Annotated in this window: 74 protein-coding genes; 43 read left to right on the top strand and 31 right to left on the bottom strand. The window is 42.7% G+C overall.

Annotation, left to right across the window (positions count from 1 at the left end; genetic code table 11):
* The 13 genes from QZT69_RS16315 to QZT69_RS16255 all read right to left on the bottom strand — a co-directional run.
* Positions 1–300 (bottom strand): hypothetical protein (locus QZT69_RS16315; protein ID WP_294677436.1); only part of this gene is annotated, 300 nt, incomplete at its 3' end.
* A 180-nt stretch (positions 301–480) separates the two neighbouring features.
* Entirely contained in the window at positions 481–882 is a 402-nt protein-coding gene (locus QZT69_RS16310; protein WP_294677428.1) for a GPW/gp25 family protein, read from the bottom strand.
* 1 nt (position 883) lies between these two features.
* Positions 884–1,183, bottom strand: coding sequence for a PAAR domain-containing protein (locus QZT69_RS16305; protein WP_294677422.1), 300 nt, complete (start codon positions 1,181–1,183; stop codon positions 884–886).
* A gap of 7 nt (positions 1,184–1,190) precedes the next feature.
* On the bottom strand, positions 1,191–2,981 hold the full coding sequence (gene vgrG, locus QZT69_RS16300) for a type VI secretion system tip protein VgrG (protein ID WP_294677414.1): 1,791 nt from the start codon (positions 2,979–2,981) through the stop codon (positions 1,191–1,193).
* Positions 2,978–3,634: a hypothetical protein gene (locus QZT69_RS16295; RefSeq protein ID WP_294677409.1), complete on the bottom strand. Its 657-nt coding sequence runs from the start codon at positions 3,632–3,634 to the stop codon at positions 2,978–2,980. Before QZT69_RS16295 ends, vgrG begins: the two co-directional genes overlap by 4 nt.
* Complete coding sequence (locus QZT69_RS16290) at positions 3,634–3,795, bottom strand: hypothetical protein (protein WP_294677401.1); 162 nt, start codon at positions 3,793–3,795, stop codon at positions 3,634–3,636. Before QZT69_RS16290 ends, QZT69_RS16295 begins: the two co-directional genes overlap by 1 nt.
* 5 nt (positions 3,796–3,800) lie before the next feature.
* Positions 3,801–4,244, bottom strand: coding sequence for a phage tail protein (locus QZT69_RS16285; protein WP_294677394.1), 444 nt, complete (start codon positions 4,242–4,244; stop codon positions 3,801–3,803).
* A 12-nt stretch (positions 4,245–4,256) separates the two neighbouring features.
* Positions 4,257–4,706 carry a phage tail protein gene (locus tag QZT69_RS16280; protein WP_294677387.1) on the bottom strand — a complete coding sequence of 150 codons (450 nt, stop codon included), beginning with the start codon at positions 4,704–4,706 and terminating at the stop codon, positions 4,257–4,259.
* A gap of 132 nt (positions 4,707–4,838) precedes the next feature.
* Complete coding sequence (locus QZT69_RS16275; RefSeq protein WP_294677381.1) at positions 4,839–6,377, bottom strand: phage tail sheath C-terminal domain-containing protein; 1,539 nt, start codon at positions 6,375–6,377, stop codon at positions 4,839–4,841.
* 30 nt (positions 6,378–6,407) lie between these two features.
* Positions 6,408–7,121: a hypothetical protein gene (locus QZT69_RS16270; protein WP_294677375.1), complete on the bottom strand. Its 714-nt coding sequence runs from the start codon at positions 7,119–7,121 to the stop codon at positions 6,408–6,410.
* Positions 7,118–7,666, bottom strand: a complete 549-nt coding sequence (locus tag QZT69_RS16265) for a DUF4255 domain-containing protein (RefSeq protein ID WP_294677368.1) — start codon at positions 7,664–7,666, stop codon at positions 7,118–7,120. Before QZT69_RS16265 ends, QZT69_RS16270 begins: the two co-directional genes overlap by 4 nt.
* Before the next feature lie 61 nt (positions 7,667–7,727).
* Positions 7,728–8,117: a hypothetical protein gene (locus QZT69_RS16260; protein WP_294677366.1), complete on the bottom strand. Its 390-nt coding sequence runs from the start codon at positions 8,115–8,117 to the stop codon at positions 7,728–7,730.
* 362 nt (positions 8,118–8,479) lie between these two features.
* On the bottom strand, positions 8,480–9,376 hold the full coding sequence (locus tag QZT69_RS16255; RefSeq protein ID WP_294677358.1) for a DUF72 domain-containing protein: 897 nt from the start codon (positions 9,374–9,376) through the stop codon (positions 8,480–8,482).
* A gap of 234 nt (positions 9,377–9,610) precedes the next feature.
* On the opposite strand from QZT69_RS16255, the gene QZT69_RS16250 reads away from it, so the two are divergent.
* From QZT69_RS16250 to QZT69_RS16205, 10 genes are all read left to right on the top strand, one after another.
* A complete protein-coding gene (locus QZT69_RS16250) occupies positions 9,611–9,904 on the top strand; it encodes a hypothetical protein (protein ID WP_294677354.1) in 294 nt (97 codons plus the stop codon).
* A gap of 453 nt (positions 9,905–10,357) precedes the next feature.
* Positions 10,358–10,948 carry a TetR/AcrR family transcriptional regulator gene (locus QZT69_RS16245; RefSeq protein WP_294677347.1) on the top strand — a complete coding sequence of 197 codons (591 nt, stop codon included), beginning with the start codon at positions 10,358–10,360 and terminating at the stop codon, positions 10,946–10,948.
* Positions 10,949–11,041: 93 nt separating this feature from the next.
* On the top strand, positions 11,042–12,223 hold the full coding sequence (locus tag QZT69_RS16240; RefSeq protein ID WP_294677339.1) for an acetyl-CoA C-acyltransferase: 1,182 nt from the start codon (positions 11,042–11,044) through the stop codon (positions 12,221–12,223).
* A gap of 114 nt (positions 12,224–12,337) precedes the next feature.
* The gene (locus tag QZT69_RS16235) at positions 12,338–13,027 is read left to right on the top strand and encodes an SDR family oxidoreductase (RefSeq protein ID WP_294677335.1); all 690 of its coding nucleotides are present in this window, start codon (positions 12,338–12,340) and stop codon (positions 13,025–13,027) included.
* A 68-nt stretch (positions 13,028–13,095) separates the two neighbouring features.
* Positions 13,096–13,596: a PaaI family thioesterase gene (locus tag QZT69_RS16230; RefSeq protein WP_294677327.1), complete on the top strand. Its 501-nt coding sequence runs from the start codon at positions 13,096–13,098 to the stop codon at positions 13,594–13,596.
* Positions 13,597–13,800: 204 nt separating this feature from the next.
* Complete coding sequence (locus tag QZT69_RS16225) at positions 13,801–14,715, top strand: AraC family transcriptional regulator (RefSeq protein WP_294677308.1); 915 nt, start codon at positions 13,801–13,803, stop codon at positions 14,713–14,715.
* A gap of 295 nt (positions 14,716–15,010) precedes the next feature.
* On the top strand, positions 15,011–16,171 hold the full coding sequence (locus QZT69_RS16220) for an efflux RND transporter periplasmic adaptor subunit (RefSeq protein WP_294677297.1): 1,161 nt from the start codon (positions 15,011–15,013) through the stop codon (positions 16,169–16,171).
* A 37-nt stretch (positions 16,172–16,208) separates the two neighbouring features.
* Positions 16,209–19,352, top strand: coding sequence for an efflux RND transporter permease subunit (locus QZT69_RS16215; RefSeq protein ID WP_294677288.1), 3,144 nt, complete (start codon positions 16,209–16,211; stop codon positions 19,350–19,352).
* 13 nt (positions 19,353–19,365) lie between these two features.
* Positions 19,366–20,814, top strand: coding sequence for an efflux transporter outer membrane subunit (locus QZT69_RS16210; RefSeq protein ID WP_294677281.1), 1,449 nt, complete (start codon positions 19,366–19,368; stop codon positions 20,812–20,814).
* Positions 20,815–20,954: 140 nt separating this feature from the next.
* On the top strand, positions 20,955–21,335 hold the full coding sequence (locus tag QZT69_RS16205; RefSeq protein ID WP_294677274.1) for a hypothetical protein: 381 nt from the start codon (positions 20,955–20,957) through the stop codon (positions 21,333–21,335).
* A 62-nt stretch (positions 21,336–21,397) separates the two neighbouring features.
* Here the strand turns inward: QZT69_RS16205 and QZT69_RS16200 are convergent, their stop codons facing one another.
* Complete coding sequence (locus QZT69_RS16200) at positions 21,398–22,231, bottom strand: HAEPLYID family protein (protein ID WP_294677266.1); 834 nt, start codon at positions 22,229–22,231, stop codon at positions 21,398–21,400.
* A gap of 574 nt (positions 22,232–22,805) precedes the next feature.
* Between QZT69_RS16200 and QZT69_RS16195 the strand changes: the two genes are divergently transcribed.
* The 8 genes from QZT69_RS16195 (at position 22,806) to QZT69_RS16160 (ending at position 32,843) form a co-directional block, all read left to right on the top strand.
* Positions 22,806–23,822 (top strand): nitronate monooxygenase, encoded by a 1,017-nt coding sequence (locus QZT69_RS16195; protein WP_294677260.1) that lies wholly within the window; start codon positions 22,806–22,808, stop codon positions 23,820–23,822.
* On the top strand, positions 23,819–25,060 hold the full coding sequence (locus QZT69_RS16190) for a pitrilysin family protein (RefSeq protein ID WP_294677245.1): 1,242 nt from the start codon (positions 23,819–23,821) through the stop codon (positions 25,058–25,060). The genes QZT69_RS16195 and QZT69_RS16190 overlap by 4 nt, the downstream gene beginning before the upstream one ends.
* Positions 25,057–26,316 carry a pitrilysin family protein gene (locus QZT69_RS16185; protein WP_294677243.1) on the top strand — a complete coding sequence of 420 codons (1,260 nt, stop codon included), beginning with the start codon at positions 25,057–25,059 and terminating at the stop codon, positions 26,314–26,316. Before QZT69_RS16190 ends, QZT69_RS16185 begins: the two co-directional genes overlap by 4 nt.
* Before the next feature lie 72 nt (positions 26,317–26,388).
* Entirely contained in the window at positions 26,389–29,676 is a 3,288-nt protein-coding gene (locus QZT69_RS16180; protein ID WP_294677235.1) for a gliding motility-associated C-terminal domain-containing protein, read from the top strand.
* A gap of 60 nt (positions 29,677–29,736) precedes the next feature.
* Positions 29,737–31,521, top strand: coding sequence for a chloride channel protein (locus QZT69_RS16175; protein ID WP_294677219.1), 1,785 nt, complete (start codon positions 29,737–29,739; stop codon positions 31,519–31,521).
* Position 31,522: 1 nt separating this feature from the next.
* Positions 31,523–32,101, top strand: coding sequence for a hypothetical protein (locus tag QZT69_RS16170; protein ID WP_294677212.1), 579 nt, complete (start codon positions 31,523–31,525; stop codon positions 32,099–32,101).
* Entirely contained in the window at positions 32,098–32,565 is a 468-nt protein-coding gene (locus QZT69_RS16165) for a hypothetical protein (RefSeq protein ID WP_294677205.1), read from the top strand. Before QZT69_RS16170 ends, QZT69_RS16165 begins: the two co-directional genes overlap by 4 nt.
* A 29-nt stretch (positions 32,566–32,594) precedes the next feature.
* Positions 32,595–32,843: a KOW motif-containing protein gene (locus tag QZT69_RS16160; protein ID WP_294677198.1), complete on the top strand. Its 249-nt coding sequence runs from the start codon at positions 32,595–32,597 to the stop codon at positions 32,841–32,843.
* On the opposite strand, the gene QZT69_RS16155 is transcribed toward QZT69_RS16160, so the two are convergent.
* On the bottom strand, positions 32,840–33,349 hold the full coding sequence (locus tag QZT69_RS16155; RefSeq protein WP_294677194.1) for a hypothetical protein: 510 nt from the start codon (positions 33,347–33,349) through the stop codon (positions 32,840–32,842). The two genes, QZT69_RS16160 and QZT69_RS16155, sit on opposite strands and share 4 nt — an antisense overlap.
* A gap of 192 nt (positions 33,350–33,541) precedes the next feature.
* Between QZT69_RS16155 and QZT69_RS16150 the strand changes: the two genes are divergently transcribed.
* The 3 genes from QZT69_RS16150 (at position 33,542) to QZT69_RS16140 (ending at position 36,016) form a co-directional block, all read left to right on the top strand.
* Positions 33,542–34,417 carry a hypothetical protein gene (locus tag QZT69_RS16150; protein WP_294677190.1) on the top strand — a complete coding sequence of 292 codons (876 nt, stop codon included), beginning with the start codon at positions 33,542–33,544 and terminating at the stop codon, positions 34,415–34,417.
* Positions 34,418–34,553: 136 nt separating this feature from the next.
* Complete coding sequence (locus QZT69_RS16145) at positions 34,554–34,931, top strand: GxxExxY protein (protein ID WP_294677187.1); 378 nt, start codon at positions 34,554–34,556, stop codon at positions 34,929–34,931.
* An 89-nt stretch (positions 34,932–35,020) separates the two neighbouring features.
* Positions 35,021–36,016, top strand: a complete 996-nt coding sequence (locus QZT69_RS16140; RefSeq protein ID WP_294677185.1) for a glycosyltransferase family 9 protein — start codon at positions 35,021–35,023, stop codon at positions 36,014–36,016.
* A 324-nt stretch (positions 36,017–36,340) separates the two neighbouring features.
* On the opposite strand, the gene QZT69_RS16135 is transcribed toward QZT69_RS16140, so the two are convergent.
* Complete coding sequence (locus tag QZT69_RS16135; protein ID WP_294677180.1) at positions 36,341–37,903, bottom strand: HAMP domain-containing sensor histidine kinase; 1,563 nt, start codon at positions 37,901–37,903, stop codon at positions 36,341–36,343.
* A gap of 256 nt (positions 37,904–38,159) precedes the next feature.
* Between QZT69_RS16135 and QZT69_RS16130 the strand changes: the two genes are divergently transcribed.
* Positions 38,160–39,764: a fumarate hydratase gene (locus QZT69_RS16130; protein WP_294677176.1), complete on the top strand. Its 1,605-nt coding sequence runs from the start codon at positions 38,160–38,162 to the stop codon at positions 39,762–39,764.
* A 534-nt stretch (positions 39,765–40,298) separates the two neighbouring features.
* Here QZT69_RS16130 and QZT69_RS16125 read toward each other — a convergent pair.
* From QZT69_RS16125 to QZT69_RS16110, 4 genes are all read right to left on the bottom strand, one after another.
* Positions 40,299–42,014 (bottom strand): T9SS type A sorting domain-containing protein, encoded by a 1,716-nt coding sequence (locus tag QZT69_RS16125; protein WP_294677173.1) that lies wholly within the window; start codon positions 42,012–42,014, stop codon positions 40,299–40,301.
* Between the two features lie 127 nt (positions 42,015–42,141).
* The gene (locus QZT69_RS16120; protein ID WP_294677172.1) at positions 42,142–43,878 is read right to left on the bottom strand and encodes a T9SS type A sorting domain-containing protein; all 1,737 of its coding nucleotides are present in this window, start codon (positions 43,876–43,878) and stop codon (positions 42,142–42,144) included.
* A gap of 88 nt (positions 43,879–43,966) precedes the next feature.
* Positions 43,967–44,470 carry a hypothetical protein gene (locus QZT69_RS16115; protein WP_294677171.1) on the bottom strand — a complete coding sequence of 168 codons (504 nt, stop codon included), beginning with the start codon at positions 44,468–44,470 and terminating at the stop codon, positions 43,967–43,969.
* A gap of 23 nt (positions 44,471–44,493) precedes the next feature.
* Positions 44,494–45,255, bottom strand: a complete 762-nt coding sequence (locus tag QZT69_RS16110) for a hypothetical protein (protein ID WP_294677170.1) — start codon at positions 45,253–45,255, stop codon at positions 44,494–44,496.
* A 104-nt stretch (positions 45,256–45,359) separates the two neighbouring features.
* On the opposite strand from QZT69_RS16110, the gene QZT69_RS16105 reads away from it, so the two are divergent.
* Complete coding sequence (locus QZT69_RS16105; protein WP_294677169.1) at positions 45,360–45,848, top strand: hypothetical protein; 489 nt, start codon at positions 45,360–45,362, stop codon at positions 45,846–45,848.
* Between the two features lie 122 nt (positions 45,849–45,970).
* Here the strand turns inward: QZT69_RS16105 and QZT69_RS16100 are convergent, their stop codons facing one another.
* A complete protein-coding gene (locus QZT69_RS16100; RefSeq protein WP_294677168.1) occupies positions 45,971–46,906 on the bottom strand; it encodes a hypothetical protein in 936 nt (311 codons plus the stop codon).
* Positions 46,907–47,616: 710 nt separating this feature from the next.
* The gene (locus QZT69_RS16095; RefSeq protein ID WP_294677167.1) at positions 47,617–48,291 is read right to left on the bottom strand and encodes a hypothetical protein; all 675 of its coding nucleotides are present in this window, start codon (positions 48,289–48,291) and stop codon (positions 47,617–47,619) included.
* A 1,366-nt stretch (positions 48,292–49,657) separates the two neighbouring features.
* Here QZT69_RS16095 and QZT69_RS16090 point away from each other — a divergent pair.
* The 9 genes from QZT69_RS16090 (at position 49,658) to QZT69_RS16050 (ending at position 62,158) form a co-directional block, all read left to right on the top strand.
* Positions 49,658–50,179 carry a hypothetical protein gene (locus tag QZT69_RS16090; protein ID WP_294677166.1) on the top strand — a complete coding sequence of 174 codons (522 nt, stop codon included), beginning with the start codon at positions 49,658–49,660 and terminating at the stop codon, positions 50,177–50,179.
* A gap of 85 nt (positions 50,180–50,264) precedes the next feature.
* Positions 50,265–50,633 carry a hypothetical protein gene (locus QZT69_RS16085; RefSeq protein ID WP_294677165.1) on the top strand — a complete coding sequence of 123 codons (369 nt, stop codon included), beginning with the start codon at positions 50,265–50,267 and terminating at the stop codon, positions 50,631–50,633.
* Positions 50,634–50,719: 86 nt separating this feature from the next.
* A complete protein-coding gene (locus QZT69_RS16080; RefSeq protein ID WP_294677164.1) occupies positions 50,720–53,158 on the top strand; it encodes a type I restriction-modification system subunit M in 2,439 nt (812 codons plus the stop codon).
* The gene (locus QZT69_RS16075) at positions 53,152–54,402 is read left to right on the top strand and encodes a restriction endonuclease subunit S (protein WP_294677163.1); all 1,251 of its coding nucleotides are present in this window, start codon (positions 53,152–53,154) and stop codon (positions 54,400–54,402) included. Before QZT69_RS16080 ends, QZT69_RS16075 begins: the two co-directional genes overlap by 7 nt.
* 12 nt (positions 54,403–54,414) lie before the next feature.
* Positions 54,415–55,833 carry a DUF262 domain-containing protein gene (locus QZT69_RS16070; RefSeq protein ID WP_294677162.1) on the top strand — a complete coding sequence of 473 codons (1,419 nt, stop codon included), beginning with the start codon at positions 54,415–54,417 and terminating at the stop codon, positions 55,831–55,833.
* Positions 55,823–57,859 (top strand): DUF262 domain-containing protein, encoded by a 2,037-nt coding sequence (locus QZT69_RS16065; protein ID WP_294677161.1) that lies wholly within the window; start codon positions 55,823–55,825, stop codon positions 57,857–57,859. Before QZT69_RS16070 ends, QZT69_RS16065 begins: the two co-directional genes overlap by 11 nt.
* Positions 57,856–60,909: a type I restriction endonuclease subunit R gene (locus tag QZT69_RS16060; protein WP_294677160.1), complete on the top strand. Its 3,054-nt coding sequence runs from the start codon at positions 57,856–57,858 to the stop codon at positions 60,907–60,909. Before QZT69_RS16065 ends, QZT69_RS16060 begins: the two co-directional genes overlap by 4 nt.
* 29 nt (positions 60,910–60,938) lie before the next feature.
* The gene (locus QZT69_RS16055) at positions 60,939–61,601 is read left to right on the top strand and encodes a M48 family metallopeptidase (protein WP_294677159.1); all 663 of its coding nucleotides are present in this window, start codon (positions 60,939–60,941) and stop codon (positions 61,599–61,601) included.
* Positions 61,601–62,158 carry a hypothetical protein gene (locus tag QZT69_RS16050; protein WP_294677158.1) on the top strand — a complete coding sequence of 186 codons (558 nt, stop codon included), beginning with the start codon at positions 61,601–61,603 and terminating at the stop codon, positions 62,156–62,158. The genes QZT69_RS16055 and QZT69_RS16050 overlap by 1 nt, the downstream gene beginning before the upstream one ends.
* 25 nt (positions 62,159–62,183) lie before the next feature.
* On the opposite strand, the gene QZT69_RS16045 is transcribed toward QZT69_RS16050, so the two are convergent.
* Positions 62,184–62,891, bottom strand: a complete 708-nt coding sequence (locus QZT69_RS16045; protein ID WP_294677157.1) for an energy transducer TonB — start codon at positions 62,889–62,891, stop codon at positions 62,184–62,186.
* Between the two features lie 193 nt (positions 62,892–63,084).
* Here QZT69_RS16045 and QZT69_RS16040 point away from each other — a divergent pair, with 193 nt between their 5' ends.
* Positions 63,085–65,931 carry a TonB-dependent receptor gene (locus tag QZT69_RS16040; protein WP_294677156.1) on the top strand — a complete coding sequence of 949 codons (2,847 nt, stop codon included), beginning with the start codon at positions 63,085–63,087 and terminating at the stop codon, positions 65,929–65,931.
* A 266-nt stretch (positions 65,932–66,197) separates the two neighbouring features.
* Here the strand turns inward: QZT69_RS16040 and QZT69_RS16035 are convergent, their stop codons facing one another.
* Entirely contained in the window at positions 66,198–66,752 is a 555-nt protein-coding gene (locus QZT69_RS16035; protein ID WP_294677155.1) for a hypothetical protein, read from the bottom strand.
* Positions 66,753–66,816: 64 nt separating this feature from the next.
* Between QZT69_RS16035 and QZT69_RS16030 the strand changes: the two genes are divergently transcribed.
* Positions 66,817–67,431: a hypothetical protein gene (locus QZT69_RS16030; RefSeq protein WP_294677154.1), complete on the top strand. Its 615-nt coding sequence runs from the start codon at positions 66,817–66,819 to the stop codon at positions 67,429–67,431.
* Positions 67,432–67,435: 4 nt separating this feature from the next.
* Positions 67,436–67,732, top strand: a complete 297-nt coding sequence (locus QZT69_RS16025) for a hypothetical protein (RefSeq protein ID WP_294677153.1) — start codon at positions 67,436–67,438, stop codon at positions 67,730–67,732.
* 91 nt (positions 67,733–67,823) lie between these two features.
* Here QZT69_RS16025 and fumC read toward each other — a convergent pair whose 3' ends face one another.
* Positions 67,824–69,212, bottom strand: a complete 1,389-nt coding sequence (gene fumC, locus QZT69_RS16020; protein WP_294677152.1) for a class II fumarate hydratase — start codon at positions 69,210–69,212, stop codon at positions 67,824–67,826.
* 350 nt (positions 69,213–69,562) lie between these two features.
* On the opposite strand from fumC, the gene QZT69_RS16015 reads away from it, so the two are divergent.
* Together QZT69_RS16015 and QZT69_RS16010 are read left to right on the top strand one after the other, a co-directional pair.
* Entirely contained in the window at positions 69,563–70,288 is a 726-nt protein-coding gene (locus QZT69_RS16015; RefSeq protein ID WP_294677151.1) for a head GIN domain-containing protein, read from the top strand.
* A gap of 73 nt (positions 70,289–70,361) precedes the next feature.
* The gene (locus tag QZT69_RS16010) at positions 70,362–72,725 is read left to right on the top strand and encodes a TonB-dependent receptor (RefSeq protein WP_294677150.1); all 2,364 of its coding nucleotides are present in this window, start codon (positions 70,362–70,364) and stop codon (positions 72,723–72,725) included.
* Positions 72,726–72,805: 80 nt separating this feature from the next.
* Here QZT69_RS16010 and QZT69_RS16005 read toward each other — a convergent pair whose 3' ends face one another.
* The 5 genes from QZT69_RS16005 to QZT69_RS15985 are packed head-to-tail and all read right to left on the bottom strand — an operon-like array spanning position 72,806 to position 77,411.
* Positions 72,806–73,711: an EamA family transporter gene (locus tag QZT69_RS16005; RefSeq protein ID WP_294677149.1), complete on the bottom strand. Its 906-nt coding sequence runs from the start codon at positions 73,709–73,711 to the stop codon at positions 72,806–72,808.
* Entirely contained in the window at positions 73,704–74,075 is a 372-nt protein-coding gene (locus QZT69_RS16000; protein ID WP_294677148.1) for a hypothetical protein, read from the bottom strand. The genes QZT69_RS16005 and QZT69_RS16000 overlap by 8 nt, the downstream gene beginning before the upstream one ends.
* Before the next feature lie 2 nt (positions 74,076–74,077).
* Positions 74,078–74,743 carry a hypothetical protein gene (locus tag QZT69_RS15995; RefSeq protein ID WP_294677147.1) on the bottom strand — a complete coding sequence of 222 codons (666 nt, stop codon included), beginning with the start codon at positions 74,741–74,743 and terminating at the stop codon, positions 74,078–74,080.
* A gap of 3 nt (positions 74,744–74,746) precedes the next feature.
* Positions 74,747–76,444, bottom strand: coding sequence for a DUF349 domain-containing protein (locus QZT69_RS15990; RefSeq protein ID WP_294677146.1), 1,698 nt, complete (start codon positions 76,442–76,444; stop codon positions 74,747–74,749).
* Positions 76,445–76,481: 37 nt separating this feature from the next.
* A complete protein-coding gene (locus tag QZT69_RS15985) occupies positions 76,482–77,411 on the bottom strand; it encodes a PfkB family carbohydrate kinase (protein WP_294677145.1) in 930 nt (309 codons plus the stop codon).
* 214 nt (positions 77,412–77,625) lie between these two features.
* Between QZT69_RS15985 and QZT69_RS15980 the strand changes: the two genes are divergently transcribed.
* Positions 77,626–79,491 (top strand): VWD domain-containing protein, encoded by a 1,866-nt coding sequence (locus QZT69_RS15980; RefSeq protein WP_294677144.1) that lies wholly within the window; start codon positions 77,626–77,628, stop codon positions 79,489–79,491.
* A 244-nt stretch (positions 79,492–79,735) separates the two neighbouring features.
* Positions 79,736–82,414 carry an AsmA-like C-terminal region-containing protein gene (locus QZT69_RS15975; protein ID WP_294677143.1) on the top strand — a complete coding sequence of 893 codons (2,679 nt, stop codon included), beginning with the start codon at positions 79,736–79,738 and terminating at the stop codon, positions 82,412–82,414.
* A 61-nt stretch (positions 82,415–82,475) separates the two neighbouring features.
* Here QZT69_RS15975 and QZT69_RS15970 read toward each other — a convergent pair whose 3' ends face one another.
* Complete coding sequence (locus QZT69_RS15970) at positions 82,476–86,231, bottom strand: PKD domain-containing protein (protein ID WP_294677142.1); 3,756 nt, start codon at positions 86,229–86,231, stop codon at positions 82,476–82,478.
* A 173-nt stretch (positions 86,232–86,404) separates the two neighbouring features.
* Between QZT69_RS15970 and QZT69_RS15965 the strand changes: the two genes are divergently transcribed.
* The 4 genes from QZT69_RS15965 to QZT69_RS15950 all read left to right on the top strand — a co-directional run bounded on the left by QZT69_RS15965 (position 86,405) and on the right by QZT69_RS15950 (position 91,266).
* Positions 86,405–87,079 carry a MarC family protein gene (locus QZT69_RS15965; protein ID WP_294677141.1) on the top strand — a complete coding sequence of 225 codons (675 nt, stop codon included), beginning with the start codon at positions 86,405–86,407 and terminating at the stop codon, positions 87,077–87,079.
* 116 nt (positions 87,080–87,195) lie between these two features.
* The gene (locus tag QZT69_RS15960; RefSeq protein ID WP_294677140.1) at positions 87,196–89,109 is read left to right on the top strand and encodes a T9SS type A sorting domain-containing protein; all 1,914 of its coding nucleotides are present in this window, start codon (positions 87,196–87,198) and stop codon (positions 89,107–89,109) included.
* Positions 89,110–89,372: 263 nt separating this feature from the next.
* On the top strand, positions 89,373–89,894 hold the full coding sequence (locus tag QZT69_RS15955) for a sigma-70 family RNA polymerase sigma factor (RefSeq protein WP_294677139.1): 522 nt from the start codon (positions 89,373–89,375) through the stop codon (positions 89,892–89,894).
* Positions 89,887–91,266: an SUMF1/EgtB/PvdO family nonheme iron enzyme gene (locus QZT69_RS15950; protein ID WP_294677138.1), complete on the top strand. Its 1,380-nt coding sequence runs from the start codon at positions 89,887–89,889 to the stop codon at positions 91,264–91,266. The genes QZT69_RS15955 and QZT69_RS15950 overlap by 8 nt, the downstream gene beginning before the upstream one ends.
* The last annotated feature ends 937 nt before the right edge of the window (positions 91,267–92,203 follow it).

Raw genomic sequence — 92,203 nt, 5'->3', positions numbered from 1 at the left:
CATCACCTTTTGCAGGTTTTCTACAAAAGCAAGGAGCAGCGCCTGGGAAGGTTCCATCTTTCCGATGGCTTCATGCGAATGCTTCAGATGGATGCTTTTCAACAGGGCCTTCAACTCTCCGAGGAAACTGTCAAAGTATTCCTGGGGAACATTCTGTTCATTGTAAAAATGGATCCATTTCGCTATTTGGATCAATTTTTCGAGCATGACGGCTTTGTCGTTATCCAGCATTTTAAAATTGCCGGGAACGCGCAAGCGATCTAAACGATCTTTTCTGCTATGTCCGTCTCTTGATTCCAAAGTTTTAAATGTTCAAAAGTCTAAATGTTCAATTAGTTCAAATTTTTAAAGGTGACTGAATGCTTACGCAGACCTTGCTCCACCATAGCGGTTACGCAAAGGTGAAGAGCTACAGCAAAGGCGCAGCGGAGTCGAAGTCAGCCTTTCAATTCGTAATTAGGCATTCGTAATTCGTAATTATTAAAGTTGTGTTCCTTCCAAAAAGTAGAATGGATAAACCATGCTGCTTCGGCTGTTTGTCTGCCGGATAGTGAATTCTACTTTTATCCACAGAATTCCTTCCAGGGGGTCGCGTACTTCCACATCTACAGAATCTGTCACGATACGAGGTTCTCCGTCGCGGATAGCCTGTTCGATGATGTCGATGATCATGGTGCGTTCCGAAAGGTCAATTTTCGAAAAGACCCATTTATCGATCGGACAGCCGTAGTTGTAGCGAAAAACACGCTCGCCGGGAATGGTGGAAAACAAAATCCGCAGGCTTTCCCAAATATCTTCTTCGTCTGAAACCAGGTGCACACCGAGCTGATTAAATCGCACGGGAAAGGCCCAGCCGGTTCCTAAATATGTTTTGTCGTTCATGTTATCCTCCGATTAGTACAGTTGGACATCCCAATACAATTGCTCCGCCATGCGCACAGGTATCTCCCATGCGTGCCGCTGGCTTTTTACCGATCATTACAGTTGCCGATCCTTTGACAATGCTGTCCGGAGGACCAACACACACGCACATATCTCCCATTACAGCAGCGGGTAATCCGCCGATTAATACAGTTGGTACTCCCGGACCGCTTATCGGACCGCCGACGTGTGGTACAGGAGGAACTCCCGGAGTTACCATCGGACATGTATGCATATCTGTTAGTCTGGCTGCTAAACTCATATTCTCATTAATTAATCATTACAATAGCGCCTTTTACGGCCGTTTGTCCTGCTGCGGATAATTCCGCAGAGGCATTTCCTTTTGCCGTGAAGCTGGCATCTGCTGTCAGTTCCACGTTTGTACCTTTTACGGTTGCGTTTACACCGGCTTTTACACTGGCGTTGGTTCCTGCATCCACTTTAACTTCGGTTCCGGCTTTGAGTGTAATTTCTTTCGCTGCCTGGATCAGGATCCCGCTGTCTGAAAGCACTATTTTATTTCCGTTCTGATCGGCAAGCGTCACATTTTTGTCCTTGTCGCTTAAAACCATTTTATTGGTTCCCGGTGTTGTTACGGTCACTACTTTATTTTCATCGTCCATTTCCAGCTTGATCCCGTTTTTGGTCTGCATAAGCTGGATCGGGTTTTTTTTGTCGATCTGAAGTGGAGCCGGATTTGCCGAACTGTATAGACTTCCCAGTATTACCGGGTAAGTGGGATCGTTATTCAGGAAGCCCAAAACCACTTCATCACCCACATTGGGGATGAAAAAAGCTCCGAAACTATTGCTGCTCCAGAAATTGCTCAGACGTGCCCATACCAGGTTTTTGTCTGTGTTCAATAAAGGGATTTCTACTTGTATACGGAATTCTTTCCCCGGATCTCCATCCAGTTTTTTGACCAGTCCAATGTGTAAACCTTCAATTCCCGGGAGTAGTCCTGAAGCAGGAGGTGTTACTACGTCGGTATTTTGAGTGGCCATTTCCGGATCAATTCCCATTCCGGCAGTTGTGATCCATTCACCGTCTTCAATGGAATGTTCCACAGCTCCGATAAAAGCATCTCCGTTGAACCGTTTTCCCAGTCCGTCGAGTGTGATCAGACAACCCGGAACAGCAAGTGAGCTTCCCTGGAACCTGATTTCTCCCCGAATGCGCGATAAACCTGCTTTAAGCGATTGTGCATCTGCCCAGGTCTGCAGCTGCGAAGAATCCCCGTAGCTTTCTGTTTGAAGTTCCCAGCGATCTCCACCCACGGCTTCCGAAAGATCGGAAGGTGTTTGGTCTCCCTGTTCGTTGAGTGTCTGAGTAGCAGACGCGGCTTTGATCATCGCTTGAGTAGCGATATCCCAGGCGTAGGCGTCTACTCCGGGTGTTTGGTCTGCCGTTTGGAGTTCTCCGCGGAACGAAATGAGGTCTTCTCCGTAAGTTACTTTAAGTACGGGGGAAGCTGAAACTTTGGGTTTGATGACATTGACTTTCTTTTGGTCGGTGATGATGATGAGTCCGTTTGCATCCGCACGAGAGCAAATAAAGTCCCAGTCAGAACAGTAGTACTGAACCATTTCCGGGTGCGAAACCGTTGTAGCGTCTACAGTTGCGGAAAGACCGGAGTAGGTGCCCAAAATGGTCGAGATGATATCGCTGTCTTTTTGCTGTTCGAAGTAATTGTTCTTTCTGATCAATGTAGCTGGAAATACAAAATCGGCACATTCGATCTCCAGTGTAGCGGTATCGTCTTCGGGAATGTCTACTTTATGCGTAATAACAACTCCCTCGAACAAGATGTGCTCGTTGCTTTGGTATCCTGCTTCAATCCGGATGGTACTTCCCGGCGCGAAGGTATCGTCGTCACTTTCCGGGATTTCTTTCATGGGCATGTTTCCGGCTTCAAACACCAGTTTGGCACGACCAATGCGATTGACTTCCCGGCGGATCCAAATCGAAACCGCTTCAAAGCTGTCGCTGATCTTTTCCCCTTCACTGTAGATGGAAAAAGTTACGAGTCCTTCACTATTTTTTTCCGGTGATACGCTCATTTTCGTGCTAATGGTGGGAACTGAATTTTTGTTCCCGGTTCAATATTTCTGAATTCGCTCAGGTTATTATAGGCAGCTATTTCGTGGCAAAACGAAGCATCGCCGTAAATTTCATCGCAGTAGCGGGCAATGGTATCTCCTGCACGGAATGTAATAACCCTTGAAAGGTCCGGGGAGTTCATTTGCGTGGTGTCTTTGTCGAAATAACCTGCAAATGAAAAAGATACTTTTACCCGTAAGGGTGTTCCGTCGGGGGAGAATAAACTGTAATCGTAATTGATGCTTTCAACCCTTCCCCGGAAAATGAAAGTTCCCCAGATTACTTTCGTGTAACTGGGTTCGTGACTTTCGGAGTTGATGCGGTAAATTGCTTTTTCAAGTTGATTGATACGGTCTTTGATTTTTCCCGTTTTACTTGGAATAATTCCCGTATCGTCCATAAGAACTTCGAAAGAAAGACTGTCAAGTGCCTGGGAACGGAATTTACGCAGGTTTGCAACACCCTGTGCTTCTCCGTTTTGAGAATAGTTGAGTCGTTTCCCGAGTTTCATCGTAGCAGGATTCACCTGTGTGGTGAAGTCGCTGGTCTTCTTCGATTCGGAATAACTCTGATTCTCGTACCCAATGATTTTTAACTTGACCAATTCGCCCATTACCGATCTCCTTTTTTAATGCGTTGTTTACGTAATGTGTCCTGCACCTCCCTCAAAATATCTTTTTTGAGCTTGGCTACTTTCAGGTCAAGATCACCCGTTGGGCCTGCTTTTCGCTCAATGGTCGTTCGAATACTGATTTCTTTAATGATAATTGACATAAGATCTAAGAACGTTTCAGGGTTGTATATGCAAATTCGATCGTTTCAATTAAAATGGTGTTGGACTGTGAATCCAGACCTCCCACTTCCCATTTAACCGGATATGCTTTCGAACAGGTCCAGGTGTAAACAGGCGCGCCGTCCTGTCCCAGCAAATTCACTATGATATCTCTTGGAACAATGGGTTGTGAAAAGTCACCCTCAAGGATTTTTTTGATCCAGACCACATCATTCCGGTTTATCGGGTTCAAAGCTCTTTTCAAACTCAGATTACCATGCTTCACCTGCTTAGGAAGGAGGTATGTAAATTCATTCACACCTCCTTCTTTTACGCTTTCTGTTTCTATTTCAGCTGATAATCCGGTTACTTCTTTGAAAGCAAACTCTTCATTCCCGATTTTTACCTGGAAATAAAAAGCTACCGGAAGTTCCCATTTTGACTTAGCCATAGAATTTGTTTATTAGCTGTTTGCAATTGTTAATCCTTCGTGGGCAATTTCAATTGTTTCAACAGCCACTTCATTACCATCCGATTTCATGTCTGTTCCGGTAATTTTCGTCGGCCATGCATTGTTCAGAGTCCAAACCATTGTTGGTGCTCCTGCTTCGTCCAATAAACTGATTACCACTGTTTGACGTTCGATCGTATTCATCTTGATCTTGTTGAACCAATCCCAGAATCCGTTGTCTTTCACGAATACACCTTTTTTCAGGGTCACGTTTCCGGTCTTTTTGATTCCGGGCATTTTGATCGTTGAAAACTCTTTACTGTTCCCGTGTCTGTACTCAATGATTTGAGCTTCAATGTCCAATCCGGATACTTCCTGGAAAGGAACTTCTTTATCGCCTAATTTTACCTGGAAGTAAAACTTCGGTAGAGGCCATACATTATCTTGTTTTTCTCCTGCCATGATTTCTTATTTTTAATTCTGTTAATGTTCAAATGTTCAAATGTTCAAATGTTCAAATGTTCAAATGTTCAAATTGAACCTGTTAAACCTTTGGAACTCCTTGAACTTTTTTGAACCTGTGATCTTGTTTAATTAGCTTTTTTGCATTTGCTGCTGGAACGTAATCTCAATAAACTCAGCCGGTCTTGAGATGGCAACCAAAATGGTAATGCGCATAATTCCTTCCAGGATATCTTCCGGTGTCATGGTGTCGCCAAGCCCGATATGCACGCTGAATGCATCTTCCGGAACTGATCCTGCCAAACCACCGCGTTTCCAGATCCCGTTCAGGAAATTACTGATCATACTTTTCACGCTTACCCAGGTATTTGCAACGTTCGGTTCGAAAACATATGCTTTAGCTGCATTTTTGATAGATTCTTCGAGCATGATCATGGTTCTGCGTACGTTCATGTATCTCCAGTCAAGCGAGTTTCCGTCCAGTGTACGTGCTCCCCAAACTTTGATCCCATCACCTACGAAGTAACGAATCGCATTCACTGCCTTACCGTTCATAGGAACATTCAGATCCTCCTGGTCGCTGAAAGAAATGCTCACGGTCGGACTGATTACGTTTGCCACTCCGATGTTTGCCGGTGCTTTCCAAACTTCTTTTGTTCCGTCGACCAGGGTGTAAATTCCAGCCATTGCTGAAGCTGGCGGCAATAAGTTGATGATCAAAAGCATTTCGCGCATTAATTCGCTGTAAATGGAAGAGTGGCGTGCCAATACTTTGTGTGCTGTTTTAAGATCCAGATCCAGTTTTGTAAAGTCATCTGTTTTATCGACCGCATTCAACATTTCAAAATAACTATTCACATTGGCTGTAGTAACTTTCTCGATAAATTCTGTCAGTTTTCCTGCTTTATCCTCTGCCGTAAGAAGCGCAGCAATAGCATCCGGATCACTGAAATTGAGGAAACTGATGTCGTTGTCTGAAACAATGGATGTATTTAACCAAGGGTAGTATACCGCTCCGTAATCCAGGAATTCGGTACCGATCTTTTCACGGAAATTCTTCACATTCTCGCTTCTGGTATCCTTGAACCCGTCGAACACGTCAAAAATGGCAACGCGGTTCTTCATCTGTCCACCGCAGTGAGACAATGTCTTAACCTGAACATTGGCACAGCTGTCAACCGTACTTAAGTAAACAGCTTCCGGTACCAGTACCATGGTTGGTTCTTCTTCTTTCAAAAGGGTGTCGATCCCGTTTTTCAACTTTTCTTCGTCCAACCCGCCTGTATATCCTTCACCAACTGAAACAATGTAGCATGGTCCACCACCGTTTGCAAAGAAAAAACGCATTTGGTAATAGAAGTTAAACTTGTCGCCTTCACGTTGAACAGTGTATTTCGCACCGTTGAGCGATAAAGTTGCGACTCCCAGTTGTTCATCACCATCGGCACCGTCTGCGGCTGGAGTTGTGCTGAATTTTGGAACCGGAGCTCCTCCGAAATACTGCATAAACTCAGCTAACGAACTGATTTTCCATGGCTTGTTTAATAAAGATTTGTTTCCGTCTTTGGCAAACTCGGTGTAACCTATAAATGCAGGTACCGCAGTTGCAGCCTCGACAACGGAATTAGGGAACGCGTTCTTTTCGACGATGTATACCCCAGGTGTTTTCATTGTACTCATATTTGGATTTATTGTATTGATTTATAAATAGATGTAACTTGTTATAGTGTCCTTCGGACTAAAGGGTGAAAGCACATTTACACGAGGAAAATCGGGGAGCCTGCTCAGCAGGTTTTCACCGCTTTTTCGCAATTCCCACAAATGAAACTGGTACTCGCTTTTTTGCTTCAAAGGCAGTGTTTCGGATGAAACAAATCGGTAGAGTATTCTTTCGGTTCCCGGAAGTTTGAGTTCCTCAGCATCTTTAAAGAGCACTTTCTCACGCTGTTCGCGGATTTCCAGTGGTCCCATGGAATAACTTTGAGAAGGGAAGACCAGGAATTCCACGTGTTTCAATTGGCTTTTCAATTGAATTTCGATGGTTTCCGTTTCTGATGTTTTTAAACGTGCTTCGCTTACAGGAATCGTGAGTGTTTTCCAAATCCCGTTCTTGTTATAATTGTTCAATGACCACCCGGTTTGGGAAACGGCATCCTGATCCGTGTAATAATAGAATTCCTTTTGTGCGGTTTTGAAATAGAAGTTCAGAATAGTCTCTTCATCCAGCAGGATTTGATCTTCCCCGATCACGAACCAGGTACGTTGGTCATGTTGTTTAAAGATGAGTCCGGCTTTGTGAAGCATTGTTTTAGTGGCAGTATCGGGTTCAAGCATTAAACCGCATTGTTCCTTATCAAAATATTCATGAAGTACCACTAATTTCAACCAGATCCGATATGTCCCCTGCCAGCTCATTGTAGTTCGGTATTGGTGTTTGGTTGAGATACAGCATAAGAAATATCGGTGATCTCGTTACCAGTAATTTCTGTTCCGCGAATCTTGCAAACAACGGAAGGATAATAATTCTCACCGGAAATGCTCCACAGATTGGAGAGTTCATGCATGCTCAGGTTCATGATTTCCAGGGTGAGCTTTTTGCCTTCGTCACCCGTAAGGATGATCTGGTTCCGTTGGATGAACGACATCACTCCGGAAAGCAGCCGGATCGATTCTTCGTATTGTTTTTCCTGGAAAATTACCGAGATCATTACGTGCAGGTTAATCCATATTGGCGGGTTTACAGACCCGAACGAAGCATCAGAGATTCCCCGGAGCGGAGTGTAAGTGCTGATTACCGTTTCCCGTTCCACACCGATCAGTGAAATAGCTACCCGGTTGGGAAATGACTTCGCAGGATCTTTCACGGGAGAAATGAACACAATGTCTTCCGTTAACCTGAAACGAATCTTCAAGTAGTCATTTAGTTGCCCGGAAAGAATTTGCAGTGCTTCGAAAATCATAACTCAGCGAATAGGTAACAAATAAATCAAGCTTACAAGGATACATTCGAATGGCGAAGTTTTATTTCGCGATGTATCTTTTCTTGATTTTGAATAATACGTCACCGAGGATGGCCCGCTGATCGGGTTTTAAATGACGGGAGGCAATATTACATACGTTTTCAAGAAGGTCCAGTTCGGAAACATTCAGGTGCTGGTAACCGAATTGATAATCGGCATCTCTGTAGAAATACGCTTTCCGTTTCTGACAATATTCAATTGGAGCAAAAAAGCCCAGAAAGGTGTCATCTTTCATCGAGTTCAGATCCAGCTGAATGGTACGCTGGGAAACTTCATACCCGAGATTTCTTTTACAGGTTTCAGCAATGGCAGAAGTTTTTACATAAGTGTGCTTCCGAAGAAGTTCATCGATAACCGCATAGCGGGCTATGGCAAATTTGTTTTGAGGCATGTTGTAATGAATAGTGTAATTCCATTGGATATAAACAGGGAATTTTGCCAGAGATCACTGGGTACGCAAGAGTTGTGAAATGTGGTAAACTGGTCTTTTCCATTGGAATTATCGAGTGAACAGTGAGCGATAAAGGTAGTAATAGTTTAATACGAAGGGTGTTTTTTGAAAAAAAATAAACGGATTTTTAACAGATCAACTAAAAAATTATCACATGTTAAATTGTTGATTATCAATAATTAATAATCTGAATTGTTTGCCTTTAATTTAATTTTCCTTCCCGAAAACAAGGGTTACCCCTTATTAATTAGCAATGACAGAATTATCAATTATCAAGAATTTGTGTGAAACGAGCTTGATAATTACCCAAAAAGGTTTCCCGTTGTTCCGATTAGTTTGGGCGCTTCCAGTGACAAACCACAGGTCTTATTCAATTCCCGGATTAAGTAATCGGTCAATTGCGGCGTGTACAGTTCGTCCGGCTGGTGCATGTAAAAATGGATTTCCCGGATGTCCTTCTGCAGCCACGATTTGATCCGTTTTACCCAGTCGTCAATGCGTTCGTAATCCGTTGGGTGCAATCCGTTGCCTACAAAGCGAATGAACGTTCCAGGTGATGTTACTTCCATGTGTGCGCAATCCCTTCTTCCTGAGACATCCGTGATTACCGACCCGATCGACAACTCATGGAGTATTTGGAAAAGCTCTTCTCGAATTTGGGGATTCCCGAACCAATCCGGGTGACGGACTTCTACGGTAACAGCAATGTCTTTCGGCAGTTTTTGTAAATAGGAGAAAAGAGCATCCCGGCGCTGGGGACCGAACTTTTCACTTAACTGCAGGAACATCGGTCCCAAATGTTCCCCGAAATTCATCACAGAATCCAGGAAACGGTCTGTGTCGGCATGTGCTTTGGAACTCAAAAGATCGCTGTAATGGCTGATAGACTGCGGAAATTTAGGACAAAACTTAAAATCGGTCCCTTTTGCTTTTTCCGCCCATTTTTGAATGGTTGCCGCCGGATAGATTTGGTAATGCGTCGTATTGAGCTCAACACCATTAAAGTTTCGGATGTAGTAGTCCAGGAATTCGGATTCTTTGGTCTTCGCCGGATAAATCAGTCCGACCCATTCTTTTCGGCCCCATTTGGCACCGCCAACGAATAGTTTGGGTTGTTTAACCGCTTGTTTTAGCGCTTTTGCGAATACACCGTCTTCCGAAAGACGAAAATTTACCTTGTCCCAGTAAACTGCGATCAATTTTTCCGAATTCCATGGACTAAAAATACTTAAAATTAAGTGGTTTTGAACAAGGTAAACATGGGATTTGCAGATAGAATAACGGAAACCTGATGTTAAGGGAATATTAAATCCCGGAACTGTTCAAAAGTTCTTTACCAGGGTAAAAAATAAAAGCCTTAACTTTCCGGTGTAATCAAAAAACAGCAGATTGAAATTTACCCATTAATTGGCTGGAAATAAAAATGTTGTGTTATGACTATACCAGTTAGACTTGTCAAGGATTTGATAGAATTCTCCGATACTATTCCGGATCTTCAGGGAATAGGTGTAAAAGTGTTCTCTTACTGTAAAATCAGGGACATTCAATGGTTGGGACAAGACATCATCAAGAGTGTTGAAATTGTTCAGTACCGGAATTTGGAAGATTATTTCAGTGAAGGAGCAGGTGACCCCGTTTTCCGCTCATTTGGAAGAACGAACCTGCCGGATGAAATCCGCTTCTTTATCAATCAGAAAGAGCAATACCCTTCTTTGTTTGTGAACTAAACATACCTGCAATCAGAAAAACGTATACTTATTGGAAAATACCTGTTGTAGCTGTCTTTATCGGATTGATTTACCTGGCAGTCACTTTGCATTCTGAACATTGGATATCAGTGGTCAAGGGAATGTTGTTTTTTTCTAATTGGAACGATGAGCAACAGGTGGAATTAATCGGAAAGTGTTGTTTTTATACAGTTCCTGCCTTGTCTGTTCTTTTTCTTATTATCAGAAACCGTATCGCGAATAGTGCATTGATCATGCTGATGATCATACATGTGTTGTTGGTATTTCCTTTCGGGTACATCGAAGATCCTACAATGAATTTTTAAACTAAATCCGCTCTTATTTTAGAAATACAACAAGAACTCATTTCCTAAAAAACGATAAATTATATACCAATCGGTATATAATTAAAAAAAAATCACTTACATTTGCTTGGTAATTGAATAATAATTCATGACAAAAGCAGCACGTACCAGACAGTTCATTATAGAAACAACGGCCCCGATCTTCAACAAGAAAGGGTACGAGGGAACTTCTATTTCGGACATTACAACTGCAACCGGACTTACGAAGGGAAGCGTTTACGGGAACTTCCGGGATAAGGACGAGTTGGCAGCCGAGGCTTTTGATTACAATCACAACATTATCAAAAATGAGATCGTAAATCGTTCCCTGGGATTAAAAGACCCGGTTGAACAACTATTGGTCTACGTGAATTTTTACTCCGAAGTTTTTGAAAAGGTTTATGTGGCTGGTGGTTGTCCTTTGCTGAATACAGCTGTTGATACGGATGATTCCAACCCGGAATTATTTGGCAGGGTGCAAAAAGCCATGCGCGATTGGCACGATCATGTGCAAAGTGTTGTAGCTTACGGAATTAAAAAGGAGGTTTTCCGTCCGGAAACAGATGCAGCAGTTTTCGCGGATCATTTTCTTTCACTGATTGAAGGTGGAATGCTGCTTTCAAAAACCTTTAAGAACAAAAAACATTTGAATTCAAACCTGGAATTAATCCGGAAAATGATTGATGAAATGACTGTATAAAAATTTTTTCACCACAAAATATACCGATCGGTATATTCGAACATCGTGATATAGCGATGTTCAAATATTGAAATATTGAAAAATCGAAAGAATATGAAAAACAACGTGTACATCTTAGCAGCGACAAGAACCGGAACCGGAGGTTTCATGGGGTCCTTGTCTTCTTTTTCAGCACCGCAGCTGGCAGCAGAAGTCATAAAGGATGCTCTTTTGAAAGCAGGTATCAAACCCGGTGATGTGAATGAAGTGATCCTGGGAAATGTACTTTCTGCAAATATCGGTCAGGCTCCGGCCAGACAGGCTGCACGTGCAGCAGGAATTCCCGATGAGGTCGACGCAACAACCATCAATAAGATTTGTTCTTCAGGGATCAAATCGGTTTCTTATGCTGTTCAGTCCATTCTTTTGGGCGACAGTGATGTGGTGATTGCAGGTGGAATGGAAAGCATGTCGAATGCACCGTATTACATAGAAAATCACCGGGAAGGACATAAAACAGGCCATCAGCGGATCATTGACGGAATGCTTAAGGATGGTTTGTGGGATCCTTACCACAATTTCCACATGGGAAGTGCGGCTGAACTGGCAAATACCAAATACGGAATTTCCCGTGAAGAGCAGGACGATTATACGTTAAAATCCTTCTCCAAAGCGAAACAAGCGCACGCTTCCGGGAGTTTTAAGGATGAAATCACACCGATTACTGTTAAAAACAAAAAGGGAGAATTTGTTTACGATACGGACGAAGATATCGAGAAACTCAACCCGGAAAAAGTCAGCCAGCTGAAGCCTATCTTTGAATCTGACGGATCGATCACGGCTGCAAATGCGTCCAACCTGAACGACGGAGCAGCAATCCTCATCATCGTTTCGGAGAAATTCCTACAGGAAAGGAGCTTGAAACCACTGGCAAAGATCATTGCTTTTTCGGATGCGGCCCAGGCCCCGGAATGGTTTACCACTTCACCTTCCCTGGCGATTGAAAAAACACTTCAAAAGGCTGGAATTGGAATAGGAGAAATCGATTATTTCGAAATGAACGAAGCCTACGCCAATGTTCCGATTATCAATTCCCGTCTCGCCGGTGTGGATTTGGAAAAAGTAAACATCAAAGGCGGAGCAGTTGCACTGGGCCACCCACTTGGCGCTTCAGGGGCACGGATTCTCGTAACTCTTACGCATATTTTACAGCAGCAAAAAGCGAAATACGGAATGGCTGCAATTTGCAACGGAGGTGGAGGTGCCACAGCAATGCTCATAGAAAACATACGATAAAAAAAACACTTCAATTCGTCAGCGGAAATTATTAAACAAGTTCCTTCAGCGTTCATCTGCGAACCTCTGCGGGAGAATATAAAGTATACACTAACAAATAAATAAATCAAACACATGAAAACAAACGGAAACACAATCTTAATCACAGGAGGATCAGCAGGGATCGGCTTCGAATTAGCGAAACAATTTTCTCAATTGGGAAACAAAGTATTAATCACCGGCCGGAATGAGGAAAAGTTGAAACAGGCGGCAAGTCAGTTGGAAAATGTCGTTCCGATTTCAGGGGATGTAACAAGTTCGGAGAGTACGGACCGGCTTGTAGCGAAAATCAAAGAACTGTACCCGGGATTGAACATGGTTATCAATAATGCTGGCTATACAGATGTTTACCAACTGGATGCGAATGCAAATGCAGCTTCGAAGGCAAGCAGGGAAATGGAAACCAATTACTTATCCATTGTCAGCCTGACAGAAAAATTATTACCGACACTTTTACAGAACGAGAATGCTTCAGTGGTGAACGTAACATCAATCGTAGCATATTATCCGCAGAAAATGCTGCCGACATACACAGCAAGTAAAGCGGCCCTGAAAGCTTATACCGATGTTTTGCGACAGACATTTGAAGATCGATTGAATGTTTTTGAATTGATCCCGCCTTTGGTAAATACGGATTTTTCGAAAGAGATAGGCGGCGAGAACGGAATTCCGCCCAAAGAAGTAGCGGACGAACTGATTTCAGCTTTGGAGAAAAACCAATGGCTGGTTCCGGTCGGAATGTCTAAAGAATTTGTAAGTATATAAAGTTCAAAGGTTCAAAAGGGTTCAACTTTGAACTGTTGAACTTTTTGAACCCATTAACCCTAATGAGTATGGAAATCACAAAACAGCGCGAACGCGCATATTCCTGGGGAAATCCTTTCGAAGGAGTGGAATTATCCAAAGATCTTTCAGGAATGGAGTATTTATTAGCGATTAAAAGAGGGGAGGCTCCGGCTTCTCCTTTGATCAAGACACTGGATTTTTCACTGGGAGAACTGGAAGAAGGGAAAGCGAGTTTCTACTTCGAGCCGCAGGAGTTCCACTACAATCCGAACGGAAGTGTACATGGTGGTGTAATTACCGCGCTCCTGGATTCTGCAATGGGTTGCACCCTTCACTCGCTTTTACCCAAAGGAACGGTTTATACAACCCTGGAATTAAAAGTGAACTTCCTGAAAATGGTGCATGCGAAATCCGGAATCCTTACGGCAACCGGGAAAATGATCCACCTGGGAAATTCAACAGCCCTGATAGAAGCTTCCCTCACGGATGAGTCCGGGAAAAAGTATGCGCATGCCCTTTCAACCTGTATGCTTCTGAAAAATGAGTAAATGTTCAAAATGAGTTTAATTAGGCAATGAGCAATACCTTTTGGTTTTGACGAACACATTGGAACTGTGATTTTTAAAGAAGTATAGGGGCTATGTTATTCTATCTGACAGATTTTTCGATCAATTCGTAATTCGTAATTGGGAATTCTTAATTGGGAATTCTTAATTCGAAAGCTGTATATTTGAAAAACATAATTCTACAGCATGAATGGGTTATTGACTTTACAGGAATTTTATGCCAGCATTTTGAACAAGGGGACGATGGAACAATTCTCTCACTTGTCTAAAATGAGCCATTTCAATGTGTTCAAGCGCGGTCAGATTCAGTGCGCGCGCATTACGGAGCTGCATCGAACGGACTTTCATAAGATTTCACTGGTTGCCGGGGATGGTATTATTCATTTCGAAGATCGCAAAGTTCCTGTTTCCGGAAAAACATTGGTTTTCTACCACCGCAATGTACCGCATGTATGGGAACCGATTTCCGATGACCAGCAAGGATATTTCTGCTTGTTCAATAGCCATTTTATTGAAACCTTTTTACTCGATACGATTTTTCGGGACACTCCGTTGATGAATATGATCATGAATCCGGTTTATCCCTTATCTGATCAGCAAGCCAGAATATTTGAATTGATTTTCGAGCAGATGCATGGAGAAATGGAAGGTGATTACGAAAAAAAGTATGAAGTGATCGTACACTACTTACACCTCTTATTGCATGAAACAAACAAATTGTGTACTCAAAGCATACGAGAAGAAAAGAAACCGCAGGCTTCAGTGGTATTGACAGCTTTATTCATGGAAATGCTGGAGAGACAGTTCCCGATAGATTCTTCCGATCAGTCTCTGGCCCTGAAAAAACCAAGCGATTTTGCGGAACAATTGTCCATTCACGTGAATCATTTAAATCGTTCTATCAAAGAAGTGACTGGCCGAAGCACAACTGAAATAATCTCTTCCAGGCTTGCTAATGAAGCGAAAGCACTATTGCGCCACACAGACAGTTCCGTTGCTGAAATTGCCTATACTTTAGGTTTCGAACATCCCTCCAATTTCAATAACTTCTTCAAAAAACAAACTCAGCTCACTCCCAAAACCTTTAGAGAAGTTAGCTAGTATCTTAAATTTTATTAGTACGGAAATAAGTCCTGCCTACTTATTCCGACAACAATTTCGTTGGGATTCGTGGCGGCTGGAAATAGTTAAAAAATGTAAAATGTTTGATTTTGATAATTAATTGCATGAATTGAATAAGTTTTTGCGCCGACTTTGAAAGATCTTTGTGCCTCCGCTGAAGCTTCTGCATAAGCGTTGCCTCAGCATTTGACCAAATAGTTAAACCAGAACAAAGATTCAGATTCTGATTCACAACATACCCCGATTAGTCAGAATTTCAAAAAGACAAAAATTTATGATTTCAAAGAGAGCAAACCACTTATTGGCGGCATTGTCGCTTGTACTTTTGGCTTCCTGTAGTTCCGAAGAAGCACCCGTGCCGGCCGGTGGTATCAAACCTTACCAGGTACTGGATATCGAACAGCAAAACACCACCATTGAAACAACTTATCCCGCAGTTTTAGAAGGCATTGAGAACGTGGATATCCATCCGAAGATTGATGGTTTTGTGGAAAAAATTGCCGTAGATGAAGGCGAGTTTGTCAAGAAAGGACAATTATTATTTACCATTTCAGCACCACAATACGAACAATTGGTACGTACGGCAAGAGCAGCTGTGAAAAGTGCTGAAGCAGGTGTCAGTGTTGCCCGTTTACAGGTTCAGAAAACCAAATCATTGGTGGAGAAGAACATCGTGAATAAATACGAATTGCAGGAAGCAGATCTGACTTTGCAGACACGTCTTGCAGAATTGGCGCAGGCAGAAGCGAACCTGGTAAATGCGAATGTGAACCTGGGTTATACACGTATTTCCAGTCCGGTCAACGGTGTGATAGGAAGTCTGGCTTTCAAATCGGGGAGCCTGGTTTCAAGCAATATGACCAAGCCCTTGACGACGGTTTCGAATATTTCTAAGATTTATGCTTATTTCTCCATGAATGAGAAACAGTTATTGGAATTTATCCGCAACACGAAAGGGACGGATATCAAAACAAAAATTGCCAACATGCCGTCCGTTTCATTGGTTCTTTCAGATGGTTCATTGTATCCTGATAAAGGAACGATAGGCTCTGTCAACGGATTGATCAATCAACAGACCGGGTCCGCAAGAATTCGTGCCACATTTTCCAATAACCTGAATTTATTGCGAAGCGGAGGGAGTGCTCAAGTCCGTATTCCGCAGGAAATTTCAAACGGGTACCTCATTCCACAGCGCGCAGTTGCAGATATACAAGGAAAGAAATTTGTCTACAAAGTAGGGAAAAATGGAACGATCAGCATGGCCAATGTGGAGGTGATGGAAGCAACGAGCGGACATTTCTACATTGTCACGAAAGGCGTAAAACCGAAAGACTCCATCGTCCTGGAAGGTATCCAGTTCCTGAAAGACGGAATGAAGATCAAACCCGTGAAAGCAGATCCGAAAACCATTTATGCAGAATTGAATCAACAATAAGATTCGTCGAATACTCATCCAATTTTAAGTACGAATTATGTTTAAGAAATTCATAGAAAAACCCGTATTATCTACGGTGATCTCGATATTGATCGTGATTCTCGGAATTCTGGGCCTCGTAGCCATTCCGGTTTCCCAATATCCGGATATAGCACCTCCGACCGTTCAGGTTTCTGCTTCCTACCAGGGGGCAAATGCTGATGTGGTGCTTAACAATGTGGTCATCCCGCTGGAAGAACAGATTAATGGGGTAGAAGATATGACCTACATGACTTCTACTGCCGGAAACGACGGAACGGCAACCATTACGGTTTATTTTAAACTGGGAACAAACCCGGATTTAGCGGCGGTAAACGTCCAAAATCGTGTTTCCCGTGCTACGAGTCTGCTTCCTGCCGAAGTAAACCGTGCCGGGGTAGTAACCACGAAACGCCAGGCGAGTAACTTGTTGATCTTTAACTTGTATAGTGAGGATTCTACTTACGATCAGACATTCCTGCAGAACTATGCCAATATCAACCTGATCCCTCAGATCAAGCGTATCAAAGGAGTAGGAGATGCAACAGCTTTCGGTTTGATGGACTATTCCATGCGTATTTGGCTGAAGCCGGATGTAATGGCAAGTTATGGTCTCGTTCCGGATGACATCAATAAAGCATTGGCGGAACAGAATATTGAGGCAGCGCCGGGACAATTCGGTGAGCAGGGAGACCAGAGCTACCAGTATACGATCAAGTACAAGGGCCGTTTGAAAGAAGAAGCGGAATTCAGCGATATCGTTATCCGTGTGGGCGAAGGTGGTGAAGTTTTGCGTTTGAAAGACGTTGCCCGCATCGAATTGGGGGCCCAGAGTTATGCGAGTTCGGTTCGTGTGAACGGAAAATTCGGTTTGGGAGTTGCGGTAAACCAAACAGCTGGTTCCAACGCCCAGGAAGTTATCGAAGGAACCTTGAAAGTATTGGATGATGCGCAGGCATCTTTCCCGAAAGGAGTAAAATATACCACGATCGTAAACGTGAACGATTTCCTGGATGCTTCCATCGAAAAAGTATTCCATACGCTCATCGAAGCATTTATATTGGTGTTCCTGGTGGTTTTCCTGTTCTTACAGGATTTCCGATCCACATTAATCCCGGCAATCAGTGTTCCGGTAGCAATTATCGGTACCTTTTTCTTCCTGAATCTCTTCGGTTTCAGCATCAACTTGTTGACCTTGTTTGCATTGGTGCTGGCAATCGGTATTGTAGTGGATGACGCGATCGTAGTAGTAGAAGCCGTTCACGCAAAACTCGACGAAGGGTACAAATCTTCCAAAAAAGCAACTATTGACGCCATGGACGAGATCACCGGCGCAATCGTTTCTATCACTTTGGTCATGGCAGCAGTGTTCATCCCGGTAAGCTTTATTCAAGGATCTACTGGCGTTTTTTACAAACAATTCGGGTTGACACTAGCCATTTCCATTATTCTTTCAGCCGTAAATGCCCTGACGCTGAGTCCGGCTTTATGTGCCTTGCTCCTGAAGCCGCACAAAGACGATCACGGAAAGAAAAAGTCATTTATGCAGCGCTTCAACGTAGCCTTCAATACTTCATTCGGGAAAATGACCAACCGTTATAAACGTTCGGTTTCCTTCCTGGGAAGAAAGAAATGGATGGTTGTTGCCATTCTTCTAATTTTCACAGGCTTGTTGGTTTGGGGAATGAAAACCACTCCGAAAGGATTCGTTCCGGCGGAAGACATGGGAACTATTTTCTCAGATATTACACTGGCTCCCGGAACTTCCCAGGAACGTACGGAAGAAGTACTGACGGAAATCGACAACATTGTGCGCTCGGTACCCGAAACAAAATTCACCCTGCGTGTAGTTGGACGTTCCATTATTTCCGGATCGGGAAGTTCTTATGGAATGGTGCTCGCCCGCATGAAGTTGTGGGATGAACGTGACCGCGATGTGAAAACAGTGATCGAAGAATTGTTTAAGAAAACGGCACATATCAAAGATGCGAAGATCATTTTCTTCTCACCGCCAACTATCCAGGGGTTTGGTAACACCGCCGGATTTGAATTCCAGCTGCAGGATAAATCGGGTGGAGATATCAATGAGTTTAATGCCGTTGCTCAAAATTTCCTCGGGGCTTTGGCTCAAAGATCTGAAATCCAGTATGCAGCGACTTCGTTTAACCCGAATTTCCCGCAATACCAAATTGATGTCAACGTACCCAAAATCAAACAGGCTGGCATGACCATGAGTGATGTGATGAGTGTACTGCAGGGATATTACGGAGGAGTTTATGCTTCCAACTTCAATAAGTTCGGAAAGCAGTACCGCGTCATTTACCAGGCAGAACCGGGAAGCAGAAAGAACCTACAAAGTTTGAATTCGATCTATGTGCGAAACGCAGACGGAGAAATGGCGCCGATCTCTGAATTCATTACCATGAAACAGGTGTATGGTCCGCAGGTGATCTCGCGCTTTAACTTGTTCACTGCAATTGCGGTAACCGGTGTTCCGAACAAAGGATACAGTTCCGGAGATGCGATGAAAGCAATTGAAGAAGTAGCTCAGACAAGTTTGCCGGCCGGATACTCTTTTGAATATTCCGGTTTGACAAGGGAAGAAAGCGCGGGCGGGAACCAAACGCTGTTTATCTTCCTGCTGGTAGTGGTGTTCGTTTACTTCCTGTTGTGTGCACAGTATGAAAGTTACATCTTACCGCTTGCTGTTCTGATTTCGCTTCCGATTGGTCTGTCCGGGGTCTTTATTTTCGATAAGATCTTTGAAGTAGATAATAATATTTATACGCAAATCACCATTGTGATGCTGGTCGGTCTATTGGCTAAAAATGCCATCCTGATCGTAGAGTATGCGGTTGAGCGCAGAAAGAATGGAATGAGCATTGTGGATGCCGCTGTGAGTGGTGCAACTGCGCGTCTCCGTCCGATTTTAATGACCTCATTCGCTTTCATTTTCGGTTTATTGCCACTGATGCTTTCAACCGGAGTTGGGGCCGCGGGGAATACTTCCATCGGAACGGGAGCTGTTGGCGGAATGTTTGTCGGGACCATTTTTGGAGTCCTGGTAATCCCGATTTTATTCATGGTATTCCAGAGTTTGCAGGAAAGAATAAGACCAAAGCAGGACGAGGAGACAGAAACCGATGAAGCAATCACACACTAAAATGAATCAATTCATGAAAAGAAAAAGCAAAGCTTTTGAAAACAATGCCAAGACAAGCATTAGTGCGAAAATGACCTGGAAAATACATACCGTTTTATTCGCAGGGATCCTTCTTGTTTCAAGTTGTGTGACCACGCGTTATGAACGACCGGATATGAATGCTTCGAATTTGTACCGGGAAAACACTTCGGATGATACGACCTCATTGGCTGACCTGGAATGGAAAAAACTATTCTCAGACCCGGTTTTACAGGACCTCATTGAAAAAGGACTGGCAAATAACCTGAACCTGAAACAGGCCGTTGAACGGATCGCTATCAGTCAGGCTTACCTGAAACAAAGCAAAATGGCCTTTTTACCAAGTTTGCAATTAGACATCACATCCACAGATGCCAAGCAGTCTGACAGAGCAGTGAACGCTCCTCCGGGGTTGTTGCAGCTTACAACACACACGAACCGCATTCAGCTGGGCACTTCCTGGGAAGCGGATATTTGGGGGAAATTGCGAAGCGCAAAACGTGGAGCAATTGCAGGAATGCTGCAAAGTGATGCGTCGAAACGAGCAGTTCAAACACAGTTGGTTGCAGATATTGCCAATACGTATTACAACCTGCTGGCTTTCGACCAGCAGTTAAAAATTGCGCTGGAAACCATTGAGTTACGCAAAAAAGAAGTGGAAACACTCACTGCTTTGCAGGAATCGGGGAAAGTGACCAGTGCCGAAGTGTTGCAGAGCCAGGCAAACCAATATGCTGCAGAAGTCATGGTTCCGGAATTGCAAAACCAGATCTGGCAGGCAGAAAATCTGATGAATTACCTTTTGGCACGTGGTCCGGAAAAAATTACCCGCGGAGCTTTGGAAGAACAAGTGATTTACACCGATCTGCGTTTGGGAGTTTCCTCTCAATTGCTGAAGAACCGCCCGGATGTACAGGCAGCTGAATATTCTTTCGTTGCTGCTTTTGAAAATACGAACGTGGCAAAAACCTATTTTTATCCTTCGCTGACATTAACAGCAAACGGAGGTTTTGCAAGTTTCAAAATCCAGGACTTATTCAGTCAGTCCATATTCTATAACATCATAGGCGGTTTAACCCAGCCAATTTTTAACAGAGGTCAGAACAAGGCGCGTTTGAGAACAGCGAAGGCGGAACAGCAGATTGCATTCTACAATTACCAGGATGTGATTTTGCGAAGTGGGATGGAAGTCTCAAACGCGCTTTATGAATACCAGAATGCAACGGAAAGAGAACGTATCCGCAAGCAGCAGATCGAGTCTCTTACTACAGCGGTTGAGAATACGCAGGAATTACTGAGCAACCGCAGCGAAACCAATTACACGGATGTGCTCAGTTCGGAACAAAACCTGATAGCCGCGCAGATGAACGGGATCAATGATAAACTGGACCAATTGCAGGCTGTAGTGAATTTGTATAGAGCGCTTGGCGGAGGCTGGAAATAATTCAAAATCAGGTGCGTGATTAATCGCGCACCTGCTTAGTTGTTTCAAATCTGCATCGCATTGTGGGGTTAATTAATTCGCAATTCGTAATCCGGCATTCGTAATTAGGATTATATTTGGATCAACTTAAATTCAAACGAATGAAAAAAATAAAACTAATCGCGCTACTTGGATTGGGATTCATGACCGTTCAATCTTGTTCAAAACAAAGCGAATTGTGCGACTGCACAGACATGACTACAGAAATCCTGAAAGGTGAGCGTGAAAAGAATTACGACGGAAGCTTCCAGAAAGAGTATATGAAGAGCCACAAAAAAGAAGAAGAAAAATGCATGAAAATCTTCGATAAAATGGGCAAGGATAAAGCTGCTATGGAAAAAACGCGTAAAGAAATGAAAGAGTGCGGTGGTTACGATGCATTTTTGGATGAGTCTATCAAGCAATTGGAGAACTTCAAAAAACAAATGCCATCCATGTCAAAAGAAATCGATGAGTCTATCAAGCAAATGCGTGAAGAATAATTTGATCTCAAGATAGTAAAATGTAGGCGCGCGATTAATCGCGCGCCTACATTTTTTACCTTTTACCTTTTCACTTTTACCTTCATTTTGGGTTCATAAATCCACCGCACAAAAAAACTATACGAATCGTACCTGGTATCCATCGGTATTCCGGCAACCAATCCTACTTTCGATGTTTTTGAAACAGTTACACGCATTTGCGGCCGCAGTACAACCGACGTGAAATCTTTTGAAACTAACGTGTTTACTTCCATTCCGATGACACTTTTCGTTGCGGGAACGGAATAGTGAATACTCCCGTTTGCATGAAAATACAATTCGGTTCCGCGGGAACGCATTTCTTTCTCCCATTCGGGCCCGGTAATCAACATCGTATGGAAATTATTCTTCCAGCTTTTGGCAACCACCAGGAACGGATGCATGAGATTTGCACGCACGATTTGCTCTTTTCCGTATTTATTGAAAGAAGTGAGCTCAAATTCATTCAAATAGCCGATAGCCGCAGAAGTGTTGAATCTGGGAGAAACTAAAAAAGTATATTGCGTGGCGAGTTTCAATCCGTCCAAACGGTTTCCTGGCAGCGGTTCTTCCTGGTTGTGTGTACCCAATGAAAACGTAAATGGAACCTCTATTTCAAATCCCAGTCGATTAACCGGTGCAAATTCATATTCAACCAAAGTGGTCACCTCTGTGTAATTATTCAAATGAGCACTTCCAAAACCGATGTTCCATTCGCGTTCACCTTTTCGGGCACCAAGATCTCGGATCAGGTCTACATACAATGGTTCAATGTGCTTGACCTTGACAGGAAGTGTTGTATCTGCCGGTTGTGCATTTGCCAGTGACGAATGAAACAGGCCTGCAAATAATAAGATTGAAATGAAAAATTTTCCCATAAACAGAATTTGATGGGATAAAATTCCAGCCCGAATCTGGAAACAAATGGGAAAAGCAGGGATAGAAAATTTTCCCTCCCTACTTTGTGGAATAAGCTTTCAATTCGGCATAATCGATGTCTGATAAAAAAGATTCGCGCTGCTTCTTTTCCTTTAATTTCTTGGGATTTTGAATCCATTCTGATATAATGGGAGCGTGATGCTATTTTTGAAATAAGAATCTAATCTCTTTTGACGGATTGATGTAAGGTGCCAAAACGCACAATTACACGACCTGTAGAACTATTGCAGAATTTTCCAATCATTACCCGTCCTTCAGATTTTTTTGAAGAAACGACAACCAGCCGATTTGGTTATCAACCCCGAAAAGTGCTAATCCTGTAGTGTTTGGAAAACAACTGCAGGATTGCATTTTGGATCCTGATCCCGTCTTTTCGTGGATTGATCAAAATCGGCAGGTTGGCTGAAAGTTGTAATTGTGCAAAGGCATTTTTGTCCTACTTTTTTTGCCTTGGAAAAAAGTAGGGAGACAAAGAGGATTATTAGGAGGTGTTGGAAATTTAACCGGACAACAATGATTCGGAATTATCTTCGTACTTTCGTTACTGATAAAATTGAAAGCAGGAAACTCTTCATGAAAAACAAAATCACAGAACTTTTTCACATAAAATATCCCTTGATCCAGGCAGGAATGATCTGGTGTTCGGGCTGGGAATTGGCAAGTGCCGTTTCCAATGCCGGCGGACTGGGAATCATTGGTTCCGGATCCATGTATCCCGAAATTTTGGATGAACATATCCGCAAATGCAAAGAAGCAACTCAAAAACCCTTTGCAGTGAACCTGCCCATGCTTTATCCGAATATTGAAGAACACATTCAAACAATCATTAAGCACCAGGTTCCGATTGTTTTTACTTCCGCAGGAAATCCGAAAACCTATACGGCACGACTGAAAGAAGCAGGAATTACCGTAGTTCACGTGGTTTCCTCTGCCAAATTTGCTTTGAAAGCACAGGAAGCAGGAGTGGATGCTGTTGTTGCAGAAGGATTTGAAGCCGGTGGACATAATGGCCGGGATGAAACTACGACCATGTGCCTGATCCCGATGGTGAAAGCCGCTATTTCCATTCCCCTGATTGCCGCAGGCGGGATCGGAACCGGGAGAGGAATGCTGGCTGCAATGACTCTGGGGGCCGACGGTGTTCAGATCGGTTCGCGCTTCATTGCTTCTCCGGAATCTTCGGCACACCAAAATTTCAAAGAGGAAGTGTTGAAAGCGAAAGAAGGAGATACGATGCTGACACTGAAAGAACTGACGCCGGTCCGACTGATCAAGAATTCATTCTTTAATAAAGTGGAAGCAGCATATGAAAATTGTGCTACGAACGAAGAGTTGAACGAATTGCTTGGAAGAGGAAGAGCCAAAAGAGGAATGTTTGAAGGCGACCTCATCGAAGGTGAATTGGAAGTGGGACAGATTTCGGGACTTATCACGGAGATGAAACCTGCGGGAGAAATTGTCAGCGAAATAATAAACGAATTTAAAGCCGCTTTGAATGAACGAAGCGACGCAAAATATGCATTTGAATGATCGCATTTAATCGATTTAAATTGGAGAACGGACTAACGGTTCTTCACCATTTTGATTCCACAACTCCGATGGCAGTGGTAAATACGCTTTACAACGTTGGGGCAAGAGACGAATCGGAAGAAAAAACAGGTTTCGCGCATTTGTTCGAACACCTGATGTTTGGCGGTTCTGTTAATATTCCGGATTTCGATGCGCCCCTGCAGCGTGCCGGAGGAGAAAGTAATGCCTTTACTTCCAATGATATTACCAATTATTACGACGTACTTCCCATACAGAATATCGAAACCGCATTGTGGCTGGAAAGCGACCGCATGCTTTCCCTGGCATTTACACCAAAAAGCCTGGAAGTACAGCGAAATGTAGTGATCGAAGAATTCAAACAGCGCTATCTGAATCAGCCTTATGGAGACGTTTGGCTGGAATTGAGACCTTTGGCTTACAAAAAGCACCCTTACAAATGGGCTACCATCGGGAAGAATATTCAGCACATTGAAGATGCAACGATGGATGATGTGAAAGCGTTTTTCAAAGCACATTATCACCCGGCGAACGCTATTTTGTGCATCGCTGGGAACATCTCACTCGACGAAACCAAACGCCTGGTTGATAAGTGGTATGGCGATATTCCGGCATCGTTAAAACCGGAGCGTATACTGCCCAAAGAACCGGTTCAGACGGAATACCGGGAACTGACCATCGAACGCAAAGTTCCGCACGATGCTTTCTATTACAGTTTCAAAATGCCGGAACGAAAGAACTTCGAATACTACGTAGCAGATATTATCTCCGATGCATTGGGACGCGAAAAATCATCCCGTTTATATTCCAAACTGAAAAAAGAACTGAAACTGGTAACTTCTATCAATGCTTACATTACAGGATCCCTGGATGAGGGATTGCTGATCATTGACGGGAAACTGAGCGACGGTGTTTCTTTTGAGGAACTCGATAAAGGACTTTGGCCTCTGTTGGAAGACATCAAAAAAGAGTTGATGACCGAAGCGGAAACTTCCAAGCTGTTGAATAAGATCCGGACAGTGAAAGAATTCCAGGAACAAGGTTTGCTGAATCGCGCCATGAATTTGTGCCTGTATGAATTATTGGGGGATGCAAACGGGGTGAATGAAGAAAACATCTTGTATCAGAGCATTACCGCAGAGCAGATAAAAACAGTTGCAAACCAATTGTTTACAAAAGAAAACACTTCGCTTTTACGCGTCAAATCCATCAAAGAATGAATAGGAGAGCCCAGCAGCCTGAAACGAAACAGGTAGAACATATTTCGTTTGTGAAACCTCATATTTTCGATGTAACTCCGGATGTGAAGCTTTTATGGATGAAAGAAGTTCCGAACGATACCGTGCGTCTGGATTTGTTCTTTGATGCAGGGATTACCCGCGGAAATAAAAGTATCCCGGCAATTGTACACAGCTTATTGCTTTCCGGCACCAATAAACATTCTTCGGTAGAGATTCACGAAAGGATCGATGCCCTGGGAGGATTCCTGGATACCGATATCTCTTTTGAAACGGCTGTTGTAAGTATTTACTGCCTGCGTGAATACATCCGCGAGATTTCGAATATCGTGGCAGACGCCATTCAAAACCTGGCTTTCCGGGAGACGGAAGTAGAAGATGTACTGCGTTCCATGAGACAGCAATTTGCCGTGAACCAGCAGAAAGTAAAGTACGTGGCGCAGCAGCAATTCAGAAAGCATTTGTTTGCCTCCAATCCCAATTACTCGACTATTTCCGAAGAATCCGATTACGAGGATAGCAATGTCATGGCTTATAAAAAGTATTGGAAAGAACATTACCTGGAAGGTTTGACCCGCATTACTTTGGTGGGAGACCTGGAAGTGGACGAAGTAGATGCTCTGATCGATTTATTCGGTAAATGGGCCGTTGACGGGAAAGTAGAGCATGCCGGAGGATTTCAGTTCCGGGCAGAACGTATTGATTTCCCGAAAGAAGACGCCGTGCAGTCCGCAATTAGAATGGGACGCTTCCTGTTCCCGAAATCTCACGAGGATTACATCGATTTCCAGATGCTGAATACCATTTTAGGCGATTATTTCGGTTCCCGATTAATGTCGAATATCCGCGAAGACAAAGGATATACCTATGGAATCGGTTCCGGTGTGATGGACATGAATAAAACCGGCTATTTTGTCATTGTAACGGAAGTGGGTAAAGAAGTGCTGGAGAATACCTTGAAGGAGATCAAATTCGAGCTGGACAGGCTTCAAAACGAACTTGTTCCGGAAGATGAGCTGGACCTGGTTAAGAACTACACACTTGGTCAATTATTGAAAAGCGCCGATGGGCCTTATGCCATGCTGGATATGTACAACGGAGTGGATATGTACGGCTTGACACTGGAGTTTTACGACGAAGCGATCCGGAAAATAAAGAGCATTACTCCGGAACGAATCCGGGAATTGGCAAAACAGTATTTGAAGTTCGAGGATTTTTTAATCATAACAGCAGGTTAAGACACAACGCATTCCAAATTTCCACGTTTTAGAACTATAAACTAAAACAGCGTTTTATACGTTATAGACAATATGATTCGGGTTACTCTCCTTTTGATCTTGAGCATTTTCGCCTGGAAAGCGCAGGCTACCCACGTGATGGGTGGTGAGATTACCTGGACATGTAACGGGAACGGCTACGTTTTTCAACTCGTTTTCTACCGCGATTGTAACGGCGTTGACGTAAACCCGGTTTCAGAGAACCTGAGCGTTTGGAACCATCCTTCCATGACGAACATTCCCGTACTATTTGTTAGTCGAACCGATATATCCCCGAATTGTACCCAGGTGGCAGGATCTCCAAACCCGCTTTCATGCGGTTCAGGACCAAATGCCGGAAATGGAGTCGGGGCGATTGAAAAGATCATTTATCAATCCAATCCGGTTACTTTATCCGGTGTTCCGCCAGCACAGGGATGGATCATCACTTACAGCAATTTCTCCCGGAACGGGAACGTGACAAACCTGGTAAATCCGACGACTTACGGGGTTACAATCCGCGCAACCATGTATGCCATACCTGGCGCGGCTGCCGGAGTCTGCAGTGATAATTCCCCGCGCTTCCTGCAAGATCCTTACCTGGTACTTTGCTCGGGAGAAAATTACGAATACAACATGCACCCGGTTGATGAGGACCTGGATTCCGTAGTAACAATGCTCGCAGCTCCTATGGACCGCATCCAAGGATCAAGCTACAATCCGCCTGTCGATCCGGACTTTATTCTTTATGAAACGGGGTTTAGTGCCACTAGTCCCACACCCGACGCAACATTTAATGCCGGGAACGTTCCGCTAACCTTAGATCCGCAAAACGGCCATCTGAGCTTTCGTTCGTTCACAATCGGCGGATTTGTGGTAAAAGTCATTGCCCAATCCTTCCGGAATGGAGTACTCATTGCAGAAGTTGAGCGGGAAATGCAGTTGATTGTTACCAATTGTCCGGCTGCCAATAATGCACCGGTGATTCCCGGTCCTTTTGCAGGATTGTATGAAACAACAGTCGATGCAGGAACTTTGGTGAACTTTACACTCACGGCAACGGATGTGGAATTCTTACAGGACGGAACGCCCCAAAGCAATTACCTGAAAGCGAGCGGTTCCCAGTTCGGGACTAATTTCACCAGTACAACCGGTTGTGATGTAGCACCTTGCGCAACATTGGATCAATCACCGGTAATTACGGGAGTTCAGGGTGCTTCGACCAACTTTTCCTGGCAGACAGATTGTGCGCATTTGATCGATGCCTACGGAAATACGGACGATGAAAAAACATACACATTTGTCTTCAGGGTGCAGGATAATTTCTGCCAAATCCCGAAAACGACTTTCAAAACGATTACCATTCATGTGAAGAATCCGGGTATTATTCCGGCAACAACTATCAACTGTATTTCTACACTTCCGAACGGGAATCTGAATATTAGCTGGGACCCGGTCTCAGACCCGAATAATACTTTCGTGGATTATGAATTGTATTCCGTGCAGAACGGTTTGATCGGAAATTTCCCGATTGGAACAACTACTGCGACCGTTCCGGCCCCGGGAGCAGAAAACGATTATTATATTCAGGTAAAATCCGGCTGTAACGTAACACTGTCAAGTGACACCGTAAAGAATGTAGATCTGGATCTCTTCAATCCGGCAAACGGAACAGCCGTTTTGGATTGGAACCTTCCTTCGCCGAATCCGCTGCCCGGAATGGATAATTTCTGCACGATTTACAGGGAATACCCAACCGGGACATGGACATCTATTGCTGTGCTTCCATACAATACCACTCATTATATTGATACCATCGATATTTGTTCTGCTTTCCTGAATTACCAGGTAGTTTATTCCACACCGACTTGTCAATGGTCTTCCAATATTGTGGGAGATAACCTCCAGGATGATATTACTCCTCAAATCCCAGTTATTTCGAGTGTTTCCGTTGATACACTGACCGGAAATATAGTCATTACCTGGAATGTGAACTATGCACCGGATACTTATGGTTACATCGTTTACCACCAGGATGCGAATGGTTTTATCGTGGAAATTGATACCGTTTGGGGAAGACTGAATACGACCTACACACACGCTATTTCGGTTAGCGGACCGGAAACGTATTCTATTGCCGCTTTTGATTCCTGCTATACTCCGGCAGTTCCGCCCACGCATCAAACATCTGCAAAAGCAGAACCGCATACCAGTATGTATTTGAGTTATTCCACCAATAGTTGTACTTCCCAGGCTGAATTGTCCTGGACTCCTTATGATGGCTGGGGATCAGGGCTTACAGGTTATACTGTTTTTGTCAAAGAAGGAACGGGGCCTTGGGTTCCGGTTGAAATAACTACCGATCTGTCTTATAATTTGGATTGTATCCCGCTGCAGAATTATTCGGTAGCCATAAGGGCTAATAATTCCAATGGTTTCGAAGCTTTTTCCAATGTACAGACTTTTGTGATCTATGCTCCTACAGCTCCGGCGATCAATTACCTGCGGGTAGCAACCGTTGACCAGAATACAATCGTTTTGAGACATGAAGTATCAGTAGGGTCGAATGTGCAGGCTGTCCGTTTTGAGAAGTTCAATATGGCAACCGGTCAGTTTGATCTTTTGGGTGAAGTTCCGGCAACAGCAGCTACACTTTCCATAACGGATGCGGATGTGGATGTGAACAATTTCAGTTACACGTATCGTGCGGTTGTAGTAGACAGCTGCGGGAACCTGGGAGAAGTTTCCAATCGCGCACGGACTATTTTACTGAAAGTAACCGAAGATCAAACCCGCTTGTCCACATATTTGAATTGGTCTCCTTACGGAGATTACGATGGTGGTGTACTGCAATACCAGATCTACAGAGGAATAGATGGAGTTTTTCCGTCCACGCCAACAGCAATTGTTACGCCTGACCAGCGTTTTTACGAAGACCTGGTAGATGAATTAGGATTTGAGCACAGCGGTAAGGTCTGTTATTTTGTTGTTGCCGAAGAATCGACGAATCAATACGGGATACAGGAATTGAGTTTTTCGAACCAGGTTTGTGCCGTTATACAGCCTTTGGTATATGTTCCGAACGCCTTTACACCGGGTGGGTTAAACCCGATTTTTATACCGGTTGTTTCCTTCCAGGACGTCTCCAAATATGAATTCTCGATTGTAGACCGTTGGGGACAGGTGGTTTTCCAAACAAATGATCCTGCGCAGGGCTGGGACGGGCATCATCAGCAAAGCGGGAAACTGGTTGCGCCGAACCTTTATGTGTACGTGCTGAAAGTAGTGGACGGCAACAACCAGGAATATTTCTTCCGCGGAAACGTGTCGGTAATCCATTGAAATCGAGAAATTAGGCACCCGGAATTCGGAATTCGGAATTATATGTGCTATTTTTAAGGCATGTTATCCCGATTTTTGCGAAAACTGAACGGCGGAATTTTCTTTCTGAGAAACAGTTTAACTCCCCGCCAATTCTTATTAATATCCAGTGTAATAGTCGGCGTATCCTGTGGTTTGGCTGTAGTAGCGCTTAAATCCTTTGCACATGCGGTGTTGGTGTTTGCAAAGGAACTCAATCAGCAATTGCACTTTAAATATGTTGATTTCATCTTGCCGGTTTTCGGGATTGTACTCACGATTTTCATCACACGCAGGTTACTGAACGGTAGATTGGAGAAAGGTACCTGGCGCATCATTTATGCCATTAATAAGAAGTCGAGTATTCTTCCGCGTAAACAAATGTATGCACAGGTCATTACTTCGTCTGTGACAGTTGGCTTTGGCGGTTCTGCCGGTTTGGAATCTCCGGTAACAATTACCGGGGCTGCTTTCGGGTCGAATTATGCTCGGGTTTATAAACTGTCAACCAAGGAACGTACTTTGTTATTGGCCTGTGGTGTGGCGGCAGGAATTGCAGCGGCTTTCAATGCGCCTATTGCAGGTGTTTTGTTTACCATGGAAGTACTTTTGGCTGATGTCGGAATTACAGCCTTCATTCCATTGATGCTTGCATCGGCTTCCGGTGCTTTGCTTTCCGGCGCTATTTTGAACGAAAGCATTTTATTGTCCTTTAAAGACATGGCGGCTTTTGAAATGCAAAACGTACCCTTCTACATTGTTTTGGGTGTTCTTACAGGTTTTATAGCGGTTTATCATTCCAGGGTTTTTAACCGGGTTGAAACCTGGATCGAACACTGGAAAATGGGACCTTATCAAAAAGGAATAATCGGAGCTTTACTGCTGTCAGCGCTGATCTTTGTATTCCCTTCCTTATTCGGTGAAGGGTATGATAGTATCCGTTCGCTTTCCGGGGAGAAAGTGTTTGATCTGATGGATGGGAGTTTGTTTCAGTCCTTTAAACAATCCTGGTTCCCGCTTTTGTTCATCGGAGCAGTTGTATTCCTGAAAGCCATTGCTACCGGTCTGACTTTAGGTTCGGGGGGGAACGGCGGAAACTTCGCACCGTCGCTGTTTGTGGGTAGCTACACCGGGTTTGCTTTTGCTTACGGCTGGAACCTGACAGGCATCGGGCTTTCACTTCCGATCACCAATTTCACCATGGTGGGAATGGCAGGTATGCTCAGTGGATTGTTCCATGCACCCCTGACCTCGATTTTCTTAATTGCTGAAATTACAGGAGGTTACGGGTTGATGATTCCGCTGATGATTGTTTCTTCCATCAGTTTTGCTATTTCGAAGCGGTATTCCAATCATTCCATGGACATTGTGAAACTTGCCGAGGAAGGACATGTGGTACGTGCGGATAAGGATAGGCATGTCCTGTCTTCCATTGATCGCGAGGAAGTCATGGAAGAAACGCTGGTGGTGTTAAAGCCCGACGATACCGTTTCAACCTTGTTCTTAACTGCGCAATATTCGCAACAGGCACTGATCCCGATTGTTTCGGACAACGGTTTCTTGCTCGGGATGATTTACCTGGATGATTTACCGACCATTCTTCCGGTTTATTCTTCTGATCCCAATACACACCTGGAATTGGTCATGGAACCGATCCGTTATTCTTTAAATCCGCGGAATACTATGGAACAGGTGATGGAAATGTTCGAGCATTCCAAGTTGAACTACCTGCCGGTAATCGATAACGACCAGGTCATGGGGTATTATTCCAAACACCGTTTGCTGGAAGCCTACCGGAAAAAGATCATGGAGAATATTGTGGAGTAGTATGAGCATTGAAACAAGAGAAGAAGAGAAAAGAATATCAGAGTTGAAGGAACAAGAAGCACGTGAGCTTATTTCCAGGTATGTTAAATCATCTAAGAATAGCCTTAAAAAAACAACAATATCTGATTCTCCTGGCGAAGCTAAAGATATTGACACTAGCAAAAAAATGGAAATTAAGTCTATTGAACCTCGGTCAGTTGTTTTGATTTACCTCATACTTTTTCTGGTGCTATTGTCGATCACCATTTATGATTTGATCAGCCTGGAATCGAAAAAGACCATCCCTTTTTTATTCCTGGTATTTTTGACCTTTCTTGCAGGAACCAGTTTTTTGCTTTATAAGATCATTCCTCTTAAAAATAATGTGCTGTTTAGTTTAACAAATGAAGGAATCTGGTTAAAAGATCGTTTGCTTACCTGGGATCAATTTCAAACATTTAAATACATCAATAATGGATATGATTATTTAATAATAAAAGAGTTAGAACAGGAAGAAATCATTATGCCACTTTTTTCGCTCAGGTATTTTCCTAATAGGATCTCCGCTTTCATTGAAATTTATAAAGCTGCCGGGAAATGACTATCAGATACATTAATTCAATCATTATTATCCTGATTTGTGCATTTTTTTTCGGTATCAGAAGTTGTAATAAGTATTATGATTCATTATCCGGAACCAATATTCGGATCGGAGTTGCCAATGTTTACGATAGTTATTCGGTAAAAGGTGGAACTCATTACAAATACATCTATAAGATCGGATCGAATTATTATACAGAATCTACAAATGCAGACTGCATAAATGACCTTTCTGAATTCCCTATTCAATCCTTTTTAATCGTTTATAACAAAAAGAGACCTTATGAGAATGTACTGATCTGTGAGAAACCTTTGGGAAAGACTTTAAATTTAGATACCCTGATAGATCAAAGCATAGACCTGGGGGATTTGATAAAGAAGAACACGCTATTGAATGATAATGCAACTAGTGCAGATCTGAATGATAAGGAGGAGAAAAATATATATTTCAGAAAAACCAGGTAAAGCATTGAATAAAAGAACGAAATAGACTAATGAATTTTGAGATTTTGTTTTTTGCTAACTTACCGGGATATAAACTGTGGATTATTCATATTATGGAAGGAGTTTTAAAAGACGGCGATTTCTGCACAGTCACAGCGGGTACACATAAAGGCAAAAGCGGTGTTGTGCGGGATCTGAATGTAAGCAAGACCGGACATTTAACCATTACTGTGGTACAGGAAAACGGGGTGCGGTTTAAAACGCTGGGAAAGAATGTGCGGGTAGAGAAACCTGATTAAACAACCTGACCCGTTCCGAATATTTTTTCAATGACTTTCTTCAAACGGGTTGTTTCAATGAGAAATGCAATCCAAATGACTCCATTGAACAGTGCTATATTACATAGAATAATAACCGTACGATTTAACCAGTCTGAACCAAGATTCGTACCCATGAAAGTAATCGGAGTGTTATGGGGTAGAAACCATACGGCAACGAATGCCAGCTGAACGAAAATACCTGCTAATATCCAGATCGGAGACAGTTTGAAAGTGACATTCATTTCTGTCATTTTCTCAGAAATGTTTGTTAGCCGGATATAGGCATCCGGTTTGATTTTCAATCCCCGGAGTATGGTGTGTTTATACGAAACGATCCATTCGTTGTAGTCAAATTTCAGCTCGTAAACGGATTCTGAAAAGGGGGTTGGAAGAACATGTTTTTTGTTTTGTTCCGCTTTCAAAGATTCGGTCAAAAGGTCCTTGTTCTGATTTAGAAGGAAGCTATATTTTTTTCGAAAAAACATCCATCAAATATACCGCAATTTTAAATTGCAGCTATGCGATTAATTGTTTACCCAAATTGATTTTTTGATGATTCTGCATCCTACGGAATCCATTTCAATCCATTCGCTGATTTATTTATCTAATGGAACTTAAGGTTTATTTTGTAACAGATTCATTAAATTGGCTTATTCCTGAAACTAAAAATTATCCTTATGAAACGACTAATCGCCTCTTTAATGCTGCTGTGTGTGCCAGGTGCACAGGCACAATCTTTCGATCACATTGCTTACAAGCAAGAAGTCAACCCGGCTTATGAAATGGCCATTAATGAGAAAAAGTACACAGAAAGCCTTCAGAAACTCGAAGCTGTGAACAAGAAATACGGAATGCTATACGGTGAAGATTATCGTTTACAGGCTTATTGTTACAAAATGACGGGAAATAATTCCTTAGCTGCACAAGCGCTTAAAACCTCCTGGTCATCCCTTTCCTTTGACATGCGCACGCTTTGGTACGTTGCTCCATTGGATCCGGGTAAGATCATGGAAGGTTTCACGGAGGCTGAAAATGCACTGGTGTACGAAGGTTTCGATAATTCCGCAAAGATCCGGCCTAAAAATGCTGATTCATTGATCGCGATAATCGACAGCATGACGTATTGGGACCAGTTTTTCCGGACTCGATTAAATGACAGCCCTTATGATCAAAAAGCCATTTCCGAACTGGATTCGATGAACCGTATCAATGAAGCCCTGCTTGAGAAGATGGTGCGAAACATCGGTTTCCCGGGAGAAAAGAAATTGCAGTTCTCGGAGTTCAGTATTTGGTTCGTGCTTGTTCATACTGCGGGGAACGAATCGTTCTACCAACGCATGAAACCGGTTTTCCTCCAAGAGGTTCGAATCGGGAATATGTCGCCCTGGATATTTGCCAACTGGGTAGATCAGCACCAGTTTTACAATAAATTACCAACGATTTACAATACACAGATTGGGTTGAAAAATGACTTTACGAAAAAGGAACTGGAAGAAATCAGGAAGAACCGTTTTGAAATAGGATTGATGGATTTGGAATTCAGATTACCCTAGGCACGGAAGGTTTCAAGCAAAGAAAAAGAGTCTTTTTGAGTTTAACCGCAAAGAAAGAAGAGCGCAAAGTTGCATCAGAATAATTCAAAAATTTTCCTTATCTTAATTAGTATAATAATATATACCTACTATTCAGATGAGTGAAAACGAATTATCATCCATTATTATTGGAGCAGCTATTGAAGTTCATACACAACTTGGTCCCGGACTTCTTGAAAGTATTTATGAAACATGCTTGTATCATGAATTAAAGGAAATTGGACTGAAAGTAGAACGACAAGTTGAAGTTCCATTAATCTATAAAAACCTCTTTCTTGAAACAGGTCTCAAATTAGATTTAATTGTGGAGGACAAAGTGATTATTGAATTAAAAGCCGTGAAAGAAATTTGTGATGTACATTTAGCACAAACACTGACATATTTGAAATTGACAAATTTGAAACTTGGATTGTTGATCAATTTCAATGAAACTAGATTGAAACATGGTCTTAGAAGAGTAGTGTATAATATTTGAATGTGAATTTCCTCTGTTTCTTTTCTAGTATATCAACTTTTAGCATACTAATTTCTTTCTCTGTGCCTTTGCGGTGAAAAAAAGGATACGTGGAGCGAAATTACTACCTTTACTCCATGCAGCGTTTTTTAGTCATTCAAACAGCTTTTTTGGGAGATGTCATCCTGGCAACCCCTGTGATCAGTGAGTTGAAACGCCTGCACCCGGAAGCGGAAATCGATGTGTTGGTGCGGAAGGGCAATGAAACCATTCTCAAAAACCATCCGGCAATCCATGAAGTGTTTTCCTTCAATAAAAAGCAAGGGAAATGGAAAGAAATGAAACGGCTGATCGCTGTTTTCAGATCGAAACGCTACGATGAGGTCATCAACCTGCAGCGTTTCGGCAGCTCCGGGATTATCACATTCCTCTCAAAGGCAAGAAAGAAGGTTGGTTTCGATAAAAACCCCTTTTCCTTTTGTTACGATATCAAGATCAAACATGAAATAGGCAAGGGGAAGCACGAGGTGGAACGCAACCTGGAATGCATTGCACATCACGGAGCAAAATCGCTTGTTCGTCCGGAAGTTTTTCCTTCTGATGAAGAAGACCGGGCGAAAGTTGCAACTTATACTCACGGACCTTTTTACACGCTTGCACCGGCTTCGGTTTGGTTCACGAAACAGCTTCCCGAGAAGAAGTGGATCGAACTGGCTAATAACCTCAAAAAGAAAGGGAATGTATACCTGGTGGGTGGCCCTGCTGATTTTGAATTGTGCCAGCGCATACTGGAAGCAGCAGGTTTACCGAAAGAAAATAACCTGGCCGGTAAATTGAATTTGTTGGAATCCTGTGCTTTGTTTGAAAAGGCAGCCCGTTGTTTTGTGAATGATTCCGGACCACTGCACATGGCTACAGCTGTAAATGCTCCGGTAACGGCTTTCTTCTGCGCCACTGTTCCGCGTTTCGGTTTCGGCCCGCTTTCAGATGACAGTGAGATCCGGGAAACAACCGAAGCTTTGATCTGCAGGCCTTGTGGATTACACGGCGGAAAGATCTGCCCGGAGGGACATTTTAAATGCGGACGAATCGATGTGACGGTTTGATTGACCGCGAGGCGCACGAGGATCACGAAGATTTTTTGTTATACCCCTTTTAGGAGTAAAGCCCACAAGGATTTTCCTGATTTGCGTATAGTAAGTAATTTGTAAAACTGCATTGAATATAAATACGACTGGCTTTTAAAATAGCTGTGTGGCGGTTTGATTGCACCGTCCCGATAGCTATAGGGCACAAAAATAGCACGAGGTTATTTTTATTCAGTTCCCTTTAATTTTAAGACCACAAGAATTCTGTTCTTATTGCACATAATTGTAAAACGACTGAAGTTTACAAACACATAGATAAAGATATTCTTGTGTACATTGTGGTTATTTTAAAGGCAGGCTCACCCGGATGGTGGTCCCTTTCCCGATCTCGGAATGCACCACGTAAACCTTTCCTTTGTGGTATTCTTTCACGATCCTTTTTACCAGTGAAAGCCCCAGTCCCCAACCGCGTTTCTTGGTGGTGTAACCCGGCTCGAAGATCGATTTGAACTGTTTGGGCAGCAATCCTTTCCCGGTATCGGAAATTTCAATGTAAACCCGTTCCGGAACCGTCTTGATCGTAACATCCAGCTTTCCTTTGGATTCCATGGCGTCGACCGCATTGCGGATAATGTTTTCCATCACCCATTCCATCAACGATTTATTGTGGCTGACCATGACCGGTTCGTCTGTGAAATGCGTGGTCATTTCCACTTTCTGCGAAATACGCGGACGCAGGTAATCCATCACATTTTGGACGGTGATGCGGATATCGCTTTGGGTTAAATGCGTTTCCGATCCGATTTTGGAAAAACGCTGTGAAACCACATCCAGCCGTTCGACGTCTTTTTGCATTTCGGCAATGATATTCTGATCCACATCCTGAGTTTCTAGTAGTTGGATCCAGGCCATCAAAGAAGAAAGCGGCGTTCCCAGCTGGTGAGCTGTTTCTTTTGCCATTCCGGCCCAAACCTGGTTCTGCTCTGCTTTCCGGAAAGTGCTGAACAGCAGGTAGCCGATGAAAATGAACAGACCGATGATCAGGAACTGGATGTAGGGGAAGAACTGCAGCTGTTTTAGTTCTCCCGAATTATCGAAGTACAACAGGTTTACCTCATCTGCACCAAAAGAGATCTTGATCGGTTCGTTGACCAATTCCAGGGAATGCAGCGTTTTCTTCAGGTTTTCCGGGGAAGTTTTTTCCTTCGGAAGGTTGCTGGAGATGAGTGAGTCATTGCTTTTGTCCATGAGGACTACCGGGATCAGTTTGGAGTCGTTGATCAATTCATTGTTGAAAGCGGTGATCAGGGAATCTCTCTCTTTTTCCAGTTGGATGGTGCGTTTGGTATCCGTGTAGAACGAAGTCATGGTCAATCCTTCCACCACTTCAATGCGGAAAGGTTGGTGTTTTTTCTCCCAAATGGTTGTCAGGACCAGCAAACTGTCCTCAAATTTCCGGATCAGTTCTTTTTTCGAGGCTTCCGGGTAGAGTACGCGCAGATCCGCCGTGTCAAAGTCGATATTGGTATAGCTGGAGATCTGGTTGCGGTCGTCCACCAAAATCACCGGGATATCCTTGTTCTCATCAATGATACTGATGGGGAAGCGGTAATCCGGGAAACAGTTGATATCTGCAGGTTCCTTGGAGATTTCTTTCGTGGCATCCAGGTACAACTTGATTTTCCGGCGTTCATACCCGCGCAATTGCCGGAAAGCACGATTGGTAAATTCGACCAGTTCGGCTTTTTTCTTGATGGCATCCGCCCATTGTTTTGCCCGCAGTCGTTCGCGGTCGGATACCTTTTGCACGGTTGAATTGGATACCCACAAAGAAGCAGCTACGGTAATCAGGGCGATCACCAGCAGCACGATTTTCCATTTCTGTTTGTTGGAGTATAAATTCATGATTTACGAATGTAATTAAAAACGGGGTTTTGATAGTTAAATTGTTTTGAGTTGAGAATGGACAATTGAAAATTGAGAAGGAATGATCAATTATGAGTCTCTGACTTGACAATTCAATCATTTATAATTGATAATTAAAGACCTTGTCAATTGTCTATTTTCAATTTTCCATTATTTAGCTTCATTCTGAATTAGTCATTTGGGAATAGAAAAACGCTTTTTCATTACTTTTGCGCGTGAACAACTAGAAATAAAAATGGCTGACTTTTTTTACCAGGAACCGTACCCGATCCAAAAGGATACGACCGAATACCGCAAAGTTTCTTCTGATTTCGTAACTGTTGAAAAGATCGGAAACCGGGAAGTATTGAACATTGATCCGAAGGGATTGGAATTCTTAGCACAGGAGGCATTGGCGGATGTTTCTTTTTACCTGCGAACTTCCCATTTGGAGAAACTGCGCGCTATTTTGGACGACCCGGAAGCTACGGATAACGACCGTTTTGTGGCTTACAACTTGTTGCAGAACGCAACGATTGCTGCGGAAGGACAACTTCCTTCCTGCCAGGATACGGGAACTGCTATTGTGGTTGGTAAAAAAGGCGAGGATGTGTATACCGGTGTAAATGATGCCGAATACCTTTCCAAAGGAATTTACAACACGTACCAGGAGCGCAACCTGCGTTATTCGCAAATTGTGGCTTTGGATATGTTTGAAGAGAAGAACTCGGGTTCCAATCTTCCGGCACAAATTGATATTTATGCAAGTCAGGGAGCGAAGTACGAATTCCTGTTTTTAGCGAAGGGTGGAGGCTCGGCAAACAAAACGTTCCTTTACCAAAAAACGAAATCATTGCTCAACGATGCTTCTTTGGAAGAGTTTATCAAGGAAAAGATCAAAGATTTGGGAACCTCTGCTTGTCCGCCCTACCATTTGGCATTCGTAGTAGGAGGAACTTCTGCTGAGGCGAACCTGGCAGCAGTGAAAAAAGCTTCTGCAGGGTATTACGACCATTTACCGACGGAAGGAAACATGGGAGGCCAGGCTTTCCGTGATCTGGAGTGGGAAAAGCGCGTTCAGAAGATCTGCCAGGAAAGTACGATCGGAGCGCAATTCGGAGGGAAATACTTTACGCACGATGTGCGTGTGATCCGTTTACCGCGCCACGCTGCATCCTGTCCGGTTGGATTGGGAGTTTCCTGTTCTGCCGATAGAAACATCAAAGCAAAGATTACCAAAGAAGGATTGTTCGTAGAGCAACTGGAGAAAAACCCGCGCAGATTACTGCCTGAAGTTCCGCCGCATTTGGAGCCGCCTGTAACGATCGATTTGGATCGTCCGATGGCAGAAGTATTGGCTGAATTGTCCAAATACCCGATCAAAACGCGTTTGAAACTGAACGGAACACTGATTGTTGCCCGCGATGCCGCGCATGCACGTATCAAAGACATGCTGGATGCAGGTCAGCCGATGCCGGAATACTTTAAGAACCACCCGGTATATTATGCCGGTCCTGCGAAAACACCGGAAGGAATGCCGTCCGGAAGTTTCGGGCCTACAACGGCGGGCCGTATGGATTCCTACGTGGACTTGTTCCAGAGCATGGGCGGAAGTATGATCATGCTGGCAAAAGGAAACCGTTCAAAAGATGTTACCAACGCGTGTCAGAAGTACGGCGGATTCTACCTGGGATCTGTTGGTGGTCCGGCGGCGATCTTAGCTAAAGAGAACATCCTTTCCGTGGAACTGGTCGATTTCGAAGACATGGGAATGGAGGCTGTGAGAAAGATTACCATCAAGGATTTCCCGGCGTTTATCATTACGGATGATAAAGGGAATGATTTCTTCGCGAATTTGTAGTCCTAACTAAATATGGTTCCACCTTTTTACCATTGCCGTAAAAAGGTGGAGCTAAGAAAAAGCGTAGCTTTTGAAGACGAAACAACGACAAACGTTAGTGCGAAAGTTGTGAGGTAGTCTAGGCGCGAGTAAACCGATCGACCTGTTAGCAGGTCATGACTCATTCAGCTTAAGCCATACTGGCTAGCTTCAGTCTTCACCAGCCATGGCTGGCTCTTCTCATAAACTCAGCTACGCCTCAAACAATATGAGAAATTTACTGTCATTTACTGCACAGGTGCCCGATCTTGTTCACCAATGCGCCATATTGAGATCCTCTAAGGGGAATTGTTTTATACTTCGAAGAGTGATTTTCAATCTCCCCCTTCGGAGGGGGAGAATCAGCGGCGGCTGATGAAGACGCAGCAGTGACAAGCGGCAGTGCGGAAACTGCAAGGTAAAGGGGGAGGATTTAAAAAGTATCCGTCTATTACGGATAATCCTTTTGTGTCAATGCAAAAGAACTTCGTGTGCCTGGTGGTAAAATACCCCTGATCAATCGATTTTCACGAAGTTTTGGCGTTTTGAGCCGTATTCGTTTGTCAATTGAACCACATAACTTCCCGGTGAAAGGTTTTGAACTTCCAGTTGGTTATCTGTGTCCGACAATTCTTTTGTCAATACGGTTGTTCCCATGGAACTATAGATCTCAACCTTACAGTTATTCAGGTTTTCGGCTGAAATAAAAAGATTCCCGCTCGATGGGTTGGGGTAGAGTTTGAAATCAGGAATTGAATACTCACTTACAGATAACAGGTCCGCATGCATTTTTAAGATGAAGATATCGTCATATAAAACGGACGTTCGTTCCTCTAATCCCGACCCACAATCAAAATCTACGGTTTCGATATACCAACCGGTGGAGTAAATGCTTCCGCTGTTGTCAGTAGCGATATCCCATAACAGATCATTGTAAAAGGGTGAGGTGTTTCCATAAGAGCCCGCCCAAACATAATCCCCATTTTCGTCCAGGTAAAGCAGGAAGACATCCACCTCTCCAATTGCTTCCAGGTTACTGATACCATTCCCGGGATCAAAATCAACCGTATCGCTGAACATACCGGAAATGACGACTCCTTTCTGTTGAAGCACATCCAATGCAATGGAATATTTGAAACCGTCATCCGAAAAGCCTTTTCCCCAAATGAAATCCCCTGTTGGCGTTAGTTTTAGTACGAAGAAGCTTGTGATATCACTGGAAATTAAAAAAGTACCTGTTCCGGGATCCAAATCAAGAGTGTCACTGTAAGTACCGGTGAGGTAGATTTCGCCGGTAGTTGTTGTGGCTACATCAACCCCTTTATTCGTGTACGGACCGTCGAAATGTTTTACCTGGTTGAAATCACCATCCGTTGTAAGAAACAAGAGAAACATATCGGTAGATAATGCCCCGGCGATCAGCTGGTTGGTGGCAGGTCCCGGATTAAAATCGACCGCAAGCTGGAACCAGCCGGTGATCAGAACTGTGTTTTGATAAACTTCCAGTGAAGTTGCCTGGTCATATCCGCTTCCTCCCACTCTTTTTGCCCAAACATAGTTTCCCTGCGGATTCAGTTTCTGGATGAAAATATCGCTGTTTCCGGAAGAGTTGCTGAGGTTTGCAGTTGCCGGTCCCGGATCGAAATCCGCAGTGCCGTAATAATAGCCTGTTGAATAAATATTTCCGGAGTTATCTGTTTTTATGCCTGTAATCTGATCACCGGCTATTCCTGAATCAGTAGGGCTGCCAAAGGATCTTGCCCAAAGGAATTGCCCGGCTGCATTCATTTTAACAATAAAAGCATCGGATTGTGAGGTTTGATTAGAGATAGTAGACGTACTGTCAACTGTTGGGAAACTGGAATTTCCGTTAAAGTATCCTGCAATGATCACATTGTTCTGATAATCGGTCGTTATTGCCGTAACATTGAATGAACTTCCGGAAGGGAATACTTTGGCCCAAAGGAGGTCTCCGGCAGGATTCAGTTTTTGGATGAAGATATTTCTCCCGCCTCCCGAAGACAGGTTTGTAACTCCGGTACCCGGGTCAAAATCAATTGTTCCCTCGAACATACCGGCTGCGTAAACATTATTTTGGTTATCAACAGCAAGTGCTTTTCCCCACTCACTTTCCGTAGTTCCATAAGTGTGTACCCATTCAAACTCGGGAGTCTGGGCAAAAGAAAGCGTTGTTAAAAGTGTTAGTGTTAATAACAGATTCAGGTGTTTCATATTGTAAGTGATTTATTGATAGAGCTAAAAATACAAATAAACAGGTGAAAACAGTTCATGTCGGAATATTTCACTCCAGGGCGGACACTGTGCCTGACAGGATGTGTTGTTTACGAGCCGGTGAGATTTAGTCCATGGATTTTACCATTTTCTGATGTCTTGATCCGGATTCATTCGTAAGGTTCACCACATAACTTCCCGGTGAAAGGTTTTGAATGTCCAGTTGAGAGTCCGTGCCGGATAACTCCTTTTCCAATACGATCATTCCAAGGGAATTGTAAATGGTAATCCGGCAGTTGTTTAAGCTCGCCGCTGAAATGAAAAGCTGCTGGCTCGCCGGATTCGGATAGAGTTTGAAGTCGTCCGGGGAATGGGAAGTAAGGGACAGGATACTTCCGTTCAATTTTTGAATATAGACATCACTCGGGCCGGAAGGACTAAGTATCTCCACTCCCGGTCCGCAGTCGAAATCCACATCTCCGACAAACAGCCCGGTGGAATAAATCCCGCCCAGGTTATCTACCGCAATCCCGCTCACATAATCATGGTCCAGGACTCCCTGATGCCCGTAAGTTCCCGCCCAGATGTAATTCCCGTCCTGGTCCAGGTAAACCAGGAATATGTCCTCTAATATGGAGGAGAAACTTCCGGCCGGGTTTCCCGGATCGAAATATACCGAGTCACCGAAAATGCCGGTTACCACGATTCCGTTATCGGGATGGTATGCCATGGATTGGCTGTATTTGTAATAAGTTCCGGGAAAGGTTTTCGCCCAGGAAAAATCCGCAGAAGGAGTCAGTTTCAGAATGAAAAAGTCCGTTCCGCCGGCTGGAGTAACGTAGTTGGTTCCTGTTCCCGGATCCAGATCAATTTCGGCATCGAAAATGCCGGTCAGGTAAATCGCACCGTTCGGATCTGTAGTTAAATCCACGCCTTTATCGTTGAATACTGAGCCGAATTGATTGACCTGGTTGAAATCTCCATCCGTTGTCAGGGATAAGAGAAAAATATCAGCATATCCCTGTGAGCTCAGTGAAGTAATGGAAGCGGAAGGGTCGAAATCGACGGTTTGCCGGAACCAGCCGGTTAGCAAAAGGGTGTTTTGATTGATGCTCATAGAAACGGATTCCTCCGTATCACCGCCCCCGATTTTCTCTACCCAAATAAAATCACCTCCTGGACTTAATTTCTGGATGAAAATATCCTTGTTGGAACCAGTTGCAGTTACAATCACTGCTCCCATGTTGCTCGGGTCAAAATCAGCGGCTCCGTAAAAATGCCCGGTGGAATAAATGTTCCCGGAAGCATCCGTTTTCAGTGCCTGGATCAGGTCGGGATCGCCGTCAGTGTCATTCGGATTTCCAAAAGATCTTGCCCAAACGAATTGCCCGCCTGGATTCAATTTCACGATATAAGCATCGGCCTGCCCCGGGGATGAGATGGTAGAAGTACTGTCGACAGTAGGAAAAACCATCGTTCCTGTAAAACGCCCCCCGAGAATCACATGGTCTGAAGGATCTATGGTGATGGAAGTGATAATGGTGCTGCTTCCCGCCGGAAATACCTTTGCCCAGATGAAATTTCCGTCGGGACTGAGCTTTTGGATAAACACGTTCGAACCTGCGCCCGAATTGATGTAGGCCGTTCCTGTTCCCGGATCGAAATCAGCCGTCCCGGAGAAAGTTCCGGTAACATAGACATTATTCTGGCTGTCGGTTGCAACTGCCTGGCCATTGTCGCTCTGCGGACCGCCCAGGGCATGTACCCATTCCAGTACGGAAGTTTGGGCGAACAGCATCCCCGATTGTGAGATCAGAATGATCAAAAGGAAAAGGTATTTTGTTGTGAGGGCTAGCTGTTTCATATACAGGGATTTGTATTGCAAGGTAAGAAAAAAATAACCGTAGTAAAAACGAATCATTGCGGACCGATGAATAAACTCAGAATCCATCCTAAAACACCCTCATCCGTTGTTTTTCTTTCAGAGTATCGTATTTGTCTCTGTATTTTCTAAAACTGTTGGCTGTTTGCAGGGATCTTTCAGGAAATTTCGTCTGAACCCAAAATTCCAAATCGTTGTTTTCGGTTGTTTCAGCGGCAAAGCACAATTTTACATCCATAAAGAAAAGGTAGAAGTTCTGAATACTTCCTTCCCTGTCTGACAATCTTATTTTCACCCAGTTATTCCACTCTTTGTGGGAAATAACCAAGTCATGCAGGTAATAGTTTTTGAGAAAATACCAGCTCGGAAATTCCCTTTTGAAGTGAATGGTTGTTTCATCTACAATGACTTGTGTTTGCGGGAAACCATGCTTCAAGACAACTACTGCCAGGATTCCTGTAATCAATAATCCATGGAATAGAATACCTCCAAAGCCAGCTGGTAACAGGAAGACCAGGATGATGTACCCAAAGAATACCGCTAAGAAACGTTTTACGAATCTGACGGTTATCATAGGTTTTGGTTTCATCATAGAATCTATTTACAGATTGCTTTCACTTTTGACCGGTATTGCTCCAGTTCTTCGTCTAAAACTCCCGGATCTACAATATCCAGCATAAATTCGGTATCTTCTACCGCTTGCTGGTAAAAAGGGCACGCTTTTTCGGGTTCTCCCCAGCCTTCGTAAAGTCCCCCCAGGAAAAACTGATACTCTCCATCAGGCGGACCACCACCGGCATTAGGATCATTCAATTTGAGGAAGATTCTCAGGTCATCCATCTTTCCCTGTGCGTATAGCGACTGGATAATGATCTTGTTGGCGAAGTAACAATCAGCCGGTTCGATCAATTTGGCTATTTTACAGTCTTTGATGGCCTGGTCGTATTTCTTCCAATCCTCGTAAAGACTGGCTCTTGCTATGTAGTGATGATTGTCATTCGGCTCCAGTTCAATAGCCTTGCTGTATAGTTTTTCAACCCTTGGATAGTTTACGGAGTCTGATTGTAAACAGCTTCCCAGGTTATAGTAAGCAGGTGCAAAAGTAGAATCTGCAGCAATTGCCTGTTCGTAGTAAGCAGAGGCTTCCTGATCCTGGTAGGGATTAAATGAAATGCCCATCAACCAATAAGGCCAGGGATCTTTTGGGTTGGTTTTGATTATTTTTTTCAACTCTTTTTGAGCATAAGAACCATCACCTTCATTGATATCATTCCAGATTTTCTGGTATTTCTCCGGTGGTTCCTGTGCGAAGCTGATCGCTGCGATCAGCACAAGGATGGATGTCAGGATTGTTTTCATACGAACAAAAATAAGGGATAATTTCGAAAAAAAACGTCACATTAACAGGATATGCCAGTGGTTGATTCATTGTTTTACAGATGCTTTATCCTATCTTTAATTCCATGAAATTAAACCGCCGCCTTTCCGGTTTAAGTCCAGCGGTAACGTATGGATTACTCAATGCGCTTGTCGGATTGATCGTTGCTTTTTATGTTTTCACCCAGGCAATTGGTGACGGATACGAGGTGCTAATGCTCGCGGCACCTTTGGGGATGTTTTGTATCGGGGCTTTGTTCTGGAAAGCAACCATGAAGAACGAAAAAATCGAGGCGGGCAGGATCATTTTCCTCGGAATACTGGTGGGAATCATTGCTCATTACCTGACGTGGATATTCGCCGGTATTTTCATGAACCTTTGCTACTGGTGTTTCGGCGGATGCACGGATTCCTTCGGAGATGCACCCGAAAGTATTTTCGGAATGTTCGCATTTGGAATAGTTCTGAGTTTTTTCAGTATCCTCTTTGTTGGCTGGATGACAATTGCAGGTTCTATTTTGTGCGGCGTGGTGATGTGGTGGATTGAAAAGAGAAAGCGATCCGGTCAGGAATAGGTTTGTTCCATATAAAAGGGATCGCCCTTTTGGGTTGGTGAACCAGGATTGTTTCGGACAACTAAAAAGACGACCGTTTTCGCGATCGTCTTCATCTCTAAATTACTTGTTATTCCGGGCAATTAAAGCTTTATGCTGTAATCGTCTCCTTCTTTGCTTTCTCCGTTCAGGCTCATTATTTTTTCACCTGCGTAAACGCGGTAATAAAGTGAGAATGTGTGTTTCCCCGGTTTGATGTTGGACGGAGTCTCACCGAAATTGTAATCAGGTAGTTCGTTTCCGTATTCTGAGATCAACCATGGCATGGAGATCCAGGCATCTGCGGAAGCTGAGGTGTTTTCGATTTCAATATCCACTTTTACAATGCTCATGTTTGAGCTTTCAGGGCTTGAAGTGCGGAACTTTTTCACTTTCTCGTCGTTTGCATTGTAAGTGATGCTTTTGATGGTGTATATTTTTGTCAATTGAAAAATACCATCTTCTACTTTAAATTGTGAGTTCAATGCGACTGTTTTCTCTTTCTGCTCATCCATTTTCTTCAAAGGAAGCATGTTTTTAGTTGACTCTTTGCTCAGGTCCATGTCGATTGCCGCCTCAGAAGAAGAAGCCAGGTACAGGTTCTCCAATTTGGAGTCAAGAGGAACACTGTAAACCGCAAAACCTGTTTGGTAAGTAGATGACATGCCTTTGAAAGATGGCCCTGCGCTCAATGAAACAATTGGACTGTAGGTTTTCTTTGCCGTTGCGTCAAACAATGCGATGTTTGTTTCAAGCATACCGATGTCGGTTTTAGAATCGGTTGACTGAACCGAAATTTCTATTTTGATCAGTTTTTCCTCTCCGCTGTTCGGGCTGTAATCCTCTTTCCCATCCCAATCATCCGACACGGAAGCCAGGGACATGATGTTGTATACCGGTTCTCCTTCTTCGTTGTTTTTCCCGTTCAGGAAGCCTTTTACGTTGGAAGTGTATGTTGTTTCTTTGTTTTCAGGAGTTCTGGAGCAGGAAGCAGCCAGGAAAGATACTCCGATAAGCAGGTAAAAAAGATTTTTTTTCATGTTGAAGGTAAATTTTAATACGTGGTAAAAGTAACTGCTGCTACAGTGTTTTCAATGGAATGCGCAGTAAAGTTCAGCAGCAATTCATATTCGCGGTGATTTGATTGGCAAGCGCTGGAAAGTAGGTGCGCGATTAATCGCGCACCTACGGTTATCTAGGTACCTGCCGGTTTGTTCTTTGTTGCGCCCGGGCCGTTTTTCCCGATGATTCTTCGTGCGGCTTTAGTGCTTCGACTTCTAATTGTTTCCACCTTTTTTCCATTGCCGTAAAAAGGTGGAGCTAAGAAAAAGCGTAGCTTTTGAAGACGAAACAACGACAAACGTTGCGCCTTCGCTGACCGGCATGTCGCCAAAGCTTTAGCGGCGGCACAAGCTACTGCGTAAGCGTTAGTGCGAAAGTTGTAAGGTAAGGTCTAGGCGCGGGTAAACCGATCGACCTGTTAGCAGGTCATGACAGAATTCACCTTAAACTCAGCGTTCCGCCTCAAACAGAAGGTGAATTTTCCTGTCATATCCTGCACAGGTACCCGATCTCGTTTACTAAGGCGCCATATTGAGATCCTCTAAGAGGAATTGTTTTATGCTTCGAAGATTTTAACTAAAAAAGGATCACCCTTTTACGGATAATCCCTGTTAATGATAAAAATAAACTTCGTGTGCCTGGTGCGCCTCGTGGTTAATTATACCCTTGGCATCACGCTCCGTTGTGGTTAAACTGCTGGCTTAGTACTACCCGGGCCGCTTTTCCCGATAATCCTGCGCGCGGCCTTGTAGGTCACGTAGAAGGGATTGTTGGTGCTTTGGAACAGGCTGATGAAGCGGTCGAGTTGTTCGATGAGCAGTTTGTTGAGCTGCTTTTCGAGTTCTTTGATGGATTTGGTCTCCAGCGAGCGCTCAATGATGGCCTGCCTCACACTGTTCTTGCGTTCTTCGATAAGTCCGGCATGGTCGCGGAATGCCTGGATTTGCGTAGTTGTAATCCCAAAATCGGGCAGGAAGCTTTCATATGTTTCCAGGTCTTCCAACAAGACCGTACTTAGAACCTGCAAGCGGTCTGCCGAAGTTCGTTTCAATAAAGTCAGCGACTCTTTGTGGCGCGCACGCAATGCCAGGTCGTTTGCCTGTGTGGCATACAGGAACAGTCCTTTTTTGAGCAGGCTCATGTCTTTGATCAGTTGATCCAGGAACACCTGTTTTTCTTCGCTGATTCCCTGTGTGATGCTGTTTTGTCCGGTGAGGCGGCTTCCCAGGTTATTTAGCAAGGTTTCGAATTGACTTACTACAGATACAATTGCCGGAATCCCGTTCCAGCTGCTTTGATGGTCCTTTACCACCGCGAGTACATTCTGGTACATCGCCATGTGGTGCAATGTTGACTTGTTCATGACTTCTATTTTTTATAGTATCGTAATACCAGTCGGGAATATTGTGCCAAAACACTGGGGGACAGTTGTTAACGCTCGTTAAATCAGGCGTTTTATTGAGTGAAACACTCCCGTGGTTTTTCAAAGTGTCGGTTTGAATTATCCTGTTTTTTTTGTTTTCAGGGACTTGTTTGGGATGTGCTCCGGCTTTGTACAGGGTGCACTCTGTCTTTGTATAGGGTGTATTCTGTCTTTGTATGGGGTGCACTTTGTGTTTGTATGGGGTTGTCTGCGGGTTTGTTTGGGGTGTGTTGTGCAGTTGCAGCACAGCTGCGGGGAGATGCTTGCCCTCATGTTTGGGTTTGTTTACGTTGGTGTGAGTGTTTGTATAGGGTAGGTTCTCGAATTGCGGTAGGTGAGAAGGGGGATGTTTGTGTGGGAGTGCTTTTTTGTTTATCGGGGTTATTGAAATGTATGGGGGATTGACTAGTAAACAGCAGAAAGCATACCTGCCAGATCAATCTTACTTTTTGGCATTGCCCCAAAAAGTAACAAAAAGGTCTAGGCCTGTATTCGAAGACTTGAAAATTAAGTTTTCCGGCACTGCCTGTACCCCAACTCACAAACGTCCTTTGCGTCTTTTTTTACAAAAAAGTCGAGGACTGAGTTCAAACAGGGGTTCGGCAACGCTCCAAAAAACAAATTTTCTACATCTTCAGCATAAGGGCCGGTTTTTAAATCCCCTAAGTTGATTTGTTTTTGGCTTCGGAGGATAACTAAAAAGGGATCATCTTCTTTGGTAATCCCTGTTAATGATAGAAAATAAACCTTGTGTGCCTGGTGCGCCTTGTGGTTAATTAAGCGAGCTTGTTGGAATTTATGGGGTAGTTGAAGGGTTTGCAATCAGTGTTGTCCGCTTAAATTTCCAACATCTCCTAACGATCCTCTTTGTCTCCCTACTTACCTTACAGTTTTCGCACTAACGTTTGTCACTGTTTCGTCTTCACCCGCTTTGCGGCCTCTTGTACAGGCCCAAAAAGTAGCAAAAACGCCTTTGCACAATTACAGCTTTCAGCCAACCTGCCGATCTTGATCAATCCACGAAAAGGCGGGATCAGGATCCAAAATGCAATCCTGTAGTTGTTTTGCAAACACTACAGGATTAGCACTTTTCGGGATTGATAGCAGATCGGCCGGCTGTCGCTTCTTCCAATAGATCTGAAGGACGGGTAATGATTGGAAAATTCTGTGCTATTCCTACAGGTCGTGTAATTGTGTGTTTTGGCAACTGGTATCGATCCGCCAAAAAGGTTAAATCTTTAATTTTCAAAAAACACTCGTCATTAGTTAAAATGGATTCAAAATCTTATTTGAGTATTTTTAGCGTATGGAAAAACCGGACTTTATCACCGATGGTCAGGAGCGAACGTGGAGTAATGCATTTACCATGACCTTTAATTCAATGCTTTTTCTGGCGTTTGGCGGAATGTTTATTTATAACGTCATCCGGAATCCTGCATATTATGGTTCGCTTATCGTGGGCCTCATTATTTGGTATCTCGTCTTTGAGATCGCGGTCAATACTTACATCCGAGTCTATTACCTGGATGGAGAATTGGTATTCCTGAGGCCGCTCCGTAAATTCAGTTTCTTCTTCCGGAAGAGGACCCAACTCATACGGATCCGACCCGATGAATGGACGGAGGTGTATCGCCATAGTTTCAAAGGCGGTACAGCCTATTATTTCCGCAACGGCCGAACGGCTGCCTATTTCATCAAAGCGGACGGACTAAGCAATTTCTACCAGTACCTCGATACGCTTTTTCCCAAGCGCGTGAAAGAGACCGATGAATTTCCGATGGATATTCGAAGAAGGTTGAAGAGGGAAATGCCGGAGCGGGTGTTTTAGGGGAAATAGTTCGCTTTTCAAAAGGTTTTACTTTTTCTCATTCTTTTTCTGTAAACTTGTTTCCTACTATTAAACTATTCACTGTATGGAAACACCTCAACAAACTCTTGCGCGTATCCGGGGCCTGCGAAAGTACCAGCCCAGCGCTATCGGAAATTCTTTGTTTATGTTACTGGTCAGGTATACCAGTTTGGCGGGATTTTTTGTCCTGGCGGGGATTAGTGTTTACATGTACCTTTCGTATGAAAACCCACCTGTCCCAAAAGACGATGAATCATTTATCAAACTATTCAAAGAGCTTGCTCATTTGAAAGCGGTGGATTCCGGTGAACAGGCCTTTCCGGTTATGACTGTAGCACTCCTCTTTTTAGTGATCTATAAATTGACCACGATGATGCTCAGAAGAAACAGCTATATTTTTATGATGAATGAGGTTTTGGATGGGGAGGAGTGATTGATAGGAATTAAAAGAGATAAGTTTTACTTATCCTCAAAGGCGCTTTTTTCTATCTTTAACGCTTTAATTTTGGGAATTACCACATGGCCATAAAAAAATCTGAATTATATAGCTCTCTTTGGGCAAGTTGCGACGAATTACGCGGTGGAATGGACGCGTCTCAATACAAAGATTATGTGCTGACTTTGCTATTTGTAAAGTATGTTTCCGACAAGTACAAGGGAAATCCTTATTCTGCGATAACAGTTCCAGAAGGTGCTAGTTTTGATGATATGGTTAATCTTATCGGGAATGATGAAATTGGCGATAAGATCAACAAGCAAATTCTAAATCCAATTAAGGAAGCAAATAAACTAAACGAATTTCCGGATTTCAACGATGAATCGAAACTTGGAAAAGGGAAGGACCTGATTGATACTGTTTCCAATTTGGTTCTGATCTTTAATGATCCGAGCCTTGATTTTTCCGGCAATTCTGCAGAAGGTGATGATATCTTAGGCGATGCGTATGAATACCTCATGCGTCATTTTGCAACCGAATCAGGGAAATCCAAAGGACAATTTTATACACCAGCAGAAGTTTCTCGCATATTGGCAAAAGTGATTGGTATCAATGAGAAGAATTCTTCTCGTCAAACGACTGCTTATGATCCCACATGTGGTTCTGGGTCATTGCTGCTTAAGGTGATGAACGAAGCGGGAAAGAACATTGACCTTTACGGACAGGAAAAAGAAACTACCACAGCCAATCTGGCACACATGAACATGATTCTGCATGGGGCTGAAACGGCGACAATTTATGCAGATAATACCTTGTCACGACCGTACTATAAGGAGGCTGATGGAAGTCTGAAAAAGTTTGATTACGTAGTTGCTAATCCACCATTTTCATTGAAAAGCTGGAGTAATGGTGTAAATATTGAAAGTGATGAATACAATCGTTTCGCTTTGGGAGTTCCTCCTGAGAAGAATGGGGATTATGCATTCCTGTTACACATACTTCAATCACTGAAGTCGAAAGGAAAAGGTGCAGTTGTATTGCCACACGGTGTTTTGTTTCGAGGTAATGCGGAAGGCGAAATCCGTAAGAACATTCTGAAGAAGGGTTACATTAAAGCAATTATAGGTTTACCTGCCAATTTGTTTTATGGAACAGGAATTCCGGCATGTATCCTTGTGCTTGATAAAGAAAATGCGGAACAGCGTAAAGGCATTTTTATGATAGATGCCAGCAAGGGATTTGTCAAAGACGGTAACAAGAATCGTCTGCGTGAGCAAGATATTCGCAAGATTACGGATGTATTTGATGCTTTTGCAGAGGTTCCAAAATTCAGCCGCATGGTTTCCATTTCTGAAATCAGTGATGAGAAAAACGATTACAATCTTAATATACCACGCTATATTGATACACAAGAGGCCGAAGATATTCAGGATCTTAGTGGTCATTTACTGGGTGGAATACCACAGAAAGATATAGATTCTTTACAGGCTTATTGGGATTTGTTTCCAGCACTGAAAGCTGAATTGTTTAGTACGGCAAGAACGGGGTATTTTGAACTAAAGGTATCTTCCGAAACCATTAAATCTACTATTTTCAATCATCCGGAATTTGTGAATTTCAATGCTGCTATGCATACTGAATTTGATAAATGGTTACACCTACAGCAAAACAACTGGAATAATTTGAAAGAGGGTTTTGCGGTGAAAGAGCATATTGACAGCATTTCTCAATCCTTACTAGATCATTTTGAGAATAATGTACTGGTTAATAAATATGCCATGTATCAACATCTTATGGCATACTGGGGAGAAACAATGCAGGATGATTTTTACAGCATTGCAATGGATGGCTGGAAAGCAGGAAATGAATTCACACGTTTGGTGATCAAAGGTAAGAAAGGGAAAGATGGCAAAACGAGTGCGGATAAAGACATTTCCGGTTTGGTTGGAATTGAAGGCAGAATGATAACACCGACAATGTTGATTAACTATTTCTTTAAAGAACAGTATGATGCTTTACAAGAGTTGGAAAATCAGTTGAACCTAACCCAGGAAGCTCTTACTGAAATGGAAGAAGAGAACAGCGGAGAAGAAGGCATTTTCAGTGATTTGGAAAAGATCAATTTGAAAAACGTAAAAGACCTTTACAAAACACGTAAAGCAGATAAAGCACCCAAAGAAGAATTAAAATACATTAAAAATTATATCGATACGCATGAAGCTTTGGCTGGTATTAATAAGCTGATTAAAATTGCCAAAGAGAATCTGGAAGCGAAAATTGTTGCACAGTATCCCTTATTAAGCGAAGCTGAAATAAAAGACTTGGTCATTAACCATAAATGGACATTCGTATTACAACAAGCTTTGAATAATGAGCAGGAGAAGTTGAGCCAAAATTTGACCCAACGAATTAAGCAACTGGCAGATCGGTATGAAAATCCCCTTTCAGCTTTAGAAACAGAAGTGAATGAGGCTTCTCAAAAAGTAAAACTCCATCTGGAGAAAATGGGATTGGTATGGTGAAGGAAACGACAATGAAGCAAACAGAGATTGGTTTGTTGCCTGAGGATTGGGAGGTGATGAGTTTAGGAGATATTTTGTTGTCAAATCCTGATTATGGAATAAATGCCTCAGCTGTGAAATACAATGATGCTTTGCCAACTTATTTGAGAATTACAGATATTGATGATGAAGGGAATTTTATTAAAAAAAATTTATCATCAGTGAATAATATAAATTCTGAAAAATATTATTTGAATAAGGATGAAATTGTATTTGCAAGAACAGGTGCGAGTGTAGGAAAAACATATTTGTATAAGGAATATGATGGCAGATTAGTATTTGCAGGCTTCTTAATTCGACTAAAAATTAATACTGAGGAAGCAAGTTCAAAATTCGTTTTCTACAATACTCAAACAACATATTACAAAAATTGGATTATTTCTAATTCAATGAGAAGTGGACAACCAGGAATTAATTCTAATGAAATTAAAGGTTTTCAAATTCCTCTCCCCCCCTTGCCAGAACAAGAATTTATAGCGGAAGCGTTGAGTGACACGGATACTTGGATCGAAAGTCTGGAAAAACTCGTTAATAAAAAACGTCTGATCAAACAAGGTGCAATGCAGAAGTTGTTAACTCCGAAAGATGATTGGGAGGAAAAAACAATTTTTGAAATAGCTGAGAAAAAAAGAGATTTATTTAATGACGGAGATTGGGTTGAAGCTATTCACATAAAAGAAGAAGGGATAAGATTAATTCAAACTGGAAATATTGGAGTTGGTAAATTTTTAAATAAGAGCAATAAAAAATACATTTCTGAAAAATCCTTTGTTGATTTAAAGTGCAAGGAAATATTAGAAGGAGATTTATTGATTTGCCGTTTAGCAGAACCTGCTGGAAGAGTTTGTATTTTTCCTAAAACTGAAGATAGGAAAAGTGTAACTTCTGTTGATGTAACAATTTACAGACCTGATGTTAATGTCTTTGATAGAAGGGTTTTATTATATCTGCTTTCTACAGATGAATGGTTTAAACAAGTTTTAGAACAGGTTGGAGGAACTACTCATAAAAGAATTTCAAGAGGAAATTTGGGGAATATTAAAATTATGATTCCAAAATCCCTCGAAGAACAAACCCGCATCGCCACCATTTTGTCAGACATGGATATAGAGCTGGAAACATTAGATAATCAATTGGCAAAAGCCCGGCAAATAAAGCAGGGCATGATGCAGGAGTTGTTGACAGGAAGGACAAGATTTATCTAAACAAACACATTCATGAATAACCGAGCCGAAATCTATTCCATACAAGAATTCATCAGTCTGAAGAAGATCAGAATTCCTGAGTACCAAAGACCATACAAATGGAATTCAAAAAATGTAGTACAGTTAATAGATGACATTCACAGTTTTCGCAAGAAATCGCATTATCGTTTTGGAACAATCGTTATTCATGAAAATTCGTTAATAGAAGATGATGTTCATACAACTTACCACGATATTGTAGATGGTCAGCAACGTTATACCACCTTGCGATTACTCATTTATGCATTATGTCAGCAAACAAAAGATAACTCCAGATACCAGGGGAATACTAGAAATTTGCTGCAAGATTTAAAAATTAAACTGGATGCAATAGCTATTGAGTACACCAATAAAACAAGCATTCAAACCATTAACGAGAATTATCAGCTTATTAAAAGATCCATCCAAAATTTCGATGATGAAACCATTACGAACTTTGTATTGAAATTTCAGGTGGTTGTTTTCTTTATTACGGATGAAACTGAGGCCTTTCAGTTCTTTGATTCACAGAATTCCAGAGGGAAAGATTTGTATCCCCATGATTTATTAAAAGCTTATCACTTAAGAGAGTTTGATAGTTCTGATAGGGATGCACAAACGCGAATCGTAGATCATTGGGAAAAGTATACTTCAAGTAAATTGGCAGCACTTTTTTCAGATTATTTATTTAGAATTAAAGGTTGGAGCAATAGTCGTTCTTCCAGATATTTCGGTAAACAACATATTGATCTTTTTAAAGGCATTAGCATAGATAAAATTGAAAGTTTTCCATACGTAAAAGCAATGCAAATTGCGCATCACCTGGTAGATAATTACAATGAGAATGTTGAACGGAAAATTGATAGACAATACATGAGTTTTCCCTTTCAAATTGACCAGTTGATGATTAATGGGAGACGCTTTTTTGAATATATCGATTATTATTTGGGGATTAATGAACGATTCAAAGAAAAATTCCTAAAACCCATTGGTAGTTTAGATAGTGATTGTACTTCTACGGAATTGTTGGTAAAATATGTTTATCGCAATCAATATAGTTACCGTGAGGGAGAAAGTTACCTGAAAGATTTGTTTGAATGCGTGACTATTTATTACATTGATAAGTTTGGTGAGAATGAGTTGCAGGAGTTTATTGAGAAAGCCTTTGTTTGGTGTTATTATTTGCGGTTTGAATATCAACGTTTGGGTTTCGACTCTGTTGATAATTATGTCATTAAGAACAATCTTTTTCTGATTATCAAAAATGCGATTCAACCGAAGGAAGTGATCAAAGCACCAGTGTTGCAATTGCCAGGTTATCAGCAAATAGAAGATTTCTCGAAAGAGGGTTCAAGAAGAATAGATCAACGAATCGTTACTTTTTTTAAAAGCAATAATTATTATGCAAACTAATAATCAGGATATAAAGAACTTAACGATTAAGGAGCTGTTTACAGGAAGTGATAAGTACCTAATTCCAATATATCAGCGTAATTACGAATGGGAGGATAAACAGATTATTCAGCTTATTGAAGATATCAAAGATTATTACATTGAGGAAGAAGACAAGCAGTATTATATAGGGACATTGGTGGTTAACCGTCGTTTAGAAAGCAAGGAACCTTTGTATGAGACTATTGACGGGCAACAGAGACTAACAACATTTAATTTATTAATCTGCGCTCTAAAAGCATTGGCGATGGAAAACAAAATTCCAGAATCGGTGAATGATTTCCTATCCAAAACAATTATTCACTTTGAATCACGACCGATTTCAGAGAAAACAATAGAGTTTGTTTTTAATAATGGTTCTGACAAACCCAACTTTACGGACTTTAACGACAATATTATTGCTGGAAACAGAGTTCTGTATAATCAGCTAAAACAGTTAGAAGAACAATTTTCTTCAATTAGGAAAGAAGTAAGTTGGAAGAGCAAAACCTTTGAAGGGTTTTTAAATTACTTATTTCATAAGGTCATAATTGTTAGGGTTCAAGTTCCTCTAGACACTGATTTGAATCATTATTTTGAAATAATGAATTCCAGAGGGGAACAGTTAGAGAAGCATGAGATTCTTAAGTCCCGAATGATGAAGGAATTAAATAACTGTTCTAACGCAAAAGTGATTAGAAGACAATTCAACATGATCTGGGAAGCCTGTTCACAAATGGATACATATGTCCAATTACTGTTTCCTAAAGAGTTGCGAATGAAACTTTTCGGAGATCGTTGGTTTCAGTTTGTACCCGAATCAAGTGAACAAATGTTTCAACTGATGGATAGTAGTTCATCAGTTTTTAAAACTGAGAATGAAGGAATATCGTTTTCTGATATTGTAAACACGAAAGATTTATCCGTTTTGACAAAGAAGATTGAACAATTGCAAGACGAAAACATCATTAATGAATCAGATTCTAAACAATATCAGCCGATTATTAATTTCGAGAATTTTCTTCTCCACACTTTAAAATTGACCAATCCTGATTTTTCTGTTAGTTTGGATGATAAAAGATTGTTGAGTTTTTTCAAGATAACTCTGGAGAAAGCAAAGGATAAAGAGCAGTTCGTTAAGGAATTCGCCTATCAGTTATTAAAGAATAAATTCTTGTTGGATCAGTATGTTATTAAAAGAAAATATTTGGTTGGAGAGGATTTCTGGAGTCTGGAAGTACTGAAATTTTATCCGAAGGTAGAGAACGTTCGGGATAAAGAGTCATATAATTATGTCAACCTTTATTCAGATAAGAATAAGAATGATGAGCTTATTCTGCTGCTCTCGATGTTCCATGTTTCTATACCAACACAAGTCTATAAATATTGGTTGTTTGAGGCGTTAAAGTTTCTCAATGAAGTATATAGCTTCCATGCAAATAAAAAAGGTTTGGAAAATCCTGAAAATGTTCATTTCGAAAACTATGCTGATTTTTTGAGGTCAGTTGCAATTAAATTTTTGAAATATAGATTTTTGAATGGAGAACAAGAATTGAGTTATGATGAACTGTTGTATGATAATCTTGAAGAGAAGAATGAATCTTTTAATTTGGATCTCTTAAGTTACGGGCAAATTAGAAATAATCTTGTTTTCAATTACATTGATTATCTTTTGTGGCAAATTAATAAAGAGGAATACAAAGAGTTCGAGTTTTCATTTAGGAGTTCGGTCGAACATTATTACCCTCAAAATCCGATTAGTGGAGATAGAATTGAGGATGATTCTGTATTAAATTGCATTGGCAATTTGTGTTTGATATCTCATAGCAATAATTCAAAGCTTAGTAACTATTTACCGATGTCAAAAAGAGAACATTATACAAAATCGCAGTCAAAAGACAGTATTAAGCAAATGGAAATGATGAAGTTTGACAAATCTTGGTCTGTTGATGAAATCAAAGTGCATAATCAATCTATCGTTGAACTTTTAAAACAAAGTTTATTATGATCAACCCTATAGAACGCGAAACCCAGAATCGTATCATTAAGCTCTTTGTGGAAGAACTTGGTTACACTTATTATGGTAACTGGGAAACACGCCTACAAAACTATAATGTTGAAGTATTTATTCTGAAAAAGAATTTGATTAGCAGGGGTTACTCCGAAGTACTTGCAGAAAAAGCTGTGAAGGAGACTTATGATCTCGCTATGGCAACAACGGGTAATTTGTATGAGCGTAATAAGAACATGTACTCGTTACTGCGTTACGGAGTAAAAGCGCGACCGGAACTGGGAGAGCAGTTTGAGACAATTTTCCCGATTGACTGGAATAACTTTGAGAAGAACGAATTTGGTATTGCAGAAGAAGTAACCCTGACCAAAGGAGAAAATAACCGACGTCCAGATATTGTATTGTACATCAACGGCATTGCTATCGGAGTATTGGAATTGAAACGTGGTACTACAGATTTATCAGAAAGTATCAATCAATGCATTTCCAACCAAAAGGAGATGTTTAATGAATGGTTTTATACCACTGTTCAATTACTGATGGCCGGGAACAATACCCAAGGGTTGAGATATGGAACCATTGAAACCCAGGCGAAGTATTATCTTCCCTGGAAAGAAGATGAAGATGATAATTCCGGTTACAAACTGGATAAGTATCTTAAGAAACTGTGTGGAAAGGATCGTTTGATTGATCTGATTCACGATGGTGTAGTCTTCGATGCAGGATTAAAGAAGCTTCCACGTCCTCATCAGTATTTTGGACTTAAGGAGGCTCAGAAATTTGTTCGAAGAAAAGAAGGGGGGATTATCTGGCATACACAAGGTTCCGGAAAATCACTTTTGATGGTGATGTTAGGGAAATGGATTTTGGAGAATGTTCCGAATTCACGTGTAGTCATTTTAACTGACCGCACAGAACTCGACGATCAGATAGAACGTGTATTCAAAGATGTAGGTGAAACAGATGTAGCAAGAACTCGTTCAGGAAAAGAATTGATGCAGTTTTTAACCTCGTCTAGACCACGTTTGGTTTGCTCCCTTATTCATAAGTTTGGTAATAAACAGGAGACTGATTTTGATTCATTTATTGCCGAGTTGCAAAGCAATCCGGTGAAAACGCAAGGAGAGATTTTTGTATTCATAGATGAATGTCACCGCACACAAGGAGGTAAGTTGAACCAGGTAATGAAAGCTGTGTTGCACAATGCGGTATTTATTGGATTCACGGGAACCCCGCTCTTGAAACAAGATAAGAAAACAACTATGGATGTTTTCGGACGATATATTCATACTTACAAATTCAACGAAGCGGTTGAAGATGGGGTTGTAAAAGACTTAATGTATGAAGGACGCTCTATTGAACAAAACCTGACTTCTCAAACCAAAGTTGATCAATGGTTTGAAGCCAAAACAGCTGGATTAAATGAATTCCAGAAAAACGAATTAAAAAAGAAATGGGGTACGATGCAAAATGTCCTCAGTTCTAAAAGTCGGATGGAAAAAATTGTGTCCGATATCCTGATGGATTTTTCAGTTAAACCGCGTTTAAAATCGCAAATGGGAAATGCTATTTTGGTGGCATCAAACATATATGAAGCCTGTAAATATTATAGTTTATTTCTCAATACTGAATTGAAAAATAAATGTGCAGTTATCACATCTTACAATCCGAATGCAAGTGATGTTTCTTTGGAAGATACTGGAACGGATAGTGAGACCGATCGTCAGTTTATTTATAACACCTATACTGAACTTTTGAAAAACGTTGGTGTTAAAGGAGGGAAATCTGCCACGGAAACCTATGAAAGTTATTCCAAGGAGCAATTCAGAAAAGAACCTGCACGGATGAAGTTGCTTATTGTCGTTTCTAAACTGCTAACGGGTTTTGATTCGCCACCTTGTTCTTATATCTACATTGATAAAAAGATGCAGGACCATACATTGTTCCAGGCAATTTGCCGCGTAAACCGTTTGGATACAGATGACAAAGACTACGGTTATATTATTGACTACATGGAGTTATTTGGAAATGTTACCGATGCAATCAATGTTTATACTTCTGAATTGGATTGTGAAGGCTTTTCGAAATCGGAGGTTGAAGTTCAATTGAAAAACAGACTCAAAATTGCAATTGACAGGTTAGAAACAGCGCTGGAAACCGTGGAAAGCATTTGTCAAAATGTTGAGAATCCAAGAACGGATTTACAATACATCCAATACTTCTGTGGTAATACAGAAAATCCGGACGATTTAAAATCGAATGAATACAAACGGATGGCATTGTACAAAGCTATCGTAGAATACATTCGCGCTTACACCGGGTTGAAAGCAGATTTCGCCGAAACAAGTTATACGGACAAAGAGATAAAGAACTTTCATCAGAAAATGGAAGATTATCTAAATCTGCGTGAAATTATTCGAATTGCAAGTGGTGAAACGATTAATTTAAAAGCTTACGAAGCAGATATGCGTTTTCTTATTGATACATACATACGGGCAGAAGAGTCTGAAACGATCACCCCATTTGAAGATATTTCGCTGCTTGATCTGCTGGAGACAAACATGCAGAAAGCCATTGATTCGCTCCCAAAAGAAATAAGGGCAAATAGAGATGCGGTAGCAGAAGTTATTGAAAATAATGTCAGAAGTAAAATAGTTGAAGAGCACTTGCTTGATCCGAAGTATTTTGATCAAATGTCTGTTTTGCTTCAGGAATTGATCGAACGACGTAAATCTGAAATCGTTTCCTACCAGCAATATCTAAAAGAAATGGCGGAACTAATTCGCCAGGTGAATCGAGGGAAAAAGGATGATGTTCCAAATTCCATAAATACAAAAGGTAAGGTTGCTCTTTATCATACACTTGATGATAATGAAGAATTAACAATAGCATGTGATGTTGCAATTCAATACGCTAAACAGGATGGCTTCCGGGAAAATCTGGCTAAGCGGAACTTGGTTAAGAAAGCAATTTATGAGGTTATTCCAGATGCAAAAAAGGTAGAGGAAATTTACAAAGTAATAGAATCCCACAAAGACGACTATTAGTGGAAAAACATATTTTGAAATATTCCAATTTGGAGATAGAAGTTACTTTTAAAGCGATAAAAAACCTTCATCTCAGCGTTCATCCTCCGGAAGGGCGAGTAACCATTTCGTCCCCCGAATTCTATGATCTTGAAAAAGTTAGAATTTACGTGGCTACCAAGTTGGGATGGATAAAAAAGGAACAACGTAAATTCAAAAATCAATTAAGAGAAGAACCTCGATTATTTATTAATCAGGAAAGTCATTATTTTCTTGGTGAGCGTTATTTATTGCTGATCGAACAATCTAAAAAATCCCGAGTTGAGAAGAAGGGAAAAAGATTAGTCATCTATGTAAATGATACTAATGATTTCTCTTCTAAACAAAGGGTGCTGAACACTTTTTATAGAAAGAATCTTCGCGAGCGAATTGAATTATTTCTTGAGAAATATTCTTTAATTATGTTGGTTCCAACCCCCAAAATCACCATTCGAAGCATGAAAACTAAATGGGGAAGTTGTGCTGATAGCGGTACATTATTTTTCAATATCGAATTGGCTAAAAAACCATTGGAATGCATTGAATATATAGTAGTTCATGAAATGATTCATTTAATTGAGAGACGTCATAATAAACGATTCATCCAGTTGATGGATCAGTTTCTTCCACTGTGGCGTGCCCAGAAAAAAAAGTTGAACGAGTTACCTTTATAATGATCGAAAACTTACCGAAAATAAATAGAAAATCGACATTCGATTCGTTGCAAGAAGTTCAAAGCGAAATAGTGGGATTTAAACATCAACTGAATGAAATAGATCCTGTGATTTCTGCGAATTCGTCGCTGGAATTAATGCAGTGTTTAAAACGGGATATAATAAAAAAAGGACCATATCCTCATGTTACTTTATTAGAATCTGCTAATCGCATTCTTACTGATTGCGTCATTTATAATACACTTCTCCTGATTTTTGAGAATAAAATTGAAGCGTTACCTTCTTTTAAAAGAGTAGAGGTTGATTTTGGTCATTCTAATAAACAAAAACATGACATCATTGGATTCGATGTGGATGATAATCCTGTTTTTTATGCAGAGGCATTCAATACAGCCCCTACTTTTTTTATGACGAAACTATTCAAAACAAGAAGTAAATTGAAAAATACCGAAAATCAAGATGTTATGAAATTGATTTGCTTTAATCGGGATGCATGCAAAGGTTATCGACCAAAGAATTCAGAATTGAGGTACATAGTTGTTGATACATTGATTTAGCCATTACAAAATCGAAGATTCACCCCTAATTCAATCGAAAACTCAAAGGCAGTGTAAACATCGTCGGCACCTTTTTTCCATCGCAGGATACGGCTACGTATCCCGAAAGGCATGAAGCTGCACGGAGTGCTTCTTCTTCGAGGATAGCGTAGGAGCCGTTGAAGATTTGGAGGTTTCTGATTTGATCGTTTTCGTCCACTAAAAAGCGAATTTTGATCTTTGCTTCGAGATCGTTTTCCACAGCTATTTCCGGGTAATGAAGATTTTCGATCAGGCAGGCATGGATTTCTTTCATTGTTTCTGGATCCTGTGCCGGAATAATTTCAGGACAAGACCCGTGTGGAATGTTACTTCTCCCTATAAAGGAGATTTTTTTCATTCCCTGTTTAATCATAGCAACTTCATCTGCACTGCGGTTGCAGAGTATGTAAATCTTTTGTGTCGTGTCATTCTGAAGCAAGTAGCAGCGGTCATAAGTGGATTTGAATTTCAGATCGTTGGAACGAATGTCAAGGTTCACAATGAGCTCATTACAGCGAAAATTTACGTTACCGTCTTTATCTGTTGTCAAACTGGCGATGAGTGAGTCATTGGGATTGTGAACGTTTACAGGAAGTGCTTTTGCCGGGGTGTCATCGCCTAATAGCACACGAATGCATAAAAGATTTTTCTGGGAGTTGACAGTGTTTGTGCTGATTAGTAAAAGCAGGAGAATAAGAGTGATTGTCTTCATACGGTGATTGGACTTGATTCAAAAATACAATTTTTAGTTCAAAATGTTCAAATGGTTAAGTATTGGTTGATTCAATTGAACTCTTCAACCTTCCCCCAGGCACGATTTTTGCATATTCCGACCGATTTTTTCCCTTCGCAAACTAAACCTTTTGCCCCCGGAAACATCCAAAGGACACAAACAAACCCAATTTATGCAGATTCGAATCGCACTTTTTACATGCGTTACCATCCTTACTTCTTTTATTGGCTACTCACAAACCGAACTTTCCGGGAAAGTTACCGATCCCAAAACATCCGAGAAATTGATGGATGCCCGCGTGGCATTGCTCGCAGCGGCGGATTCTTCCGTTATCACAGCTGTGAATACCGACGAGAACGGGATGTACCTTTTGACAGACCTCACTCCCGGGAATTACATCCTGAAAGTCACACTTTTTGAGTACGTCGACCAGTTCCGGAACGTGGTTTTGCCGGAGGGGAAAACCGTTTTGGATGTGGTGATGAAAACCGATACGAAGCTCGACGAAGTAACCATCGAAGCCAATGCGGTGCGGGTGGAACAGAAAGGCGATACCACGCAGTACAATGCGGATGCATACAAGGTAAATGTAGATGCGACGGTGCAGGACCTCATCACCAAGATGCCGGGAATTACGCTGGAAAACGGGGTGGTGAAAGCACAGGGCGAACAGATCACCAAGGTGATGATCGACGGACAGGAATTCTTTGGGGACGATGCCGCGGCGGCTATGAAGAACCTGCCGGCTGAGATCGTTTCTAAGATCCAGGTTTACGACCAGGCGAGTGACCAGGCCAAGTTTACAGGGATTTCGGACGGGAATGAGGCTAAGGCCCTCAACATTGTAACCAAAACCGGGAAAAACAACGGGCAGTTCGGGAAGATCTATGCCGGATACGGAACTCCGAACGATTTGTACCTGGCGGGACTGAACGTGAACTTCTTTAAGGGAACGCGCCGTCTTTCCATCGTGGGAATGTCGAATAACGTGAACCAACAGAATTTTTCTACGGATGATATCCTGGGAGCAACGGGTGGAACAGGAAACGCGCGTGGCAGGGGCGGACGCTTTGGCGGCGGCGATAATGAGAACTACCTGGTGTCGCAGCAAAACGGGGTGAGCATGACGCACGGACTGGGACTGAACCTTTCGGATAAATGGGGAAAGAACAAGAATACCAAAGTGACGGGAAGCTATTTCTTCAACGCCTCCGATACGAAAAACTCGCAGCAGACCAGCCGGACTTACGTGCTTTCTACAACTGCCGGACAAATCTACAACGAGGACTTTTTGTCTACGATGAAAAACGCGAACCACCGCCTGAACTTCAAGTTCGATATCGCCCTGGATTCCATGAACTCGCTGGTGATTAATCCGAAAGTGAGTTACCAGGGAAATGAGCGCACACAGACTACCGACGGAACAACAGCGGATGCCGGTAATGTGCTCATCAACCAGATCAATAACCGCACCTTCAGCGATACCAAAGGACTGAATGCAAGTACCAGCGTGTTGTGGCGCCACCGCTTTGCGAAACCGAGACGTACATTCTCGGCAAATATCACCGGAACTTACAACGTGAAAGAGGGGAATAACGGACAGCTTTCTTCGTCGCGCTATTACGATGAACTGGGACAGGATTCCCTGGCAGAGATCGACCAGCACACCGATAACAACACGAATGGTTACGGGGTGAGCGGGCGTTTTTCCTTTACGGAACCGCTCAGCAAGTCCTGGTCGAGTGAGTTTTACTATGCTCCGGCCTACACAACGAGCAATGCAGACAAGCGCACTTATGATTTCGATACGGTAACGAATTCCTACTATTTCATGGATACGACGCTTTCAAACGTGTTCGGGAACCAAACTATTGTGAACGAAGGCGGAACGAATTTCCGGTTCCAGAAGGGGAAAGCAAGTTTCCAGGTGGGGATCGGCTACCAGAATTCCCTGTTGATGAATGTGCAGGAATTCCCTACTACCCGCAATGTGAATTTATCGTTCAATTCCCTTTTGCCGAATATGCGTTTCAGGTATGAATTCTCGAAGGGAACTTCTTTGATGCTTGTCTACCGGGCAGGTACACGCAACCCCACGATTGACCAATTGCAGAATGTGATCGACAACTCCAACCCGCTTTCCCTGTCATCGGGGAACCCGGATCTGAAGCAGCAGTATAACCACCGCGTATTCGGACGCTTCAACAAAACAAACGTTCAGAAAGCTACCAATTTCAATGTATTCTTCGGCGGAGAGGTGAACCAGAATTACATTTCGAACGGAACGATCATTGCCACGAACGATACGGTTGTCAATGGAAATGTGGTATTGCTTCGCGGGGCGCAGTTCCGTCAGCCGGTAAACCTGCCGGGAAGCTACAATGGGCGTTCATCGATCTCTTACGGTTTTTCTTTAACGAAGCTGAAACTGAACCTGAATTTCTACCTGGGCGGAGCGTATACCGTTGCTCCCGGTTTGATCAACAATGTGGTCAATAAAGCGAAGACTTCGAATGCCAACGGAGGTTTGACTGTTTCGAGCAATATCAGTGAGAACCTGGATTTCACGGTGGGTTATACCCTGAACTACAACAACGTGGTCAATACCCGCCAGAATGTAGCCAGCAACGAATATTTCGTACACAATGTCAATGCGCGTTTCAACTGGATCATCAAAGAGCGTTTGGTGATCAACAGTACTTATTCCGTAAATGCCTATGCCGGTTTGGGCTCGGGCTTCAACCAGACAATCATGTTGTGGAACGGCGGGATCGGGTACAAGCTCCTGAAGAAAAAACAACTGGAACTGCGTGTTTCCGTGTTCGATATCCTGAACAACAACAACAGCATTACGCGAAACGTGACGGAATCTTACATCGAAGACGTGAAGTCGAATGTACTGAACCGGTATTACATGGTGACCTTGACTTACAACCTGCGGAACTTCGGTACGAAAGCTCCGGAAACGAAAGAGGAGAAGCCGGAAGATGGAGGACCACACGGACCGCCGCATCATTAGTAGTTCAAATGCAGGATTTTGCGAAGTGTTACAGATGTGTGTAATTGAAGGTGATTCTCTTTTCCTCCCCACTTCCTCCTCATTTCCTCCCCCTTTGAGTTAAAGATCGAAGTTCTGAAAAACAATTAAACTAACTAGCTATAGTTTCCAACCTAGGAGTCGGATCGCTTTCCCCCTTCGGAGGCGGGAGAAAGCACTTTGTGCTTGAAGACAAAGCAGTGACAAGCGGTAGTGCGGAAACTGCAAGGTAAAGGGGGAGGACGTATTTATTCTTTTGCTGAGTTTTTTTGCTGCGCTTCGACCAATTCCTTCAGGAAAAGGTATTCTTTCTTTACTTCGGGCAGATTTTCCAGCATAATGTCCGGGTCTTTCATGTTGATGCCGTAGTTTTGACCGAATATTCCTCCGCGTGCCATTACCGGCTCATTCTTTCCGATCACGATGTGGCCAAAATTCGTCAGGTTTTCGTGAAAAGTAAAATCGGGAAACTGATCGTAAAATACTTCGTGGAGGATTTGGTCTTTCTGTTCATTGTAAATGACCAAACGGTCGGGGTAAAAAAGGTATTGGAGTTGTGAAAGCCGACGCTTTTTCAGAACGAGTATATTCAGCAGGAAAAACGAAGTAATCACAAAGAATGCGATTCCAACGAGCAGTGTGGGGAGTTCCATTAGTTCTCCCTTAAACGCACCGATGAAACCGGTAACCATCATCAGGATAGAAATCCCGAAAATGGGAATCAAAACCAGCAGCCGCATGAAAATTGCCAGCGTGAAAGGTATTCTGTTAAGCGGTTTTAGTATTTTGACCGGTTGTTCCATATAATTCCAAAGATAATGATCTGTTGCAAAATCAATTTGTACTTTTATCGTTCAAAATGTAATTATGAGAATTGTTCAGATCACCGGAATCTTCAGTTTGTTTTTAATTGGATTTAGTTCTTGGATTCCATTTCAAGTAGAATCCCAGGTTTTAGACAAGGGAAGATCGGTCAAAGATCATTATTTGTTATCTGTTCCTGAATTTCATTTTGAATTGACTTTTCCTGTAAAGAAAAGCTATGTTATACCTACCACAACTGTGCAGGATGGCATTAACCTTTATCACTACATAGCTCAGGTGCAAAATATAAATGATGAAAATCTTGCTTATCAAATAGATTATAATCATTTGGATTCTATTGATTTTGGTTCTGTTAAACAGATGTTTGATGATCAAAGAGACTATGTTATGACTGAATTGATTTCCAGATTAAAAGAATTTGACTCTGCTTCAGAAGTAGTAATTGAATCAGAAGAGGAGATTGACCTGTATGGTATACCTGGAAGATATTTTATTTCAAGAATGCGTATACCTTCTATTGATGATATACTGATATACCATAAATGGTATTACACTGATGGTATTCTTTATCGACTAACAATAATGACACGTGATCCAAAGTTTCCGAATAAATCCGCTTTAGTTTTCTTCGATTCTTTCAAAATTCTGAAAAAATAAAACGATGTTGGATTTCTACTTTATAGCTGAAGAAATTTCAAAACCGATTAACGAACCATTAGGACTCGATTTTGCTGGTGATCTTGATAACAAAACATTTGCAAATCTTCAAAAGAAAGGAATTATTGATGATCGCTTCGATTACTATTCTGATTTCCGTTGGAGTAAATTGATCTTGAATCAGATACGCGAACGAATTGATCGGAAACAAATGCATTTCGATACAGATGTAATTAAATTACTTCGTCTCATTAATACCGCTCTTGAAACGAAAAGTGATTTGATTGCTTATGGTGATTAATCGGCCGGGTTTCAGATCCGCAGGCACGCGAGCCATCGCGTACCTACAAATCTGTAAAATTCGTAATTGGGAATTGGGAATTCGTAATTTTCTAAACCATGTTCTCCGGCACCACCCATTGATCAAACTCTTCCGCGGTCAAATACCCGAGTTTCACGGCCATTTCTTTCAGGGTTGTTCCTTCGGTATGTGCTTTCTGAGCAATTTCTGCCGCTTTGTAATAACCGATTTTCGTGTTTAGAGCGGTTACCAGCATCAGGCTGTTATCGACGTGTTTTTTGATGTTTGCCGTGATCGGTTCGATTCCAACGGCGCATTTGTCGTTGAAAGAAACACACCCGTCACCGATCAGTCTCGCGGAATGCAGGAAGTTGGCGATCATCACGGGTTTGAAGACATTCAATTCGAAATGTCCGTTTGCCCCGCCAATGTTGATAGCTACATCGTTCCCCATCACCTGTGCTGCAATCATGGTTAAAGCTTCGCACTGGGTAGGGTTTACTTTTCCGGGCATGATGGAGGATCCCGGTTCGTTATCCGGAATGTGGATTTCTCCGATGCCGCTTCGGGGTCCTGATGAAAGCATGCGGATATCATTGGCAATTTTCATCAAACTCACAGCAACGGTTTTCAATGCTCCGTGAGCTTCTACAATGGCGTCATGTGCTGCCAGTGCTTCAAATTTATTTTCTGCGGTAATGAACGGAAGTCCGGTTAAGTCGGCAATGTGTTTCGCTACGTTCTCAGAATATCCCGGAGGGGTGTTGATTCCTGTTCCGACAGCCGTTCCGCCCAAAGCCAGTTCGCTCAAATGTGCCAGTGTATTTTTAATAGCTTTCAAACCGTGGTTGAGCTGGCTCACGTATCCGCTGATCTCTTGTCCGAGTGTTAAGGGTGTTGCATCCATAAAGTGCGTGCGCCCGATCTTCACTACCTGCATGTAGTCCTTGCTTTTCTGAGCTAAGGTATCGCGTAGTTTCTCGATTCCCGGGATGGTTGTTTCGACGAGAATCTGGTAAGCGGCAATGTGCATCGCGGTAGGGAAGGTGTCGTTCGAAGACTGCGATTTGTTCACATCGTCATTCGGGTGCAGTACTTTTTCTTTGTCGGTTAAAGCCCCGCCGTTGATGACATGGGCGCGGTAAGCAATGACTTCGTTGACATTCATGTTGCTTTGTGTCCCGCTGCCTGTTTGCCAAATGACCAAGGGGAATTGATCGTCGAGTTTTCCTGCCAGGATTTCATCTGCTACCTGTCCGATGAGATCGGATTTCTCTTTGGAAAGTACTCCGGCGTCTAAATTTGTGAGTGCGGCTGCCTTTTTCAGGTAGGCAAATGCGCGAATGATCTCTTTGGGCATTTTGTTGATGTCCTGAGCGATTTTGAAGTTTTCGATGCTGCGTTCCGTTTGAGCGCCCCAGTATGCTTGGGCAGGGACTTTTACTTCGCCCATTGTGTCTTTTTCGATGCGGTATTCCATGGTGTTTTGAATTTGTATGAACCGTTATTTTGTTTCCCAGTTTTTTATTCTGCGTGATCAGCGGGAGGATAAATCCCTGTTGACGGAATGTAAAATTAACCGACTTGAAGTTACGGAATAATCGCTTTTTTGAGTGATATTTTAGGAAAAAATTACCTTACACGGATCGATAAGTTCATGGTGTCCGAGGTCTCTCCCTTTGGGAGGTCTTGACGACTCAGACGAGTGTCAGACTCCGTCAGAGGGGGCACTAGGGGGAGGACATGATAAATCGAAAAAAATCTTCATCCGACATAGGGGTAAACTCAACCTGGATTGTCATAGAGATAACTAACAAAATAAAAGTCTTTATGAAAAGTTTAAAATGGATGATTCCGGGAATTTTGGTGTTTGCCATATCATTGACATCTTGTAAGAAACATTTGTTCAATTCCATCAAGGGAAAAGGGGCAACAGTTACCGAAACACGTGATTTGAGCGGTTTCAATAAAATTTCGCTGGATATTGACGCAGATGTTTACTATACGCAGGATTCAATTTATTACGTAGAGATTTCGGCACAGCAAAATGTATTGAATGTCATTACAACTGAAATCAGCTCCGGTGAATTGGAAATCGACTCTAAGAAATGGATTCGCAAACACAACGGCATTAAGGTCATTGTTCACTCACCGGATCTTTACTCCCTGGATATCAGTGGAAGCGGAAACATCGAATCGGCGTATGCCATTTCAACATCCACCCTGGAACTCAAAATAAGCGGTTCGGGAAACATTTCCCTGGCTGCAGTCAATTCTGCTGAATTGGAAGCAAAGATCAGCGGATCCGGAAATATCACGGCTTCAGGCGGAACGGTTACCAATCAAAAAACGACCATCAGCGGTTCCGGAAACATTGAAATGACAGGCCTTGCCGCAAATCATTCGGATGCTAAGATCAGTGGTTCCGGAAATATTTCTGTTTGGGCTATTGACCAGTTGCGCGCCACCATTTCCGGAAGCGGTGATATCCGTTACAAAGGGAATCCGGAGGTAAATACCACGATTAGCGGATCTGGATCTCTCATTCACATTTAATCAATATCCAAAAACCTGCAGGTACGTGATTAATTGCGTACCTACGAACAATCACAAACAAAAAAACAAATCCATGTTCCAAAAAAAATTAACGAAATTCTTCGTATCAGGATTGCTATGCTTTATTGTGAACACCTGTTTTTCTCAAACACAAACGGTTCGCGGCACAGTTGTCGACAATATTTCCCAGTCCTCGATCCCCGGAGCGATTGTGAAAGTTACCGGGTTAGATTCCCTTATTCATGCCGTAACAGACGAGGATGGTAAATTCACCCTGCTGCGCGTTCCGGTCGGAAACCGAAGCATTGAAATCACCGCAACCGATTATAAACCGGTGATCATGCAAAACATAACCGTAAATGCCGGAAAGGAGCTCGTGCTCAATATCAACCTGGAAGAAGATATCCGGGCAATAAACGAAGTGGTGATTTCCGCTAAAACAGACAAAAACAGTCCGTTGAATGAGCTTTCCACCGTTAGTACCAGAACATTTTCTGTGGAAGAAACCCAGAAATTTGCTGCTGCAGTAAACGACCCTGCAAGAATGGCAACCTCTTTTGCCGGAGTTGTAACAGCCGGCGACGGGAACAATCATATTTCCATCCGCGGGAACTCGCCGAACGGTTTGCTATGGCGCATGGAAGGCGTGGAAATTCCAAACCCGAACCATTTTTCGAATGTCGGGACTGCCGGAGGCGGAATTTCTATTTTGAGTGCACAATTAATGAGTAATTCAGACTTCTCAACCGGGGCATTTGCCGCAGAATACGGGAATGCACTTTCCGGCGTATTTGATCTGCGACTTCGAAAAGGGAATAACGAAAAACGGGAGTACACCGTGCAGCTCGGAATCCTTGGCTTGGATGTAGCAACCGAAGGTCCGTTCAAAAAAGGCTATGAAGGGTCCTACCTGATCAATTACCGCTATTCAACACTCAATATCCTTGGGAAAATCGGTATTCCGATCGGTGATGCAAACACCAATTTCCAGGACTTGTCATTCAATTTCTATTTACCGACGAAAAAACTCGGAAAGTTTACTGTCTTCGGCTTTGGCGGATTGAGCTACCAGACGACCACCGCTGAAAAAGATTCTCTCCGCTGGCAGGAAGATGATTTCTTAAGATTAAACACAAACTTCTACAGCAACACCGGAGCAGTCGGAATTACAAACACCAAACTCTTCCGCAACAAATCCTATTTGAAGACCGCCCTGGTATTTTCAGGAACAGAAAACGGCTACAAGCAAGACGAGCTCCAGGACGATTACAGCACATTGATCAGAGAATACGAACAGCGATTCCTTCAGAACAAACTGACACTTTCAAGTACCTACACGCAAAAGATCAATCCGAAAAACAATATCCGGACCGGATTTATCCTGAATCACCTGGGATATAGCTTAAAGCAAAGCGACATGGGAGATTCAACAGTTTTAACAGAACAGATCAATGAAAAAGGCGGAACAGAAACCATGCAGCTATTTTTCCAATGGAATACCCACATTACTGAAAAATGGACGGCAAATGTCGGATTGCATTACTTTCAACTATTCCTGAACAACAGCAATTCCATTGAACCACGGGCATCTTTGCGTTATGATGTTCATCCGAAACATCATCTTACTTTGGGATACGGCCTTCATAGCCAGCTGCAGCCGATAGGTGTTTATTTCGTGGAGCAAAACGAAAACGGAATTACGAGACTTCCAAACAAAAACCTAAAGCTGAGTAAAGCACACCACGCTGTTTTCGGGTACGACTTTGTGATCAATGATCACGAACACATTAAGACAGAAGTCTATTACCAGCATTTATTCCATACTCCGATCAGCCAGGACCCGACAAGTACCTATTCGATCCTGAATTCAACAGATGGTTTTCCTTCTGAATCGCTAAGTAACACCGGACTTGGAAAGAACTACGGAGTGGAATTGACCTACGAGCGTTTTCTCTTCAAAAACCTGTATTATTTACTATCCGCATCCATGTATGAATCCAAATACAAAGCAGCTGACGGAAACTGGTATGATACACGGTTCAACACGAATTATGCTACTTCCCTAACGATCGGCAAAGAATGGCTGCTCAACAAAAAAGGAAAAAACCGGACCATCGGCTTTAACATAAAGTCCATTTATGTCGGAGGTTTCCGTTATACGCCAATAGACCTGAGTGCTTCTATTGCAGCCGGAGAAACCAAATTTGTGACTTCGCAAACGTATTCCAAAAGAATGCCTGATTATTACCGGCTTGACATCCGGTTGAGCCTGAAACGCAACTACAAACGCATCACAAGTACAGTTGCGCTTGATATCCAAAATACAATAAACCGTAAAAATGTAGGCGGGCAATACTTCGACAGCAAAACCGGGGAAGTGAAATATTGGTATCAGACACCACTATTGCCTGTGTTGAGTTATCGTTTGGAGTTTTGATTAGAGGAATTATCAATTATAAACGATTCAATTATCAAGACAAATCAGACCCCTTGATAATTAATAATTGATAATTCCTTTCATTTTTCCTTCTGCTTAGAATTCACCAAATAAACCCCGCCAACTATCACAATCATTCCCAAAAACTGCGATACATAGAATTTTTCATGATTCAAAAGAACGCCCAGAATGACTGCAACGATCGGGATCATATAAGTAACCGAACTGGCAAACATCGGGGATTTCAGGGCAATGATCTGGTTGAACAGCAGGAGCGCCAAACAAGTTCCAAATACACTTAAAATGCTGATATAACCCAAAGCTTCAAACGCATGCTCATTGGTTTGAAGTACGTGAGAAGTTTTCAGGCTTAAAGTAACGATCCACGCCGGAATGGATAGAAAAGTAAAGGACAGAGAAGCAATTTCAAGGGATTTGAATTCGCTGAGCTTAAATTTGATTGTATTCAAACTGGTAGCATACATCAGGGTTGCCAGAAGAATGGCTCCTACGTGCAGCATGGAAATCTCAACCGGTGCATCATTGAGGATCCCCACCAGGATGCAGATTCCCATAAATGCAATAATCAATCCTGCAACTTGTTTCAAACGGATCTTTTGCCTGAAGAACAAAAAGCCCAGGATCAGTGTAAAGAATGGAGTAAAACTGTTCAGCATTCCCGCCAATCCGGAAGAGAGTTTTGTTTCTGCAAAGGTGAATAAAAAGGCCGGAAAGAAATTTCCGCAGGTACCGACCACCAACAAGTAAACCACCTGTTTCCAGTTTTTGATCTTGCGCAGGTTCATCAATCCGAAAGGCAGCATCACCAATCCTGCAATTGCCATCCGCAATGCACCGACTTGTGAATCAGAGAAAATGTGTCCTCCAACCTCGTCGTACATTCCACGCTTCATCAAGATAAAAGAAGCTCCCCAAATAAGTGCTAAAACGAATAGAGTTATCCAGCTTCGCAGGTCTTTACTCATTGGGCGGGTTTTCGATTTTCTGCTCCTTCGCTGAAGCTTCAGAGTAAGCATTTTTTGCGTTGCTCATTCTGAAACGAATAGCTACCAAAGCCGGCAGACCAATATGAATTAGCACAATAAGCGCATAACCGATTGGTTTTAAAGCGATTTGTGTCGGGAGAATTCCATTTGCCCGCACCTGTTCCAATCCAAAACCAAAGTAATAGCTTAGGGCTACTTTTCCTTCTGTCTGAATGTGAACCAGTTCGTGATTGTAGTGGAAAATACCGTCATACATCGGTATCGGGACAAAAATACAGAGTACCAGTAACAATACTCCAATCAAAATTCCGAGTAAAATGGGCCTTTTCAAGATTGCTCCCATGATTAATTCAATGCTTTAAATCCTTCTGAAAAGAAAACCCGGTCGCGGTTTACCCGCTCTTCTACCGCAGTTCTGAACTCTTCATATTTTCCTTCCGGAATGCAATTCACCGGGAAAAATAACTGCAAATCTTCGATGTATTCAAAGTAAAGTGTTTGTTGATGCGTTTCAATACGTCTCAAACCGGAAAAGAACAATAACCGTACTTCGCGATCAGCCACCACTACCGCTTTATGTGTAATTCCAACCCGGAAACCGGATTGTGCAATTAGCAGGAACAACAATTGGTCCAGCACCATAATCCCGTAAACCAATGCCACCGGCCAGGCTTCCGTGGTGAGTACTAAGGCTGTAATCATTGCAAACAATGCAATGAAGGCCTCCAGTATCAAAAACAGGCGTACCTGCTTTTTACGTTCTTTCGAAACGGGGGTGCTCCACAAAAAGCGTTCGGGTTTCCGGGTCATCGAAACACCCACCCAACGGCTTGCAGACCTGCGGATGATCAACAACAGCAAAAGTGTTGCAATCCCAATGAAAATATGGAATTTGAACGGAAGTTCCGCTATCGGGATATTGAAAAAATGAATATCAAACGCTACACAAATGATAAATGCAAATGCCGGAAAAGAGAAAAAAATCAGTAAAATATTTATAGAACGATTCATCGCTTACTGGATCATTTTAATCTTTGCTTTCAGCTCGTCAATTTTGCGCTGAGCTGCTGCTATTTTACCTTCCACCTCTTTTTTCAACAAGTCTGCACCTTTTGATTTCGCGAAGAAACCAAGGTTGTTCTCAAATTGCAAAATATCTGATTTCAGCTTGTTTATTTTATCGTGCAGGTCGTACTTTTCTCTTGCCAGAGCGCGTTCTGCATTCGGATCTGCCTTCATGGTATCCAAACGCGCCTGGAACAGCATTTTCTCCTGTTCTTCGCCTTCGAGTTTCAATTTCTTATAATGTGCGTCCAGGGCTTCTTTGTAAGCATTGAAAACACGGTCTTTCTCTTTCATCGGAACATGGCCGATGTCGTTAAATTCCGTTGCGAAGCCTTTCAACAAAGACATTGCCTCTTTCTTATCTTCAGGTATCGTTGCCGATTTAATGCGGTCGATCAATTCCATTTTCAAAGCCAGGTTCCCTTCGAATTCTTTGTCTTTCGAACTGAAATGAGCTTGTTTTGCTTCAAAGAAATGATCACAAGCAGCACGGAAATCTTTCCACAGTTTTTGTTCAAACCGCTGTCCTGCACTTCCCAATTCTTTCCAGTCTTTCTGGATTGCCAGGATTTGATCGGTTGTTTTCTTCCATTCCGTGGAATTTTTCAATTCTTCCAGTTTGTCGACCAATTGCTGTTTTTTCGCAGCTACTTCATCAAATTTACCTCTCACTGAATCAAAGAATGCTTTCTTTTTCGCGAAGAACTCATCGCAGGAAGCACGGAATTCTTTCCAAACTTCTTCGTTTTCCTTTCGCGGTCCGAAACCTATTTTCTTCCATTCTTCCTGAAGGGCCAGCAGCGAAGCAGTTGCATGATCCCAATCTTTCGTACTTGTAGACGCAAAGTCTTTCACCAATTCAGCAGCTTTTCGGGCTATTTCTTTTTTCAGTTCCAGGTTTGCAGACAATTCCGAACGTTTTTCATCATAGAAAGCCTGGATACGTGCATAAACCGCACGAACAGCATCCCAGTATGAATTTTTGAGGCTTTCCCAGGCATCATTCCCAACGGGCCCGGTTTCGTCCCATTCGTTTTGAAGCGTTTTGATGGCCTGTTCCACATCTTTTACATGCTCAACTTTCGACAAATCCTGTATCCTGCGGATTACATCCAATTTCAATTGGTGATTGCGGTGCAGATCGTGCTCGCGCAATTCGCGGTAAATTTTGATATGATAAAAGAACGTTTCCAATAAGCGGGAATATTCGGATTGGATATCCTGGCGCTTTTCACGCGGAATATCTCCAACCTCTTTCCATGCATCGTGGATTTCCTTGTATGCAGTCATTGCCGCACCGATGTTCTCTTCTTTCTCTACCACATCTTTGAGGCGCTCCAAAAGTGCTTTCTTACGGCGTAAGTTGGATTCTTCAGCTTCTTTTTTCGCTTTTTGCAATCCGTTTTTACGCTCACGGAATTCGTTATACAAGTTATAAAACTCTTCTCGCACCGGATCAGCAGTACGTTCCTCAACCGCTTCACCCTTTTCCTGGGCTTCCAGCTGCTTGATTTGGAACTGACGATCCTCTTCCAAAACTACATCCTCAAACTGATTACGTAATTCACTCACTTCGCGCGCTACAACCAGCGCGTCTTCCTGCTGCACGAGATTTTTTAACGATTCTAATAAACTTGCCTTTTCCATGATAAAGCTTTTTAGTGGTTCCTCAATTTACAACTATTTAACCAACTACAGTTGACATTTCAAAATTTGTCAATGAAATAAAGCGGGCAATTCTGGCCTCCACTTCATCATGACTAATTTCCAATAAGCGCTCTGTTCCGAACTTTTCCACACAGAAAGACGCTAATGCTGAACCTGCAATAATTGCACGTTTCATATTTTCAAAAGAAGCATCATCCGTTGCTGCAATGTAACCGATGAATCCACCTGCAAAGGTGTCTCCTGCTCCTGTCGGATCAAATACATCCTCCAACGGTAAAGCCGGTGCAAAGAATACCTGGTCGCCCTGGAACAACAAAGCACCATGCTCTCCTTTTTTAATGATCAAAGTCTTTGGTCCCATTTCACGGATCACACGACTTGCTTTTACCAACGAATATTCTCCCGACAACTGGCGTGCTTCTTCGTCATTGATGATCAACACATCGATCAGTTTCAATGTTTGTTTCAGATCATCCAATGCGATGTCCATCCAGAAGTTCATGGTATCCATAGCAATCAGCTTCGGACGTGTTGTCAAGCGCTCAATAACCTGGCGTTGTACCTGCGGGCTTAAATTCCCCAGCATCACGTATTCCGCTCCCTGGTATGAGTCCGGAATGATCGGATCGAAATCACCCAATACATTCAGTTCCGTTACTAAGGTATCTCTGGAATTCATATCGTTGTGGTAACGACCTGACCAGAAGAAAGTCTTTTCACCTTCCTTAATTTGCAATCCTTCCAAAGCAACACCTTTAGAACGAAGCAAATCCAATGTTTCCTGCGGAAAATCATCTCCGACAACAGAGACAATACGCTGGTCTTTTATAAAGTTTGAAGCAGACAATGCAATGAAAGTTCCTGCACCACCTACAATCTTATCCGTTTTTCCGAATGGTGTTTCAATAGCATCAAATGCCACACTACCAACTGTCAATAGACTCATTTTCTTAATTTATTTGGGCAAATGTACGCAAATATTTAGGTATAAGTCACGTGGAATTCATTAAGTATTTACGTATCTTCAATGACTTGAATACCAACTTGTTTTAAATTTTAAAACTATCGAACTGAAATTCGTTTTTATTTTAACAACTTTTAATCTGTTCATTTTTCGGTACGTTTATTGTTTAACTCCCTTTCGAATTAAACCAACTGTTATGAAAAAACATGTTACATTCTTTGGATTATTCGCTCTTCTAGCGCTTGGATCTGCAAACGCTCAGGAAAAAGCAAACTTCGGAACCGATTTCCAGTCAATCAGAAATGAAATGGTTGCCTGGGATGCCGTTCGTGGTGAGTGGTTGGCTCAGTCGATGGAAGCGATGGCGAATAAAAGACCAACTCCGGACCGTAATTTTCCGGAAGAATACACCCCTGCAGAAATGTTTAGTGCCATGCCAGGTACTACTCAAGACAAAGTCCGGTCGCATATCCAGCGATCGAGTACTACCAGTGACAGTGCATCACGCGCACAATGGGCGCGATTGAGCAGTTTTACAAACCGAACTCCGGATTGTAAGCCCGTAATGGGAAGAACTTACGGAGATCCACATTTGAAGTCTTTCGACGGAGCTACGTATTCCTTCCAGACAGTCGGAGAATTTACACTCGCAAGATCAGCCAGCGGAAATGTCAATGTACAAGTTCGTCAGCGCAATCAATCCGATGATTTCTCATTGAATACGGCAGTAGCTATGAATGTTGGCGGAGACCGCGTTTGTTTTTACGCACATGAGAAGCCGGACGGTAATACCACTACTCCGTTACGTATAAACGGAGAGCCGGTATACATCGACGGAAGCAATTATTACCTGGAACATGGTGGAACAATTACCAAATCAGGAAGAAATGATTACGTCGTTACCTGGCCCACAGGTGAAAAGGTAAAGTTGGACGCTTCATCCACCGGCGGAATGGGATTCTATAACATCGCCATGGAAGTCTATCCTTGTACTGAAAGTTATGACGGAATCCTTGGAAATGCTAACGGAAGAACATCCGATGATTTCGATGTACGCAACAACATGGGCGGAATTGCATCTTCCAACTGGAACATGGGCGTTTTCGGTTCAACCAACTCCCGCGATCAGCAACTGGAAAAAGAATACCTGGCTTTCCTGGCTAAGGATTTCGCAAGACAATACCGTATTACTCCGCAGGAATCTTTGTTCGACTACGGATTCAATCAAAGTACTTTTGCTTTCACAGATGAGTCCTTCCCTCGTGTTCACAGAACTTTGGGTGACATGAACGGAGACGATTTCAGAAGAGCACAGAGAGAATGTGAGCGCAGAGGCTTTACAGGAAGCGATTTGAGCGCATGCATCTACGACAATGGATTCTTACGTATCGAACCGACTCCGAAACCTGTTCTTCCGAACCGTACGGCAGGAAGACAACTGGAACCTGTAAGAACTCCTGCTCCCAATGTAAACCCGGGGCAAAAGCCATACAGAGAGCGTTATCCGGAACACAGATCGGAAGAAATCCCCGGAGGAAATACCGGTAACAGCGGAGTTCCAAGAGACGATAAGGCTTCAGGAGGATCCGGAACATCAAGAACGGTTACGGATACAGAAGCAAGCAAGGGCGCTGTTAAAACCCCGGAATCGGCAGGAACCAGCGGTAGCTCAACAAATACAAGTACAAGAACGACTTCTAAAGAATCATCTTCAAGTGCTCCTGTGGAAACAAAACCGGCAGAAGGTGTGAATCCACGTGTATTTAACTCAGGTTCTTCATCCACTACAAACGAATCGGTTAAAACTCCTGAGCCGGTAAAAGAACCGGAAGTCAAAAGACCGGTACCGGTTTATAACAAGCCGGTTTACAAAGAACCTGTTAAAACGGAACCTGTGAGAACTGAACCCGTAAGAACACAACCGATTAAAACAGAACCAAGATATACACCGCCGCCAAGCAAACCGGTATCAACTCCAACGCCGCGTCCCGCAAGCACGCCCGTTTCGACACCGGCATCAACACCATCAAAACCCATTTCAACACCAGGAAGAAGAGGTTAGTATAGAAAGGAGTCTTAACAGGCTCCTTTTTTGTTTCCAGCGGATTTTTTACCACATAGAGCACATAGAACACAAGTAGTATCTATTGCACTAAAAACTATGTGCACTATGTTCCTATGTGGTTCATTTATTATTCTATGTTGTGAAATAATCCGTGGAAAACTGAAACAAATTAAAAATCCAACGTTAATTACTATTTGAGGACCAGTGAATTTAAGCGTTGGTTTCGGCGTAAATTTGATTTATGAAGTGGAAAAAGTGGCTGGTGAGATCTGTGAAATGGTTCTTCGGAATCCTGATCACTCTTGTTTTGCTCATTAGTTTCCTGCTTTACATCTTCAAAGACGACATTATCGATTACGCCGTTTCGGAGATCAATAAAACCCTGAAAACAGAAGTTCATGTAGATGAGATCGACGTCACCTTCTGGGCCACGTTCCCGAACTTAAGTCTCGATTTCAACAAAGTTTTCATCCAGGATGCTTTCCCTTATGCAACCCGGCAGGATACGCTTCTCTACACCGAGCAGGTCCGGTTGAAATTCAGCCCGATGGACATCTGGAATGAAAAGTACAACGTCAAGAAAGTAGCTATTAAGCCCGGAACACTGAAACTGAAGGTCGACAAAAAAGGCGATGTAAACTATGACATTTTCAGAGAATCCGAATCCGATGAAAAAACGAATTTTAACCTGAAGCTGGAATCCATTCACGCTACAGGGATCCGTTTTTCCTATTCGAACAAAGTCAATGACAACAGTTATAAAACCAAAGTCCAGGATCTCCGGCTGGTGGGGAATTTCACCCAGGATAAATTCGACATTGCAACCAAAGCGAACTTCTACATTCAGCGTATCCAAAACGGATTGGTGCCCTTTATCATCAATCAGCAGGCTTCAACAGATGTTGCCATTCACATTGATCGGGTATCGGAAACCTTTTCCATCGACCGCGGGAAACTATTGCTTTCCGGAATCCCGTTTGACTTTGATGTTAAAGTCGATACTACCGAAGTCCGGTTGAAAATCGATGCGGATAAAGTTCCACTTGCCGAGCTGGCCAATAAATTAGCCGTCAAAGAAGTCAAGACCGTTTCGGAACTCAAAGGTTCGGGAACAGGAACTTTCCACTTGTCGTTCGAAAACAAACTCGCAAAAGATTCCTACCCGATGGTTGACTGCAACTTCTCCATCGACAACGGAAGATTAACCGAACCAACCAAAGGATTGACACTTCGCGACATTGATTTGAAAGGATACTATTCGACTTTAAAAGGAAGAGACAAAGAAGAACTTACCATCAAAAATGTTTCCTTCCAAACCGTCAGCGGACCTTTCTCGGGCAATTTAGCTATACGCCGTTTCTCCAAACCAAGCTATCGCGGAACGGCTAAAGGATCTGTTGACCTTGAAGTTATTCATGCCCTGTTCCGCATCCCAAAGATCGAAGAGCTTTCAGGAAAGGTCAAAGTTAATACGAATTTCTACCTGGAAACAGTGTTTGAGAACAATGAAGCCGTGGTTGAGATCGCAGATGGTAATGGTACCGCATTGATGGACAATGTTGATTTCAGACTTCAAAACGACTCACGGAAGTTCTATGACATTTACGGAAACCTCATCCTGAACAGAAGCAATGCCTTACTGGAGGGATTGAAAGTCCATTTGGGAGAATCGGATTTGGAGCTAAACGGAAGTTTTAATTACATTGACCTGTTCCTGCAGGATAAGCATACCCTGGATGTGTCCGTAATTGCCGAAAGCAGCAAAATTAACCTGAAAGATTTCACCAATTCCATTGCGGGCGATCCGAAAACAACTTCCATCAACCGGGAATGGATGCTTCCGACACTAATTAACGGAAATGTCAAATTGAATGTCGATGCGATCCACATGGACCATCATACCTTCTCACAGATCAATGGAGAAATGACTGTTGGAAACCGAACAATTTCGATTCAAAAGCTCCACGGAATAACCGGAAATGCGACCGTTCGCGGGACACTTGCAGTTGTGGAATCCTCCCCGGAATATTTCCAGCTGGCAACCAACCTGAGTTCGAAGGATATTTATTTCAAACCGATTTTCCGCGAATGGAACAACTTTGAACAGGAAGTGATCACAGAAGACAACATCAGCGGTCGTGCGGAAGCTATTTTGGATTTGAGAGCTCCTTTCGATCTGACTTACGGAATCCTCAAGGACGAGCTGGAAGCCCAGATCCAAATGAAGATTATAGGCGGACAATTGAAAAACGTCAGTACATTCACTGCCCTTGCTAAGGATTTAAAAACAGCCAAAACGAAGCTGGTACTGAAAGCCGGTGAAATTGATGCGCTTGGGAACAAGTTGAACGACATCCGTTTTGAGACTTTGGAAAATACGATCCTGATCAAGAAAAGTACAATCGTCATTCCAAGAATGGAGATCAAGTCCAGTGCACTCAACATCAGCGTGGAAGGGAAACACAAATTCAACAACGATATTGATTACAAATTTGCTTTCCGTTTCCGGGAGTTAAAAGAGAAAAAAGACGAATCAGAATTCGGAATTGTGGAAGACGACGGAACAGGAATCAAAATATTCGTCCGCATGTACGGAAACCTTGCTAACCCGGTCATTGAATGGGATAAAACTTCGCGCAAGGAAGAAGCCAAACAAAACCGTGAAGAAGCCAAGCAAGAAGCCATTTCGATCCTGAAAAGCGAATTAGGCCTGTTCAAAAAAGACACAACGATCAAAAAATACCAGCCTCCGAAAAAAGACTACGAAGTACTGCAAATTGAATTCGGTAAGGAAGAAGAAGTTAACCCGTTTGAGGAAAAGAAAAAGATCGAGAAGGAGAAAAAGGGTCTCAAGAAATTCGGCGAAAAGCTGAAAGAAAAGAGCAGCCCGAATGAAAAAGAGGAATTTACCGTGGAGTAATTCTAATAAAACAGTAGGGGTGTAAAATTTTACACCCCTACTGTTTTTACACTAAAAAAGATCAATGCATGATCATTAGTTTTTCCGTAAAGAAATGATCTCCGGATTGTATTTCTACAAAAACAAATCCACTGGAAACACTCTGAGGAATATCCAGGCTCATTTCCTGTTCCTCCTTATCAAATACATATCGTCCGATCAGCTTGCCATCCGCAGTTTTCAAAGTAACAATCGTGCTGCTTTCCGGACGGAAAGAAACCTTCAGCTGAACGGTTTTGCTCGCAGGATTCGGATACAGCTGCCATTGCGGAGCAGTCGGAGTTGTTGCCAAAGACTTCCCATGTGCAGGATAACAATCCGTGTAAAAATATTCCTGGCAGTAAGTTTCTTTGCATTCCACGTCACCATTATTTCCGGTCACTGTCAGACAAATCTCATAAGGTGTATTTACCTGGAATTGCTGCGCCAGGTATTGTCCGTAATAAGGTCCGGCTCCGTTGACAGTCCATTCCATCTGGGTAATATTCGCACAATTTGAACCTGAGAAACCGGTAAACAGCATATTACAATCTCCGGAATTAACCATATCGAACCCGGGCTTCAATTTACAGTCACATCTTCCTCCGCAGCGAGCCTCTATTTTCTCACAGTATCTTTCCGTACAAAGGACATCTCCCTTTTCGTTTCTGATAACAGCCGTAACACAAACATCATACGATCCTGCAGCCGGGAAAACGTGTCCTGTAGTTTGACCGATGGATGTTGTTCCGTCGCCAAAATCCCAGTAGTATTCCGCATACTTCAGACATTCGGGACCTCCGTGGAATCCTTCAAACGTATAGATACACTCCTTATCATCAAAACTAACATTGAATCCCGGACGCAGTTTGCAATCACATGGCGGAGTACAACGCGTTTCAAAGGTTTTACAGCCTTGAGTCGTACACAGTTCAGAGTCGTTTAGCGCCGTTATTGTCAAACAAATGGTGTGTGTTCCGGCAGTTGCAAAAGCATGATCGACATCAATCCCTGTTGCAGTTGTTCCGTCACCGAAATCCCAGGTATATTCCACATTCTCCAGGCATGGGTCCGCCACGTAATTCGCATGGAACTTTACATAACATTCTTCTTCAACAATTGAATACGAGAATGATCCATTCTCAGGACAAACACACGGCTCACAGCCCTGAGCTACAACAATGGTATAATTCAGTGTGATACCATTTCCGGAAACAACAACGTTATAAGTTCCCGGACCGGAGAAAATATGGGTCGGAGAAGCTCCGGAAGCAGTATTGGCAGAACCCGAAGCCGGATCACCGAAATTCCAGGAATAGGAATTCGCACAAATATTCGTGCTGAAAATGTATGTATCACAACGCACTTCTTCTGCGAAGATCGAATCACCGGTGAATAGCTGAACCTGATCGGCATCTAACATATTCGGTAAGCCGCTTCCTGCAGCAAGTATATCCAGGTAAGGTCCGTTATTGGTAAACAAACACAGGTTGGGCTGGCTGATTGTTGATTGCGTATTCGGAGCATGGATAGCCCCCAGCTGTGTCATATTCCGGGAAATGTAGATCTTGTTATCCGGTCCGCACTGCATTCCCAATCGTTTTACGGAATTAGGTGCTATCAAATTCCCCACCTTCACTTCAGAAAGGAATACATTCGATGCGGTTGCATCGTACTGGAACACATCTCCGGTGGTTTCCTGAACAGCATAAAACAATTTGGAATCCGGACTGAAAGATGTCCCGTAGACACGCTCTCGATTAATGATCTCATCACCGGTTATAAAACCGCTTACCGGGTTAAAATCACACAGGAACATACTGTTGCCAACAAATTCAGATACGAGTATCTTCGTTCCGTCGGGAGAAGCTTCGATCGTGCAATAAATACCATCGAAACTATTCAGTAAATAATCTGAATGGAAAGCAATTCCGGAAGCGGAAACTTTGTAAACCATCAGGAAATGCTGGTATTCACTCTTTTTTCCATGGACGATCAGCCAGTAATAATTACAAGCCTTGACAGCAGTTACCCCTTCACCGCTCCACAGCGTTGCTCCTGACTGAATATATCCTGCAGGAACCGGAACCGGATTGTTATTGCTCACGATAGAAGCCTGTGTACCGGTAATCGAAATAACACTGTATAGCAATCCACCTTGATTAAAACTAGTGTTGAACTGCAAATACTGGCTGGAATTTGCCGGGTTAGGTATAGATATTGATCCCGTTGCACTACTGTTATCTGCGTTGAGAGCAGATGCAATCAAATTGTGGTTCTGATCCCAAATATTATCTCCGCTGCTGTAAAAGAGCAAGTTTCCACTGGCATCACATTGAGAAACAACATCTTCTATATTTCCCTGCATGGTATTATTCACGTCAGCAGAATTATCATAAACAGGAACCCCCGATGAGAAATCCAGTCCGGCCTGATTGCTGAACATCCATGTACTTTGGGTGTTGCTGATCGCTGTACAGTTCGTAGGAAAAACAAGCTCTTCATTTTCTGCAAAATCGCTCGGATTACTCCCGCTTGTAACTGTAAGCGTCACGATTGCCGGTGCGTACGCAGTTGTGTAAGTATGAGAAACAACCTGTCCGCTTCCGGTAGATCCATCCCCGAAATCCCAGGAATAAATAGCTCCACTTACCGGATTCGCTGTAAATGTTACGGAAGTTCCCGTACAAGGTGCATAATTATCCGCCGTAAAATGCGCCATAATCTGCCCGTTACAATTAATACCCGTATAAACCATGTTGTTTGAGCTAACCAGGTTTGCACGATACAAAGCGATACTGCCATCCATACGGTCGTTCTGTCCGTTGGTAAACCCCGTCATACAACCTTCGTCTACATAATCCATATAGTTGTGAATATCATCGGGCAGGTTCGGAGTCTCGTTACAGGTATTCCATCCCGCAGCCGGACAGCCGGTATTTCCGGGTATTGCAACCGGAGGCGTATCACAAACTCTGTCACCCTGAGATGCGCAGGTAGAGGTATTCATTCCCGCACAGCCGTCCTGAAAAGTGTGGTATAATCCCAGGTAGTGGCCCACTTCATGTACGGCAATTCTACCCAGCTGACTGTAAGAAGCCAGTGTTGAACAACCGCAGGTTGCGATATCTCCGAAAGCCCTGTAATCCATCACAATCCCATCTGTATAATTGTAACTTCCCGGGAAGGAAGAATACCCCTGGATAATGGATCCTGGCGGAACGGACGCAGAAGTAATGCTTTTAACAACCCAGATACGCAGGTAGTTATCCGCGGGCAATGAAGCTCCAACAGCAGCCAGTGAATTGATCTGGCTTACATCGTGATTGGTAAGAGTTGGATTGTAATAATGAAAAATACCCGGAGTAGAACTGGTAATTCCTGCCGGTGTACTGATCGATGTGAGGTTTACCGTTCCTTTTTTTGTTGCAAGACAAAACTGGATACCATAATCTTCATAATACGTATTCAGTGCATTGATTTGGCTGATTACCTGCATGTCCGAAATATTTTCGGGACCATTCTGGTGCACCACATTGACTACAACAGGGATCAGTAACTTGTCGCTTAAACTTTTTGAAACCGCGCCGCCTCCTTTTTTCTTAGCAGCTTTAAATCGTTCAATTTCGTGGTCCATCTCGTCCAGTTTTTTCTGAAGCGACGGATCTTCCTGAAGTTGTTTGGACAATAACTCGTCAAAATAGCACGAAACTATTTTCTCACGCGGCACTTGTTGTGCGAAGGACGAAAAAATGGTGAGTAACAGGAAGGTCATTCCCAGCAAATAGTGTTTCTTCATAAATAGTGTGTAATTAATTATACTCAAATCTAATTAAATGAACGTACCGGCAATGAAAAAACGGAACAAAAAGCGTGTTTTAACATTCACAACCCAATTAATCCGGTCACTACTGCACCGTTGAAGGAAAATAATTCGGAATTATATGTATTATTAATCCAAAATTTATTCGAATGAATTTCATCCAATCTTTCATCGATATGCTTTTTATCGGGGTAATTACCCTCTTCCCGGTTGTCAATCCGATAGGATCTGCATTTATTGTCAATCCTTACTTGTCAAACCTGGAGATCCGGGAAAAAAGAAAAGCGGTCAAGAAAATTGCACTTTACGCATTTATCCTATGCACGATAGCTCTTTTCGCAGGACATTGGATCCTGGAAATTTTCGGCATTACGATTCCGGTTGTTCAGCTTGCAGGAGGAATCATGATCTGTAAGATCGGCTGGGAATTCCTTTCTTCAGATAAAAAAGAAGCAAAGGCTGACGTGGACGAAGAAGGGAACACCCTTAGTTCCAATTACTCACTGATCCAGGATAAATTGTTTTACCCCATTACTTTTCCGATCACAACCGGAGCCGGATCCATTTCGGTTCTTTTTACCCTGAGTGCGCACAGTGCCAATGCACATATCAACTTATACCTGATCAATACCGGAGCCATCCTGCTGGCAATCATCGTTATTTGTTCGTTGATTTATTTTTTCTACCTGAACACCAAAAAAATTATCCGCGTTATTGGCAAAGAAGGAGAACAAATACTTAACCGCATCATGGCATTCCTGATTTTTTGTGTAGGATTGCAGATCGGGATAACGGGGATCAAACATTTGTTTAACATACAGTAGGCATGCGATTAATCGCATGCCTACTGTCGTAATCGATTTAATTCGTAATTGTTTTATGGATTTTTGAACCAACATGCATCTTAGGTGTAATTAGTACTAATTCTAAACTGCATGTTATGAGATTCGTTACCCTTCTATGCATCATTTTACTCGGAACGGGCGCTGCCTTTTCCCAATCCATTTCCGGAAATATGAACTCCGAAGCCCACAGCGAAGCCCTTCGTTACGGAAATGTTGACATCTATAAAGGCGACAAATTAGTGGCCTCTGTTCTCACGGATAAATTGGGGAATTTTGCCATTGCACTCGACACCGGAACGTATGTCTGCGTGATGAACTACGCCGGGTACTCCCCAATCAGGAAAGAAATCAAAGTTACCGGAGATGAGGTTGCAAACTTTAAAATGAAAGAAGATCCCACTGCAACCAGGCACCCTGCAAAAGCCGAAGACGACCTCGACCTGCGCAAAGAAATGCGCTCCATTGAAGAGGTTGCGGTTATCAGTACGAAATCGGTTTCATCCAAAAAAATGAGATCCGACAGCTACGGTGCCGATCCCTCAAGAATACGCGCCGAGGGAACTGTCATGGCTGCGCATCCGGGATCCGGCGGAGCTTACGGCGGAACAGTCAGTTCAAAGCTATTGACTGCCGGTGAGATCAACGACTTTTCGAAATGGAAAATGTGGCAGGACCTGAACAAAGGGGAACTGGCAGCTTACCAAAAAACCTGGGAAATTGCTCCATCCGGAAGATACACCGTCATGCTACAATCCGAAAGTGGTATTCCAATAGTGGACGCTATTGTTCAGTTGCTTTTAAACCGCGATGTGGTTTTCACCACCCGGACAGACAACACCGGTAAAGCAGAATGCTGGCTGACCGTCAAGAATGAAACTCCGACTGTAAACGGAAAACTATCTATCCAAATCACTTACGACGGAAAAGTATCGGCCATCAACAAAGTAAGTGCTTTTGAGAATGGGTTGAACCATCAGAAATTAAATATCTCCTGCCAGGAAGTCCAAAATGTAGACGTAGCTTTCGTTGTCGATGCAACCGGTTCCATGGGGGACGAGATCAGGTTCCTGCAAGCGGAAATGAGCGATGTCATTTTCCAGTCAAAACAAATTAGTAACAAATTGAATTTCCGGTTTGCGAATGTCTATTACCGGGATGCCGGGGATTCATATGTTACTAAAAGCATGAATTTTAACCGCATCCTGTCCGAATCGGATGCATTTATCAATGAGCAATCCGCAGGCGGCGGCGGAGATTTCCCCGAGGCAATGGACATTGGTTTGGATTCGGCGATTAACAACCTGAGCTGGAGCGAAAGTGCCCGTGCGCGCATCCTGTTCCTGATTTTGGACGCACCTCCGCACCAGGGATCACAGATCAATGAGCGTTTACAGCGATTGATGCTCCAGGCTGCAGAAAAAGGAATCCGCATTGTTCCTGTCGGGGCAAGCGGTATTGATAAAAGCACCGAATACCTGATGCGCGCCCTGGCTTTGGGAACAAACGGAACATATACTTTCCTGACAGATCACAGCGGAATCGGCAACAGTCACATCAAACCTTCGACAGACAGCTACGAAGTGGAAACACTGAATGCCATCCTGGTTCGAATCCTGAAAAGCTATACCTATATGCCGGATTGCCAGCAAAACATCCCGGATCTGGCTTTAAACATTCCGGATTCTATCGTTTCAACACTTCAGCCTGCCGATTCAACAGATACCAGTGCCGTGCAAACAAAACCGGATCCGAAGGCACTGAACATTACCTGGAGCTATTATCCGAATCCGACAAACGGGATCATTACGATTCTTCCGAACACAGATATCAAAGAATTATACGTTTCAGATTTAAGCGGAAAAGTCTTGCAGATCCTTCCGAAACTGAAAAAAGACGAACGCATCCAGGTCGACCTTTCGGGATATGCAACGGGAATCTACCTCATCCGCTACCTCGACGAAAACAACCATTGGCTGAGCGGGAAAGTGGTTTTGCAACGCACAAGCTAAAAAGCAATTATCAATGATGAATTATCAAGAAGGGAACCCATTTGATAATTCTCCCGATAGCTATCGGGACATTCATAATTGATAATTAAAATATATCCGTTACCAAAAGGTTCAAAGAATTCCAACCACCGGAATATCTTTGGACCTTTTGAGTTTTTGCATTTTGAATTCATTGAACTTTTATCTTCTCAATTTTCAATTCTCATGTAACTTTTTCCATTTTTGTCAAACTTACCCTTGTACCCAATACGTGATCAACGAGCATGAAAGACAAACAAGACGCATTTCTGAAACTCTACGAACCGGTTCATGAACGGTTTGAACGCTTCTGCAGGGCGAGGGTTTACAATGAAATGGATTTTAGGGATTTGATGAACGACACCCTTTTGGTGGCTTATGAAAAATTCGATTCCCTGAAATCAAAAGAAGCCTTTCTTTCCTTTTTGTTCAGTATTTGTGTACATGTTTTAGGGAATTATCACCAAAAGAAGCGCGCTTTCCGGCTTCCGGAAGGAACGATGCACCTGGAAATCCGGGACAGGGATGCCAATCCGCAGGCACATGCAGATATTCATTATCTCTACGAAGCTTTGGCACAACTATCCGAAGAACAACGGGAAAGCATTATCCTTTTTGAGATTTCGGGATTCAGCATCCGGGAGATTACCGTCATTCAAAACGCATCCGAGTCGGCAGTGAAACAGCGCCTGAAACGGGGACGTGAAAAACTGATGGAAATACTCACATACGAATCTTCTTTAAAAACAGTATCAAGTCATGGATAAGCAGCAACAATTGGATCAGCTTTTCGCCCATGCGAAACAAGATCAGGCGATACAGTCGTTTGAGCAGACCAAAGACCGGTTCATTGCGTCTTTGAATAATCCTGTGGTGAATAAACCCAAAACAAAGCAAATATTCACTAAAAAATGGATTATCATGTTAACAATTGTAAGCACCTTAAGCATTTCCTTATTCCTTTTATGGAATGATGGAAAACCGGATAAAACTCCTTCATTTACAAAAACGCAGGAATCAGTCACTATCATTTCTAAAAATACTTCCATTCCTGCTCAGCAAAATCCGGAACCCCAAATCAAACCGGCACCTATTCAAAAACCGGCCCCATTTGTAAATGTCATGCAAGAACTGGTGACCGAGCTCCCATTGTCTTCGATAGTTTCGGAAAACAAAGGAACGGAAGCCCCAAATGATCATTCATACAATCGTAGGATGGCTTCCATTAAACCGATGGATGATATTCCGTACCAATTTCCCAAGCTAACAGAAGAAGAAATAGCCATTACCAAAAAGAAAAAGAAGTCCATGCTGAAAGCTTTGGCAAAGCACGATAAAGACGCTTATGTCTTCATCCCAAGCGGGAGCTTTGATTACAATGGCAAACAGGTTTCTGCCCAGGCTTTCTACATGGGAACCACCGAAGTCACCAATTTCGAGTACCGCACATTCCTGTTCGACCTCATTATTCAAGGCCGAAAAGACGAATTTCTGAAGGCAAAACCGGATCAGTCAGCATGGAAGAAAGAGTTAAATGACGGAGGAAAAGCATTGGAAGAACATTACTTCTCGCATAAAGCTTACGATGATTATCCGGTGGTGAATGTAAGTCGCGAGGGAGCCGAATTGTACTGCAAATGGCTTTCCCAGGAAGTACGCAAATACGTAGGCGATGAGAAAGAGGGCAAATACAACGACGTTCGCTTACCACTTCGAGCCGAATGGGTCAAAGCAGCAAGCAACGAAGGCAAACAGCTTCCGTATCCATGGGACGGGCAATACCGCCGGAATTCACGCGGATTATTCCAGGCAAATTTCACCCATGATATTGTGAAAGATCAAATTGATACCTCCGGATGGGGAAACACAATAATCTATGACAATTCCGATTTAACGGCACGATCCAAATCATTCTGGCCGAATGCACTTGGTTTGTACAATATGGCCGGTAATGTGGCAGAAATGGTCTACGAAGGCATGAATAAAAACGAACCCGGAACAGCAGGAGGTTCCTGGCGAAGCTCCGGTGATGATATCAAAATCTACGCTCCGGATCCTTACAAAGGAATCACCGAGGGAAAACCAACCATCGGGTTCCGGGTGGTGAGTACCTATTTGATTGTTTATGATAAAAAATGATTCCGTGGGTATGCGATTAATCGCATGCCCACCTGCTTGCTTTACCATTCATTTTGAATATTATCCCACAACATATACCCGATCGATATCCCGCCCCACATGTGGTTCATGGCATATTTAAACAGCCTCGACTGGTAATGGAAATGAGCCGTCGCGTAAAACGGTTTGTACCGGAGATAAATCCCTACCTGCTGTTCGCCTACAAAGCGCTCGATGGATTTAGCAGAAATAGCCGCCATACTCGGTTTCACGAAAATTACCCCCTGAAGTGTTCCGTCATAAGCCACAATCCGCAATTCAGGTGTGTAGTACAGATAGAATTGCCTGCGGTTACCGATGTATCCCAATTTCAATCCGGCATGTATACGCATGTCATTCGTTAAATTCCCGATTGTCAGAAGATTTCCAAGCTCCAGGCGGACCCACCTGCTCCGGGTGAAAAATAGTTTCGTGTAACCTATGTTTAAATCCATCACAAAACCGGTATTCAGCTGGTATTCCCAACCCTTCGGATTCGGACTGTCAATCCACTTATGGACCGTTTTCTGGGTATATTCCCCAAAAGCAGGCTTCCCTATAAATCCTAAAAACACACCCCAGTTTAAGCGGTAATTCCGATTCAGGCTCCTGGAAAAAAACTGATTTCCATAGGTAATTGTTGCTGCATAGGGGCGATCTCCCTTCAAAAAAGTATCCGACTGAATCGTAGACGGTGTATAGCCTCTCTGATCGATCCCCGATTTCAGAGTCCGTTCCATATCCGGAACACGCAGGAAAAACGGATTGAGCCACTTCAGGTCCAGGTTGTGGTGTTCGTACTGCAAAAAGATTCCCTGGGAATAATACCGGTCGGTTGCCGTGAAAATATCCTGTCTCTTATACACATCTCCGAGCCCACGAGACTCCTGAGCATCTCGTATGCCGTCTTCTGCTTGAA

Origin of the sequence: uncultured Fluviicola sp., from assembly GCF_902168135.1 — a bacterium.
GTDB lineage: Bacteria > Bacteroidota > Bacteroidia > Flavobacteriales_D > Crocinitomicaceae > Fluviicola.
Note: the sequence above shows the minus strand (reverse complement) of the source record. Positions and strands in the feature narration are given on the sequence as shown.

Bases quoted from the DNA above. Each gene is read 5' to 3' on its own strand.
- QZT69_RS16160 (WP_294677198.1), top strand. From the start codon at position 32,595: ATGAATTTTGAGATTTTGTTTTTTGCTAACTTACCGGGATATAAACTG.
- QZT69_RS16040 (WP_294677156.1), top strand. From the start codon at position 63,085: ATGCAGATTCGAATCGCACTTTTTACATGCGTTACCATCCTTACTTCT.
- QZT69_RS16050 (WP_294677158.1), top strand. From the start codon at position 61,601: ATGATCGAAAACTTACCGAAAATAAATAGAAAATCGACATTCGATTCG.
- QZT69_RS16235 (WP_294677335.1), top strand. From the start codon at position 12,338: ATGAAAACAAACGGAAACACAATCTTAATCACAGGAGGATCAGCAGGG.
- QZT69_RS16240 (WP_294677339.1), top strand. From the start codon at position 11,042: ATGAAAAACAACGTGTACATCTTAGCAGCGACAAGAACCGGAACCGGA.
- QZT69_RS16180 (WP_294677235.1), top strand. From the start codon at position 26,389: ATGATTCGGGTTACTCTCCTTTTGATCTTGAGCATTTTCGCCTGGAAA.
- QZT69_RS16045 (WP_294677157.1), bottom strand. From the start codon at position 62,891: ATGAAGACAATCACTCTTATTCTCCTGCTTTTACTAATCAGCACAAAC.
- QZT69_RS16015 (WP_294677151.1), top strand. From the start codon at position 69,563: ATGAAAAGTTTAAAATGGATGATTCCGGGAATTTTGGTGTTTGCCATA.
- QZT69_RS16205 (WP_294677274.1), top strand. From the start codon at position 20,955: ATGAAAAAAATAAAACTAATCGCGCTACTTGGATTGGGATTCATGACC.
- QZT69_RS16010 (WP_294677150.1), top strand. From the start codon at position 70,362: ATGTTCCAAAAAAAATTAACGAAATTCTTCGTATCAGGATTGCTATGC.
- QZT69_RS16250 (WP_294677354.1), top strand. From the start codon at position 9,611: ATGACTATACCAGTTAGACTTGTCAAGGATTTGATAGAATTCTCCGAT.
- QZT69_RS16035 (WP_294677155.1), bottom strand. From the start codon at position 66,752: ATGGAACAACCGGTCAAAATACTAAAACCGCTTAACAGAATACCTTTC.
- QZT69_RS16025 (WP_294677153.1), top strand. From the start codon at position 67,436: ATGTTGGATTTCTACTTTATAGCTGAAGAAATTTCAAAACCGATTAAC.
- QZT69_RS16280 (WP_294677387.1), bottom strand. From the start codon at position 4,706: ATGGCAGGAGAAAAACAAGATAATGTATGGCCTCTACCGAAGTTTTAC.
- QZT69_RS16070 (WP_294677162.1), top strand. From the start codon at position 54,415: ATGAATAACCGAGCCGAAATCTATTCCATACAAGAATTCATCAGTCTG.
- fumC (WP_294677152.1), bottom strand. From the start codon at position 69,212: ATGGAATACCGCATCGAAAAAGACACAATGGGCGAAGTAAAAGTCCCT.
- QZT69_RS16210 (WP_294677281.1), top strand. From the start codon at position 19,366: ATGAAAAGAAAAAGCAAAGCTTTTGAAAACAATGCCAAGACAAGCATT.
- QZT69_RS15995 (WP_294677147.1), bottom strand. From the start codon at position 74,743: ATGAATCGTTCTATAAATATTTTACTGATTTTTTTCTCTTTTCCGGCA.
- QZT69_RS16090 (WP_294677166.1), top strand. From the start codon at position 49,658: ATGGAAAAACCGGACTTTATCACCGATGGTCAGGAGCGAACGTGGAGT.
- QZT69_RS16245 (WP_294677347.1), top strand. From the start codon at position 10,358: ATGACAAAAGCAGCACGTACCAGACAGTTCATTATAGAAACAACGGCC.
- QZT69_RS16060 (WP_294677160.1), top strand. From the start codon at position 57,856: ATGATCAACCCTATAGAACGCGAAACCCAGAATCGTATCATTAAGCTC.
- QZT69_RS16285 (WP_294677394.1), bottom strand. From the start codon at position 4,244: ATGGCTAAGTCAAAATGGGAACTTCCGGTAGCTTTTTATTTCCAGGTA.
- QZT69_RS16310 (WP_294677428.1), bottom strand. From the start codon at position 882: ATGAACGACAAAACATATTTAGGAACCGGCTGGGCCTTTCCCGTGCGA.
- QZT69_RS16075 (WP_294677163.1), top strand. From the start codon at position 53,152: ATGGTGAAGGAAACGACAATGAAGCAAACAGAGATTGGTTTGTTGCCT.
- QZT69_RS16260 (WP_294677366.1), bottom strand. From the start codon at position 8,117: ATGCCTCAAAACAAATTTGCCATAGCCCGCTATGCGGTTATCGATGAA.
- QZT69_RS16175 (WP_294677219.1), top strand. From the start codon at position 29,737: ATGTTATCCCGATTTTTGCGAAAACTGAACGGCGGAATTTTCTTTCTG.
- QZT69_RS16130 (WP_294677176.1), top strand. From the start codon at position 38,160: ATGGCTGACTTTTTTTACCAGGAACCGTACCCGATCCAAAAGGATACG.
- QZT69_RS15955 (WP_294677139.1), top strand. From the start codon at position 89,373: ATGAAAGACAAACAAGACGCATTTCTGAAACTCTACGAACCGGTTCAT.
- QZT69_RS16230 (WP_294677327.1), top strand. From the start codon at position 13,096: ATGGAAATCACAAAACAGCGCGAACGCGCATATTCCTGGGGAAATCCT.
- QZT69_RS16275 (WP_294677381.1), bottom strand. From the start codon at position 6,377: ATGAAAACACCTGGGGTATACATCGTCGAAAAGAACGCGTTCCCTAAT.
- QZT69_RS16305 (WP_294677422.1), bottom strand. From the start codon at position 1,183: ATGAGTTTAGCAGCCAGACTAACAGATATGCATACATGTCCGATGGTA.
- QZT69_RS15960 (WP_294677140.1), top strand. From the start codon at position 87,196: ATGAGATTCGTTACCCTTCTATGCATCATTTTACTCGGAACGGGCGCT.
- QZT69_RS16110 (WP_294677170.1), bottom strand. From the start codon at position 45,255: ATGAAAACAATCCTGACATCCATCCTTGTGCTGATCGCAGCGATCAGC.
- QZT69_RS15985 (WP_294677145.1), bottom strand. From the start codon at position 77,411: ATGAGTCTATTGACAGTTGGTAGTGTGGCATTTGATGCTATTGAAACA.
- QZT69_RS16125 (WP_294677173.1), bottom strand. From the start codon at position 42,014: ATGAAACACCTGAATCTGTTATTAACACTAACACTTTTAACAACGCTT.
- QZT69_RS16170 (WP_294677212.1), top strand. From the start codon at position 31,523: ATGAGCATTGAAACAAGAGAAGAAGAGAAAAGAATATCAGAGTTGAAG.
- QZT69_RS16290 (WP_294677401.1), bottom strand. From the start codon at position 3,795: ATGTCAATTATCATTAAAGAAATCAGTATTCGAACGACCATTGAGCGA.
- QZT69_RS16005 (WP_294677149.1), bottom strand. From the start codon at position 73,711: ATGAGTAAAGACCTGCGAAGCTGGATAACTCTATTCGTTTTAGCACTT.
- QZT69_RS16195 (WP_294677260.1), top strand. From the start codon at position 22,806: ATGATTCGGAATTATCTTCGTACTTTCGTTACTGATAAAATTGAAAGC.
- QZT69_RS15990 (WP_294677146.1), bottom strand. From the start codon at position 76,444: ATGGAAAAGGCAAGTTTATTAGAATCGTTAAAAAATCTCGTGCAGCAG.
- QZT69_RS16185 (WP_294677243.1), top strand. From the start codon at position 25,057: ATGAATAGGAGAGCCCAGCAGCCTGAAACGAAACAGGTAGAACATATT.
- QZT69_RS16135 (WP_294677180.1), bottom strand. From the start codon at position 37,903: ATGAATTTATACTCCAACAAACAGAAATGGAAAATCGTGCTGCTGGTG.
- vgrG (WP_294677414.1), bottom strand. From the start codon at position 2,981: ATGAGCGTATCACCGGAAAAAAATAGTGAAGGACTCGTAACTTTTTCC.
- QZT69_RS16215 (WP_294677288.1), top strand. From the start codon at position 16,209: ATGTTTAAGAAATTCATAGAAAAACCCGTATTATCTACGGTGATCTCG.
- QZT69_RS15975 (WP_294677143.1), top strand. From the start codon at position 79,736: ATGAAGTGGAAAAAGTGGCTGGTGAGATCTGTGAAATGGTTCTTCGGA.
- QZT69_RS16100 (WP_294677168.1), bottom strand. From the start codon at position 46,906: ATGAAAAAAAATCTTTTTTACCTGCTTATCGGAGTATCTTTCCTGGCT.
- QZT69_RS15950 (WP_294677138.1), top strand. From the start codon at position 89,887: ATGGATAAGCAGCAACAATTGGATCAGCTTTTCGCCCATGCGAAACAA.
- QZT69_RS16095 (WP_294677167.1), bottom strand. From the start codon at position 48,291: ATGAACAAGTCAACATTGCACCACATGGCGATGTACCAGAATGTACTC.
- QZT69_RS15980 (WP_294677144.1), top strand. From the start codon at position 77,626: ATGAAAAAACATGTTACATTCTTTGGATTATTCGCTCTTCTAGCGCTT.
- QZT69_RS16150 (WP_294677190.1), top strand. From the start codon at position 33,542: ATGAAACGACTAATCGCCTCTTTAATGCTGCTGTGTGTGCCAGGTGCA.
- QZT69_RS16270 (WP_294677375.1), bottom strand. From the start codon at position 7,121: ATGAGCTGGCAGGGGACATATCGGATCTGGTTGAAATTAGTGGTACTT.
- QZT69_RS16065 (WP_294677161.1), top strand. From the start codon at position 55,823: ATGCAAACTAATAATCAGGATATAAAGAACTTAACGATTAAGGAGCTG.
- QZT69_RS16265 (WP_294677368.1), bottom strand. From the start codon at position 7,666: ATGATTTTCGAAGCACTGCAAATTCTTTCCGGGCAACTAAATGACTAC.
- QZT69_RS16145 (WP_294677187.1), top strand. From the start codon at position 34,554: ATGAGTGAAAACGAATTATCATCCATTATTATTGGAGCAGCTATTGAA.
- QZT69_RS16105 (WP_294677169.1), top strand. From the start codon at position 45,360: ATGAAATTAAACCGCCGCCTTTCCGGTTTAAGTCCAGCGGTAACGTAT.
- QZT69_RS16000 (WP_294677148.1), bottom strand. From the start codon at position 74,075: ATGGGAGCAATCTTGAAAAGGCCCATTTTACTCGGAATTTTGATTGGA.
- QZT69_RS16115 (WP_294677171.1), bottom strand. From the start codon at position 44,470: ATGATAACCGTCAGATTCGTAAAACGTTTCTTAGCGGTATTCTTTGGG.
- QZT69_RS16190 (WP_294677245.1), top strand. From the start codon at position 23,819: ATGATCGCATTTAATCGATTTAAATTGGAGAACGGACTAACGGTTCTT.
- QZT69_RS15970 (WP_294677142.1), bottom strand. From the start codon at position 86,231: ATGAAGAAACACTATTTGCTGGGAATGACCTTCCTGTTACTCACCATT.
- QZT69_RS16030 (WP_294677154.1), top strand. From the start codon at position 66,817: ATGAGAATTGTTCAGATCACCGGAATCTTCAGTTTGTTTTTAATTGGA.
- QZT69_RS16165 (WP_294677205.1), top strand. From the start codon at position 32,098: ATGACTATCAGATACATTAATTCAATCATTATTATCCTGATTTGTGCA.
- QZT69_RS16200 (WP_294677266.1), bottom strand. From the start codon at position 22,231: ATGGGAAAATTTTTCATTTCAATCTTATTATTTGCAGGCCTGTTTCAT.
- QZT69_RS16220 (WP_294677297.1), top strand. From the start codon at position 15,011: ATGATTTCAAAGAGAGCAAACCACTTATTGGCGGCATTGTCGCTTGTA.
- QZT69_RS16295 (WP_294677409.1), bottom strand. From the start codon at position 3,634: ATGGGCGAATTGGTCAAGTTAAAAATCATTGGGTACGAGAATCAGAGT.
- QZT69_RS15965 (WP_294677141.1), top strand. From the start codon at position 86,405: ATGAATTTCATCCAATCTTTCATCGATATGCTTTTTATCGGGGTAATT.
- QZT69_RS16155 (WP_294677194.1), bottom strand. From the start codon at position 33,349: ATGTTTTTTCGAAAAAAATATAGCTTCCTTCTAAATCAGAACAAGGAC.
- QZT69_RS16085 (WP_294677165.1), top strand. From the start codon at position 50,265: ATGGAAACACCTCAACAAACTCTTGCGCGTATCCGGGGCCTGCGAAAG.
- QZT69_RS16120 (WP_294677172.1), bottom strand. From the start codon at position 43,878: ATGAAACAGCTAGCCCTCACAACAAAATACCTTTTCCTTTTGATCATT.
- QZT69_RS16225 (WP_294677308.1), top strand. From the start codon at position 13,801: ATGAATGGGTTATTGACTTTACAGGAATTTTATGCCAGCATTTTGAAC.
- QZT69_RS16080 (WP_294677164.1), top strand. From the start codon at position 50,720: ATGGCCATAAAAAAATCTGAATTATATAGCTCTCTTTGGGCAAGTTGC.